Below are 103,021 nucleotides of genomic sequence, written 5' to 3'. Positions count from 1 at the left end.
TTCACCCTGCCTTTTATTTAAACGCTTACTAAGCTTTCTTCTTGTAAGATATTTGAAAGAAGAAAAATCAGTTTGATAAACCAAAGGAGATGACGCCAATTTAGCGTATACCAATGATAAGATGGTAGTGCTTTCGTGATCGATTGTTAGTAGCAACCCAATTTTTCTAAATATTTTTATTTTAGAAATGAACATATTGGTTGATAAGATTTTCATCATGTATTTATGAATGCTGCATAGATTTATCTAAGTTTGTTTCCAATGTCATTGCCGCTAACAAACCATACTTTAGAGAAATTAGAAGCCCTGCTTTTGGCGATGGGTTATAAGGTGCGTTACGAGAAAGGGAACTTTAAAACCGGTTCGTGCCTGCTTGAGCATAATAAGATCGTTGTGGTTAATAAATTCTCCAACCTGGAAGGAAAAATTGCTGCACTGGTTAACCTGGTAAAACAAACCAATGCCGGGGAAAACCTGTTAGAAGAGAAACAACGACAGTTTTATCAATCGTTACAACAAACCGAATTATTTTAATGAAGATACAAAGCAAGTATTACTTATTTAGAAAGGAAAGTTTAAGCAGATGAAAGTTACTTTTTTAGGTACAGGTACATCACAAGGCGTTCCGGTAATTGCTTGTACTTGTGAGGTTTGCAAGTCTGCCGATCCGCGGGATAACCGTTTAAGGACTTCTATATTGGTTGAAACAGACGATAAAACCATCGTGGTAGATAGCGGTCCTGATTTTCGTTACCAGCTTTTGCGCGCCAAGGTAAAAGACCTGGATGCAGTATTATTTACCCACGAACATAAAGACCATATTGCTGGTCTGGATGATATCAGGCCGTTTAATTACCTGCTGCATAAAGTTATTGATGTTTATGCTACCGAAAGGGTGCAAACTTCATTAAAAAGGGAATTTTATTACATTTTTGCTGAAACCAAATACCATGGTTTACCACAGATTAATCTTCATACGGTAACTAATGGCGAGGATTTTAAGATCGGAGATAGCACCATTACACCTTTCGAGGTGATGCACCATTTATTGCCCATTACAGGCTACCGGATTGGCGATTTTACTTACATTACCGATGCCAAAACCATATCGGAACAAAGTTTTGAAAAAATAAAGGGATCAAAAATATTGGTGTTGAATGCTTTGCAGAAAGAACCTCATATTTCGCACTTTACCTTAGGCGAAGCCATTGCCTTTGCAGAAAGGGTAGGCGCCGAAACCACTTATTTAACGCATATCAGCCATAATTTAGGCTTACATAAAGACGTAGAAAAAGATTTGCCATCTAACATCAGGCTGGCCTACGATGGACTATCTTTTGAATGTTAAATATCATACAGCGGTTAATTCGGCTACTATTAAAAAACGAAACTGCCACAATAGGCACTCATTGATATTTCCATTCTGTCATCTGAAATAAAAGCCATCCAGGTATGAAATGTCTTTCCGTTATAAAATGACGGAATTTCCAGGCTATCCCTTTCTTTAAATCGCCTGGCACCGCCTGTTTCATAGATGGCCGTTTTGTTGTCCACATCATAGGCCATTAGCATCACCTGGTCATATTTCCTGGCATTATTGCCGTTAGAATTATCCCTCCAGCTGAAATGTACACCCGCATCATCGTGTTCGAGCTGAACACCCTCCGCACCGGTGAGATTTCCAAAGCTTAAACGCACAGCGGCATAGTCAATTTCGCCGGCGGCATTTTGGGCATTCAGCATGTTATAGGATTTTGCAGCATTATGTGCAGTCATCATTCTTTTTTTCGACTCCAGGTTAAAACCAATCCTGATAAAAGCAACAATCGGGCTTAAAAAAGTCTGCATGCTCGTAAAACGCGACCTGCAAGCCTTTTGATCTGCACTGCCTGTTTTGTTTTTGATCGACTTTCTGCGCTTGCTTCTGATGATCCATTTCCCGTTCAGGTAATAACCCGTTACGGATCCTACCGTTCCGGTAAATCCGCCATTAATTCCATTTTCTATTTTTCCCATGATTGCATTAGCTTATGTTATCTAATATCGCAAATTGCTGATTAATAAACAAATAAGATGTGGTCGCGTTTAATTTACCTTGGCTTTTACTCGGATATAATTGTCATAAGTCCGACGAAACCCCGACTTAAGTGCGTCGAAAATCCATCATAATAGTTAGGCTGTTATATCGATCTCTATACCTGGAATAAGTTTACAACGTCGGATACTGGAAAGGTTTACCATGTTAAGATTTGCTTTCCGGAATTTCAGTTCAAAAAATATTTACTGAATGTTGCAGCGCACTATGGTTAATTTATATATTTGCAACAATTCAAACCCAGGTGGGCGGTCCCGATAGCTATCGGGATGGTAGACGCTTTCGGGAATGATTGAATAGTAAATACCCAGGTGGCGAAATTGGTAGACGCACCAGCTTGAGGGGCTGGCGCCCGTATGGGTGTGGGAGTTCGAATCTCCTCTTGGGTACACTTTTTAATAGCTAACAATATGATTGTTAGCTATTTATGTTTTAAAACCTTTCTTTTTAGACCTCTTCTTGCTGTACTTTTTGAAAATTTGATTTTGCAATTTTTTGATTCTCAAACACTTCAAAATCGTAGATTTTGGAGATATATTTTACCGCTTTTCACATCATTTTGACTACCAATTCATTAAGATTTGGCGTGTTTTTTATCAAAATCAATTGAACTCTGGTACCATGAGCAGATTAGCTTAGAACATTTTTTCCAGTTTTGACTCCACTTTTTACAATTTCGGCAATGATTTGAGTTAGGGATTTGATGAATTTTTCATCTTTATGGCATTTGATTTTTGTTTCTTCGTGCGTTGGTCTTCTTAATGCTCTTCTCATTTCTAGATGTTCTGTTTTGCTATTTTGGTCAGTTATTCTATTGTTCGTTAATGACAATACTAGCAGTGTTTTTACACTCGCTTTCCTAAGATTAAATTGTAGGAGCTCATTAAAGTAGCTAGAAGTAAATACTCCATTGTGCCATGTTAAATAATCTTGGAATATCTTCCTTACCAAAAGATGTCTTTGTATTATGTTCGCTCTTCTATATAGTTTGTAGAAATTGAATCTGCCCGACTTAAATATCTTCAATGCGTTTTCAATATTTGCTTTGTCAAGTAGCAAGCTATTAGTAAATCATTGTAAGTTTATATTTGATGCAAAACTTACACCAATTAGGCAATTTTTATAGTTGCTAATAACACAATGTCTTGTCCTGAATTTGCTTATTGTTTTTGAAAAATGAACTGAAAATAGATTAGATTTGCAGATGACATTTAATCTGTTCCTAGACGAGAGTTGCCATTTTGAAAAGGACAACTCCTCGGTAATGTGTATTGGGTATATTAAGGTGCCCGAAGCATCATATCAGAAGCTATATGAATGCATCCGCAGTCTGAAGCTCGAACACAAGTCTACCTTTGAGTTGAAATGGAACAAGTTCTCCAATTCTAGGTTACCTTTTTATAAGGCACTTGTCGATCTTTTCTTTGACTCTCCCCTGGAATTTCGTTGTATTTTGGTCAAATACAAGGATCGCCTCTCACATGAAGAGTTTAATGGCGGTTCGCACGAAAATTTTTATTATAAGATGACGTACTTTCTTCTAAAGCCAAACAACCTCGGTTCAGATTATAAGGTCTTTTTGGATGTCATCAATACGCGCGGTAAGGAAAGGCTGAACAAGATACAGGAAATTTTCAGGCACTTGCACAATGGCGAATCCCCCTTTGTTTCATTTCAGCATTTGCACACGGAAAATTTTTTTTTCCAGCTCACTGATCTCTTTGTCGGCGCAATAACCTACAAATCGAGGGTTGTCGCTGGTGATTTTAAAGCTTCCCATCCTGCCAAGATGGAATTTGTCAAATATCTGGAAGAAAGGTCTGGGTATCTTTTGGAAGAGGGAACAGAGCCTTGGGAATCCAAGTTCAACATTTTTGATCATCAACCTAACATGAACAAGAATGTCGGTCAGTAAACTTAAGCCATATTTTGAAGACGATATTTTAGATGCATCCTTCAATAAACCACAACTTGATGAGCTTTACGAGGTTTTCAAAGAGCACTTTGTTTTCGACCCCTTTGAAATCGATGGCAAGAGGATCAAGATCATCCATCAGAAATCTAGGGTAAAGCAATATTCGGAATATTCGGAAACTTTTGCGCACATCATATCTAGGAAAACTTATATTTTGGATGCCAGGATCTATGAATGTCAACGGGCCAATAGGATACATTGGATCAGACCTGTTTTACAGTCTCATCCGTGTAAGGACATCTTCTACTATAGGTGGAAGGACGATGAGGGTGTATGCAAACACCATTACTGGTTATTCGACAAGAATTTTATGGTAGTAACTGTAGATGTAAAACCAGATTTGAGGATTGTAACCACTTTCTGCGTTGACAATGATCAGAAATCTAAATTCTATGAACGATACAAGAATTTTCAGGAAGGAGAAGATTGTCTTTAAATAAAAACAGCACCCGTTCGGTGCTGAGCGCAAATACGGCTTTGCGTTGCCAATACATTTGTCCTTTGGGCAATGATAAAACAAAGATATAAAATATTTATAAAATATTTATAAAATATTTTTAGTTGTCTTTATAATAAATGATTACGATCGTTCTGGGATTCGGTATTGACACATAAACGAACTATCAATGTAGATGCAGTGTGGACACTGTTCAGTCCGCTCTCAGTTAGCGATTTTCTTAGTAAATTAAAGGTGTTTATGCATATTATCCACTAATACAAGGTAATAAAAAATCACAAAAGTATTTGCTGGCATATTTGCCAACTTTTTTGTTCTAATATAATCTTCTCAAGGTGATCTAAACGAAAATCACCTTGATTTTTAGTGCCTGATTAAATGAATTTTTTTCTCTCCAAATCCTCGATTATAGGCTCAATAAGCAATAAAAAGCGATTTAAATGTTCAAAGTATTCCTGCTGATCGGTACAAAGAGTTTGGTGAAAACCAAACTCTTTTTCGTTATATGGCATCAGTTTATATTCTTTTCTCCAAAAAATTGAACCGTTTTTACATTGGTAGTTGTTTTGATTTATCGAAACGACTAAATGGGCATTTACAAGGTATTTATAAAGATAGTTTTACCAGCAAAGTTACCGATTGGGAACTTTTTCTTCATATCAATGATTTGGCATACCAGCAAGCCAGACAGATTGAACTGCATATTAAAAAAATGAAAAGTAGAACTTACATAGAAAACCTAAAAAAATACGAAGATATTCAAACTAAGCTGATTATGCTGTACAGATAATGGTGGCGGCCCCATTGCTAGCCATCGGATCTCCTCTTGGGTACAGTTCTAAGTATTCCTACTAAGGGCATAAACCGGACTTTGAACATAAAAAAGTCCGGTTTATGTTCAAATCGGCCTTTAATGCTATCTAAGCCTTGTTCAAAGTATTCCTGCTAAAGGCTTTTGCAATTAAGGGGGATTAGCAGATTATGTTTGAACTCTTTTGACCGGAATATATTGTGGAGAATATTGCATTAGCTTAAACCCATATTCAATAATATGGTAATCAATTATTTATAAATATTCATATTGTTCTTAAGGTCATAACTCAGCCAACTGGATTCTCTATAATGGATCAAGTTATTACCAATTTCTTATTCTAAACTAATTCGTGGAAAGTTAATTATTTTAAAATAATGATTACATTTGTGTAACTAATTACGTAATTGATGAAGAATGAATTTTTTAACACAGCAGGGATAAAAGCTTTAGGAAGCAGATTAAGAATGCTTACGGAGAGGATTACTAATGACGCTGCTGGCATCTATAAATTATACGACATTGAAATGCAGCCAAAATGGTTTCCGGTTTTCTTTGCGCTGTCCCATGGCAAAGAAAAGACCATAACAGGAATTGCTACTGAAATTGGCCATTCTCATCCTTCGGTGAGCAAAATTGTAAGCGAAATGACTAAATCGGGGCTTGTTATAGATAAAAAAGATGCAGCTGACGGTAGACGGAATATGATAAGCCTTTGTGAAATAGGAATTAGCTATGCTGAAAAAATCAAACACCAATATACTGATCTGGAGCGTGCCATTGAAGTGGTCGACTCGCAGGCGACACATAACTTATGGAAGGCAATAGAAGAGTGGGAATTTCTGCTTGAACAAAAATCTCTACTGTGTAGGGTTACAGAAGAAAAAAAACACCGTGAAAGTAAGAATGTACAAATTGTAGCATACAAACCACAATACGCAAAGCATTCAAATCACTGAATGAAGAATGGATCTCCACATATTTTAAGATGGAAGAGGCGGACTATAAGTCGCTAAAAGATCCGGAAGGTTATATCTTAAAAAAAGGCGGGCATATTTTGGTAGCCCTATATCATGATAAGCCAGTTGGTGTTTGTGCACTAATTAAAATGGATAATGACCGATATGATTTTGAACTTGCCAGAATGGCTGTTTCACCTTTTGCCCAAGGTAAGAATATAGGCTGGCTACTTGGCCAGGCAGCACTCGATTGGGCAAGTAAGAACGGGGGCAAAAGGATATATCTGGAAAGCAACACGCTGTTGAAACCGGCTATTAATCTTTATCATAAACTTGGATTTCAAAAAACTGTTGGCCATGCAACCCCCTATGAAAGGTGCAACATACAGATGGCCTGCGATATTAGCAAAAGAGAGATGACAGAATAAAAAACAATAAAATAAATCATTAAAGATGTATGAAAATAAGATAGCTGTGGTCATATTAAATGATCTGGCTCATTGGCAAAAATTAAATGTTACAGCTTTCCTGGCTAGTTCAGTCGCAATAGCATTTCCTGAAACACATGGTGCGCCCCTTATCAGTGCATCTGGCACGCCATACTTACCCTTTCTTAAACATCCGGTATTGATATACGCGGCCGAGACAGACGAGCAAATAAAAAGGGCGTTCAACAGGGCAACGGAAAGGGAATTGCATATTGGTGTTTATGCAAAAGGACTTTTTGCGACAAAAAATGAGGAAGGGAATTTAACAGAGATCGCCAGACACTTGGACTCCGAATTGGATTTGGCAGGAATTATTATCTATGGGGAGAATAGAAAAGTTGACAAAGCGATTGACAAACTTAAGTTTCATTCTTAAACTATTAGCTACGCTATATTCTCCAGTAAGTCCGCTGATACCGCACAATGATGTAATATCTGACTAATGAAATAATGAGCAGTAATTGTAAATTTCCAACAATTGACATCTTCAAAATTTATTTTATATGAAAAAACCGATTAACAACCCGTTCATTCTTGCTCTCAAGGCCCGCAACCTTACGGTAGAAATTCATCATCATTCGGCTTATCAAATCGTACTATCGAATGACACTCCATTTAATTCAACCATCAGCGGGGTACTTCACGAGAGAATTCATGGTTTTTTAATAAAACCTCATGTCACACATTTTTGCGTGGCTGAAAATGGAACCTTGAATGTTCTTAATATAGAACCCTATTCAACTGTTGGTTTGGAGCTGGCAAGCAGATTTAAAGAAAATCAAGATTATATCGTTTTCGATACACCACCGGAAACGAATTCTTTCTTTCAAACACCCACTGACAGTTTAGACATTAACAATTTAGTCGGTGCCTTACTACATAAATTACCGTCGATTGAATATGATGAACGAGTAACAAAAATCGTTGAATACATTAAGGCTAATTACTTCCAATCAGATATAACACCACAAACATTTGCCGATATCGTTTTTCTTTCTCCGTCTCGTTTAGCATCCCTTTTTAAGGAGCAAACTGGGAGTAGCCTATCAAAATATCTATTATGGACAAGGTTGCGCCAAGCTATCTATCTTACACTTTCTGACAAGGACAGAAGCCTTACCGATATTGCCTACGACACAGGATTTTACGACCTCCCGCAATTTAATAAATATATGTACGAAATGTTTGGAATGCCTCCAAAGGCGTTAAAGTACAATAGTGATTTGATAGAGATATATTAATTTACACTATTGACATCATATGGATAGTATTGATACTATGCGCAGTTTGTAAATTACTACAACCTGTGCATAGCTTAATAATTATTTTTGCTTTGATTTAGATTTACTCTTTGTTCCCGAAAAACCGCTTCTGCATTGTATCAATAACTACTTCTATTCCGTCTTATCTTAGCCACTCATATTCAGTTGTGGAAAGTTCTCCAGCTATGTGATGTAACTGTTTTTTATTGCCTGTTGCCACTTCGTAAACAACATGGGCGATAGTTTCTGGTGTGTCACGTTTCGTACTTGCATCTGCCCGCATAGCCGCCATATATTGGCTGAAAAAATTCTGATAATCGGGGTGGGTAACTATTTGTGCGTTGCTACCAAAACTGGTCTGCATATATGCCGGAACTATAGTACTGATAGCTATTCCAAAGTTTTTTAATTCATAACTCATTGCTTCTGTCCAGGTTTCTAATGCAGATTTTGTTGCTGCATAAACGGCAACAAATGGATATGGAATGTTTGCAGTTGAAGAAGTCACTGTAATGATTGTTCCACTTTTTCTTGCTCTCATGTAAGGAAGAAATGCTTTTGAAACAAGTATTGTTCCTAAAAAATTGGTGTTGATTTGCTGTGTAAGTTGAGCGTCAGTCGTACCTTCAAAGGCACCCATAAGTCCGTAAGCTGCATTATTGAATAATACGTCAATTGGGCTTATTTTTTCGGCAGCAGCAGCAACTTCAATAATTTGCTCAGCATTGTTGATGTCCAGTTGTATAAGATGAATATTTGCCCATTGTGTAAGTTCTGATTCCTTTTCTGGCTGACGCATAGCTGCGATTACCACCCAGCCTTTTGAAGCAAATAATTTAGCAGTCGCTTTACCTAAACCCGATGAAGCTCCTGTGATAAAAATTGTCTTGTTCATTTTTTATTTTTTTAAAATTTACATGACAAAATTCCAATAAAAATAAATGAACCCGTTTAACATTTGGTAAAAAGCGACTTAGCGAATTTTCTTTCTGATCCGGCTTAAAGATTGTTGTGTAATGCCCAGGTAAGAAGCAATGTATATCAGCGGAATACGATTGACGAGTGTTGGATATTTTTCCATAAATTCCAGATAGCGGGTAGTCGCATCTTGTGAGATCAGTGGGCTTACCCTTTCCAATTTTTGGACCAGTGATTTATGGGCGATTTTTTGAATGATATTTTCCCAGTCAATTATTGTATTAGAAATTTCCCTCCAATCTTGATTAGAAAATACCAGCAGTTTACAATTTGTTGCTGCCTGGATATATTCCGTTGAAGGCACATTGCTCAAGTTGTAAAGTAAATGCTTTTCCTCTATGAAAATTTTGGTAATTTCTTCGCCTTTATTGTTGTAATAACAAATTCGGAGGATGCCATCAATTATAAAACCCACGTGTTTTAATACTTTTCCAGCCTCTGCAAAATAGTCGTCTTTGTTAAGTTGTAGCTCTTTTGCCTTGGATGTAATCAGGTCAATTTGTTGTTTATTCAAATTGCCGTACTGCAATATGTATTCTATAAACTCTTCCATTTCGCAAAATTACTCAATAATTGTTTTGACTCATTTACCATTTGGTAAGAAGTATTTACTAGACGATGATTTGTAACAACCTCTTAATCGCACAATAGTGATATGATACAACTTTGCCGGTGCGCTTGTGTGCAACTTTGTAATATCAATTTAAACAATTAAAAAATAATATCATGAAAGCAGTAGCATACAAAGAATTCGGAACCACAGCTGTTTTGCAAACCGTAGAACAACCAAAACCTACTATTAAAGCAGATCAGGTACTGGTCAAAGTGAAAGCATTTTCTATCAATCCAATGGACTGGAAAATCAGGAAAGGAGAAATGACACTAATGTCCGGTTCAAAATTTCCAAAAAACACAGGGACTGATTTCGCTGGTATTGTTGAAGAAATTGGCTCTTCTATAACTGGCATAAAAAAAGGCGATGAAGTTTTTGGCGTAGTAAAAAATATGATGAAAGAAGGCGTTTCATCTGAATATGTTGCCGTGACATCTTCATTAGTCTGGAAAAAGCCTGCTGACATCACCTTTGCCCAGGCTGCTTCTATTCCCGTAGTTGGAACTGCTGCCGTTACTGCATTAGAGAAAATGGGTGACATCAATTCGAAAAGCAGCATTTTGGTAAATGGCGCTACCGGAGGTTTTGGTATGTTTTTACTTCAATTATTAAAACAACGGGATGCTAAAGTAACAGCAGTTACCAGCACAAAGGGAATAGCATACGCAAAAGGATGGGGAGCAGATATTGTAATAGACTATACAAAAGAAGATGTGCTTTCTATGAAAGCCACCTACGACATTGTTATCGACTTATCAGGCACAATGGGCTACAAAACAGCCAAACAAATCATGAAGCCCAAAGCTAGGTTTCTAAACCCTACACCGAAGCCAATTGAAATTCCTTTATCCATTTTGGGTAACCTATTTACAGGCAAAAAGCACATCGCCATACTTTCAAGCCCATCTACCAGATGTACGGATATTCTGCTAAATGCGGTAAACAAAGGGTTGCAAATTGAAGTCAACAAAGTATTTCCATTCGCCCAATATAAGGAAGCATACGACTATGCTGAGCAGGGAGGATACATCGGAAAAGTTGCCGTTGAAATTAATTAAATTTTTTGCAAAGTGGTATTTGACATTCTTTGCTTCATCCAATCATTTTACTAAAAATTATAATCATGTTAACGAAAATAGACAACGCCATAAAATATGGAAAACAGCATGGTGGCTTTGGCGTACAGATTTTATATCCAGGGCTTATACGCCCTGAACTGAATGACAGCGGTTTTTCTACCATAGGAAGGATTGACCATGCCCGGATCAATCCGGGAACGCTCATCCCGATGCATCCCCACAGGAATGACGAAATTGTTACTTATTTAAAAAGTGGAAAGGTCAATCATCTTGATTCTGAAAAAAACACAGGTACTATCTCAAACCGGAACCTGATGGTGATGAATGCCGGGGCAAACTTTTATCACGAAGAAAGCGTAATGCCCGAAGGCGGTGTTTTGGAAGGGCTACAAATATTCTTCAGACCGGAAACCGCGGGTCTTGTTCCCCAGGTACAGTTCCATCAGTTTGAAGAAACGCACAGCGACAACAACTGGCGAAAAATAGCCGGAAAAGGTAACGATTACCCGCTACAGATAAGAAGCAATACATGGCTAATGGATTTGCGTTTGGAAGAGGGTGCGGAAATCACCCTGCCTGAAGCGCCGTCTGAAAATTGTGCTTTCCTGTTTTACGTATTTGAGGGAAAAATAAAAGTCAACAAAACCATGGTTCTCATTAACGGAGAAAGTGTACTCATTGAAACAGATAGGCCAACATTCCGCGCAGAAGAAACAACTGATATCGTACTGTTTATCACCCAGACAAACTCAGCCCATTTTGACGGTGGAATGTACAGTGGCAATCTTCACCTCTGATCGACTGATAAAATATCGCTAATTGCCATTTGGCAAATGCTACCAAAATTTATGTGCTGATGTTTTTGCTGTCGAAACACAATAACGGAATTAAACCATAAAACATAAAGTAATGAAAACACAAAGAACAACACCCGCAAACAGTAACTATCCGCAAACCACTGTAACAACTATCGTGGAGGCACCAATTGGCCAGGCCTTCAATTACATCGCGCCTATCTATCTTCCGCATATTTTCCCTGGTGCCGGCCTTATCCCTGGCATTGTGAACACCAGCATTAACGAAGGATGGAACCAAGCGGGCTTAACCAGAACCGTCTATTTCGCGGACGGCTCTACTTCACAAGAGACGATGCTAACCCATAATGGGCCAACATCATTTTCCTACAAGAATGATAAATTTACTTCACCGGTTCTTGGTGCCCTTATAGCCCGTCTCGAAGGCGAATGGCTTTTCACAGACTTAGGAAATGGAAAAACCAACATCGAATGGACCTACCGGACAATCCCCACTAATTCTTTCGCAAGGCTTTTTATCCGTATTGTGCTGATCCCCTTTTTAAAGAAAATGCTCCAACAAGCATTGGACATTTCAAGAAATGATCTCGAAACTGGAAACCTTATCGGAGCTCACTTTCCGGTCAACAAATTATAGTTACTATAGCGTAATAATTGCTTACCACGCTACCAGCATGCCCGTAACTTTCTACAGTGCATACATTATAAACACTAGACTGAATCTTAGGTGAATATTGGATTGTTAAAGTAATTAGTTCCTTTAACCGAATTCGTAATCGCTTGAGTTTGGTTAGCCAGCCGCTAAAGCTCCAGGGGCTGGATTACTTTTAATCTTTAAGAAGCCGGCAGCAAAAACTACCGCGTTTTTTTGCCACAACGGACCTTTGCTTTGCTATACATCAAGCCTTCTCGATCTTTTGCCAGTGCTGTAAGTTAAAACAGTGATATGATACAAGTTTCCGCCTTTAAATCCTGGCACCTTTACATTGTTAATCAGCGATAACCATTAAAAAATAATAAAATGAAAAAGAAAATAACAATTCTTGGAGCCACCGGAACGATAGGCAGTAAAATTGCAGCAATCCTTTTAAATAAAGGGCACGAGGTAACCTTGATCGCAAGGCACACCGAAAAACTGGAAAAATACCGAAGTCTGGGCGCCCAGATTATGGCAGGGGATGTTACCGATGTAGACACGCTGACCAGTGCCTTTAAAAATGCCGACAGTGCATTCCTTATCCTGCCAGACAATGTAAAGGCAGAAAATACCAGAGAATACCAGAGGCAGGTTACGTCTAATTACCTCCAAGCTATCGAGAAATCCGGAATCAAATACATCGTCAATATGAGCAGTCTTGGATCGCACATGCACGAAGGCAACGGCATCATGGGCGGGACAGGTGAACAGGAAGTAAGGCTAAACCAATTGAAGGATGTAAACGTGTTGCACATCCGTTCCGCCTACTTCATGGAAAATTTTTTAAGGACTATAGCCTTGGTCAAAAACAAGGGAGTCAACGGTACCCCTGCAGACGGCGACCATGCCATACCTATGGTAGCAACGCAGGACGTTGCAAACATAGCTGCCGGTCATTTGGCAGACCTTGACTTTATCGGCAAAAGCATCCATGCAGTGATGGGCCCCAGAGATTATACCTATAGGGAGTTTACAGGAATTATCGGCAGGGCAATTGGCAATCCGGACCTACCGTATGTGGAGGTTCCGGTAGAACAGGCAAAACAGGTATTCCTGGGTAACGGCTTTTCAGAAGACTTTGTCGACAATCTGATCGGTATGGGAACTGCGATAAAGACCGGTTTCATGAACTATCAGAAAAGGGACGGCTCTACGACTACTCAGACAACAGCAGAGGACTTCGTAAACCAGGTTTACTTGCCAGCCTACAATCAGTAATAATAACTATATCCAATTATCATAAAGTATATAAAAATGAAAACAGTATTAATTACAGGAGCCAATAAAGGTATTGGCCTTGAAACAGCAAGACAACTATTGCAAAAGGGCTTTCACGTTTACATCGGAAGCCGGGATTTAAAGAAAGGAAATGAAGCCGCCGAAAAATTGAAATCAGAAGGGCTTACCTATGTGGAAGCCGTGCAGCTTGATGTAACCGATGAAAATTCAGTAAAAGCGGCCCGTGAAGAAATTGGCAGGAAGACAGATGTTTTAGACGTTCTGATCAACAATGCAGGAATTAATGCAGGGTCGCCGCCATATACCGCACTTGCAGCAAGTTCAGGTGAATACCTGGCCGCATTCAATACAAATGTGATTGGCGTAGCCAGGGTTACACAGGCGTTTATTGATCTGCTCAGAAAATCACCGGAGCCCAGGATTGTAAACGTAAGTACCAGTGTAGGTTCGCTATCACTGCAAAGCAATCCCGAGTGGCCGATGTATAACTATGCCAAATATGCGGTGTATGCAGCCTCTAAAGCTGCCCTGAATATGTACACTATTCACTTAGCATACGAATTGAGGGATACTCCATTCAAGGTGAATGCGGTTTGTCCGGGTTATACAAAGACTGATTTCACCTTTAATCACGGAGGGGAGGTTGAGGACGCCGGAAGGCGAATTGCAAAGTATGTGTTAATTGACCAAAATGGGCCTAACGGCCAATATTTCAGTGAAGAAAGTAATCCCGATGGCGGTTCGATTCCCTGGTAATGATCTAATTTCATTAAAACAAAACAGTGATTTGATACAAGTTCATCCTCTACTATTGAAGCACATTTGTATCATAAATAATTGTAAAAAATAAAATTATCAATATCATGAAATTACTTGAAAAAACACAGCTTGGAAACCTGGCATTAAAAAACTCAATGGTAATGGCCGCAATGACCAGAAGCCGCGCGGACATGAACGGTGTGGTAGGTGATATGACAGTGCAGTACTATACGCAAAGAACAGGTGCAGGACTTCTTTTCACCGAGGCCATCAGGATAAGCGAAGAAGCAACCGGCAGCCCGCTTACGCCTGGTATCTTTACCGCCGAGCAGATCGAGGCATGGAAAAAAGTTACCAAGGCGGTACACGACAATGGAGGTCTAATTATTGCCCAACTCTGGCATACCGGCCGTGTAGGTCATTCAATTGACCGAAACGGCAAACTGCCCCTTGCACCATCTGCGCTTGCTATCCAGGGGATGCAACATTTTACCTCACAGGGGCTAAAGGATTATGAAACGCCGCAGGCCATCACTATTGAGGAAATAAAGCAAACGATTAAAGATTATGGACAGGCAGCGAAAAACGCAATCGAAGCCGGTTTTGACGGTGTAGAACTTCATGCCGCAAACGGTTACCTGCCGAGCCAGTTTTTAGCAGAAAGCGCAAACCAGAGAACAGATGATTATGGTGGCAGTATTCCTAAAAAAGCACGTTTCGTACTGGAAGTAATGCGGGAACTGATCAGCGCCGTTGGCGGTGACAAGGTAGGGATCAAAATTTCGCCTTTTCATCCCTATGGCAATATGCTTTTGGATGATCCTGCTGGTACCTATACGTATCTGGTTGATGAACTAAATAAACTGGACTTTGCCTTTGTGGAACTGATGAAACGCAGCTCATACTTCCCTTCGCCTGCCCATTACCCATCTGACGATGAAGTAGAATTGTTCGGTAGCATGATCAAGCAAACCGTTATTGCCAATGCAGGCTATGATAAAGCTTCAGCTGAAGCCGAGCTTAAAAAAGGAATAGCCGGGCTTGTTTCGTTTGGTACCCTGTTCCTGGCAAATCCCGACCTTCCGGCACGGTTTGAAAAAGACGCAGCGCTTAACGAGCCGGATAGGGCAACCATGTTTGGCGGTGGATCGCAGGGTTATATTGACTATCCATTTCTAGAAAAATAATCAACTGATTAAATAACAATTGCTAATCCATAATCCACATCAATAAGACATGGCAAATAACATAAAACAAATAACTAAGAGTGATGGAAGCCATCTCTCGATAGTTGGCGATACCTACCGCATTGTTATCCCCGGAAAACAAACCAATGGTGAATTCGCAATTATTGATATGCTAATACCTCCGGGTGGCGGTCCCGGTCCGCACGCACATGCATCTTTCCACGAATCCTTTTATGTGGTGGATGGAGAAGTAGAATTTAAAACGGAACAAGGCAAAAGCATTGCCCAAAAGGGAGATACCATAACAATTCCAAAAGGTGGTGCCATACATAGTTTTAAAAATGTCAGTAATGATTTGGCTCACCTCCTATGCACGGTTGTTCCGGCAGGTTTAGATGATTTCTTTGAAGAAATAGGAACGCCCGTACAGGAGGGGGAATTTTTACCACCGCCTGTAATGGACGAAAATACGGTAAAAAAACTTATCTCAGCTGCACAGAAATATGGACAGGAGGTTTATCCCCCTGATTATTTAGACAAGTAACATAGGAACCAAATAGTGCCGCCAGACATGGCGGCAATATTACTAAATCAAAACAATCTATTCACAATTTTAAAAATTGGTTAAATGGATATGTATAGACGGATGTTTGATGATCTAAAAAAACCAGAAGGCGATAATCCAACAATAGGTATTATTCTTTGTACAGAAAAAAGTGAAACGGTAGTTAAGTATTCTGTGATCAACGATAATCCCAGACTCTTTGCTACTAAATACATGCCTTATCTACCTACAGAAGAGGAACTAATTGCAGAAATAGAACGGGAAAAGGTAAAACTTAACCTCTTTAATAGTTAAAAGATTGGCTCTCGTATTTGCCAATTTTTTTGTTTTAATATAAGCTCTCAAGGTGTCCACCATGAAAATCCGAATAATTTTCATGATGATTTATATAAAACCTTTTCGCTCCAAATCCTCAATTATAGAATCTATAAAAGCAATAAAAGCGATTTAAATGTTCAAAGTATTCCTGCTGATCGGTATGCTTAAAGCTTCGGTTCTACCGAAGCTTTTTTGTTTGCTTATGGTTTCACTTTATAGGATCGATACCAAAGTTATGGAGTAGTTACTTTGATCCTTCCTTATAAAAGTTATTGCGCGCAAAGGCCTGAGCAGTGAGCATTACTTATACTTTTGCGAAAATGATTATTGCGAATAGTAAAATACTGAGTATTGAAAAGCACAAGTCAGCCACAACAGTTCCCCAACCACTAAGACTTGCGCTAGAAAAGGGGCTTTAGCAAAAATGATTATTAAAAATCATTACTTATTAAGTTTTGAAAGCACAAGTCAGCCCAACAGCTCCCAACGCTAAGACTTGCGCCAGGAAAGGGATATACAAAGTTAAGGCTATAGTAATTCTGGTCGACACCAACTATGGATTTGGTGAGTGGTACTGTTAATTATTATTAAATTTGCAATGATGATCATAACCCCGTGAGAAAAAATAGCAAGCTTTACCAATGTTTTATTAGCAAAATGGGAATAATCTTATTATTGCAACTATTTTGTTACATTTTTAAATTCTAGCATTTTAAATTAAAAATTTTGGTTTAAATCAAAATTAGACGGTTTTCCGTAAAGTAATCGCCCAGCGGTGGGTGAATGAATGAATGAATCATTGTAAAATTACGGGTTTCCCTATTGACAAGATAAAACCTTTCCTATACATTAGACGTTAATTAAGCAAAGGCGCTGAAAGAGGAGTATGTTCTAAAGACATATTTTTTTGTACAACAAGGTTTTGTTCAGAAAAAAAGCCTATTTTGCACCCCTGTTTTTAAATAAAGATAAAGTGTTCCTCAAAAAATTGCTCTCATAAGGTCATGACATCGTTTTCTATCGATAATCAAGAACATGAATTGAACAAGGTCATTGGTGACTTTGACGCTTCAATTAAAAAAACAAAGCTGTACTTTGGTCTTGTTGGATATAAAATTGCTATGCCATTTATTTTAGGAAAATTTTCTATTCAATTAAGACTTCAAAGATCTGACTTAAATAGGACTGTAAAATCTTTATTAGTCGATCTTGAAAAATTTGAAGAAAGAGATAAGATGGAGCTAGAATTAGATTTTCTACATATGTATGAAGATTATTCTGATACAGTCCTTCCATTGGCAAAAACTCTTAAAAAAAAATCAGACAAATCTTTCTTCTTGAATTTGGTCATTAACCAAATCGAAAAGCTGCATGCTGAATTAAAATATTCATCTGAAAAAATTACCTCTCTCGTATATCCTAACACAATAGATCCTGCAACTAACAAGGAATTATTCAAAGAATTAATTGACTGTTATAAGAGTGTAGATCTATCTGACTGGAAACAGGAAGATAGAGTCAACTTTAACTCTAAAGAAACAGTTAAGCATGGCATTCTATAAGCGGGGAGATGTAGTCAAAGTTTATTACCCATACGAAGAAGATCCAATGCGAACTAGCGTTAGATCCGCAGTCGTTGTTGAGGATGAAGTTGATAATGAATGTATAGTCATAAAATGTACCGGAACTGAAAGATCTCATGAAAAGGAAATATGCATCAAGCCTGGCAGTAAAGCTTTTAAAATGATGAGGTTGACAAAAGAAACCTATTTAAGAGTTGAACATGAAATTCCACTTCATAAAAAATTCATTATCCGACTTGAGGGCAGATGTCCGTCAGAAATTATGGATGAAATAGATGCAATAAGAAATGATATTGATATAATTTAAGCCACCCCACCAGATGGCTTTTTTATTGCTTTTTATATATTGCATTATGGGAAATCAACTACCAACACTGAATACCTAGAAGCTTATCACCGGGTAAAAAGATTTATTGAAATCACCAAGGATAAGAAAGATCCAATAGACATTAAAGGCGATACCAGCTTAACCCTATACCATCTGTCCGTATTCTTGAGCCTTAGTTTGAGTATAAAGAGACTACGTGCATAGGAGAAATAGAAGCTTAAAATTATACCATAATCCGTAGAGTCGCTATGCTTAACTCTACGGACAGATAGGGAAATTGCGAGTGATCCCGGGTATAGAAAAATGTGAGACCGGTAATTCAGGATTTGTTAGGTGTTGAACGAGAGGAATACCCTCGCTATAATGAAAAACTACAAGAAATGATCGATAAATTGAAACCTTAATGAAAAATCTTTATTACTACTATTATCTATTTTATACGAAGATTCTTCCAGATGATCAACCTCATTCTACAGTTATTTTCTGTTTAAGCATAATGGAGAGCTTTATTGTTAATGGATTATTAAATATAATATCCATAACTATTTTTTGTTATAATATCCCTAAGTGGCCAATGTTGGTTGTTACAGGAGCTATTATGCTGCTCAACTTCCAAATTTATTACAGATCAAAAAAAATGGAAAAAATCATTGCTGAAAAACCGAAACTGTTCAATAGTAACGCAGCTTCAGTTGTTTTTAGCGTAACTTTTTTTCTTTTTTCGTTATCGATGATTGTAACTGCTCCGTTTTATTCTAAATATCTGCTAGAAAGATTCTGCAGTTAATCTTAGAGGCTAGGCTGTTTAAAAACGGATAAATAAACGTGTATGTGTTGAAAAGTGGATAAAAGGCCATCGCCCAATGGCCAAATAAATACTAATTGAGAATAACGACAAACCCAATTAGTATGATAAATTATCCAAGCAATAGAAAATGGCAAGTTTATCAAAATATTTTGATTGCAAAGGAAATCGGCATTATGATTAAAGAGGAGCTTGCAAATGGCACTATAAGATCAGATAGCGGCTCTCATTCAGTAAACACAAGATGGTCTTAATGGTATAAGAAATTTTTTAAAGGGCAATTTTGGAACTTTATCTACAGGAGATAGAAAAGTTATTTTGAAATTATCGAAGATTTAACCAATGGAACAGGCTTAAAATGGTAACGAAATCAAGACAGAAAATGGAAGAATTGAACAAGATTGATGACTTTATTTATAAAACGCTTAAGGATTCATTATTTGATGCTGTTCCTGAGTTTAAAACAGTATTTGAGTTAGATAGCTCCAATTACAATTTTTCTGGTGGAGTATATTTATTGATGAATGAGTTTGCTTCATTTCTGGCAAAAGAAATTGAAATTGAACCCGCAGGTGCAGTTGTAAGCAAAGCCTTTGCTTTTATTAATCAACTTGGAGAAAGTAATAATTTGGAAGTTTTGAACATATTAAAAGTCGGAATTCTTGAAATTATCTACACAGAGAAAAATATTGATAGAGAAATGGTTGCTGGTTGTTTAAGCGAAAAATTGCGAAAGTATTTCTATGAATTTTCGCATTATTACAATTGACAAGAGGTAGCGAGGAAACGGATAAGAGCTAATTAAAAGCCTACCATGTGTTCGTAGTCTTTGAGCCTTAGGCTTAGCTTAAGCAGACTACGTACATAGGAGAAAACCAAATGGCGTTTAGAAACTCAACATTACCATAATCCGTAGAGTCGTAGTGCTTAATTTTACGGATAGATAGGTTTCAAGCAGCTTTTCCAGAATAAGCTTAACAGGCTTTTTTATTTTGTCCTTTGTTCTTCCGGGTTGGGAATGCTGATACTCCATTTAAAAATGGCATAAATTGCGTTTTTATTTTTTTATTGATAACCAAAAGTACATTTGAGGGGTGAGGTAGGGAAGTTGGCAAGCTTACTAACTTTTAGAAATAAAATGTATGATGTCGAAAACTTATTATCAACTACAATATTGTAGTTTTAAATTTACATATATTTGTTTTATGAGAAATTTAAAAAGATATGGGGTGTTTTTGAAGCACAACCACCGACCAGGCGAAACGTCAGAAGATCAAGCGAACTTGATTAAGAAGTTATTAAAGATTAGGAATGATATTTGGCTAGCTAAGAATGAAGATGAAATATGCAAACTCATTGATACTGCAATTGATTCGGCTCTTCTTGTACCTCCAAATTGCCTAAATCTAGACGTTTTGGGTTATGAAAGACTAGTTGAAGGCAAGATGTTGTCGATAAATACAATGCATACAGATAAGGAAATTGCGAGGGCTGGATATGAAATGGAATTTATAAAAACTAATACAGTTTTATCCTTAGCGAGCTTAATGCTAAGGTTTGCAAATGGTATTACCGAAATTCAAAATGTCGAGCATAAATTTAAGCTATCGGAAATTAAATTTAATTAATTTGTATGTTAATGTATGTGAAGAAAAAAGCCCCTGATTTTGCAAGAAGGGGCTTTATCCTGTACTCCTATAAAGTGTAGGGCGTTGGAAATCTTTTTGAATTTGTTAAATCGTTACTATCTTAGTAGATAGTGTATTAAGTGTGCCGCTAAGGAGGTAATTATTTTGGTATATTTTAAGCCCCCACAAATCTGCAAGGGCTTAAATTATTTTACCCCTTTATCACTCAAAACTCCCTTTCCCAACCACATAACTGTAAATAACCAAATATTCTATCCCATTCTTTTCAAAATGCCCAATAGGCACATCACCTTTTTCAAAGTAAGCCGATTTGCTATCGAATGGAATGCCGCAAAGGATGGTATCAGGTTCTATATGATGATAAACTACATCATGCCTACTATTTGCAATGGCCATTAATGTGGATAAACTTTTGCTCGATCCTTTTTGGTTGTATTTTGGATGATGCGGGTGCTGATCGGCCCAAATCCATTCACCGCATACCATCGGTTTATAATATTTGCCTAGCGGGATATCGAACCGGCGTGGTAAAAAGCAGGAAGCTATTTCGCCATTGGGGCTTATAGTTCCGGTTTCGATAAAGAAATGGGTAATCTGTATCCAATGCCGGGTGAGCTGATATACATATTCCCTAACGGCATTTTGACCATCCTCTAAAAATTCTGCCCAACCGCTGTAGCGTGGCAAAGTCATCATGATTTCTGATACATTTCCATCAATGTGATGTAAAGTAGCCTTTACCGCGCAAATAGCAGGCATTACATTCATGTGGTTGGTAACAGCTGCAACCTGAGCAGGGAGCTGAGTGTGTTGATTTTTACAATTGTTGTTTCGCATAACATTGTTAAAAAGATCCTGGGTGCTGCGAAACAACAATAAACTCTTTTCAGAGAAAATTTAGATACGGTGCCAAACCGCTCACCCAGGAATATTGTTAAAAAATTGATTTGCTTACTTAATTGCTTCTCTGTCTAAGTTGAAAATTCTGTTTATTATTATTTCGCATCAGCAATTTAGAAAAAAAATCTCAAAACACAAAGGAAAATTTTAATTATTAAATCGCAAAAATATATCACGATTTTGTGATATTCGTCTATTTGTAACTTTGCTTTGGTAGTTTTTTGCTGAGACAGTCGATACAGATAAAGCGATAAGCCATTATTGGCTAATTAAATAATTAATGACCAAAAAATATTTACCGGTACCTGCTATATTTTGATGGGAAAGCTGAAAGATATGATTAAAAATAAAACTATGAAAAATGAAAATGTCTTAAATTGTCCCAATCGTGGTACTGCTTATATTTGTATACTACCTGCTTTCAAAAAGCGGTATGGCAAAATGATGTCAGGAATAATGATCGTCGTTATGCAAGTTATACTGCTGTCTGCTTGCCAGAACAGGCAGAAAGATGTTCCGGATAAACTCACCAAAAATGAGCAACAAAATATTTTGAATTCGTTAAGCAGTAATATGCGTGCTACGACTACAGATCTTAACGAATCTGATCGCAAGCCAACTAATGAATGGTTGTTGTACAGCCATTATCCGCTTTCTGCGCAAGAAATTAAAGCCATGGAAGCTGCCGAAAAACTGGAAGGCAGTCATGCTCCGGATATGGTAGATCATATTGGTTGCGTTATTTTGCATAGCGAGCTTAAAAACGAAAAGGGCGAAAAGGTAATGCTGGCAGATACTACAGAAAATCCATTGTACCTACAACGTTTTGGACTGGGGGAATATGATAAAAATTTGTCCCAAAAGGTGGGTATCACCATCCGAACGAATCAGTTTTTTTCTGAATTAAAAGGTAAAGTTCAGATCAGGTTAGAAATGGAAGATGGTGTTACAAAATTGGCCGAAATTCCTGTTTCGATTACGATTAATGACCAGAATGAGTTGTAAAGTTCGCTTTTGGCATTGTAACACTTATTTTATCCAGAGTTCTTGCTGCCGCAATCGCCTCTTTTCCTTGTAAGCTCCCCTCTGTTCAGGCCATTCAAAAGTATAATTTTGTCCTCAAATTTCCTGCAATAAATCTACAGGAGATTTGAAGTTCCAGCCTTGCTGTGGTAGATGGTAATGGTAGTCTGCCAAACCTACTGCCCATCTGTCCGTAGTCTGGAGCCTTTGGATTGAGCATAAGAAGACTATGGATTATTTAATGTTGAACGTGAATAGATCTAATCTCTTCTGCTCTCCACCGTATAGATAAAGCTATCGGCCTTATAAAAGCCGAGGTTGTATTCAATTGGTTTTTCGTCAATATCATAAACAAAACGCTTCCTGAATAAGATAGGGGAGCCTATATCTGTCTCTAGTTTAGCGGCAATAAATTCATCCGCAAGTAAGGCACTGATTTCCTCTTTGGATATCATCGCAACAACCGCATGTTCCTTTTCGAGCATTTCATAAAGGGGCGCTTTGTAATCCTCCTCGCCGGTTAAGCCTACATTTGGATGAAAGTAAGATTCGAAATAGACGAAAGGCCCCTCCGGGCGGCCCCTTAAGCGAACCAGTTTCAGCACTTTCTTATCTTCCTTAATCTGAAAAAAACTTGCCAGCCGTTTTTCCGGATAAACCCAGCTTACATGTAATTCAAAATTTCGAATCGGAATTCCCCTGGCGCTCATTTCCTGAGAGAAACTCATCCAGTTTTTGGATTTGGAACTCAGGGATTTCGACTCGGCAACCCTGGTGCCCACACCTTTTTTCCGGCTCAGCAAGCCGTCGTAAACCAGTTTATTGATCGATTGGCGTAAAGTAGTGCGTGATATGCCCAATTCTTTTGATAAGTCTACTTCGTTGGGAAGCAGTTTGCCGCCGGCATATTCAGGGCTTTCAATTAATTTTCGTAACAATGCTTCTGCCTGTACATGTAATGGCACCTGACTTTTATGGTCTATTGTTAGTTTCATACTCGATACAATGATATAAAAAAATCGCTTAATTACATCATGTACATACATGCTATTGCTTGCTGCAATTTAAGCCTCGGTTTAGTCGCAACTGGCAGTCAGGTGCAAAAAATAATCGAATAAAAATTTGGAACTCATTTATTTAATAATACATTTGTATATACATACTAAAGAATGTACTGTCTAACCAAATAGTTTACTTAATTTTTAAAATTTTCGTCATGTTGAGCCAAATACCCATTCTGAATACCTGTTGTGTTAGTTTTAGTAATGATGGTTCAACTATGATCACGATTAAAGCATCGTTACCGGGATAAAAAAATCCTCATTTCGTGTGCCTGAAATTCCTGGATGCCAGAACATTGTATGAACATGGACCAAATTCAAAATATAACATACCAGCACCCTTATCCCAATATGTCAATAGAAGAACCGATGCGAAAGACCGAGCAGGAAATTATGCCGGCATTTATTAAAGAAATCAGCAAACCGCAGGGCTACGATATCTACCCGTACTTTGCGCTGGGAGAAAAACAAATTTTTAATGGTTATGCTGCCCTTGCCGATTACATCACGCGGCAAAAAACCGTCGTTGTGGATGGCTATGTTGGGGTATATTGGAATTTATTCATCCGCTCACTTAAGAAAGAACTTGAATCCAGAAAGTTACGGGTACACATTATAGATACAGCTTCTTTTTTAAAAGATGAAGACCTGATTGATGAAATGACGCTAGACTTTTTAGGCGAGAAGGACGGGGTGTGGGGAAAAAAGACCACGCTGAGCCTGGGTGATTTTTTTGATCTTGAAGCTTTAAAGGCTTCAGAAGTGAATGAAGATTGTGATGTAAACATTATAATCGGCTGCGGCGCTTCGCTAAGCGAATGGGATGCACCCCTGATTTATGTGGATTTACCCAAAAATGAGCTGCAGCACCGAATGAGTGCGGGCGCCATCTGCAATTTGGGCAAGTCTGGTCCGCAGGAACCAACTGAAATGTACAAACGTTTTTATTTTGTAGACTGGGTTGTACTTAATGCCCACAAAGAGCAGTTAGCAAAAAATGTAGCTGTTTTTGTTGATGCGCAGTGGGAGGAAGACATTAACTGGGGCTATGGTGACTCGGTTAGGGAAGGGCTTCAGAAAATGTCTGCATCGGTATTTCGTGCAAGGCCATGGTTTGCCCCGGGCGCCTGGGGTGGGCAATGGATGAAAAAGCATATGCCCCAACTTGATCAAAATGAGGTTAATTATGCATGGTCTTTTGAGCTTATTGTTCCGGAAAACGGTCTGGTGTTTGAAAGTGACGGGCTGCTTTTAGAGGTCTCTTTCGATCTGCTGATGTTCACCCAATCGGAAAACATACTGGGCAGGCATGCTGAACGATTTGGAAATGAATTTCCAATAAGGTTTGATTTTCTCGACACCTTTGACGGCGGTAACCTTTCTATCCAATGCCATCCAAGTCTTGAATATATTAAAGAACAGTTTGGAGAAAACATCACTCAGGATGAAACCTACTATATTCTGGATTGCAATGATGAGGCGAGCGTGTACCTGGGCTTTCAGGAGGACATCGATCCGGCTGCTTTTAGAACAGTACTGGAGGATAGTAACCGAAATGGAGTAGCAATAGAGATTGAGCAATACGTACAGTGTCACCAAGCAGAAAAGCACGATCTGTTTCTGATTCCAAATGGCACCATTCACAGTGCAGGTGCACATAACCTGGTGCTTGAAATTAGTGCAACACCCTATATTTTTACTTTTAAGATGTATGATTGGTTGAGGCTGGACCTCAATGGCAAGCCACGGCCAATTAATATCGACCATGCTTTTAAAAATCTCGATTTTTCACGAAAAGGAAGCAAGGTAAAACAAGAGCTCATTTCCAAACCGACTGTCCTTTTTGAAAAGGAAGGGTGTACCTGTTATCACCTGCCTACCCACGCCGAACATTTTTATGATGTACATCGCCTGGACTTTGATTTACACGTTGATGTTGAAACGGACAATGTTTGTCATGTTCTGATGCTTGTTGAAGGTGGTTCGGTTACGGTAAGCACTGCCAACGGCTCGACCATGCATTTTCAGTATGCGGAAACTTTTGTGATCCCGGCAGCAGCCGGAAGCTACAGCATTACGAATAACTCAAACGGGCAGGCGAAAGTAATCAAAGCTTTTTTAAAATAAATTAACATGACTATACAGGAAAAACATACCGATATCAAAAAAAGTCGTTCTTACTTGTACCTCGTGAGCCTGGTTGCTGCCTTGGGAGGCTTTTTGTTTGGCTTCGATACAGCCGTGATATCCGGTACCATCAGCCTGGTTACAAAAGACTTTGGCCTGGATGCGGTCAGCGAAGGATGGTTTGTGAGTTGTGCCCTTTTGGGCTGCATCATCGGGGTAATCATTTCAGGTAAGCTCAGCGATAAATTCGGACGGAAAATCGTCCTTATTCTCTCTGCCTTTCTTTTCCTAACCTCAGCCCTGGGCTGCATGTACTCGGGATCCTTCTCTGCCCTGATTATCTTCAGGCTTATTGGGGGCATCGGAATCGGCGTGGCCTCGATGGTATCACCGCTTTATATTTCGGAGTTTGCGCCTTCGAGGCTGCGTGGAACCATGGTTTCGCTTTATCAGCTTGCCCTAACCATTGGTATTGTTGTGGCCTATTTTACCAATGCTTACCTGGCAAATCACACCGGCGAGGTGCATTCGAATGCAGCGTTACAAAGAATATTCTCTACAGAAGTATGGCGTGCCATGCTTGGGCTGGGCGCTTTTCCGGCGCTTATTTTTCTTTTGGCGCTCTTTGCCGTCCCCGAATCGCCGAGATGGTTACTAACCATGGGGCGCAAAGATTTAGCAGCGCGGATATTAATCAAAATTGACGGTGAAGCAGCGGCAAGGAAAGAACTGGAAGCTTTTTCCGGTCAACGAATTTCGGGAGAAGAGGGCTCACTGAAAACACTTTTTAGCCCGGTTTACCGTAAAGCGCTTTGGATTGGCCTTTTGCTTCCCTTTCTCTCTCAGGTTTGCGGCATTAATGCCGTTATTTATTACGGTCCGAGAATACTGGAACAAGCAGGCTTTACGCTGAATAACGCCCTTGGCGGGCAGGTAACCATCGGTATCGTAAATGTGATTTTTACATTTGTAGCCATTTTTACGGTCGATAAATGGGGGCGTAAACCCCTGCTTTATGTTGGTGTAGGAGGGGCGGTGATTTCGCTTATCATTATTGGCATGCTTTTTCAGTTCGGCGTAATCTCAGGTCCGTGGATCCTCATTTTTATCCTCGCTTTCATCGCCTGTTTTGCTTTTTCTTTCGGGCCGGTATGCTGGGTAGTTATCGGAGAAATTTTTCCTAACGGCATTAGGGGTAAAGCCATGTCTCTGGCTACGCTTACCCTCTGGATCGGTAATTTCTTTGTTGGTCAGCTTACACCGGTGATGCTTCAGGGCATCGGAACTTCGTGGACCTTCTGGATTTTTGCCATCTGTTGTTCTCCGGCATTGCTCCTCACCTGGAAGCTGATCCCGGAAACCAAAGGACGTTCTCTTGAAGAAATTGAAGAACACTGGCAACGAAGCCAAAGTATCCCCAAATAAATAAACACCAAAAGAACCTAACCATATATCAAAAATGCCTGTAGGCATGCTAACCAATCAAAATGTTATGAGACTCAAAATTTACCAATCAAAAAAACTTAAGTGGTGCTGCTGCAGGCAGCTGGCCTTGCTGTTGGTCGTACTGGTGCTTTTTATGCCAGGTTACCTCGCTGCAAGCCCCTCTGCTTTAATGCTGTTGGGGCAAGGATCTAAAAATATGACCATAGGCGGAAAAGTAGTGGACGAGAAAGGCAGCGGCCTTCCGGGTGTAAATGTGCAGATTAAAGGCACATCGGTAGGCACTGTTACAGATGCTAACGGAAACTACAGCATTTCAGTTCCGGATAATCTGGCGTCAGGAAGCCTCTCTTTTTCCTATATCGGTTATACGGGCCAGGAGGTTGCCATTGCCTCGAGAAAAGTAATTAACGTAAAGCTGGTGCCTGCTGCCGGAAACGAGTTGAATGACGTGGTGGTTGTGGGTTATGGTACACAAAAACGGGTATCTATAACTGGTTCGGTGAGCACGATTGATGCAAAGAACATCGAAAATAAACCCGTACTGAATGCCTACCAGGCATTGCAGGGCGAAGCGCCCAATCTGATCATTCAGCAAACCAACCTAAACCCCGGAAGTGATGTTACCGTGAATATCAGGGGGGTAGGGACTTTAGGAGACAATACGCCCCTGGTGGTTGTGGATGGTATTGTTGGAGGGAATTTAAACACCATTAATCCAAACGATATTGCGAGCGTCTCTGTACTAAAAGATGCCGGTTCTGCTGCCATTTACGGTTCAAGAGCGGCAAATGGCGTAATATTGATTACCACGAAAGCCGGTAAGCTCAATCAAAAAACTACAGTTTCTTATAATGGAAGTTACGGTATCCAGGATGCCAATGTGCTGGTACATAAAGTTCCGGCCTGGCAAAATGCTTATTATAAAAACGAATCTTTGGTTAATTCAGGTTTAAGCCCGGCTTATACACCAGATCAGATTCAACAACTCAAAGATCAGGGAGATGGCACCTGGGATATCGATCATCTTTTACGCACGGCACCACAACAGTCACATAACGTAAATATTGCCGGTGGTGGAGAAAAAAGCGCCTTCTACGTTTCAGCAGGTTTCCAGGATCAGCAAAGTAATTTTATTGGCAATGGGGGTGAGGGATCAAAATTCGGCTATCAGAAATACAATTTGAGGTTAAATCAGACCAATGTTATCGGAAAATTGCGCACGAATTTCATCTTGCTTTATACCAAAACCAGAAACAAGACCAACAGCGTGGGTGATAACAATATCTTCGCCGATGCAAACAGGGTTCCACAAAATTTCAACTGGCAGGACGAAAATGGCAACTACCTCACCAATCCTTTTGCTTCACAGTACAATGAATACGGCGTTCTGGAAAACGGCGGATTTAACCAGGCCGATAATGATGAGATTTTCGGCTCATTCAATGGACAGTTTAACATTACCAAAAACCTGAAACTAACCGGCGAATTCGGTGGAACCTTGCAAAATAATGGCACATTTTTCCGCCGTAGACAGGTAAATTATCTTCCTTCAGGCGTTTACGGAGATGATCGCTCGGTTTTGGATGCCAACAGCAAATCGCAACTTTTCAACACCAAAGTTTATCTGGAATATGGAAAGAAAATTGCAGCGCACGATTTTAAAGTTCAATTGGGTGCTTCAAGCGAAAATTATTCACAACGTGGCTTTCAGCTTCAAAAAACCTTAACAGACCAGTTACTGGGAACGCCAACAACAGGAACTATAGTGGATCCCATTAATTCTAATAATAGCTTAGCGATTAACTCCAATAGCTTGCAGTCTTTATTTGGCAGACTCAATTATGCTTTCGAAGACCGTTATTTGCTGGAGGCCACTGCACGTTACGATGCTTCCTCAAAATTTGCCAGGGGCAACCGCGGCAGTTTCTTTCCATCGCTGAGTGCAGGCTGGATTATCTCTCAGGAGTCTTTTATGGAATCCTTAAAGCGTACGGTAAGCAATCTGAAACTTCGTGCCTCATACGGGGTTTTAGGAAATCAGAATGTGGGCAACTTCCAGTATCAAACCACCTATTTTAACTATGCAAGTGCTTATGGATTCAATAATATCCCGGTAGGTGGCGCAGGTACATTATTATCTAACCGGGATTTAACCTGGGAAAAAGCTTCTACCTTAAATATCGGTTTGGAAGCAGGTTTTTTTGACAATGCATTAACGGCTACTTTTGATTACTTCAATAAAGTAACCAGAGATATCCTTCAGCCAAGGCAGGATGTTCCGGCAATATTTGGTGCGGCTACACCCGATTTTAATGTGGCGAAAGTGAGAAGTAAAGGCTGGGAAGCTTCGGTTACCTACAATTTACGTGGAGAAAACGTAACCCAAAGTTTTAGCCTTAATGTAGCAGACAACCAAAACAAGTTGCTTCAGTTATCGGGTGGAGCTACTGAACAGATCATCAATCAGGATGTATTCCAGTTGCTTAGACGTGTGGGCGAACCCATTACACAATATTACGGCTATCAAACCAATGGATTTTTTCAAAATCAGGCAGACATCAACAGCGCTCCGAAAATTGCCGGAAATGCAGTTGTTCCGGGAGACGTTAAATTTAAAGATCTGAATAATGACGGCGTGATTGATGCAAAAGATAAAACTGTATTGGGCAATCCCTTCCCAAGATATACTTTCGGATTCACCTACCGCCTGGCTGTAAAAGGTTTCGATCTTCAGTTGTTCATCCAGGGGGTGGGTAAACGCGAAACATTCCTTCGCGGAGAACTTGTTGAGCCTTTTCATTATGGTTATGGCGCAACAGTTTATGAGCACATGACCGATTACTGGAGTCCGGGAAATCCTGATGCACGCTACCCGATTTTTGCCAACATCGGATCGCCATCAAATACCAACAACTGGAGAACGGGTTCCGATCTTTACAAATATGATGCGGCTTACGCACGTTTAAAAAATGTGAACATCGGCTATACCTTGCCACAGGCACTAACACAAAAAGCAGGTATTCAGCGCCTGAGGGTTTCCCTGATCGGGCAGAATTTGTTTACGCTTTCAAAACTTAAATTTATCGACCCGGAAACTTCAGAATTCGGGAATAACCTGAGCACTGGTTCGAGTTCGAATAGCGCCCGCCAGTATCCATTACCAATTTTTTACGGAGCAGGTCTTGACATCACCTTTTAATATTCACGGCTAGAATTACTCATATGAAATTTTTAAATAAAACCCTCATCATCGCTTTTAGCCTTCTTGCTTTTGCAGGATGTAAAAAGCTCGATATTGCGCCAACCGACCGGTTTTCAGATTTAACATTCTGGACCGTGGATGTGAATGTAAACAGTGCGCTCAATAATAATTACAGCTTGCTTTACAACAGTTCATTATATTTTGAGCCGGAAGCACTCTCTGATAACGCATATTCACCTTCAGGAGACCTTAACCTGATTGCAAGCGGAAATGCCACTTCGCTTACCGCCAAGTTTGCCGGAGATTGGGCAAGTTATTACAAAACCATAAAGTCAGTCAACATATTTTTAGAAAATGTAGACCAAAATAAAACACTTCCGGCGGCAACTATCGCCAGGATGAAAGCCGAAAACCAGTTTATGAGGGCTTTTGCATTGTTTAATCTAAGTAAATGGTATGGAGATGTGCCCCTTCCGGATCACGACCTTACACCAGAAGAGGCTCAGGTGATTCCACGTACCTCAAAAGCAGCGGTAAGCGAATACATTATCGCTCAGCTTGAAGCGGCAATTCCTAATCTTCCAAGTAAAGATCAGCTCCCGGCCAGTGAAAACGGCAGGATTACAAAAGGTGCAGCACTTGCCCTGCAGATGAGAACATTGCTTTACCAGGGAAACAAAATGGCAGAAGTAGTGGCGGTTTGCGAAAAGTTAATCAACAATCAAGCAACCTACGGCACCTATTCATTAACGTCGAATTACAGTGCCTTATTTAGTGACCCTGCAACCAACAAAACCAACAGCGAAAGTATATTGTCCCTTCAATATGTTCCAACGGTGAGAACCTGGCAAAATTTCTGGGATTTTGCCCCGAGAACAGTTGGCGGAAGGGTGAGTGCCATGGCTCCGACACAGGAGTTGGTAGATGACTATATCATGCTTAACGGAAAAGGAATTAAAGAAGCCGGTTCAGGTTATGTGGAAACCAACCCTTATATCAACCGCGATCCAAGGCTCACCGCCACGGTGGTTTATGACCGGTATACGTGGGTAAATCCTAATAATACGACCAAAACAATTTACATTAAACCAGGTTCAGATCCCGTTCAGCCAGGCCTGGATGAATATTCGCCGGGTTCGCAAAGTGCTTCTGCTACAGGTTATTACTGGAGAAAATATTTCGACCCCATTGCTTTATCGAGTTTTGTATCCGGAAATAATTTACACCTTTTCCGTTATGCGGAGGTGTTGCTCACTTACGCCGAAGCGAAAAACGCCTTGGGGCAGATGGATGCCACTATATGGGCGAAAACAATTGGTGCGCTCCGTGCCAGGGCTGGTTTCACCGATCCGGCAGCCTTAAGTTTTCCGTCAGGAGATTTAACCGCTGTTATCCGTCGCGAACGCAGGGCTGAGCTTGCAATGGAAGGTTTGAGAACAGATGACATCAGACGCTGGCGAGTAGCAGAAGTTACCATGAATGGCTTTGCCCATGGTGCAAAATTTGCAACAGACCAGAACATAGATGGTGGCTACATCAGAACACAACAACGCAAGTTTAATCCGCAAAGAGATTATTTATGGGCAATTCCGTCAAGCGAGGTAAGCCTGAACAAAAATTTAACGCAAAACCCTGGTTACTAAGCCTCGTAAGAATATGAAAAATCTCAAAACATTATTTGCTATGGTGCTGGTGATATGCACCGCTGCAAGCTCTTGCAAAAAGGATGAGCACTCACTTAACGAAAACATGAGCACAACCGGCGCATTAAGCCTGCCGGCCAATATGGCGAGCATAAAACTCACCCCGGCTAATGCATCTGCGGTCCAACAGTTTAAGTGGACAGCAGCAACTCCCGAAGATGGAGGACTTGTACTTTATGAAGTGGCCTTCGACAAAGAAGGCGGTAACTTCTCTAACCCGGTTTTTAAAGTAATTTCTGATGGCGGAGGAATACAAGCCCAGGTTACCATATCGCATAAAGACCTGACCAAAATTGCGGCATTATGTGGTATTAACTCCTCTTCTACAGGTAAGGTCAGCTGGACCGTAATCGCGTCAAAAGCCAGTAACAAGAAAACCGGTCAGGAAAGCAGGACATTACAGCTCGAACGCCCGGCAGGATTTGCCGATGTGCCAACCGACCTTTACCTAACGGGTTCGGCAACAGAAAGTGGTGATGATGTGAGCAAAGCGCTCCGGTTTAAAAAGCTTGAAGACGGCGTTTATGAACTATATACTTCACTAAAAGCCGGAACTTACCAGCTTACAGACAAGCCAACTGCCGGCGGAAGAAAATTTTATGCTGAAGGCACTTTAATTAAAGAAGGCGCTTCAACAATTACCGTTAACGGCGATACAAAAGTGTATTACCTGAAGTACGATTTCAATGTAGCAAGTGTGTTAGAAGTAACCGAAATTCAAAGTATGGGACTCTATATGTCTGCCTATTCAAGCGAAATCGGACAACTAAACTACACGGCTAACGGCACCTGGCAATCTGGCGCAATACCGGTTGTTTTCTATCCGTTTTCATGGGGTAGAGACGAGCGTTATAAATTTGCGCTTCATACCGCTGCAGGTATAAAATACATGGGCAGCAGCAATGTAAACAATGTAAGCCCTGTAGGTCAGGCAGCATCCTATTTTTATCTGAATGCTGTATCCAACGATCAATGGAACAATACCTATAAGTTCGATCCTGCTGCCGATAACAAAAGCGTGAAGGCTACCGTTAGTCTTAGTGCAACTGGTCCGTATACGCATAGCATCATTACTCAATAAATTAAGCGCTGCCACCGGTGGGTTGCCGGTGGTTTTTAAACCTGTTTTTATGAAAGCAATATTCAGATATACCGTATTTATGCTCGCCCTCTTTTTCGCATTTTCATGTAAAAAAGAACCTGCGCCGGCACCAGTTCCTCCACCGCCTGTAGTGCCTCCGGTAGTTCCGGGCGCAGCGGTCAATTACCTTCAGCAGGCAAAGGATACCCACAATTTTACAGTAAATAACCTGCTTACCGCCAGTTACGGGTACCGGGCCAACACCACATCAAAATCTTCGAATTGTTTTGAGTGGTATAACGTAAGCCAGATTTATGCCGATGTCGCCATGGTTGCTGCAGGAGAAACGGGTTATTTGGTGTATATGAACAATACATTCAAATTCATGGACAACATGTGGGATAAGAAAGACCTGCGGGGCGGGTATTTCGCATCAGTTAACCTTGATGGCAGCGGCGCGGGCGGAGATAAATATGTGGATGATAATGCATTGAGCGGAATGGTATACCTGGAGGCTTATGAGGTAACAACAGGTGCCGATAAACAGGCTTACCTGGCGAAGGCTAAAGCCTGTGCTGACTGGTTGATTAACAGTGGTCTTTGGGATAACGCTTACGGCGGAGGCTTTTACTGGAACACCCAGAAACCTGAAAAGCCTACGCAAACCAATGGATTAACCCTCCAATTGTTCGCTAAGCTGTATGGTTTAACCGGAGAATCCATCTACAGAGACTGGGCAAGGCAGGTTGATGCCTGGCTGAGTGCAAAAATGTTCGATGCAAATACCGGCCTTTACATCTGGAAGATAGATGGTGCCGGTGAAGGCTTAAAACACAACGAAAAATTTACCTATGATAATGCCATAATGATAGAAGCTTTTCTGATTTATAGTAAGGTTTTCAACGACCCTTCTTATCTAACCAAAGCCCAAAATTTGGGAAAAGCCATGAATAATACGCTCTGGAACGCACTATACAAAGGTTATGTCTTCAATACCGCAGAAACCAGGATCAACCCGGCGTGGTGTGCCTGGGGCTCTCAAGCCATGATCAGACTTTATGAAGCCGACAAAAATGAAGCCTGGCTGGTATATGCCAGAGAAAATATCAACCGGCTAAATATTGCCAATCGAAATTCAACTACATTGGGCTATTATTTCTTTGCAGGCTTTGATGGCCAGAACCGTTCTACGGAAATGGAAACTGTAGATCAGGCCTGGATGCAAAGACTACAAGCAATGCTATCAAAATTTTAATAACAGATCCTCAATTTTATGAAAACAGGCCTTAAATCGCTATCCATTCTCCTGGTTTTAATTTTTTTTCATGCTATTTCCTATGCACAGGATGTGCTGAAATTTGTGAATCCTAATATCGGTACCGCACACAGCAGGTGGTTTTTTTATACCCCCGCAGCAGTACCTTATGGAATGGCAAAACTTGCACCGTCTACCAATGGCAGTTACGGAAACCTGCAAGGCTGGGAGGCCGTTGGTTATGATACCCGGCACACGTCAATAGAGGGCTTTGTGCATTTTCATGAGTGGCAGGTTGGCGGGATCAGCTTTATGCCAACAGCTGGTAGATTGAAAACCGTTCCAGGAGCACTTGAGAAGCCCGGAAGCGGTTATCGTTCAGGCTTTTCGAGGGAAAATGAATTTGCATCACCAGGGTACTATTCAGTAATTTTGGACGATTTTAAGATTAAAGCCGAACTTACGGCTACAAAGCGTGTGGGGTTTCATCGATATACCTTTCCAAAATCAGACAGTTCAAGAATCATCCTGTCGATAGGAAATGTTCAGGGCGAAAGTGGGCCGGTAACAGACGCTTCGGTAGAAATGATTGATGATACCCATTTTCAAGGCTATGTAATTACCTATCCTAAATATGTTAAAACCTATGATGAGGGCGGGCGCGTTGCCATGTACTTTTTTGGGGAACTCAATAAAAAGCCATTTACAGTGGGCGCTTTGGCTAAAGATGCCGCAGTAGCGAATCAAAGATCATCGAAAGGAATCGGTGCAGGTTTATATTTAGGCTATAAAACGGCAGAAAAGGAAAGCATCGAAATCAAGGTTGGCCTTTCTTATACCTCCGTTGCCAATGCAAAGCTTAACCTAAAAACTGAAGCCGAGCACCTGGCTTTTGCTACGGCAAAAGCGGCTGCTCAGCGCGAATGGAGTATTGCACTGAATAAACTCAAGGTATCAACCAAAAATGTTGCGGCTAAAACAAAATTTTATACCGGCCTTTATCATGCGCTTTTGGGGCGGGGAATCGCCAGCGATGTGAATGGAAATTTTCCAAGACATGATGGTACCATCGGTCAGCTGCCTAAAGATGCAAAGGGGAAATTCAGCTATAATTTTATGAACACCGATGCCATATGGGGAGGTTTCTGGAACATTACCCAACTATGGGCACTTTCTTATCCTACCCATTACAGTGATTTTGTGCACACCCAGCTGGAAATTTATAAAGAACGTGGCTGGTTTGGTGATGGAATAGCCAACAGCAATTTTGTTTCCGGCGTGGGTACCAATTTCGTGGGCTTGGCCATCGCGGGGGCTTATCAGGCTGGCATTCGTGATTATGATTTGAATTTAGCTTATGAAGCCGTAAAGGGAAATGAACTCGGTTATCAAAATCGCCTGGTAGGTTCGGGCAAAATGGATACCAAAAGTTTTATAACGAAAGGTTACGTACCCTATTTAGATGCCGACAAAACAGATTCGACCGGGTCTCATTTTTCCGGTTCGCATACGCTTGAATATAGTTACAGCGCCTTCGCTGCAGCGCAATTTGCCAAAAGGTTGGGTAAAACAGCAGATTATCAGAAAATGATCCAACTGTCAGATGGTTGGAAAAATATATTCGATAAAACGTTAAAGCTTGTGCGTCCTAAAATGGAAGATGGCACGTTTATCAACAAGTTTGATCCTTTAGAAGCGTGGCGGGGCTTTCAGGAAGGCAATGCCACACAATATACTTTTTATGTGCCGCAAAACCCTAAATCCCTGATCAATGAGATCGGAGAAAAAACCTTTAATAACAGGCTGAATGAAATTTTCGAAACCTCCAGGAAAAATGCTTTTGGTGGCGGCAAAACCATAGACGCATTTGCAGGCATACAGTCTCTTTACAATCATGGCAATCAACCCAACCTGCACATCAGCTGGCTATTTAACTACTCTTCATCGCCCTGGCTTACTCAAAAATGGACGAGGGCCATATGTGATGAGTTTTATGGAACGGAAAGCATCCACGGTTACGGTTATGGTCAGGACGAAGATCAGGGCCAGTTGGGTTCCTGGTATGTCATGTCATCGCTCGGACTCTTTGATGTAAAGGGATTGACGGATTTCAGGCCAACCCTTCAGATTGGAAGTCCTGTTTTTGACCAGTCAATCATTACACTGGGCAACGGGAAATTGCTGACCATAAAAGCTGAAAACAACTCAAATGAAAATGTTTTCGTACAATCTGCTTCCTGGAATGGAAAGGTACTTAACCAGGCCTGGCTGTATCGTGATCAACTGATGCAGGGGGGAACGCTTACCCTTAAAATGGGAAGTAAACCCAATAAAAACTGGGGAGTAAAACTGCCGCCCCCATCAGTTCAGTAAACCGCGGTGAGTGATAAAATATATGAAAAAGATCACCTGCATCCTGGTATTGCTTTTCTGTGGTAGTGCCTATGCTCAAACACCCGTCTTAAAAAACATATACAAAGCCCGGGCCGAAGAGATGTTCACTAAAATCTGGACACACTATCGTATAGATAGTTTCCTAGGGCTCTTTAGCGAACATTATCCATCAGGTAAACAGGTAAATCTCGATTATTTTCAGGGTGCTGTTTTACACGAAAAAAAGGTTAGTTTCTTATGGCCTTTTTCAGGAATGTTCTCTGCCGCCAATGTATTGGTTAAATATCCAGATCTAAAGGATAAATATAACCAGTATCTGGATTCACTGGTGATCGGCGTTTTGGCCTATCGGGATACAGTACGCATTCCGTCAGGTTATCAGGCATATCCGGTAGCACTGGAAAAAGCAGACCGGTACTATGATGATAATGCATTGGTGTGCATTGATTACCTCGAAGCCTACTTCAATACAAAAGACCCGCTGTACGTCAAAAAGGCCAAAGAAGTATTCCGTTTCATCGAAAGCGGTTGGGATGAAAACCTGCAGGGCGGCGTTTATTGGCTCGAAGGTCACAAGGATCAGAAACCTGCCTGCAGTAATGGAATGGCAACCCTGGCGGCACTAAAACTTTATGAAGCAACTCATGAAGTGGCTTATCTAAATTGGGGCAAACGATTTTATAAGTGGATGCATGCCAGGCTTAGAAATCCTGATGCCATTTATTACAATGACATAAAGATGGATGGTACTCAGAATGCTACTTATTATACATACAATACAGGATCTATGCTGGAAGCGGCCGTACTTTTGTATCGCTTTACAGGCGATCGCACTTATCTTCATGAAGCCCGGATGATCGCAAAAAATGCCTTCACATTTTTTTCTACCCCGAACAAGGGGGAATTCCGGTTTAGGATTGATCTTCCCTGGTTTGTTACGGTTTTATTCAGGGGATATGAGGCGTTATATAAAGTAGACCATAACCCAACCTATGTTAATGCCATCGCCTCAGATTTGGACCGCGCCTGGAAACTTTCCAAAGATCAATATGGGTTTTTAACGGCAAAATGGGCCACCGATCAAGAAAGTAAAGAAAAGCCAAAATGGCTGCTTGATGAAGCCTGTATAGCAGAGCTTTATGGGCGACTCGGATTGTTGAATATCAAATAATTCAATAAAATATATAAACATCTCATTCCTGGTGCCGGTATCCGCGGTTCACATCTCTGCCGCTTTAGTTGATGTGGAGACCGGGGATTTATTGCCTGAATCTACCCATCGGACAAAAGTTGATTCGAAAGGAAGCCCATCACATATTATACAAAGTCATCGCCAAAACTTTAAACGGAACACCACATTCAGGAAGTTGCAATAGCCATGCCCGGACCATTTGATTATGACAAGGGTATTTTCCTACCTGAAAGGGCCGGGATACAAAAAAGTCATGGGCTTTATTTTAGGAACCGGCTTTGGTTCTGCAAAAGGGATGAACGGAAAAGCAACAGATGCCGATTATTGGCGGTATCTCTTTATGGGCAGCATTTGTGAGCATTTTTTTTCGCCAAGATGGTTTATTGCTAAATACGCCGAGTATTCAGGATTGAATGCACCCAATGTAAAACAGTTAATTGAAACTGCGGAAGCCGGAAGTCCTATGCTCCAGTTATTTGGCGAATTCAGTATGAATTTGGGAATTTTTCTGAGCCAGATTTACAAAAAAGAGCGTTTTGACTGCATTGTATTGGGTGGGAAAATCTCAAATGCCTGGACGCTTTTTTTGACCCAGCTGCATTACTACCTGGATGTTCGCGCTGTTCCGGCTCGGGTATACATCTCCGCACAAGGCGAATCTGCCGCCTTAATTGGTGCAGCCTGCAGTATTTGATAGTATTATTATAGCACTATCATTGCTAACCCCATCTTTAACGACTGATTTTGCCTGCTCAACGAAATCTTAGCGCTGTTTATTAGATTCTTATTGATCTTTAGATATGAATTGAGAGCAATACAGCTTAAATTAGAAATTTTAAAAGATGAAAACCAATATTGGAATTACCGAAAAAAACAGAGATGCAGTTGCTGTTGAACTGGCAAAATTATTAGCCGATGAGTTTGTACTTTACACCAAAACAAGAAATGCACATTGGAATGTAACCGGTGATAACTTCCATGCCAACCATATTTTTTTTGAGGCGCAATACAAACAGCTGGATGAAGTAATTGATAGTGTAGCTGAGCGCATGCGAAAAATAGGTCATTTTGCACCTGCAACAGTGAAAACTTATTTAGAACTTACTCACCTTACAGAATACAGTGAAAGAACTAACGACGGTTTGGGTTATATGGCAGATCTCTTAAGGGACCACGAAAGCATCATTGAGTTTTTACGTGGCAATATTGTTCCTTTTGCAGAAAAATATAAAGATTACGGCACCAGCGATTTTATTACCGGACTAATGGAAACACATGAGGAAATGGCCTGGATGATCCGCTCTTACTTCAGATAATCGAATCGGGGAAGAATAAAATAAATGGAATAATTATATTTGGTGTAAATCATAAATAAACTATTCCATGAAAGCCCTGATTGTTGATGACAATGAAATCGCGAGAACTACTTTGGCCCATTTGGCAAAACAAATACCGAATCTCTTCATCGTAAATGAATATTCCAATGCCATAGAAGCTTATCAGCATTTGCAGAACAATCAGGTCGATCTCCTATTCCTGGATATTGAGATGCCCGAAATGACCGGAATAGAACTGACCAGAAACCTCGTAAGCAAGGATATCGTTATTATTTTTACGTCATCAAAAAAGGAATATGCGCTTGAAGCTTTCGAACTTAATATTGCTGATTATCTGTTAAAGCCCTTTACGCCGGCCCGGTTTTTACAGGCCGTTAGTAAAGCACAGATAATACTAGACAGTAAGAAAGAACATGTGCAGTTTGAAAAGGAAGAGTTTATCTTCGTTAGAGATTCCAATATTACGAGACGATTGAGCATAGATGATATTTTTTATGCCGAAGCAATGGGCGATTACGTGAAGTTTTATACTTCAGAAAAAATGTTCGCCATACACGGTACGATGAAAGCTGCTGAAGAACGTTTGTTGAAAAACAATTTCATCAGGGTGCATCGTTCTTATATTATCGCGCTTGGTAAAATAGATACCATGCAGGATGGCGGGGTTGTAATAAATGGGAAATTTATTCCGGTGGCCGATGCCTATCGGAAGACACTTAATACAAGAATGAATGTTTTTTAACTGGCATGTTCCTTTGGAGCCGGCCAGCTAATGATTTGAGGTGAGGTGTTCCTGCCATCAATTTATATTTAATTTATGATCAATATTTCTACAGTGATGGGCAATAAACGTTTTGCTTACCTGATTGTGTTTACATTCATTGTAGATTCTATCCTCCTGATCGTGTTGCAAATCAATTCGGCCCAAAATACAAAGGCATTGATCAACAATAACAACATACTCTTAAAGGAATTGCGATCCAGCAACCACCTAAGGGAGATTGACAGAGATATCTTAGGGGTAGAAAGTAGAATAAGGGCCTCCATAGCTACAAATGACACGAGCCACCTCGAAGGGGTAGAACAAAAGATAGACCAGATAGAAAACTTTCTTGATTCACTTTCAAAAGATAATGTTGATACAATAGAGGAAGCACTGATCCGGAGGCTAAGCGTTCTGACATTGGACAAAAAAATAGTAAAGGAACAACTTTTACGTCGCTTCCATTCGATTGGAAACATGGACGATCAGCGTTCCATTGCCAATCCACGGGCGAGAAAAATTTCCAATGAGATCACATCAATTACGGCGAAAATTTATGAAAGCCGGCAACTGAATATGGTAAAGCTGAGCAGGCAAAGCGAAGAAATGGGTAGAAAGGCCCGGCTTTACGATGTTTCCATACTGGCGTTGCTTGTTGTAAGTGGCGCTATCATTGGATATCATATCGTCCGCCAGTTTCGCAGGCAACATTTACTGATCCACGAACTGGCCGTTGCCGAACAGAAAGCATCAGTAGCTGCACAGACAAAAGAAAATTTTCTGGCCAATATGAGCCACGAAATCAGAACGCCTTTAAGTGGTATTTTAGGTTTTACCAATTTGCTGCAAAAGAGACCGCTGGATGCGACTTCAGCTGAATTTGTATCTTCGATCCAGCGTTCTGGCGAAAATCTGATGGCCATCATCAACGACATTTTAGACCTTTCTAAAATTGAAGCTGGAATGATGCGCATTACACCAGGAATTTTCAGTATCAATGGATTAATAAACTCTGTGGAAACACTTTTTTTAGAACGCGCAAACGAAAAGGGTTTAAGCATATCTAGCAGAATAGACCCGGCTATACCCGATACATTAATCGGCGATGCCACCAGATTGACGCAGATATTGGTAAACCTGATTGGCAATGCCATCAAGTTTACACAACACGGAAGAATCAATATTGAAGTTTATAAAAAAGAACAGACAGCAGGTAAAACAACGGTTGGTTTCAAGGTGTCTGATACAGGCATAGGCATTGATAAGGAAAAATTAAACGAAGTTTTTGAACGATTTAACCAGGGTGAAGATTCGATAACAAGAAATTACGGTGGAACCGGTCTGGGCTTATCTATCGTAAAAAACCTGATTTTATTACAAAACGGAAATATTGAAGTAAGCAGCGAACAAGGGAAGGGGACGACTTTTAGTTTTTATATTCCCTACGGTATTGCCGAGAACCAACTTCCGGTAGTACCAGCTGTAAATACCGGGTATTTTAAGGATAAATCAAATGCGCCGTTACGGATGCTGGTTGTCGATGATAATGCCATTAATCAAAGTTTGATGCAGCATTTATTATCGCAGTGGAATATCGATTTTGATATTGTCTCCAATGGGCTGGAGGCAATTGAGCAACTCAAGGGGCAAACTTATCATCTGGTGCTGATGGATATCCAGATGCCCAAAATGGATGGATATGCAGCCACGCAGCACATCCGGGAGGTGCTGAAATCAGACATTCCCATCATCGCAATGACGGCACATGCGATGGCAGGAGAAAGAGAAAAATGCCTGAGCCGCGGAATGAATGAATATTTATCTAAGCCGATTAATGAGGAGGAATTATTTAAGCTCATATCCACATTCGGACTTAAAGAAACACAACAAAAAGAAAAAAAAGCTGTAGAAATTACCACCCACTTTCAGTATCTCGATCTTGCTTATATGCATTCCATAAGCGGTGGGGATGCAGATTTCGAAAAAACCGTTACTCGGCAATTTATTGATAACGTACCCCTTCATTTACAGGAGATTATGGATGCCTATCAAAGCCATAATTTTGTAACTGTAAACCATAGGGCACATGATTTTAAAACCAGCATTGCCATGATGGGATTATTGACAATCTTAGAAGAAAAACTGGATGTGCTTGAAGCTGCTACCGAACAAAAAGCATCATTGCAGCAGGTTTTAGAAGAATTAAAAAGTATTTTAACCATTGCAGTTGCTGAAGCTAAAATTTTTTTAAAACATTTATAAACGACAATAAAAATGAATTTATTCTCACCTATAATTTTTCGTAACCTAACGTTAAAAAATAGAATTGCCTTATCTCCCATGCAACAATATAGCGCAAAAGATGGCGTTCCAGGTAACTGGCATTTGGTGCACTTAGGCAGCCGCGCCGTTGGTGGTGCAGGTTTAATTATCACTGAATGTACCGCGGTGTCTCCGGAGGGATTAGCTACTTTAAGCGATGTTGGGATCTGGAACGACGAACAGCAAACCGCCTGGAAAACGATAGTGGATTTTGTACACGAACAAGGCGCCAAAATTGGTATACAATTGTGGCATGCCGGAACAAAAGGAAGTTTAAAACATCCCAATGAAGGCATGAAACCGCTAACAACCGAAGAAGGAGGCTGGGCCTTAAAGTCGTCTTCTGCAACAGAAATAAATGGTGTAATATCGCAGGAACTTACCGTTGAAGAAATTCAGGAACTGAAAACTGAATTTGTTGATGCTGCATTAAGGGCTGTTGATGCCGGCTTTGATACGATAGAATTACATGCCGGTCACGGTTATCTGTTTCATCAGTTTTACTCTGCGGTAATTAATAAAAGGCAGGATGAGTATGGTGGAAGTTTGGAGAACAGAATCAGGTTCCTGGTCGAAACTGTTCAGGAAATCAGAAATGTTATTCCGGATGGGATGCCTTTGATGGTCAGGATTTCGACCGTAGATTATATGGAAACGCCGGAAGCCTGGACCCTGGAAAACAGCATTGAGCTCTCAAAAATACTGAAACAAAATGGCGTTGATCTGATTACCGCATCAGGCGGCGGATTTACGAACGTTAGTAAGGACAGGGTTTTTCCAGGCTATCAGGTTCCTTTTGCCAGGGCCATCAAGGAACAGGTAGGGATTGCCACAGGTGCTGTCGGCATGATTACCGATGCCAATCAAGCAAATGAAATTATTGTTGATGATCAGGCAGATCTGGTTATTATCGCCAGGGAACATTTGCGTGACCCCTATTTTGCCCTCCATGCTGCAAAAGAATTAGAAATGGACATCGAAATACCATGGCAATATAAAAGAGCATTCTAATTTTTTTTAAATCTCCTATGGAAAATCCAGGTGCATCTGTTGTGATTACCCACCATATACTGGAGGGAAAACAAAAAGAATATGAAAAATGGTTGGATGAAATTGTACCCATTACTAAACATTCCCAGGGTTTTATCGATCTGCAGATCGTAAGGCCTATACCTAAACTAACATTTGTTTACACGGTTATTATCCGCTTCGATACGATTGATAACCTGAAAAGCTGGATGGAATCAGGCGACAGAAAACAGATCATTGAAAAAGCAAGTCCTTTCTTCAGAAAAAATGACAGATACCAAATAAAATCTGGTCTGGATTTTCTTTTCAATGCAGAAAATGAAGGTCATAAAGTACCTGTTCGCTGGAAGCAATATCTCGTTACCTGGTCAGCAATTTATCCCTTATCGCTAATTATTCCGGTTTTGTTGCAGCCATTTCTAAGGTGGCTGGGCATTCCGGTTAACCACTATTTTGATGCTTTTATAAACTCTGGTTGTATTGTTTTGCTGATGGTTTATCTAGTGATGCCCAACTACACCAGGCTGATTAAAAAATGGCTATTTAAATGAGTTAATAATAGCTAAAGTCCGGTTTATTTATCATTCGATCTAAAGAATCACTGCTGTATGGCAGTGATTTTTGTTTTAGAGGAGTTTAGCCAGCAAAATCTTACATTTCTAACGATTCTTTTTGCCTGTTCACCGAATTAGAAAGTAAAAGGCTCTGATTCTGCAATAGATTTACAGCAGGAAAACAAAAAAGCTATTTAATCAACCAAAGTCTAAAAGTAAATTTATTCATCCATTAAATCTCTTGTTATGATTACCAGAACCATTAAAAAAGTAGCTTACATTGGTATATATATATCAATGCTCATTACAGCACCACAATTATCTTTTGCACAAACAAATACACAAACAGCAGCTGTAAACACGTCGAAAATCTGGGGAACTGTTGACGGCATTAGCATCGAAGGGATGGTGCAGGGACCTTCAACCGAAACCACCCAATTGCAAATCGCATGTGTTTTTGAATATACCGAAGGTGATATCTTCAATTCGCCACCTGCATTGCCAGAAGCCTTAAACGGAATGGTTCATCTGGATAAAAGTTTAAATGGCCTCATTACAGACCTTAGGAAATCAGGCAAATTTGCAGGACATTCATTGGAAAATTTATTAATTACACCGCCTTCGGGAACCATTGGCGCAAAGAAATTACTGCTTATTGGGTTGGGCGACCGGAACAAATTCACTCCCGAACTCATGCAGCAGGTTGCAGCGGTAGGAATGGAAGAAGCATTGCGCCTGGGCGTTACAGAATATGCCTTTGCATCTGATCTGAAAGATGCTGGAATAGATTCGCCTACCGCAGAAGTTGCGGGATATGGTGTCACCGGAGCGATCAATGCCTACCGGACCCAGGTTTATCTGAAGAGTAAAAAGATGTCGAACCTGAAACCGATAACGAAAATAACTTTACTGGCAGGACCAGCTTTCTTCGTTACCGCCGGTGAAGGGATTACAAAAGCAATTGCAGCTTTTAATAATTAAATTTTTCTCATCAATAGGGGAGGGATTATGGAATGGAGCCAACTATCACCATTGACCATAAATCCTGGTGTAGATGGAATTCTATCTGCTTTAGAAACATCTAAAAAAAATAACTATGTCACTAAAACCAGCGGTCAGCAATACTGACCATGCACAAGGCAATTTAAATGCCGATCTTGTTATCGTAGAATATGGAGATTACCAATGCCCTTATTGTGGCGCCGCTTATCCTGTTCTTAAAGAATTGATGAACCAATTCGGAAGTCAGATTAAATTCGTGTTTAGGAATTTTCCGCTATCTGAGATGCATCAATATGCAAGAGCTGCGGCACTAGCTGCGGAAGCAGCGGCTTTACAGCATAAATTTTGGGAGATGCATGATGCCATTTACGAAAATCAGCGGAGTTTAAATGAGCATTTACTGTTGGAGTTGGCAAAAGAATTGAAACTGGATATCCCTCAATTCAAAAGTGATCTGGAAGGTTCAGAATTGAAAGCCAAAATTGATGAAGATTTTGAAAGCGGAGTGGTAAGCGGAGTAAATGGAACGCCTTCATTCTATGTTAATGGTAAAAAGTTTGAAGGCGGTGCTGAGGACTTATTTCATCTGGTTGGTGCAGATATAAAATAACCGAATCAAATCTAAAGAAATTTAAATTAGCTCAATAAAATCAGACAATTATATCATAGGTCAAGATTTATAGACTTTTACCAGACTACTTTTGACAAAGAATAAAATAAAAACCTTCAAAATAAATTAATTTACAAAAACTAAAAACTTAAGATTATGAGTACCCTAAAATTAAAAGACGGAACAGAGATTTTTTACAAAGACCAGGGTAAAGGACCAACTTTAATGTTTCACCACGGATGGCCTTTATCATCAGATGATTGGGATGCGCAGGTTATTTTCTTTTTACAGAAAGGTTACCGCGTAGTAACGCATGACAGGAGAGGCCATGGTCGCTCCAGCCAGGATATTTACGGGCACAATATTGAAACTTATGCTGCTGATGCTGCAGAATTGGTTGAATTTTTGGATTTGAAAGATGTGGTTCATATCGGACATTCTACAGGCGGTGGCGAAGTGATTCGTTATGTGAGCAAATATGCCAATGGCAGGGCAAAAAAAGCAGTGTTAATTAGTGCTGTTCCGCCGATAATGGTTCAAAGTGAAAGCAATCCGGATGGCGTGCCAATGTCTGTTTTTGATGATATCAGAGATCAAACGCTTAATAACAGACAGCAGTTTTATATTGATTTAACTATTCCATTCTATGGATACAATAGAGAAGGTGCAGTGGTGAAAGAAGGCGTACAAAGAAACTGGTGGAGACAGGGCATGATGGGCGGAATTGTTGCGCATTATGAAGGCATCAAAGCATTTTCTGAAACTGATTTTAATGAAGATTTAAAAGCTGTAGATATCCCCGTTTTGGTGCTTCATGGCGAAGATGACCAGATTGTTCCTTACCAAAATGCAGGCGTAAAATCTGCCAAATTGTTGAAAAACGGAAAATTGATTACTTATCCTGGTTTCCCTCATGGTATGCCTACAACCGAAGCAGCAACCATTAATAAAGATATTTTAGCATTTATTGAGTCTTAGTGATTAAAGTTTTGGCGTGTGATTAATGGTTTCCCTTGCCAAATCACGCAAGTTAAATATTTAAAATACGCCTGCCGATCGGTACATAGAGTTTGGAATTTCCAAACTCTTTTGTTTTTTACAGCACTTTTAACTGTTGAGTGATTCAGATGAAAGGAATGACGGGAATATTTTTTAAAATTTTCAAAAACCAAATGCTCATGATTTCGTTTCTTCGACATGGAAACTTTTAAAAAGCTACTTTCAATCATTTTACATGTATTTTTCATTTGTTTATTCATCAGCGCCATCCTCGGGATGACCTTAGCTAAACTGTCTTAATTTTCCATCTGATTTTATAAACTGTTAATTAATACTTCATTTATTTTTATGGAAAGTTTAGATTCATTTGAAAAGTTAACGGCGATATTATTTGCCACCATCTTTTTGCTTAGTTTAATTATTGGTACAGCCGTTTATTTATTGGTATAGATTTCGGTTTTTGAAGCGACCCGGTTAACTGTTTGTCAGGAGTCTACAGCACTTAATACCCATCAGAAAATGCTTTACTCATCAATTTAAGTAAGTCGTTACGGTTTGATTTTTTAAAGATTACATCGTTACACTTATTGAACAGAATAAATTCCTTTAAGTGATAGACCAGCTTATCTATAGTTGTTGCATTAACTTCAATAGGTTCAAAATGGAGGTTGTGAACGATCAATGTTTTGTTTTTACGGTCGGCTTTAGCGTCCATTCTGGCAATAAATCTTTCTCCAGCTAAAATCGGTAAAGAGAAATAACCAAATTTTCGTTTTGGAGCAGGTACAAAACATTCAATCTGATAATCGAAGTCGAAAAAATCTTTCAAACGGGCGCGAAATACATTCAGGATATCAAAAGGCGACAGAATAAAAACTTCATCTTCTATTTTAATGTGAACATCTGTATCCGAAAGCATATATAATGGTCCTTTAACGCTATCTACAATCACCGTTTTAACTTCTCTGGTTTGAAGCATCTTTTCCAGTTCTTTTTTTACCAGATTCCCTTTTACACGGCGGGCACGCCAGGCCATTTCTTTTACACCAGAAATTCCCAGTGCCCCAAGGGTGCGTTTAATCACATAACGCGCATAATCTTCATCTGTAGGCATGGTTTGGTCGGTATCAGGTGGCACAACGTCTAATGGCAGGTGGTAAACCTTTTGGAAAGTACTGTTTCGGCTTATCATCAATTTACCTGCTAAGTAAAGTCTTTCCAATGCAACCTTTGCCGGTCGCCAGTCCCACCAGCCCGAACTGGCTTCTACTCGGTCGTTTCCAAAATCGCCAACCATCACCGCTCCATCCCGTTCAACCTGATCTAAAATCTGGTTCATTAAATCCGATTCTCTTTTTGTTAAGCTATTGCCTTGGGTTGCAAATGCCTTTTTTACCGGTAACGAAAAGCGGAAATCGTGCATGGGTAAAAAACCTGCGTCAGAAGTAAAGTATTCGAAAACATCCCCTTGATCACAAAGTATTGTAAGCCAGCCTTTTTTATAATCGGGAACGCGTGCAAACAGGGCATGATGGTGGGCACGTTCTACCACATAATTGGTATCTAACTGTACATAGCCCAAATGATCGATTACCCGGTAAACGGCCTCCATTCCAGTTCCAAACTGTGCTTTTTTTGAAAGCCCTGCCGCCTGTAAAATGATTTTTCGTGCCTGCGATTTACTGAGTTCAATAGCTTCCATGGTACTAAGATATCGATCATTTATCAGGCATCAAATATCGGCTTAACCCTTTTTCTGTTTGGATAAGCTTACTATATCCATCTGGTTGGGCATCCTCCATTTCAGTTCCGAAATCAGTGTGGCTGTAAAAATAAGTCCTCCGCCTATTAATAAGCGGGAGGTAATGGCTTCACCCAGTATAAAATGTGCTGCAAAGGCTCCAAAAACAGGTTCAAAAAGATAAATGATCGATACCCTTTCGGCGCTAATGTACTTTTGAGCAATGTTAGATATGGTATACATATATGCGGTAGAAAATAGCGCACAGAAGATGATGCCTAACCAAAACGTTTGTGCCAAAGGGAGCCAAACGGTATCGTTTTGAAATAAAGCCAGTAAAAAAGTAAATAGGGTACAACTAGCGAACATGGGTACAATGGTAGGTACAATATCGCCCGCTTTTGATGCCTTTTCAACCTGGATTAAATAGATGGCAAAGCAAAAGGCACCGGTTACGGTGTATAAATCACCAATGCCGATACTCAATTTATCTGTAACCGATATAACGAAAAGACCAGTAAGCGCTGTGCCTGCAGCAATCCATATTTTCAGGGCTGCAGCTTTTCGGTAAATCATTAGTTTAATTACGGGAATCATCACCACGGTTATTCCAGCTACAAATGAGCATTGCGATGCTGAAGTATGTGTAATGCCCAGTGTTTGCAGATAAATGCCCAGTACAAGTGACACCGCCAGGCTGGCACCGGTTTTTATAGTAGTTGCGTTAAGTTTCTTTACCTGTTTCCAGAAAATTATTGATAAAACCATGGCGGCTAAAAGGAAGCGATAGCATAAAAATAAAAGTGGCTGACCGTGGCCAATAGCCAATTTGGTAACGGAAAAAGAAATGCCCCAGAAAGCAGTACCAACAATCAGTAAGATTAGAAAAAGGGTTCTTTTTTCCATTAAGATACTTTTAATTCGTTGGTATTAGCCAATTCTTTTTTCATCAATAGATCTGTTTGCTCATCGTTGCCAAGCCAGAATGCGTGTTTACCAAAGGCTGTAAAGCCGTTTTTCTGATAAAACCTTAAAGCCCGGTGGTTTTCTTCCCAAACGCCAAGCCATACGCATTTTGCCTGTATTTCGTAAGCAATACCAATGGCTTTTTGATAGAGTGTTTGTGCTACATTTTTACCATGAAATACCTTTAAAACGTAAATGCGTTCAATTTCTAGTGCGTCATCTATTTTCTCGTTTTGTGCTTCACCAAAATTGATTTTCAGGTAGGCCACTATGTTTCCATCTAACCGTGCAAAATAAAATTGAGAACATTGATTATTCAACTCTGACTTCAATTTCTCATCAGAAAAGCTGTTTTCCAAATAATCGCTCATGTTTTCGGCTGTATTTACATGGGCAAAAGTTTCAAAAAATGTGCTTCTCCCGATTTCCTGTAATTTTTGGATGTCGTTAGTGGTTACCCTTTCAATGATGATCTGCTTCATGGCACGAATGTAGCAAGTTATTAAATGATTAAAAATGTTATTATTTCATTTATTAATGCATATTTTGCATTAATGGATCTTCAACGAATCAAATCTTTTCTGGCCCTTTCAGAACAGCTTCATTATTGGAAAACGGCAGAAAAGGTTAACATTACACAGTCGGCGCTTAGTCGCCAGATCCAGTCGCTGGAAAACGAACTGGGTGTACAGCTTTTTGAACGAAATAAACGTAATGTGAAGCTCACACGGGCAGGCAAATTTTTAAAAGAAAAATGGGAAGTCGAATTAAATGAACTCGAATACATCCATCAGTTTGCTAAACAGATTCATTTGGGTGAGCGTGGAACCATCACCATCGCGCACCCCGATTCTATCTCGGCTTCCATCATGCCCGATATGCTGGCTAAAATTACACAGGCATTTCCTCAGCTTCAGATGAAGTTGGTGCAGGTTTTATATGAAAATCAACTGGAATTTTTAAAAAACTATAAGATTGATCTCGTGATAACAAGAGATCTCAACAGCGAGCCGGGGATCAGGGCAAAAAAGATATATTCCGATCACCTTGCCCTGGTTGTTCCTTTAACACATCCTTTTAAAGTATTTGAAGATCTATCTACAGAAAACTTAAAACAGCAAAAATTTATCCTGCCCACAAAAGATGAGGGGAGTAGTTATAGCGAAATTATCCAGGCATTATTCAAATCTTATGATTTTATTCCGGATGTGTTTCTGCATTCCGAATTTGGTTCTACCATTATAGCATTGGTGAGGAAAGGTTTGGGGATAGCCATTTTGCCCGACTCTTATATGCACCATCAAAGCCCTGGTTTACGCTTTATTCCATTGCCTTTTAAAACTGATTTATTGATCAACTGGCGGGCCGATGATCACAATCCTGTACTGGCCAATATTTTGAAGCTTGTATTTGAGGACTAGAAGATAATTCCATATCAATAAGGTCTCTGATAGCTTAATGTTTGAGGTGAAAAACTATTTAAATATCCCTGATTAGATTGGTCCGTCATGCTGATCTGATAGTTATCGGATTATTTTATTAGCTGTTTATGTTGTTTTTAAAGGTCTAATAGCTCCTTTGTGGTCAGCATCTTTTTAGGTAGGAAAGACCCTGAAATAAATTCAGGGTGACGACGCTTTAAAGAGCATGTCAATATTCTGTTTGATGCTATTTTCCCTTCGCTGACTGGATAGATATCATTTGGATTTAGCCTTTATCATTCATTTTTAATCAAAAAAATATTTTATTGCAGTATATAATTTACATTGTTTAAGCAAAAAAAGCATTAAGTTTAAATAACTTTGTTTTTCAGTCAACTAAATCAAAAAAATCGATTTAGTTGCTTCTTAAACCAAATAATTTAAAATGCTTTTACTTATTCTCAACATTATTTTCTGTATCTCGTTTTTAGGCTTTGCTTATGTAAATTTAAATGATAACGACGCTTTTCTGTGGGTATCTATTTATTTAAGTGCCGCAATATGCTGCGGATTAGCTGCATCCGGTAGGTTTTATCCTTTTGCTTACCTGTTTTTAACTGCTTTTTATTTAATTTATGCTGTGATCCTGTTCTTTGCAAAGGATGGTGTGCGCGATTGGATCACCAAATACAGACGCGAGAGCCTGGTGCAGAGTATGCAGGCCACTAAGCCTTACATCGAACAAACGCGGGAATTCTTTGGCCTTTTAATTATTGCAGGCGCACTATTGATCAATTATTTCGTTTCTGCAGGTATTACTGCATAGATACCATTTGATATTTTTTATTTATGAGAGATGATCATTTAAAGGTGGTAAAAGAAATTATTGCGGCTGTTGTTAAAAACAATATCAGTTTGGAGGCCGAAAAGTGGCTGGAAAACTTTACCCGATCTACAGACCAATTAGCGCAGTTAGCTAAAGTATTTGTGATGCTGCCTCGTAAAACTGGCAAATTGCCGGTTGCAATTAACGAAGATCAGCAAGAAGCACTTCATGCAGCGGGCTTTGGCTATATCCGTAACTGGACAATAGATAGGTTAAGTCGCGTATGGTTATTGGCAGGTTTGGATCTGCATGATAAAGAACTTTTATTTGCAGCCATTAACAGGTTATTTCTGTCGGCAGAGGTGAACGAAGCTGTAGCTTTATATTCAGCGCTCCCACTTTTGCCTCATCCCGAAATTTGGGTAAAGCGCTGTGCTGAAGGGATCAGGAGCAATATTGGTTCTGTGCTCGAAGCCATTATGGAAAATAATCCTTATCCGGCAGCAAACCTGGACGAAGCTGCATGGAACCAACTGGTGCTAAAAGCTTTTTTTACAGAGAAAAATATCAACCTGATCGTGGGTTTGGATCAACGCGCCAATTTGCCGCTTGCTTTAACGCTGGTAGATTATGCCCAGGAACGCTGGGCTGCCGGTAGGGAAGTGCATCCACAGCTATGGCGTATGGTAGGTAGATTTATTAATGCCGAAATTTTCGAAACCCTTAAAACCGGTTTGCAGCATTATAACCAGATGGAACAGCGTGCCATTGCATTAGCGATTTCGCAATCTGGTTATCAGCCGGCAAAAGATTATATCAATACTTTTCCAGAACTGAAATTGGCCCTGGCCGATGGAAGCTTAAACTGGGATTCATTTAACCAATAAAAATTCTAAGATAAAGAGATGTGTTGTAGCAGTTCAATAGAAAGAGATAAAGCAATGATGGGAGCGCCTGAGGCTTTCGATATCGATGTGGTAAAGGGAATGAAGTTCTTCGATCCGCATGTGCATATGACTTCGAGAACAACAGACGATTACCAGGCAATGGCCGATGCAGGCGTAGTTGCTTTGATAGAGCCCGCATTTTGGCTGGGGCAGCCACGTACCGGATTAGATAGTTTTAATGATTACTACAGTAGCCTGATTGGTTGGGAACGCTTCCGGTCATCTCAATTTGGCATTAAACATTATTGCACCATTGGTCTAAACTCCAGAGAAGCCAATAACGAAAGTCTGGCCGAACAGGTAATGGAAATTCTGCCTTCCTTTATTTACAAAGAAGGCGTGGTTGGTGTTGGCGAGATTGGTTTTGACGACCAGACTGCTGCAGAAGAAAAATATTACCGCTTACAGCTTGAACTGGCTAAAGAAGCCGGTTTGCCTGTACAGGTGCATACGCCACATCGTGATAAGAAAAAAGGTACCCAGCGCAGCATGGATATTGCTTTGGAACATGGCCTCGATCCTTATAGTATCATTATTGATCACAATAATGAGGAAACGGTAAACGAAGTATTGGATAGAGGTTTTTGGGCTGCTTTCACCATTTACCCGTTTACCAAAATGGGTAACGAGCGTATGGTAGAAATTGTAAAACAATATGGTGCGGAGCGTATTATGGTCAATTCTGCTGCCGATTGGGGCATCAGCGATCCTTTAGCTGTACCAAAAACGGCTGCTTTAATGAAAATGCGCGGGTTAAGTGATCAGGATATTGAACTGGTTGCTTACAGCAATGCAATTACAGCCTTTGCACAGAGCGGACAGCTGGATGAAGCTGATTTTAACACTCAGATAGACCTTACCAAGAAATTTGAAGGAAATACCATCTTACGTGGCGGACAACAGCCGAGAACTGATAAATCATCGATCATCATTAGTTAAAGTATTGAAAAGAATAATTATCTATTTGCGCATGATGCGCCCTGCCAACATCGTTACTTCAGTAGCCGATATTTTGGCAGGTATTGCCATTTCCGGGGTTTTAAGCAGTGGCGCTTCCATCCCATGGTTGTCTATTGTATTATTGGTCACATCAACAGCCTGCCTATATGGTGGAGGAATCGTTTTTAACGATGTTTTTGATGCAGATCTGGATAAAGTCGAACGTCCGGAAAGGGTTATCCCCAGCGGAATAATTTCCCTACAACATGCAACTATACTCGGTAGTATCTTGCTTTTTTGCGGAATTGCTTTGGCTGCTTTAAATAGTTTAACCTCCGGATTATTGGCACTCCTGGTGGCTGTCTTTGCTTTGCTTTATAATAAAATTGGCAAACATCACTCTTTTTTCGGACCGTTAAATATGGGGTTATGCCGTGGATTTAACCTGTTATTGGGTTTGAGTATTGTGCCTGAAATGCTAACCAACCATTATCTGGCTATTATTCCGGTCATTTATATTTTCTCCATCACTATGACCAGCCGTGGCGAAGTACACGGAGGCAGCACTAAAAATTTATATTTGGCCGCCTTTCTGTATGCGACAGTGATCTGTGCTATTGCTTATTTTGCATTTGTAAATGAAAGGTTGCTACTGTCACTACTGTTCCTGGTACCTTTTGTCGTTATGATTTTCAGGCCACTTTTAAAAGCGATAAAAGAACCTGTTGGTAAAAATATCGGTGGGGCAGTGAAAGCCGGCGTAATATCGCTTATTTTAATGGATGCGGCCTGGGCCGTCACTTTCGATGCCTTGGGTCTGGCTTTTATCATAGCAGCTTTATTGCCATTATCCCTTTGGCTCTCTAAATTATTTGCAGTTACTTAACCCTCACACACCTTAGCAATTGTTATGGAACATTTACATCAATCCTTTACGGTACAATATCACTATAATGTTTTTTTTACTTCATCGCTTTTTTTGCCTGAAAACGAGTTATTAGACAGTTTTTTGGTTAATCTAAATCCGGCTGCTGCCGTAAAGAAAATCTTATTTGTAATTGATGAGGGCGTAGTCAACGCACACAAAGGACTCATTGCAGAAATTAAAGCCTATTTTTCAAAGCACAATAAAACGCAGCTGGTTCAGGACATTCTCGTGATCCCAGGAGGTGAACAGGTAAAAAACGATACGAAATATTTTGATCAGGTATTGGAAGCCATTAATAATTATGGTATAGACAGACATTCATTTGTGGCTGCAATTGGCGGCGGGGCAGTACTTGATATGGTAGGGTATGCGGCTACGGTTGCACACCGCGGTATTAAACACATCAGGATTCCAAGCACTGTACTTTCGCAGAACGATTCTGGCGTTGGTGTTAAAAACGGGATTAATTATTTTAATAAAAAGAACTTTTTGGGCACTTTTTCGCCTCCTGTTGCTGTGTTTAACGATGAGGTATTTTTAAGTACTTTATCCGATCGCGATTGGCGTTCAGGTATTGCTGAAGCAATTAAAGTAGCGCTGATTAAAGATGCTGAATTTTTTGAGTGGCTGGAAGCGAATGCTACTGCGCTTGCAAATCGCGATACCACAGCCATGAATTATCAGATATGGAAATGTGCAAAACTTCATATGGAGCATATTCGCAGTGCCGATCCTTTTGAGAACGGTTCTGCACGGCCATTGGATTTTGGCCATTGGAGCGCGCATAAATTAGAGTATTTGACGAATTTTGAAGTGAGGCATGGCGAGGCTGTTGCCATGGGCATTGCCTTAGATACTGTATATTCCAATTTATCTGGCAGAATAAGTGCCGAAGATGCACAAAGGGTAATCACGCTCATCCAGCAGCTTGGCTTTGAACTCACGCACCCTTTGTTGCAGGTTACGGAAGGCAATAGTCACATTTTGGATGGACTGGAAGAATTCCGCGAGCATCTTGGCGGCCAGCTTACCATTACCTTGCTTACCGGTTTAGGAAGTGGTGAGGAAGTTCATGAAATTGATGCCGACATCTTAAAACAAGCCGCAGAAATTTTAAATAAACAGACGACTGTTATTCAACATTAAGCTATGAAATTAATTTCCGGACATTTAACCTTCTGTACCAATATTTATGCGGGCGAAAACTGGATGGCACATTTTGCCGTCTTAAAGTCTAGTTTTCCGATATTGAAAGCACAATTATCACCAGATGCGCCAATGGGAATTGGCTTGCGGCTTTCCAATCTGGCCAGCATCGAACTGTTGCAGGAAAATCATATGGAAACTTTTAAACAGTGGCTTACACAGGAAGGTGGCTATGTTTTTACCATGAATGGGTTTCCTTATGGCGGTTTTCACCATACCAGAGTGAAAGATCAGGTACATGCACCCGATTGGACAACGGTAGAACGCGTTGAATATACATTGCGTTTGGCCGAAATCCTTTCACAATTATTGCCTGATGACCTGGATGGTGGCATTTCAACCTCTCCATTAAGTTATAAGCCCTGGTTTACAGCTACTGAAGCCAGAATAGATGCTACAACCAGTGCAACGGCCAATATTATAAAGGTAGCGGAAGCTTTACAGCAGATACAGGTTCGAAGTGGTAAGCTGATCCATTTGGATATCGAACCTGAACCGGATGGTTTTCTTGAATCTGGTCCAGAATTTATTGACTGGTATGAAAATGTACTTTTAGCTGCCGGAAAGGATGAAAACCTGATCAAAAACCATATCCGTTTATGTTATGATGTTTGTCATTTCGCCATTGGTTATGAACCACATACAGCCATCATTAACGAATTGCAGGAAAAAGGCATCAAAATTGGAAAAATCCAGATTAGTGCCGCATTAAAAGCAAAATTGCCAGTATCCGTTTCTGAAAGAAATGTAGTACTGGATCAATTGAGTCGCTTTGATGAACCAACTTATCTTCATCAGGTAATTGCCAGAAAAAATGATGGTAGTTTAATCCGTTATCCTGATCTGAAAGAAGCACTGGCAGAAGGCGATAATATGGCGGTAGAGGAATGGAGAGCTCATTTTCATGTGCCTATTTTTGTAGAAGATATGGGTTTGATCCAGTCTACACAATCGGATATAATGGAAGTACTAAACGTGCAAAAAAATAATCCTTTCACTGCGCATTTAGAAGTAGAAACCTACACCTGGGAGGTGTTGCCCACTGCTTTAAAAGCACCTTTAAACGATTCTATCATCAGGGAACTGGCCTGGGTTAAAAATTTATTATAAAAGAATATGCACAAAACCGTTGTTATCGATATCGTAGCGCTATCTGCTTCCGTAATTGGAGTGCATACGCCTTTTCTCCAGAAATATATAACTGAGAACCATCTCACAACCATAGAACCTTTGTTGCCAGCAGTTACAACGGCTGTGCAATCCAGTTATCTAACGGGTAAATATCCTTCAGAAAACGGCATTGTGGGTAATGGCTGGTATGACCATGAGGATGCGGAAATTAAATTCTGGAAGCAATCTAACCACCTGGTAAATGCTGAAAAAATATGGGATCAGGCTAAAAAGGAAGATCCCAATTTTACCTGTGCCAATATGTTTTGGTGGTATAATATGTATTCTACAGCCGATTTTTCAGTAACGCCACGTCCAAATTACCTGGCTGATGGCCGTAAATTACCAGACTGCTATTCGCAGCCAGCCGAACTGCGCGACCATTTACAGGCTAAACTGGGTCAGTTTCCCTTATTTCAGTTCTGGGGACCGGGTGCAAATATTAAATCGACAAGATGGATTGCAGATGCCTCAATGGAAACCGAGAAGCTCCATAATCCAACGCTTAGCTTAATTTATTTGCCCCATTTAGATTATTGTTTGCAGAAGTTTGGTCCTGAACTGGATAAAATCAGTACAGAATTGAAAGAAATTGATCAGGTAGTAGAAGAATTGGTACGCTTTTACGAAAGTAGGGGTGCGCGCATCATCTTGCTTTCTGAATATGGTATTGCACCGGTTAATAACCCTATCCACCTTAACCGTTTGTTTAGGGAGAACGGCTTGCTTCAGATCCGCGAAGAAAGAGGATTAGAGTTGCTTGATCCGGGTGCCTCTAAAGCATTTGTGGTGGCCGATCATCAGGTTGCACATGTATATATTAACGATAAAAGTGTAACTGAACAGGTAAAAGCATTATTAAATACTGTTCAGGGAATTGATTTGATACTCGATAAAGCAGAACAGGAGCAACACCACATTAACCATAAACGTTCAGGCGATTTCGTATTAGTTGCAAAAGAAAACAGTTGGTTTACTTATTATTTTTGGTTGGATGATGCTAAGGCGCCAGATTATGCGAGGGTAGTTGATATCCATAAAAAACCTGGTTATGATCCAGTAGAAATGTTTATGACCTCTAAACTGAGGGCTGGGTATAAACTTTTAAGAAAAAAGGCTGGCTTTCGTTATGTGATGGATGTGATTCCGCTTGATGCTACGCTGGTTAAAGGATCGCATGGTGGCGTTAATACAGCTGATGAATATAAACCTGTTCTGGTTACTTCAAAAGTAATAGATAAAGCTTTGCGGGCGCCTGATGTTTATCAGGTGATTTGGGATAGTTTAACTGTTTAAAAAGATAACCATTCTGCTGATCTGATCGCTATCGGATCAGAGAAGGTTCGTGATTTTGAGCAATGATTTTGGCAAAAAAAACGTCATTGTGAGAAGGCTTTTACCGCAAAGATCGCCTGCAAGAAAGATAGCTTCGTCGTTCCTTCTTATAATGAAGACCTTTCTAAGATATCAAGCAATGGTAGCACGTAGAATGGCAACTGTTGTTTTTTGTTTCGATTAGGAAAGGTCTTCGACAGGCTCAGACTGACAATGTGTATTTTTATACTTTCTTAAACCTTGACCTCAATTTATTATTTCCTTACAAACCTATACCCACAACCCTCAATACAAGGTGGATTAAGTTCCAGCGATTTTGCTGAAACCTGGTATCTGAAAATGGCTGGCATTTGGTAGTTGCTACTGTAAACCTCCATTCTTACACTGTCCAAAATTTTAAATGAAAGTAAATTTGGCATAGCATTCCCTGTAAATCTGCCAACTTGATCTCCTGATCTTTCTACCTTAAGATATTTGGCTTCGCCAGTAACTTTTTTGTATTTACCCTGTCCATTACCAATATCAGCTAAGGTTTCGGTCAATTTCCATTCGCCGTAAACTTCGCCAGGTCTGTCATCTGATTTTTTGCAGGATCCATTGATAATGCCTACAAGTGCCAAAAGGAGTAATATTTTTCTCATAAAGCTTTAATTTATAGCTTATACGCAGATGGATTCCAAAACGCTACTGAAAACTGAATTAATTATTTCAAAGTATGATCTGACCTGGAATTTAAGTTCTTCCTTAGCCTGATGATAAGATGGTCGGCGCATGTTATTTGCAGCATTCAATTTGAATAACCTATGAATTGGTAAATGAAGCTATATTAAAAAGGAAGACTAATACTATTCCAGTCCAGCGCTAAAGTCTATTCCATAGTCGAAATCTAGAAGTTCGGTTGGATGGATTTTTAAACCGATGGACAATCTCAATATGGTAATAAAATTTGGACTGGTTTCTCCATTTTCATATTTAATGATATCGCCTGTATTAACACCGCTTCTTTTATAAAATTCACGATAAGAAAGTTCCTGTTTCTCTTTTAAGAATTTTAAATGCTCACCAAAGCTTTTCAGAATTATTTTTTCTTTCTCACTGATCATTTCATTGCTAATAAAAATACAATTGGCAATGTCTTTTATATTTTATTTAAAATCGTCATGCAATTACTTGACATTTGTCTTTTTTTTGTTTACATTTACGTAATAAAAAAATAAAACCAGTAAAGGTAAAATTAAGAGTCTTGCAACCTCAAATCTCACGCCGTTGGAGCAAGACAGCAGATTTTATCCCATTTCTTATAGCGGAATTGCTATCTTTAGCTTTCCAAAATAAGAGTGGGCTTCTGCTGTAATTCCATTTCAACGTAAGGCGTGAGAAACATTATGAGGTTATGGTTTGGGAAGCCCACTTTTCTTCTCTCCGGCAAGACTCATAACATATGGTTATGGGCAAGCAAATCGTAAATTGGATGAATGAGGTATTACTTACAGAAGTAAGTATGCACCAATATGCTATTTTAATTGTTTGCCATTTTCAAATATTTCTACACCAGTCTCTGTTAAGTTGTCCGTTCGACCGGCTTTATGCCCTAAAACCCAAAAATCCCGAATAATTTTTTGATAAGGCAGGCTGGCCTTAAAGGTTAATGATATTGAGGTTCTTAATGATAATGGCCTGCCTTATTCTTCTTTGCAGCGATTATTGATATTCTAATGGAATATCAGCTAAAAAATAAGTGGCTTATGCTGCAATGGGATTGCTATGTCTAAATTTTTCGCCAATGCATGCTTTATCCTTTAAATCGACTTTTCAATAAGCCTAATTTTTACGGTTCAATTCACCAATCATATTAATCAAACAATGAAATTCAACAATGCTTATTTGCCGCTTTTTTTCTTTTGCTGGGCTTTGTTGTACAGCCCATTGGTTATGTGGTATGCTTTAGAACAAAATGAAAATTTAGACACTGCTGGTACGAAGTTTAAGCATCATAAGCGTGATGACGTAAGGGATTTTGATTATTTCTCTTTTCCCTATACAACCTATAGGTTTACAATGGGGCATGATAATAAAGGTTGCATTTTTAGAGACAGGAACATCCCATTTGTTTTTTATAAAGCTGATCAATGCAGGGTGCATGTGACGAATTAGGCGTAGCTACTTGATCGCTGTATGCCGTAGAGGCTAAACCAAACAAAATTGTTGTCATGCTTTCTTGTGTTTTACAAAAAATGGTTCTTGTATATAGAACCTGGCTGCATGACTTTCTTATTTATATTTCAACTAACCAATACAAAACCATTAGCAATATTTCGGTGTGGCATTTTTTTACTAAAATTTAAGCTGGTATCACATTAATTAATGCCGCTAATACCTGGTCCGCAAAGCAGGTAACGGCAAACTTTAGCGCAGTTTAAAACTGCCTAAAGTTTTTAACATTCCGATTTAAGCTATTAACTCAACTTTATGAAACCAACTCTTCTAACAGGCCTTATGCTTGTTTTCTCTCTTTTTTTATATGCCCAAAAGCCAATTAAGGCTTTGCAGGTGGGCGATAGGGTACCAGATGCTTTCTGGACTGCACCCAGAAATTTTATGATTAATGGTAAAGTGGTACAGGGCAGCATGGAGCAGTTTAGAGGCCAGCTGCTGATTATCGATTTTTGGGCTACTTTCTGTATTCCGTGTATTAAAGAGATGCCAGAACAAAAAAGGCTCTCCAGTTTATTCAAAGGTGAAATTAATATCGTGAACGTAACACCGGAAAGTGCTAAGCTTGTTTCTACCTTTTATTCTTCTGAAAGAAACCCTCTTGGTAGCGCTTTTACTTCAATTGTTGATGATAAGGAATTAAATGGTCTATTTCTGCACAACAAAATTCCGCATCTGGTTTGGATCGATAAACAGGGAATAGTGAGAAATACCACTGATGGTGATGCCCTATCTGAAGAAAACATCAGGGCAACCTTATCCGGAACTTTAAGTTTAACACCCTTGAATTACATTTATCCAAATACGGTTTTGATGATGAATCAGAATCCTAAGGGAATGCAATCGTTTAACCTGTTAATCAAAGGTAGAATACCAGGTATTTCGAGCTCCATGATCCGTTCTAATGGACCAAATACAGGAATCATCATTTTCAACCATCCGCTACGATGGCTATACAGTGTGCTGGCGAGGGCAGAATTCCCATCGTTCTCTGATCAGCGGTTTAAGCTTGATTTCGCGGATACAGATGGATTTAATAATCCTTCTTTAAAACCAGAGGACCTCTGGACTGTAGATTTTTGGGCGTCAAGTGGAAAATCGGCTTTATTAAAAAAGCTAACGATGAATTACCTGAATGAAAATTCAGGATACTCTGCAGCGGTAAAAGTAATTAATACTCCTGTATATAAGTTACAATATTCGCCCTCAAAAGCCACTCGTCAACTGAAAACACAGGGGGGACAACCGACTAATCTTGGATTTCATAAGGGGTCGAGATTTATCAATCAATCTATAACCATCCTGGTAAATGATATTCAAGACTGTTCTTTTGTTAAAAATCCGGTTTTGAATGATACTAAAATTACTTTTTTAGTTGATCTGGAACTTTCAGAGGTAAAGGATGTGGCAGGATTGAATGCCCTGCTAAATCCCTATGGTTTATCGCTGAAAGCGGATTATCAGGAACTTGAAATGCTAGTAGTTAGTAAAACCGATAAAACAAACTAATATGAAGTACATCTTATTTTTAACTGCTTTCCTCATCTCATTAAACACAATTGCCCAAGATAAGTCAGCTGGGGTACGGATTTTTAATGCAGAAACAAAAGCACCACTTGACGGCGTGATGCTGAAATTTATATCAATTAATAAAATCCTTTTTAGTGATACCACGGGTAAAGTCTTGATACCCGGATATACCGGAGAATATACTGTTGAAGTAGGCCAAATGGGATATGAAATAACGTTAGTTAAGCTAAGTTTGCCTTTAAAAGCTGATCTTAAAATTTATTTACAGCCTATGGTAAGGCTGCTGGATGATGTACAGGTGTATACTGGTTACCAAACTTTACCAAAAGAACGTTCAACAGGCTCATTTACTACTTTAGATAATAAACTACTGGCACAACAGGTAGGCCCTAACATTATCTCCAGATTAGAGGCAATTTCATCTGGTCTGATTGTAGACAGATCTACTAACGGCGGAGGAAGACTTATGATTAGGGGATTAAGTTCCATACAGGGGCCAAAAGCCCCATTAATTATCCTGGATAATTTTCCCTATGAGGGCGACATCAATAATATAAACCCTAACGATGTGGAAAATATCACGATTTTGAAAGATGCTTCTGCTTCAAGTATATGGGGAGCACGGGCAGGTAATGGAGTTGTGGTCATCACATCAAAAAATGGACGGTTTAATGCTAAGGTAAAAATCGATGCAAATATCAATACCAGTTTTGTTCAAAGCCCAAATCTTTCCAGGTTAAAGCAGATCAGCCCGACAGATTATATTGATAATGAAATCTTTCTTTTTTCAAAAGGTTTTTATCAATCTCAAGTTAACAATGCTCAACAGCCCGCCTTGAGTCCTATTGTAGAGCTGTTGCTGAAAAAAGAAAAGGGAACAGTGTCGAGTGCTGCAGCACAGGCAGAGATTGAGCGACTGAAATCACTGGATGTAAGGGATCAATATCAACAGTATTTTTATACAGCAGGATTAAACAACCAGGCTTCTGTAAATATTTCAGGTGGGCAGGAATCATTCAAATGGTATTCTTCAGTAAGCGTTGATGACAACAGATCAGTAACTGATGCTGTTTTCAGGAAGTTGAATTCAAAAATGAACATGACTTACAAGCCTTATAAAGGCCTGGAGGTTAGCACAGGATTTTATTATACCAATAGCAATGCCCTAACTGGAAAACCAGATTATGGCAGTATCAGTTCTGTATCAGGAAATCTTTATCCTTATGCAGAATTCGCGGATGCTGATGGCAATGCACTTGCTATTCCAAAGGATAGGCGCGCATCATATTTAAGTGGATTGGCGGGTGGTCTTTTGGGCGATTGGAAGTATTATCCGCTAACAGATTACCAGCATGTTAAAAACCAGACTAAGACAGGAGATCTGATTCTGGATGCTGCTTTAATGCAAAAATTGCCCTTTGGGTTTTCTGTAACCCTAAAATACCAATATGGAAACCAGGAAAGGAAAAATACATTACTTAATGATGAGCAAAGTTATTTTGCGCGGAACCTGGTTAATGATTTTGCCCAATATGCGAACAACGCTGTAACCTATAAAATACCAAAGGGGGGAATTCTGGATAATTCGCTCAATTCTTTGCAGGTACATAATATAAGAGGTCAGCTTAATTATGGCTTAAATACACCGTCACATGTTATCGCAGGATTTATTGGTGCAGAAACAAGAGAGTCGTCATTAAACGGACTAACTTCCAGATTGTATGGTTTTAGAGATGATATTATTTCTGCCGGGGTGGTGGATTATACAACCGCCTATCCCTCGCTTACCTCCGGAAACAATTCTTTTATAACAGACAGAAACGGAATAACAGCTACAAGTACAAGATTCGCTTCAGTGTTTTCAAATCTTTCTTACGCCTATAAATCGAGGTATACCTTTACCCTAAGTGGTAGAAGGGATGCTTCAAACCTTTTTGGCGTTAATACCAATGATAAATGGAATTTACTTTGGTCTGCAGGGCTATTATGGGATGTATCAAATGAGCTTTTTTTTAATAAAGACCTGTTTAGTTCGCTAAAGATCAGGGCAACTTATGGGCTTACTGGCAATATTGATCCTACGATGACTGCAGTTTCAACTATTGTTTATGTGGGGAATTCTACCAATACCGGACTGCCATATGCCAGATTCAATACTTATTCAAATCCTTCCTTAAAGTGGGAAACTTCTGCAATGACAAATCTTGGCGTCGATTTCTCCATGTTGAAAGACCGATTGTCGGGTTCTCTGGAATATTTCCATAAAAAAGGAAAAGATTTATTTGGTATTGCAAGTTTAGATTATTCTGGCGGTGTAGGGCAATCAATTATTAAAAACGTGGCGGAGATGAGCGGGAATGGCTGGGAGATTCAGCTTAATTCTATCAATACAGAGGGTAGGTTAATCTGGAAAAGCAGTTTTAATATAAGCGGTTACAGGGATAAGATCGATAAATATTTATTGTCAAATTATCAGGGGAGCAATTTTTTGGGTCTTGCAGGGGGACCTTCCGTTTCGGGCATCATTGGAAGTCCGGTTTACTCGATTTATGGTTACAGGTGGGGCGGCTTAGACCCTGCTAACGGCGATCCAATAGGTTACCTTAATGGCAATGCCAGTAAAGATTATAATCTGATTACAGGGCAGGGTACACAACTTTCTGACCTGGTTTACTATGGTTCTGCTGTGCCAAGGATATTTGGTGGCCTGGGGAATGCTTTTAAGTATGGTAACCTCGAACTTAATGTTCAGTTTAGTTTTAAACTAGATTATTTTTTTAGAAGAAATTCCATCCAGTATGGTAATCTGAATACTACGGGACAGGGCCATGCCGATTATGCATCGCGCTGGAAACAACCTGGGGATGAGCTTAACACAGATATACCTTCCCAAATATATCCCACAGCTAGTGCCAGAGATAATTTTTACAGGGGTTCAGAGGTACTGATCTCAAAAGGTGACCATATCCGCCTGCAGTACATTAACCTGGGTTATAACCCAAAAATTCAGTCAAAGGTATTCAGAAGTTTAACGGTTTATGCTACCGTGTCCAATTTAGGCCTGGTTTGGGTAGCCAATAAACAGGGCTTGGATCCTGATTATGAAATTGGTTTAAGTGGTTTAATTCCTTCTAAAACAATTTCAATTGGCCTTAGGGCTAGCTTTTAATCTTAAATAAATTACATGAAAATATTATATCTAGTAGCTATTGTGCTGACGATGTCACTACTTAGCTGTAAAAAGTTTTTGGATGAAAAATCTGATATGAAGTTGGCGGTACCAGAGCGGCTGGACGATCTGCAGGCCTTACTCAACAACGAAAATTTAAATAATGCTGTAGATCCGGGTGCGGCTGAAGTTGGTGCGGATGATTTTTATGTTACTGATGCAGACTTGAATAGTTTATCAAATGAGCAGAATAAAAGATTGTATACCTGGGAAAAGGACAATTTATTTAGCAGTGAAAATTTTCCCAACGATTGGGAATACTTGTATAAATTAATTTATACCGCTAATACCGTTTTGGAGAATCTGGAGAAAATCGAGCGGACTTCTTCAAACACTGCCCAATATGATAATATAAAAGGGCAGGCATATTTTAATCGCGCACGTGCCTATTACAATGTTTTGCAACTTTGGTCTGTAGGTTATAATAGCATTACAGCAGAAAGCGATTTAGGACCTGTGATAAGGGAATCTACTGATTTTAACAAAACTTCAGTCAGATCATCGGTAGCCAAGGGCTACCATTATGTTCTTTCTGATCTGCTTGAAGCCAATCGCTTGCTGCCAAAGTTATCTGTACATCCGCTCCGCCCTGGCAGGCAGGCATCTTTTGGCTTGCTTGCCCGTGTTTACCTGAGTATGAGAGAATATAGAAACGCAGCTTTATATGCAGATTCATGTATTCAGATTAAAGCTGTTTTATTGGATTATAACCAGATCAGTAATACTCCAACATTTCCTTTTCCCAGGTTCAATGCCGAGGTTATTTATGAGTCTGCAGCTTCTATTCCGCAAATTCTGAATAATTCAAGAGCAAAGATTGTTGCAGATTTGATTAACCAATATGTTGATAACGATTTAAGGAAAATGCTTTATTTTAAAAATAACAATAATGGAACTTTTGGCTGGAGAGGGAGTTACCGGGCAGGACAGGGTGTATTTCCAGGTATTACAGTTGATGAGCAATACCTCATCCGTGCTGAATGTAATGCCCGTTTAGGAAATCTCCAAATTGCTGTAGATGATCTAAATACGCTGTTGATTAAACGTTTCAAAAGTGGTACTTACGTTCCTTATACGGTAAATTCATTGGATATTTTAGGCGTGATTTTAAAAGAGCGTAGAAAGGAACTTGTAATGAGAGGAGTGCGGTGGACTGATTTAAAGCGGTTTAATCTTGAGGGCGCAAATATTACTTTGAGAAGAACTGCCAATGGAATTAACTATGAACTTAAACCCAATGATAAAAGATATGCCCTGGAAATTCCACAAGATGTGATCGCAATAAGTGGTATTCAGCAAAATCCGAGATAAAATAGTGGGGGAATTCTTCCCCACTAATTTTATTACTTATTGTTCTGGGGTGCGCTGTGCTGATAATTCAAGTATCTGGCTATCTGTTTTGCCCGCAAAAAATACTTGAAGATCTGATTGGGTAACAACTGTTTCCGGAACTTCGATAACACAAGGTAATGGCTCATTTTCTGCTGTGCATTGTGCTGAAGGAGTCGAAATATGCATATACTTTGTGTAATCTCTCAAATTATTTTCCGGATTTGGCTGGTAAGCCCAGAAAGTGGTTGCTCTGGTAGTAGTGAAAGCACTTTGTGTTGCGATAAGGCCGAACCCCAATACGAGGGCTACAAGGCCTAAATTGATTTTTTTTAACATGTTTTTTTAGTTTGATATTCTGCTTATCAAATAGGGCTTAAGCAGCTAGCCCGGCTGTTTGTTTTTTCTTGGCCATCAATACAGCTTATGGTTTTTTTGTTTTTTGGCTTGGCCAGGTCTATTATTTAATTTTAATCTTTGTCACGTACCTCCGGCTTTAGTGTCATAAATAGTGAGAGAATTGAGGCGCTAAGAAAAAAAATATTGAAAACAAGGTGAGCTTTCCAGCCCATGGCTTTTATTACGCCACCACAACTGCATGGTGTTTTGGGGAAATATCCTGAGATGATGAGTAGAATATATCCTGTAAAAACCAGCATGAGTAAGAGCGATAGGACTAAGCCCAGCTTATTGGTCTTTTTTATTAATAGCAGTGTCGCGCATAATATTTCTAGAAATGGTATTGCATACAAGAGTACAGCTGCAAAATCTGGACTGAATACCTGTAGACTCATTTCCTGTTTGTAAGACTGGAAGTCGGCCAACTTACTCCCTGCAGTATATACCCAAAGCAAAATAAATGCTGCCGAAATAACTTGTACAATAGATGTCTTCATATCCAATTTTTCTTTGCTATTTCGAAATTGGAGCTTTACCTGTTAAATCACGTCACATCTAAATGTGAAAAACATGGGGCTTTAAGGGCAGATATAACAGCTACATGGGGTATAATGGTATAATTTATGTGCTGGCAAATAAAATCATGGGGGCTTGCTATTTATTTCTATTTCTCATTGCACTCAAAGTACTGCTATGAATACCAAGATATGATGCCACATCTTTTACTGCGGTTTGGCTAAAAACAGTTGGGAAAGATTCCAGAAGTTTATCTAGTCTGTGATCAGCATCAAGTGTTTTTAGTCCGGTTAGTATAATGATCACTTTCGCTATTATTTCAGCATTTATTTCATCACACAAAGTGACAGATTCTTGGAAGAGCTTATGCATGTTATCGCTGTGTTTAACCGGTATGCTAAGGATCGTTGTGTTTTCTGAAAATTGCATAAAAAGCTGCCCTTGTATATATTTAGAGATCAATTTAAGTTCAGGTAAGATATCTTGTGACTGGACGAACATGATGGTAATTTCATGTTCGTTTTCAGTGTCATAAATAAAGATTCTTCCACTGCCTTTGGCCAGGTAACAAAAGCGACCAAGTTCTACACTATTGAGTGAAATTTTTCCCAATCTACCAAAATCGGTTTGTTGCATAGCATAATTAAGATAGGCCTTGAAGCCAACCGAAAGTTTTTGATAGGATGATAATTTGAAGAGGTATTGTTCTTTTTCCATAACCAGTTTTTGACGTAAAGAAATGTATATTTTCAACGCTGTCAAGTTGCTGGTGCAGCAACCTCTGGCAACCCCTTTATTTTTTTGTTTTAAAGAAATAAAAGACTTAGATCTGTTATATTTGAGCCATGAAATAAAAAATAATTACATATTGATATTTTAGCAATAGCTATTTTACTGTTTTAGAAAACCGCAAAACTTCAAAAGACACAGGAAAAAATAGATGGTTGCCTATGCTATGCGTGGGTGCCTGTTTATCTTGTGTCTGGGCATTTTGCGGTGCCTTTAAAGCGGATATCGGGTCAACCCACGCTTTTTATGGAAAGTTACTCCCAGTCAAATTATTTTCTCCTCAACCTGCCAATTGCAGAACTTCCTTTATCCGAAAATTTTAAGCTTAGAAGTAAATTAATGGGGTTTTTTACCCTTCAGGATATTGTTGGAGCCCGGCAAAAAGAATTACATATGCTGGATGATTATTCAGAACATTGGTATTTTGAATTTGTAGATTTTCTGCGTAGAAAAGATTTGTTAAATCTTCTTCGTTAGCATTTCTCGTGGGCAATAGCTAACATGGTGACGATTTTGTCAATCACTTTTTGAACATCCTTCTCCACATTTCCATAGTATGCATTTTTAAAGCTTTTTTCAGATATAATATCTTTCTCCGCAGTACTATAATGCTTCGTAACGTATTGGTGTAATGCCTTGGGGCTGTTTGTGGTGATAATGCCTGATTCGACTTGTAAGTTAATAAATATAGCCAGCTGTCTAACCGTAAAGGATACTTTAAAATTACTTTCTAAAATACCACCGCGACTGAGGTCTTCGGCTATAGTATCTATTGATTTCAGGTAGCTGATTTCACTTTCAATATATCTTAATATAGATTCATCAATGTTGGGCAAATTTCTATTGTATGGTACGTTTATGGTTTTAAAAACCTGCCCAATGAGCTTTTTAAAGAAATGTATTAATCTGTATTGCTCGCTAATGTTTTCGCACGTCTGGAGTTCATGATTAAGGTGGCTGCAGCAGAAATGATAGAAAGAGGGATGATTAAAATTTAAAGAAACGAGCAACAGAATAATTTCTGACAGATTTAAAGAAGGCACAAATTTATTTAATGCCATTTTAAGTGACGCTAAAAAATCATGCAGATAACCAGCCTGTTCGAAAGTGAAACGACCCGAACTGCTATTTATATGTTCGAAGATGTGCTTAAATAAGGTTATGGTTTCATTATCGGCATGTAGCTCGTTGATGCTTTTTAGGATTTGGCTGGAATTCTCTGCAATCTTTAATAAGAGTTGGGTCTGGTTAACTGTTGGGATAGGGCAATCATAGTCGAAATAATAGGGGAATAGCTGCTCAAGGTCCATTACCATCTGGTTGAGCAGGTTTTCTATCTTATTGATCTCTTTACTTTCATTTTTCCGGCTGATGTTAAGCGCATCCTTATTTCTAGTAGCTCCTAGCTCATCCATTAATTGCAATAATCCCCTTTGGTGTTGCCTGATGTAGGCCTTAGCACGATCAGGCTCAACTTGTGTAACATGATGCAGGATGGAACTGATTATTCGTTTGCTTTCTTGTAAAATTTCATCTTTTACTTCTTTGCAAGAGCAATGATGTGTCGATCCTGACCTGAGGACATCTAAAATTAATTCCCTGAAGTTGATAAGTTCGTATACCATTTGCTTAATAGCCAATTGCTTAATTATAGGTTTTTTATTTTAATTTTTCGAATTAGCGTGGTAAAATGCAGCGTTAACGTGGTGAAATTAAATTTTAACAATTGTCGGCCGTTACCAGCAGTGTTGCGTTGATATTGAAAGCTTGGTATACATTTTAATAACGATTGGAAAGAGATCGAATGATGATATATCACACTATGTAGCGGGTATTTAACTTGATGTGATACAGCTGTTATTGTAGATGGTTTTCTATTGCTCCAGAGATCTGGTTGATCTCGACCGCGCCTAAAGAAAGGTGATGACCGTTTCCGGTCATTGTATAATCAGCCGCCAGTTCCTCAGGATCGACCTCTTCTGCTTTCATTAAATCCAGTCAGATTCCTGTTTTCTTATTGCGCCTAAAGTCAAATAAGCAATCTGAAAATAATCATCTTTAGGAATAATAGTCAGTATTATTGCCTGATTATTATGGTTAATTTCAATATCAAATGCAGTCATGATTTCAGCATCACTGCATCTGGCCTTATTGTTTTGTTAACCATTGTAAATCAACATTTACTAAAAATGTTTAAACCGATTAATTGTTTAGATTGAACTTCCGTTCAACAACTAATCGGTTTAAACCATTACATTTATTCCACTTTTCCCGGATATTGCTTTAATGCGATTTCCAAACAGTCCATAGCTGCATTTAAATCGTCGGTATTTAGTACGTATGCCATACGGACCTCATTTTTACCAGAACCAGGGGTAGAGTAAAAGCCGGTAGCGGGCGCCATCATTACCGTTTGGTTATTATGGTTAAAGTCTTCTAAAATCCACTGACAGAATTTGTCGGCATCATCAATCGGGAATTTGGCCACTACATAAAACGCACCACCCGGATTAGGACAGAAAACACCTTCAATATTATTTAACCGGTTGACCAAAGTATCTCTGCGTAAAGTATATTCGGTATTTACTTTTTCAAAATAACTATCCGGCGTATCTACAGCCGCTGCACCAGCAATCTGTTCTACCATGCCAGGGCTTAATCTGGCCTGTGCAAATTTTAATCCTGATGTAATAACTTCTTTGTTTTTGGTAATTAAACAGCCTAAGCGTGCACCGCAAGCACTATAACGTTTAGAAACCGTATCCATAACCACCACATTTTCATCTAAACCATCTAAATGCATAGGCGAAATAAATTCTCTTCCATCATAACAGAATTCGCGATAAGCTTCATCAGAGAATAAAAACAGATCGTATTTAACACAAAGTGTTTTTAAGGCCTCTAATTCTTCTTTAGAATACAAATAACCTGTAGGGTTATTGGGATTACAGATAATAATCGCTTTGGTTTTTTCCGTAATCAACTTTTCGAATTCGGCGATCGGAGGTAAGGCAAAGCCATTTTCAATATAAGAAAGAATGGGTTTTACCACTACATTGCTCATACAGGCAAAGCCATTGTAGTTAGCATAAAAAGGTTCTGGAATAATAATTTCATCACCTTCGTTCACACAAGTTTGCATGGCAATGGTAATGGCCTCAGAGCCACCAACGGTTACCAGGATATTTTCTGGAGTAATATTATAGCCCAGTTTATTATAGTATTCGGTCAGTTTTAAACGATAGGCAAGCGTCCCTTCAGATGGAGTATAGGCCCAAACATTAAAATCAATGTTTTTGATGGCGTTCAACATTCCTTCCGGTGTTTCTATATCTGGTTGACCAATATTTAAATGGAAAACTTGCTTACCGTCTTTTTTAGCTTGATCTGCAAATGGAGTTAACTTTCTGATGGGTGATGCAGGCATCTGCACACCTTTTTGTGAAATTTTTGGCATGGCACAAAAATAAAAAAGTCCAGATGAAAATCTGGACTTTTTAAATATTATCGTTTAAAAAATTATTTTGAAGATGCGGCAACTGTTTCACCTTTAATGTAAAGCACTTTGATTGGTGTTTTAGCATTTGAAGTAATGGTTACGGCTTTAGAAAAAGTTGATGGGCCTGCAGCGGCATTAAACGTTACAGAAATTACACCGGTTTCACCTTTTTTTAGTGGAGTAGAGGTATATTTAGGTACTGTACATCCACAGCTAGCCTCAGCTTTGGTGATAATCAAAGGCGCCTCGCCAACATTAGTGTATTTAAAGTCGTAAGTTACAGGTTTGTTTAAAACAATTTTACCAAAATCGTGCGTTTCCGATTCAAATTTAAACTCTGCAGGTTTAGTTTGTGCGTTTACTGCAAGCCCTAAACCTAAAACAAAAGCGAATAATACTAAGATCTTTTTCATGTTATGGAGGTATATTTTATTTTTAAAATTTCTAAAACAAATTTAATGTTTTCTAAGTAAAACAAAAACTATTCCAATTATATTTTGCAAATCGATATATAATTTTACAATGGAGGATAAAGGCAAGCTTTTAATTTTGCATATATTTGCCGCAACCAATCTTTGATTACTATGCCGAATGAAAAATTGATGACCAAAACTATTGATGCTTCCGAACTCAGTTTTAACGATTTTAAATCTATCGTTATAAACGACTATAAAATGGCCTTCGAAAGTAGGCAGGCCAGTATTTTAGGGCGTAGGGAAGTATTAACAGGGAAGGCTAAATTTGGTATTTTCGGCGATGGTAAAGAGGTTCCGCAGTTGGCCATGGCGAAAGCATTTAAAAATGGTGATTGGCGCTCGGGTTATTACCGCGATCAAACGTTTGCCTTTGCTACAGGGATTGCTACTATTAAAGAATTTTTTGCACAGCTATATGCCAATCCGACCGAAGGGGCTGATCCATTTTCGGGGGGAAGACAGATGAACTGCCATTTTGCAACAAAGTCTGTAAATGAAGATGGTAGCTGGAACGATTTAACGCAGATTAAAAACTGCTCATCAGATATTTCGCCAACAGGTGGCCAGATGGCCCGTTTGGTAGGTCTGGCTTATGCCTCTAAATTATTCAGACAAAATAAAGAACTCGATTACTTAAAACACTTTTCTGTAAATGGAAATGAGGTTGCTTTTGGCACCATTGGTAATGCGTCAACCTCGGAAGGGGTATTTTTCGAAGCTATTAATGCCGCTGGTGTTTTACAGATACCCATGGCCATTTCTATTTGGGATGATAACTATGGTATTTCAGTTCCCGCAAAGTATCAAACAACTAAAGAAGATATTTCTGAAGTTTTAAAAGGCTTTCAACGTAATGCCGATCAATTGGGTTACGAAATTTATAAGGTAAAAGGCTGGGATTATCCGGCTTTATGTGAGGTATATGAAAAAGCCATAAATGTTTGCAGAGACGAACATGTACCTGTTTTAATTCATGTCACCGAACTTACTCAACCTCAGGGTCATTCTACCTCTGGTTCGCACGAACGGTACAAATCAAAAGACCGCTTATCGTGGGAAACTGAGCATGATTGTATCCTGAAAATGCGCTCCTGGATGCTGGATTCTGCAATAGCAACTGAAGAGGAAATTGCAGACGTGGAGAAAAATGCAAAGGTTTTTGTACGCAATGCACAAAAAGAGGCCTGGAATGAGTTTTTGGATAGCATTAAACCAGAACAAAAACAAGTGGTTGATTTAATCGGCGGTATAGCTAAACATCAACCTGAACTGGCTAAAATTGCTGCAAACCTGGCTTCAACTGCCGATGCACAACGTAGAGAGGTTTTTGCTGCTGCACGCAAATCCATACGTTTATCTGCTGGTTTTAATTCTCCGGAACGCGATGAATTGTTAGCATGGTATAAGCAGCAAGCTAAGTTTAATTACGACCGTTACAATTCTAAACTGCATACCAACGGTAAAGAAAGTCCGGATATGATTGCAGTAGTTGATGCTGTATATGATGAGCAATCGAAAATGGTTGACGGTAGGGAAGTGCTTAATGCCTGCTTTAACGAAAACTTCGCCCGCGATCCACGTTTGGTTGCTTTTGGAGAAGATTTAGGAAATATCGGAGACGTAAACCAAGGTTTTGCAGGTTTACAGGCCAAATATGGTGAATTAAGGATTACCGATACTGGAATTAGAGAAATGACTATCATCGGCCAGGGTATTGGATTGGCCATGAGGGGTTTAAAACCGATTGCCGAGATACAATATCTTGATTATTTAATTTTTGCATTAAATGTACTTAGCGACGATTTAGCATCGCTTTCTTATCGCACCAAAGGCATTCAAAAAGCGCCGGTTATTGTGCGTACGCGAGGTCATCGGTTGGAAGGAGTATGGCATTCAGGCTCGCCAATTAGTATGATTTTAGGCAGTTTAAGAGGAATACATTTATGCGTGCCAAGAAATATGACCCAAGCTGCGGGAATGTACAACACCCTTTTCAGGGCTGATGAACCTGCAATCGTAATTGAGTGTTTAAATGGTTACAGGCTTAAAGAAAAATTACCAAATAATGCGGGCGATTTTACTGTACCATTGGGCAGGGCAGAGGTTTTAGAAGAAGGAACTGACGTTACCGTTATATCTTACGGTTCTTCTTTAAGAATTGTTCAGGAGGCAGCAGAAGAGTTGAGTTTAATGGGTATTTCTGTAGAAATTATAGATCCACAAACGCTCTTGCCTTTTGATACCACACAGGTTTGTGTAAATTCGCTTGCTAAAACCAGTAAACTATTGGTGGTAGACGAGGATGTTCCTGGGGGAGCATCTGCATATATTCTTCAAAAGGTATTGGAAGAGCAAAAAGGTTATTTCCATTTAGATGGTCAGCCCCAAACTTTGACGGCTAAAGCGCATCGTCCGCCATTTGGATCAGACGGTGATTATTTTAGTAAACCATCTGTTGATGATGTGATCGAAACCATTTACCAAATGATGCATGATGCAAATCCAATGAAATACCCATCAATTTTTTAATCAGTCGGTAGCATAGGCATAAAATTAGCGGCCGGAATGATATAAAGGTATTATCATTAGTATCTTACCTGGGTTTTTAATGAGATGTAAAAAAATGGTTACTATTAATCAGTTTTTTATTTACTTTTATAAACCAAACTCTATTTTGTTATTTCAGCATGTTTTGTCTCATTCCGATTAGAAAATACTGTATCTTTTCAAGATTTTTCGCGGCTTTTTCAGATAGAAGCAAATAATTAGTTTGATCTGGAATGATGGGCTATCTTGTAAATGTTCAGTTAGTTAGTAAAGTGTGTTTTTTTAGAAAAAGCATACTATTTCTCTTTTTTTTATTTTTCTGCACAGCCAGCTTTAGCCAGGTAAGTGCGCCACAGAAAAAACTCGATAGCCTTTTAAATTTAAATCAAAAGAATCTAAAATCAGATTCCACTAAAATCAAGATATTGACGGAGGTTTACCGCCAGTACATGAGGATGAAAAATGTAGAAAAGGCGGAAGAATATGTGGACAAAACCATTCAGCTTGCTCATGAAAAAAATCTGAAAAAATTTTCTGCCCTGGCCTATTACCGGAGAGGCTTAATGTACCATGGAAGATCAGAATATCAAAAAGCGGAAGAAAACTATCAACATGCAGTAACTGAGTATGCTTCGGTAGGAAATTTGGATATGGTAGCTGGAACTTACCTTAATCTCGGTGCCTTATATGGCAGCATTCCTGACTATGTTAAATCGTTAGAAGTAAACCAGAAAGCGATTGCTATTTACGAAAAAATGGGCAATGATGTTGACCTGGCAAGTTGTTATACGAATATTTCTACTATTTATCAGCGTTTAGGGAATCAAAGTCAGGCATTGGTTTACATGAACATGGCGCTAAAAATATTTACTAAAGACGGTGAAAATTCCAGAGGGGCAGCAGTTGTTTATAGCTTAATCGGAGATAATTATTTCGAGGCTTCGGATCGTGAATTGATGGAGATGGATGTAATGCCCAGCCACAAACTAAAACTGGCATTAACCTATTACAACAAATCATTAAAGGTATCAGAAGCGATTGGAGATTTAGGTTTAATTGCTACGGTTAAAAGAGAGCTTGGAGACTTATACAGCTCAACCGGACAAAAGGATATTGCGTTAAAGTCATATCAAAAATCGGTTGAGTTAAATAAATCAGGAGAGGATAGAGAAGCCTATGCTGCAAGTTTATATGCTTTGGGTAATTTTTACCAAAAAGAAAATGATTTTGAAAATGCCATTACATTACTCAATAGTAGTTTGAAAATTGCAGAAGACAATAAACTGCTGGATATCGAAAAACAATCTACCTTAGGCTTGAGTGCTGTATATGAAAAACTAAAAGATTATAACAAATCGTTAGCCTATTATAGGCAGTATATTGCCGTTAGAGATAAAATTTTTGATGAGGAAAAGGAAAAGGAAATTACCAGAAGGCAATTACAGCTCGATTTTGGCCTTAAAGAACGCGATTATTTATTGAAACAAAAGCTTACAGAAGGCGAGTTAAAAAGACAGCAGCAGGAACTTGAGCTTAAAAGGCAACAGTTGGTCTTGAGTGATAAGGAAAAAGCATTGGATCTGTTAACTTTTCAAAAAGCAAAAGCTGACCTCGATATCCAGCGTTTGGCTCAGGATAATAAATTTGCAAAAGCTAAGTTTGAGGCTCAGCTAGCCAGCGGCGTAAAGGATAAGCAGATCAGTAAGCAGGTACAACAGATAAAATTTGATAGTCGTGTTAAATTATTCCTTACCATAGCTACCGCACTGATTCTGATTATTGCCCTAGTTATATTTTACAATCAGCGGAAAACAAAGCGCCTGAATATTATCATCAATAACCAAAAACGGGAGTTAGAGCAGTTAAGTAAGGTTAAAGACCGTATATTTAGCGTAGTCAGTCACGATATGCGTACCCCGGTAAATTCGTTGATTTCCTTTATGCAATTGCTGGAAGGTGGTAACATTGAGCAAGAGAAGTTAAAGCGGTATGCGGTTTCGCTAAAAAACAACCTTACCTATACCTCCACCATGATGGAAAACCTCCTGAATTGGGCAGCCAGCCAGATGCAAGGGTTTAATCCATATCTACAATCGTTGGATATCTGTGAACTGATTAATGAAGTTATTCTTTCTCTGCAGCATCATGCCGATGAAAAAAGTCTGACTATTCAAAATTTAGTGCCAGCCAAAACATTTTGCAAAGCAGATTCTAATATGTTTATGCTGGTTATTCGAAATATCGTTAGCAATGCCATTAAATTTACACCGGATGGCGGTACAATTACCATTGGAGCAATTGCTATTGAAAATACGCTTGAAATTAAAGTTTCCGATACGGGCATCGGTTTAACATCTGCACAAATTGAGCACTTTAATAAGCAGGGTTATTCAGGTGTGGGGGTGAGCACTTTGGGTACCAATAAAGAGAAAGGAACTGGCTTGGGTTTATTGCTCTCCAGAACCTTTACTGGCTTAATGGATGGAGAGATCAGTGCAGGCATTAACCTCACAGCTGGCAGTTTTTTTAAAATAATCCTGAAGAAATAACTTATTTTAAAAATCTCGACAGAATTTTCTTATCGATTGACTTTTCCAATAATTCCTGTCGGTTAGAAGCACTTATGGGAACCAAAAAGTTATTTTCCAAATGAACCTCGTGGTTAGTTAAAGTTACAATGTGGTTTACGTTAATAATGTATTGTTTATGCACTCTGGAGAAAATTTTAGAAGGCAATTGTTTTTCTAAATTTTTTAAGCTCACTAAAATAACATGTTTATCCATACGGGTAAAGAGTTTTGAAAAATCGCCCATACTTTCTATGTAAATCACATCATTGTATTTCAGCTTTGTTATGCCTTTAGTCTCTCTGAAAAAGAAATAATCGTCATCTGTTTTATCATCAATGTTTAAATTTTCTACAGGGAGTTTATTTACCTGTTTCCTTAACTCAATATATTCTATTGCTTTGTTGGTGGCCTTTAATATACGTTCAAAAGTTGCAGGCTTAACAATAAAATCCAGCGCATCCAGGTTAAAGCTTTCGGCTGCGTATTCGCTAAATGAAGTAATAAAGATAAATAACGGTTGTTTTTTTAAACTCTTTAATAAATCCATACCAGAAAGTTCTGGCATATCAATATCAGAATAAACAATATCTATGGAGGTGGTTGATAAAATTTGCGAGGCCTCTATGCCATTACTACAAACAGCAACAATATTTAATGATGGAATTTTTTTCAGATGCATTTCTACGGCATCTCTTTCAATTTCATTATCATCAACAATTAAACAGCTGTACGTCATTTAGATATTAGGATATGTAAATTTATTTATAGAACAGTATTTCCAGTTAAAGTTACATTAAAAATGGATTATAATATAATTTGGCTAGTGCGCTGTTAAAAACGTAAAGTTAACTTTATTTTTGGTGTTTTTTTTCTCCTGTATATAATTTCTCTCCAGCTTTTATAGGCAATTGTAAGTCGTTTTCTTCTGGTGGTACGGGGCAGCGGTAGCCTTCACTGTAGGCACAGTAGGGGTTATAGGCTTTATTAAAATCGATTTCGATATGATTATCCACAATTTCTTTTGTATCCAGATCAATGTACCTGCCGCCGCCATAAGTCTCCTTATTGTTGGTTTCATCTGTAAATGGCAAAAACAGGTGGTTTTTATAAATTGGGTTATTAGCTAAAGAAACACTTTTATACAAGGTCATTTGTATTTTCTCGTGATGGAGAACGAAGTTTACATGAGCATATTTATAGTAATCGCTGCTGGAGCCATTAAACGTAGGCATTTTGAAAACTTTTTCGTTCTTTAATAGTTCTATCTCGGCTGAAAGCCTATAAGTGCTATCTGCATCATAAAAACGAAGGTTTTGCAGGTCATTTTTCTTAAGCGGCGATCTTTCGTCTTTAATGAAATCCTGTTTATAAGCTTCCCGGTGTTTTGCAATCTGTTCAGCGTAACTTTGAGCAAAGCTATTTATACTGAACAATAGCAATACGAAGGTGATGGTTTTCATTTGCGGAATATTAAATAACACTGGCTTTGTTCCTTAAAAACTGATCAGCTAAAACCAGTGCAGCCATGGCTTCAACAATGACTACTGCTCGAGGTACCACACAAGGGTCATGCCGGCCTTTGCCTTTGATCTCTGAAGCTTCGCCAGCTGCATTGATGGTTTGTTGGTTATGCATAATGGTTGCTACAGGTTTAAACGCTACCTTAAAGGTAATATCCATTCCGTTAGAAATACCGCCTAAAATGCCGCCTGCATAATTGGTAGTGGTTTTAAATACTTTCGAATCTGCGGCTTTTGGTTGCGGGATATCATTGTGCTGCGATCCGCGTAATTCGCTTCCGGCAAAACCAGAGCCATATTCGAAACCATGAACGGCATTAATGCTGAGCATGGCTTTGCCTAAATCTGCATGCAGTTTGTCGAAAACAGGTTCGCCAAGTCCTGCAGGACAGCCTTTTATTATACAGCCTATTTTTCCGCCAACGGTATCGCCATCTTTTCTAACCGAATCGATAAATTCGATCATTTCATGAGCGGTTGCCGGATCCGCACAGCGCACCATATTTTCTTCTCTGATTTGCAATAAGGCAGATAAATCATTGCTTTCTAAATTCGGCGCTTCAATCGTTCCTACTGAGGTTACATGAGCGAAAATTTCGATACCCTGTTGCTTTAAAAACAATTTTGCAATGGCTCCGGCTGCTACACGGGCTGCAGTTTCACGTGCAGAAGAACGCCCTCCGCCCCGGTGATCGCGGATTCCATACTTTGCATCGTAAACATAATCGGCATGGCTAGGACGGTAAACATCAACATTATGTCCATAATCTTTTGAACGCTGATCTTCATTCGGGATTAACAGGGCAATCGGTGTCCCGGTACTTTTTCCTTCAAATACACCCGATAAAATCTGAACGGTATCGCTCTCTTTTCTTTGCGTGGTGATTTTGGATTGGCCTGGTTTACGTTTGTCCAGTTCTGACTGGATAAAATCCAGATCAATATTCAATTGTGCCGGACAGCCGTCGATAATTACACCAATAGCCACGCCGTGAGATTCGCCAAAGGTTGTGATGCGAAAAAGTTGTCCGAATGAGTTGCCTGCCATATTTATTAGATAAGAAAAGGTAGATAGGAGATTTGAGAAGGACCAATTCGTATCTAAACTTCAGTTTTTAAATTATTAGGGGTTAGATTTGAGAAGTTTTCGCCCTCAAAATTTTCTCAAATCTGGTTAGCTTGTTATTTATTTGTCTTAATTAATCTGATGTCTCCACAACGATTTATTCTCTTCAAATCTGATGTCTCACATCTGGTATCTCAAATCTCTTTCACCTCAAACCCCGCTTTTTTCAAATCTTCCCAGTAATATGGATAAGATTTTTCTACTACCTGCATTTCTTCAATTTCAACTTCTTTGATCAACAATGCAAGTGGCGCAAACGCCATGGCCATACGGTGGTCTTCGTAGGTTGCAATGGTAATTTTATCCGGGAAATGAAGATTGTCGGTATTCAGCGTATAAATCAGGTTATTTTCAGTTAGCGTAACGCCTATCTTGGCCAATTCGTTCTGAAGGGCTGCAATACGGTCTGTTTCTTTAATTTTTAAGGTTTCTAAACCTGTAAAAGCCATGTTTTTACCTAAAGCTGCAGCAATAACGATAATTGTTTGTGCTAAATCCGGACAGGTTTTTAAGTCTAAAACTTGCTTTGTATCTAGAGAAAGGCCTAAGTTGCTAATCGCAATTCCATTATCAGTTTTGCTGGTGGCAATACCAAAAATCTTCATGATATTTTTAATCTGACTATCGCCCTGTAAACTTTTTTCCTTTAAGGCAGGTAGACTAATTTCTGCTTCATCAGCTAAAGCTGCAATGCTATACCAGTAAGACGCTGCACTCCAATCGGGTTCAACAACTAAGGTACCTGGTTTAAAAGCCTGTGGTTCGATGGAAATGGAATTCCCATTCCAATGATGCTCGATGCCAACTTCTGCAAGCATATCTAAGGTCATATCCACATATGGTTTTGAGGTAAGCTCGCCCTCAATTTCCAAAGTTAAACCTTGAGGCAGGATAGGGGCAATCATCAGCAAGGCCGAAATATATTGACTGCTGATATCGCCTTTTATTTTAACTTCGGCAGTTTTTTGATTTAACGGACCATTAATATTCAATGGCGGGAAACCTTCTGCTTCTGCATAAGAAATATCAGCGCCTATGGTTTTTAATGCTTCAGCCAGAATACCGATCGGGCGTTGTTTCATACGCTCGGTTCCGGTAAGTAAGAAATTCCCGTTCTTGGCGGAAAGATAAGCCGATAAGAATCGCATAGCGGTTCCTGCAGGGCCAACGTCAACCAGTTCGGAGTTTGCAGTTTTCAGTTTGGAGTCTGCTCCCAACTCACTATTATCAATTCCCAACTTGTTTAGGATGCCATTTAAGGTTACCGTATCAGCTGCATTCGATAAATTATCTACTTTAACCAACTTCTTGCTCAAAGCGCTAATAATCAGTGCCCTGTTGCATTCGCTTTTCGAGCCTGTTAATTGGATTTCCGTATTAATATTCTTGGTTCCATTAAAAGAAACTAAGGCATTTTTAGACATTTTTATTCTGTTTTATGCTTAGATGTATTGTCAGATGGTAACATCTGACAATACATCTATTTGTTTTTTAATATCATATTGAGTTGTCAAAACTATCATAAGTCCTTCAACAGGCTCAGGATGACAATATTGGTAGACTTGGCTTTGAGCCTTAGTCTTTCAGCTTTAACCTCAACTACGCTTTAACCTCGTTATGTTGTTCTGCAGCAATACCTTTTTCAGCTTTGCCCGCATTCATAATTTCAGTTTGCTTACGGATGGATTCACCGTGCATCAATTCTAAGAATTTCTCTGTAAAGTTTAAATCTAATTTTAAAGCTTTTGCAAAAGCATGCCCTTTTTTAATGATGGCATCCCAACGGTTAACCTGTAAGATCGTTACCTGGTTATCACGCTTAAATTCACCAATTTTCTCTACAATAGCCATACGCTCACCTAATTTCTGTAATAAGATATCATCAATTTTATCGATTGACTTACGTAGTTCAGCTAATTTGTCGGCAGATGCTTCGTTTGGTGCCTCTGGTTCACGTACAGTTAAACGCTCTACCAATTCTGCTAAAGCAGCTGGTGTAACTTGTTGTTTGGCATCTGTCCAGGCCACTGAAGGGTCTACGTGAGATTCGATCATTAAACCTTGCATATCTAAATCTAACGCTTTTTGAGCAACGTAAGGGATTAATTCACGGTTACCGCAAATATGGCTTGGATCGTTGATGATTGGAAGTTCAGGGCATAAAGTTTTTAACTGGATCGCCATTTCCCACATCGGCTCGTTACGGAAAGAACTTTTTTCGAATGATGAGAAACCGCGGTGGATAGCACCTATTTTAGTAATGCCCGCACCGTTGATCCGCTCAATTGCACCAATCCATAACTGTAAATCCGGATTAACCGGGTTTTTGATCAATACCGGAACATCATGGCCTTTTAAAGCATCAGCAATTTCCTGAACAGTGAATGGATTAACCGTAGAACGTGCACCGATCCATAGGATATCGACACCAGCTGCTAAAGCCTCTTCAACATGTTTTGCATTTGCAACCTCTACAGCTGTTGGTAAACCGGTTTCTGCTTTTGCGCGTTTTAACCATTCTAAACCAATACTTCCGATTCCTTCAAATTCTCCCGGACGGGTACGTGGTTTCCAGATACCTGCGCGCAATACCGATACTTTACCGGTAGCGGCTAATAAATGCGCTGTAGTTAATAATTGTTCTTCAGTTTCTGCACTGCAGGGACCAGAAATGATTAATGGTTCGTTGTTTACGTTTAACCAGGTGTTTAAAGGCTGAATGTTTAAATTAAGTTTCATGATGATGGGTTGTTAAAGTCCTTAGTCCGCAGTCGGAAGTCCAGAGTTATATTTTAATTATTTTATTATTATTAGTTTAAATGTTCTACTATTTGTCTTCGAGCTCCCGACTTATTTATACTTTATCGTTCTTTTGATATTCTCCTAATATGTTAAAGTTCGATGTATATTTTAATGCCTTTCTAATGGCCTTATCGTATTTTTCGGTACTTGGCCACTCTAAGTCTACGTAAAAGTAATATTCGTTTCTTTTACCTAAAACAGGCATAGATTGTATTTTTGTTAAGCTTACCTCTTGTTCTGCGAAAATATTTAACACGGTTGCCAATGAACCGGCCTTGTGGCCAACCTGAAAGCAAATGGAGGCTTTGTTTATTTTTTTGCCTTCGTCTGTTTTGTCTTTTTTAAGGATCAGGAAACGGGTATAGTTTTTCTTGTTCGATTCTACACGGCGTTCTAAAATGTTTAAGCCGTAAAGTTCTGCAGCTAAACTGTTTGCAATAGCCATGGTATCGGTTAATTGTTCTTCCTGGATCCGTTTTGCACAGGCTGCCGTATCGTTGCTTTCTACAATTTTAATGTGTGGATAATCATAAAAGAAATCGATACACTGACGGATGGCGATAGGATGTGAGGTGACTACTTTTATATCTTCAAACTTTACGCCGGGTAACGCCATTAAGTGCAATTGGATAGGTAAGTAAACCTCGCCCACAACTGAAAAACCAAAATCCCTGATCAGTGTATAGTTTGGCAATAAACTGCCGGCGATAGAGTTTTCGATAGCCATGACTACGAAATCAGCCTCGTTTTTTTCCAGCTTGTCGCAAGTCTCTTTAAAAGAATTACACTCAACAGTTTCAATGTCTTTACCAAAAAATTTGTACGCAGCTTCTTCGTGAAAAGATGCTTTAATACCCTGAATTGCTACTCGTTTTGTCGTTTCCATTTTTGCGTTAAAACAAAAAAGTCCCGGCTGTTTGCCGGGACTTTTTTATACATTTTAATATTGTTATATATCTTTTTGCATATTAGCCCCGGCTCTCACTAAAATAGTAAAAGTAACCAAAGTAATATGTGTTTGTGTTTTGCATTTCTTTTTTTGTTGAGCCAAATGTAATAACAAAATTTAATTTGTCAATATGAAATTGAAAATATTTTTAATAAAATTTAATTTTGTTAGAAATGGGCTGGTTTATGGATTGGTCTTTTGTAGCTTAAAATAGGGTAAAAGCAGATTTCTATTTGATAGAAGCTTTAGTAGTTTTATAAACTATCAATTATTTTCTGAATATCTTTTTTTGTAATGGTAGCTTCCTCTGATTTGTCATAGATATAAATCATATTGATCTCATCTTCATTTTGTAAATAGGTGATTACTCTATATCCACCACTTTTTCCTTTTCCCTTGCTTTTAACAGCCATTCTTATTTTGAAAATGTTGTTTCCTAAAGGTGTGCCTGTATAGGGGTTTTCTAGTAATATCGATTCTAATTGAGATAGATCGCTAATTAATGATAAGTGTTTCTTTTTTAATTGCTTAGCTTTTTTTATAAAAATGGGAGAATATAGTATTTTAATTTCAGCCATTATATATCATTTAGAGAGAGCGGGGCAATTTTACCCTCTTTAATATCTTTAGCTTCTTTTATTCCTTGTTTTATACCATTAAGCAAATTCTCTTTCTTCGAAGATTGGATTACTTTGCCGTTAATTCTTTTAATTACTTCTAAAAGAAATTCAGTGTCGTTATCTTTAACTTGTATGGTTAACGTTGTCATCGTATAAAAGTTTATATCAAAAATACAAATTATATCTTAAATAGGTAATGAGCGGTGTGTAAAAGGGGCTGTAAAATCTAAAATATATACGTTTAGAGGATTAATATTCCCGACCGCTCAGGAACCAAAATATTTTTAGCACACAAAAACTTCATCACTGTTAATCTGTGTACATCTTTGATTGAAAATTAAATAAGATATTAACAAAAAATGGTCTGTAGGACACAGACCATTAGCTTAAACAAATTAATATTTTTTATCCTGTAGAACTTAGTTCTCCCCGATCGTTAAGTCCTTTTACTTTTTGGTGTTGCAGTTCTTCGTATTTCATCTTTTCCTCCTCAAGTAATTCCTGCTGCATAATTTTAGCAATTTTAGTACTTCCGTCATGGCTCCATCCTGGTGGATTGAAAATGTATTTCACTTTATCCATAAAGGTCGGGGCCTTTTTTACGTCTGCTGTTAAAGCAATAAATTCATGGAAAATAATGTTTACCGGTCCGGTATCGGTAGGTTGGGTGGTTAATCCATATTTAACTTTATCCTCTGGTAATTCGGCCTGGAAGGTTCCAAACCATCTGTCCCAAAGAATTAATACCATGCCCATATTTTTATCAAGGTAGCGCACATTGCTGGCATGGTGTACCCGGTGATGAGATGGCGTTACAAAAATATACTCATACCATTTTGGGAATTTAATATTGTATTGGGTATGAACCAGGTTACCATAGATTTGGGTAACCAAATAGGCAAAAAGAATATCAACCGCTGTAAAGCCCATAAATGCCAGTGGAAGATAAAAGAAAACCCTGTACAAAGGCTCAAAAACAGTTGAACGGAAACCGGTGGTTAAGTTAAAGTGTTCAGAGGAGTGATGTGTGACATGCATGGCCCAGAAAAAGCGTACGTAATGCCCAACGGTGTGTAAAAACCAGTATAAAAAATCCTGCGCCAAAATAAGCACAATCCAATAGACCCAAACATTAGAAATCTGGAACAATCGAAACTGGTAGCAGTAAGCCAATAAGAAAAAAGTAAACGTTTTGGTACCTAAATTAATCACAACGGCTGCTGTCATCAGGTAGATGTTCGTCCAGGTATCGCGTTTGGTATATAATTTTCTGTCATGCTGGTAGCTAAAATACATTTCAACCAGGGTTAAAACGATGACGAAGCTAAATAGCCCGATAACAGAAATATCACTTCCGGTATATTTCATTTTATAAACTGTTATAATAATCTAAACTGCTTAAAATATCTGTTGTACTTACACGGCAGTTAAACGTGCATTTACCTATGCGTTCTAAAAGTGAGAAAAGGATGTTTCCATCTTCGTTCTTTTTGTCACTTTTCATCAATTCCAAGAGGGTGTTGTAGATTTCTTTTTTGATGTGATATTTAGGATATAACGATAAGATATATCTGCTGATATCTTCCAATTCTTCTGTACTGAGCGTACTGTTATTGATTGAAAGTGCTGCCTCACATACAAAACCAATGGCAATAGCTTCACCGTGTGTTAAGGGATTTTCGTCATTTGCCAAAGAATAACCTTCAATGGCATGACCAATGGTATGCCCGAAGTTTAAAATCTTACGCAGGTTTTTCTCGTGTGGATCGATGGTGACCACCTCATTTTTAATTTCAACTGAGCGGTAAATATCTGCCGCCGCTGGTGTTAAATAATCGCTTGCTTTTAATTTCTCGTAATAAGGTTTGTCGTAAATTAAACCATGTTTAATCATTTCGGCAAAACCCGATAAAAGTTCGCGTTCTGGCAGCGTTTTTAAAAACGCAGTTTCGATAAAAACCATTTGTGGCAGGGTAAATGTTCCAACCATGTTTTTTACATTGTCGATATCAATTCCCGTTTTACCGCCAACCGAAGCATCAACCTGCGAAAGGAGGGTAGTAGGGATATTAATAAAATCTATTCCGCGTTTATAAGTAGAAGCAATAAAACCACCCATATCGGTAATTACACCTCCGCCCAGGTTAATCATCAGGCTTTTACGGTCGGCTTCAAAATCCAATAAGGTTTTCCAGATTCCGATACAGAAATCGATGTTTTTGTTTTCTTCGCCTGCTGAAGTTTCGATCAGGTCGAATTCAGAAAAATCTAAAATTGATTGAAAAAGCGGTAAGCATATTTCACTCGTATGTTCATCAGCCAATACAAAAATTTTGCTGTATTTGTTGCTGGCTAAAAGTACTTTTAAAGCGGCTAAATTGCTTTCGAAATAAAGGGTATGGCCTGCGCTGCTAAGTGGTTCCATTAAATAATTTCTATTTTATTTTCGCCAAAAGTAATAATATCACCAACCCGAACCTTATAGCGCTTGCGGAATTCAACCTCGCCGTTGGTTTTTACTAAACCATCTTCAACAACGGTTTGGGCATCACCGCCACTGCCAACCAATCCGCTTGCTTTTAACAGTTGGATCAATGGAATAAATTCGCCCTCTAATTTGAATTGTATCATTTTATGCAAAAATACGATTATTTAGAGGTTTTTAGTTTTAACAACCAATGCTTTTTATAATTTTGCATCAATCTGACTTATTATATCGTAAAAAATGGATTTATCCACCAAGAAACAGCCTAATTTCGATAACACGGAAATTGCTTTCCGTCAAAAATCTAATCATGAGCTGAAAAAGGCATACTGGCTTTTTAAAATGATCGGAAATAATTTTCTGACCAAAGTTGGTCCGGCTATTACCAACTTCTTTTTAAATATCGGTTTGCCGATTCAGGGCGCTATCAAAGTAACCATCTTTCAGCAGTTTTGTGGCGGCGAAACCATTGCAGAATGTAATAAAGCCATTGAGCAATTAGCTAAAGGCGGGGTAGGTACCATTTTAGATTATTCTGTAGAGGGAGAAGAAGAAGAGCAGGTGTTTGACGAAACCTGTGCCGAAATTATCCGCACCATTGTACGTGCCGATGGCGATGCCAAAATTCCGATTACGGTTTTCAAAATAACGGGTATAGGCCGTTTTGCATTATTACAGAAGCTGGATGCCAAAGAAACTTTAACTGCAGCAGAACTGACAGAGTATGAAAAAGTGAAACTGCGTTGCGAAATGATCTGTAAAACAGCTTATGATAAAGCGGTGCCCATTATGATTGATGCTGAAGAAACCTGGATTCAGGATACCATTGATGAGTTGGCTTTGGATATGATGCGTAAATTTAACCGTGAGCGGATTATCGTCTATAATACTTACCAGATGTACCGCCATGATAAGCTGGCAGATATGAAAGCTGACCATTTAATTGCCAAAGCTGATGGCTTTATTCTAGGCGTAAAAATGGTACGTGGTGCTTACATGGAAAAAGAACGTAAACGTGCCGCGGAAATGGGCTATACTTCGCCTATTCAACCGGATAAAGCAGCTTCAGACCGTGATTACAACGAATCTTTACGCTATTGTGTTGATCATATTGAAGATATTGCCATTGTTGCCGGAACGCATAATGAAGATAGCAGCCGTTTATTGACTTACCTTTTGGATGAAAAAAATATCACGCACAATCATCCTCATGTATACTTTGCCCAGTTATTGGGTATGAGCGATAACTTAAGTTTTAATCTTGCCGATTCGAATTATAACGTGGCAAAATATGTTCCTTACGGACCGATTAAAGCCGTAATGCCTTATCTGTTCAGAAGAGCACAGGAAAATACTTCGGTGGCAGGGCAAACAGGCCGTGAGTTAGGTTTGATTGAAAGGGAATTGAAAAGAAGGAAGCTGTAGTTCAGTTTTCAGTTAGCAGTATTCAGTTTTCAGTTCACAGTTGGTGGTTTTCAGTTAACAGCGTCGTCATTTCGAGCGGAGTACAACGTAGTCGAGAAATCTATATCTAGCAGATCTCTCCATTTCGCTGCGCTTCAGTCGAGAAGACGATTTTTCGTTTTGTATCGTCATGCTGAATCTATTTCAGCATCTTTCATGTATTATGTTTTTCGTTGTTTTTTTGGAAATGAGTGTGCAGTAACCCTTCGGAACATGCAGCCTCGCTTTGCGCTGTATCCCCAATGAAGGATTGGGGGATGCCGCTTCATCCAATAATTATCGGATCGAGTTTAAATGGAAAGGTAGTTTTAAACTACTAAAAACTATTTTTTCACTGCAAAAGATTGTTTGCCGGATAAAAGATCGTAGAACAGGATAAAATCGCTAACTAAGCTATAACCCGGATACTGAAAAGTAGCCGGTTTGTTTTTCTCAAAAAAGAAGTGGCCAACCCATGCAAAGCCATAGCCCAGTACCGGTATAGTCAGAAAAAAATGCCAGTTGTGAAAAAGGAATCCGGTAAAGAAAGCCAGGCAAACCAAGCCCGTACCGATAAAATGTAAAACACGCGATGTGGTATTATGATGTTCTGATAAATAAAATGGGTAGAACTCTTTTAGCGACTTATACTTTTTTTCTGACATCTGCTAATTTACAAAATTCCGTTCGCTTTTAGGAAGGCACCCAACTGTGCCGGTTTTTCGGTCATTAACAATGCGTTTAATCCCACTTTTTTAGCGCCTTCAATATGTTGTGGACTATCATCGATAAATAGGGTTTCAGCAGGATTTAGGTTGTTTTCTTTTAACACCTGCTCAAAAATATTGGTGTTGGGTTTACGCAGTTTCATGTGTTGCGAGAAATAAGCTTTCTCAAAATAGGCATCGTAATCATTAATCTGGAAGGTCGCTTTCAGGTAATTGATAATCCAATCGTAGTGGATTTCGTTGTTGTTGCTCAACAAAAAAGTACGGTATTTTTCTTTTACTTCCAGTAGTAAATCATGGTTTTCCTGTATGGTTCCAATTAACAGGCTGTTCCATGCGTCATCAATCTGTTCGTCAGTTAATTCAGGTTTGCCTGCGGCATTTCTAATTCCTTCCCTAAATTCGGATGGTGAAATGGCACCGGTTTCAAAATCATCAAATAATTGGTTATGCGCTTTGTGCGCAAAGAAATTTTCGATATCAGTAATGCCCAGTTTTTGAAAAGAAGCCTGAGCAATTTTGAAATCGATATCAAATATTACGTTTCCGTAATCGAAAATTATATTTTTAATGTTTTGCATGGAATTCATCCGTATTTGCTGCAAAGATATCAATGATGGATATTAAATCATGTTTTTTTTAAATAAAATGAGGTTTTGCAAGCCGAGATGCGCTTCTTGATGTTATGTTGGCCTGTCCAAAACCTAGGTAAGATGCTTTAGAAGTCCTTCGATAAGCTATCATTGACAGAATCCACCAGTTCGGTCGTCATCCGATAGCTATCGGATCTCGCGCATGCGGGAATCTTAATGCACGTTTTAAGGTTCCCATCCGTATAGTCATCGGATCAAGTGGGAATGACGATTCTTGATGGATATTACCTAATAAATTTTATCTGTCAATCATATTGATTTTTATATTATAAATTATTGCTCAGGATTGATGACGTATTATTTATGATTAACTTAATTGACATTGAATTCCCGTGTAAGCCGGAATCCAATGTCAAAATCCTTTACTTAGGCTCTACAGTAATCGATTGGATTATGGTCCGCTTTTTCTTATCACCCGTTTTTAGCGTTTTAAATACGAAATAGATATCATGTTGTTTTCCATCCGAAATTATTTGGATGGGTACAGCTTTTCTAAAGGTAGACTTTCCAATCATGATCCCTTTACTATCGTCCAATCTGATTTCGATTTCTCCATCCGATTCAGGGTCAAGGTTCCGGAATGAATAGCTAAAACCTGAAATATCTGTTAAATCCACATTTTTGATGGCTATCCAACCGTTGTCTTTGGTGAGAATGAGTTTTTCGCCACCATAAATGTCTTTACGTTCAAAACCTTCAAAGTCTTTAATGTCATCAGCATCAATGATATTGCTTTTCAGGTTGATTACGTTTGTAGTGGTTAAAGGTTTTAATCCTGCAGCTCCTGCGTCGGTATAGGTTGCTTTTAACGTAAATACCGTTTTCTTTTTATCTGCAGCTGTTGCAGGAACAATTTTTCCTAAAGTCGGCAGTGAGGCTTTAACGGCCTCTTTGTTGCCCAAAGTCATAATCCATTCGGTAATTTTTTTCACTTCAGCTTCTTTCATTGCAGGGTGTGCAGGCATTGGTACTTCACCCCAAACGCCATGGCTACCACCAATTACTTTCGAGGCCAGGTAATCAACTGCTTTACTATCGTTCTTGTATTTTGCTGCAATTTTATCGAAAGCAGGGCCGATGGAAACTGCTGATTCTTTGTGGCAGGTGCTACAATCAGATTTCAGCATAAGCGCTTTGCCAACCAGCGTTTGTGCCGCCTGCTGATGCCCCAATTGTGCCCCAGCTAAATCGGTCCCTTCTGTATAAGTATTTGAGATGTAGATGCGGTTCGTATTTACTTTCGCACCTTTATCACTCACTAACACTTTATAATCAATTGTTTTATTAGGGAAATAAAAGCTCTTGTTACCGCTTAAGTTAATGGCTACAGTTGGGTGTTCGTTTCCTGCATAAACAGGTATCACCTGGCTTTTTGCCGAAGCTTTGCTATTATCTATCACGGTAACACTTACCGGATATTCTCCCTTTTTAGTAAAAGTATAAGTTAATGTTGGCGTATTGGTAGTTTTGGTAATTCCTTTCCCTAAATTCCATACATATTTTAACGGGCCACCATCTGGATCTTTAGCGATAACAGTTGCCATCATTTTATAAGGTAGTAAACCACTGGGTTTCGCAATACTAAGGCGTTCAATAGCCGGAGGACGATTGCCTTTCAGATAATCAATTCTGGTAATTGCAGCATCAGGGTTTTTGCTAAACCAGCCTTTGCCATATTCCAGGACATATATTTTTCCATCTGGTCCCAATTCCATATCAATAGGTGCGGCTAAAGAAACGTTAGCCATAAATGGCTCCATACTGACGTAATCTCCCTGGGCATTCATTGTTACCGCTTTAACCCATCCACGTACCCATTCATAAATAATCAGCTTTCCGTTATAATAAGTAGGGTAAGGTGAGTTCGCTGTGGCATAATATACCGGGCCAGCCATGGCGGTACGGCCGCCTGCACCCACTTGTGGAAACTCTTTTGATTCGCCATAAGGATACCAGATATAGGCTGGTTGTGCAGGTGGAAGTTTTTCTAAACCCGTATTGTTTGGTGAGTTATTTATCGGCGATTGAGGATCGAATGCATTCCCGTTTTCGCCATTGGTATAATCGTAGGCTTTGTAAGGGTAATTATTACCGATAAATAGGGGCCAGCCAAAATTACCTGCCTTACGGGCCTGGTTCATCTCATCGTAACCTCTCGGGCCCCTTAGCGGATCATCGTTAGTGGCATCGGGACCAACTTCGCCCCAGTATAAAAAGTTGGTTTTCTGATCGACCGAAATACGGTAAGGGTTTCTGTTACCCATTACATAAATTTCAGGTCTCGTTTTCGGATTGTCTTTAGGGAAAAGGTTGCCTTCCGGTATACTATAGGTACCATCTTCATTCACCTTAATCCTGAGTATTTTTCCCCTTAAATCGTTGGTGTTACCAGCTGATCTCCTGGAGTCGTATTGTTCAAATCCCTTCCTGTTATCTAACGGGGCATAACCTTTATTTACATATTGTTGTTTTGGTGCATCAAATGGGGTAGAATTATCACCTGTTGATACATAGAGCAGGTTATCTGATCCAAAAGCAATGGAACCGCCGGTATGGCAGCATATTTCGCGCTGAGAATAGAATTCGAGCACAATTTTTTCTGATTCTTTAACAATCTGATCGTTAACCAACTTAAATCTCGAAAGTCGGTTGACAGATTTGTCAAACGGACTATAAAAAAGATAAATGTATTTATTTACAGCAAATTTTGGGTCTGCGGCCATGCCCAATAAACCTTCTTCTGCATTTACATTCGGGGTATTGGTTTTGAAATAAACATCAAGTTTACCAGCTTCTTTAATTTTTTTTGTCTGGTTTTTATAAATCAACACTTCGCCCCTGCGCTGGGCAACCAAAATATCCAGATTTGGGAGTATGGTCATTTCGGTAGGCTCTGTAAATTCTCCCTGTGCAAGGGTAACTTTAACAAAGCGGTCCTGGTCTGGCGTATCTATTTTATGTTTTGGAAAGAAATCGAAAGCTTTGCTTTCATAAACTTTCTTGTTTAGTGTAGTTGCCGATATCAATATAAGTGCAATGGCAGATAGCAAGAGGGTAAAGGTCGTTTTCATTTATTTGGTTGAAGATTTTTAATAAATATAGGATATACTTTTATTGCCTGTAGTATTGTATCAAAATTTATGCGAAGCCAATTAGATTAAATATTAGTGAAATTTTGAAAATATACCTATTAGTGTTTCTATTTTAATTTTTAATTGTTTAGTATTCAGTTATTTGTTGTTTAAGTGTTCTTTTTAGTATCTGCAGAAGCAGGTTAATTAAATTTCAGGAATCGTACAACCAAAGGTTGTTTTTGAAATTATTTTATGTCAGTCTATTGTCATTGTGATTTTAATCTGTACATTACGTGATGAACGATAAAGTAAATTTGATTCTTGGAATAGTTTTCCTGTTAGGTGGTCTTAGTGTTTTTTTTGTGATTTTTAGTGGGAAAAAGAGTTAATCTATTCTAAAGAATATCTTTCTCCTTTTATAAGTCGTTAAATTCTGTGCCCAGGTAATTGGATTCATTTTCTGCAATGCAGTATCCTATAAAATACAGGATTACTGAATTTGCTATAGTGAACACTCACGGCCTTTGTTATGACATTGTCGGCGCTCGCTTGACATGTTTATTGCTAAATCCTCATCATTTATTGCCTGATCTATTAATCGGGTAAAGAAATCTATTTATTGGCTAAACCTTTTTTGCTTTTTGTATGTTTATGGATTAAATTCTAAATAAAAATGCAGGGAACAGTAAAATTTTATAATGAATCTAAGGGATTTGGTTTCATCATAACAGAAGATGGAGAAGAAATTTTTGTTCACGTTACTGGCTTAGCTGATAAAATAAGTCAGCATGATCGGGTAGAATTTGAGGTGTCGCAAGGGAAAAAAGGTGCTAATGCAGTTAATGTTAAAAAGATTCAGTAATTCGATGAGATTAGGTACAGTAAAGTTTTATAATCCGGAAGAAGGGATGGGTACTATTATACCATCAAATGGCGGTAGAGAATTGAGCGTTTTTGCCCATGGTGTGGTTGACCCCATAAAAACCAGTAACATTGTTCAGTTTGATATTGAATTTACACCGCATGGCATCGAAGCCACAAAGGTAATTGTGTTATCTGCCTAGGTAGCATTAAAGAATATCTTTATTCTATTTTTAAGGTATTGTGATCTAATGACAAGCAGTTTCAGAGGCTTATTAGTGATGATGTCGAAGGAAATGGTTTAGGAATAGCGCATCCCAAAGAAAAAGTGCTCCCACTAAACCACGTAATAATCACACATAGTTTAACTTTCATAGCTAAAAATTAATTGCTCGTTATAATAATTTATTTTAGCAACTTGTAACCAAACCAGGTAAATTTGGTCTTACGGTTGTTTATCCTTAAATTTTTATGATCCAGCTAGAGCCAATTAAAGGTTTTTTTCGGAGAGAGCGTGCGTTACAGGCCATATATCCCATGCGCATGCTGATTATACGTGAGGGAAAAGGCTTTTTATGTATGAATTCTGGCGATTATGCCCTGTTAAATGGTCGGATTTTTTTTATTCCGGAAGAAGGTTTGGTTAGGTTAGATGGCGAAATAACTTCAGGCTTTTGGCTGAGCTTCAGTAGTTTGTTGTATGCAGAATTTTTATTGCAGCATTTAGATCCCCAGGCTAAAAATCTCTTTTTAAATTTATCTTTCCGGGATCTCGATCCACAAAAATCAATTAAAACTTATAGTTTACTCGATCAGTTGAAAAAAGAAATTGATCATAAAAGAGATATGTCTTTTTTAGCACAATATTTATCGCTTTTTTTGGGTTTTACGGCTGGTTTAGATGGCTATCTTGCGGCATTAACTTTAGATGATTTACAGCAGGTATTAAGATTTCGGGCAATTTTAGAACAGTTTTATAAGCAGGAAAGATCCATTCAGTTTTATGCCGAAGGAATGGGCATGAGTCCTGGAAAATTGAATAAATTTTTAGATCGGGTGCTTGGAAAAAGTTTCACTGTGCTCATTAAAGATCGTATTATGCGGGAGGCGGAAGAATTATTGCTTCATAGCGATTACACGATTGATGAAATAGCTAAATTATTGGGTTTTGAACAGACCACAAATTTTAGCACCAGTTTTAAAAGACATAAAGGCGTGTCGGTATTGCAATTTAGCCGTTTAAGCTGAAATGGAAAGAAAAAATTGGTGCGTCTGCCAAAGAAATGTCATCAAGTTGATTTCATCCCTTCTAGAAAACAGCTATTCCAGACCTCACCACATTAATTGTTTCCCGCCTAACGCGTAAAGCTTTGCTCAACTGTATCTATTGTATCAGCCGCACCAATTTTATGTCTGCTAAATTATGAAATCTTCATCTAAAGAAGAAGAAATATTCCTAAATATATTACCTATTTGTATTTTAGTATTTACAATTGTGAATGCGGCTATTTTACAAGGGAGAAACCCTGGATTTAGTTAATTGAAATCTGTTTAAAAAAAAAACTTAGCATTACCAAATATTTTAAAGTTAAGCATTGTGCGTCTGAGCGTAGTTGAAGACTTATTGTGCACATAATAAATTGCAAATAAATACCTGCGAAAAAAGGGAAGAAAGTTAATGTTTTGTATAGGCTGTGCGCTCCCCTTTTAATAAATGTTTTTTAGGAAATGGGCGTGCAGTGTTTCTTGGCAATTTCAGTCCTGCTTTCGCTTATAATCCTCGCTGTGGGCTATTCCGCTCAATCAGGTTTAGGAATAGCGGTTTGTGCATCATTTAACCTGAAAAGTGGAATACTGTATCGGCCAATTTGGCCCTGCTGACATGTCACCCTGCAGCAAGGAGGTAAGAGGCGGCGAAAACGGGAAGAAAGTTAATGTTTTGTACAGACCTTGCGCTCCAAATCTAAATCAGTGTTTTTGCTCTCCTGTCTTCCCGGGAATAAAAGATGCTGCATGTCTTAGATTCCATGCTGTAGCTTTAACCTGTAATTAATTTTCAAACAGATAACCGCTGTAAGCCAATCCTTTGGCCACACTTTTAAAATTATCGCCAGAGTTTAATGGAATGTGCGGAAATTTCGATTTAAATAAATTTTGTACAGCCGATACCATTGATGTTCCTCCGGTTAAAAACAAACAGTCAATATCTGCAGGGTTTATTTTGTATGTTTCCATAAACTGATCCAGATAGGTATCTATTTTATTAATATCTTTTTCGATGATGGAATTATATTGCTCGAGCGAAATGTTTTCATCGATCTCAATTTCCATATTGCTGTAGGCGAAGGTAGAATTAGGTTGGTCAGAAAGTTCAATCTTGGTTTTCTCTATCGATCTGAATAGCGAATAACCCAGGTTATTTTCGATTAAGGTAATCAGGTTCTTGAATTTAGGATCGTTTCCGGAATAATAATAATATTCTTCAATCTCTTTCTGGATTTTTAAACCGTTAAAGAAATTCATTTTATCCCAGGTGCAGATATTTGCAAAAAGCGATTTAGGCACATTTAAAACTTTACCTGGTGTGGCCTCGTACAACGTGTTTTTTCCAAAATAGGGTGTTCCTCTATCCCACATAAATGCCGAGTCCAGACTATCGCCACCAATATAGATGCCGCCAGAAGCAATCATATCATTTTTACGGTCTTTGCTGCCTACCTTATCCGGATCAAGAATAAGGAAGGTGAAATCTGTTGTTCCACCACCCAGATCGGCTACTAAAACACGTTCTTTTTTGGTAATGGTTTTTTCGTAGGCAAAAGCAGCGCCAATCGGTTCAAACTGAAAACGGACATCGGTAAAACCGGCACTTTCTGCTGCCTTTTTTAGCCTGGTTTGCGCCAGGGTGTCTTTCATGGTATTATCATCATCAAAGAAAACCGGTCGACCTATAATAGCCTTGTGGCAGTCTTCGCCAATAATCTCATCCGCTTTCGCTTTTAAATCTTTAAGAATCAAAGTAACCAGATCAGAAGCCGTATACCGTTTATTATGGATCCGTGTTTCGGTAAAAGTAGTTCTGGAGAGGATCTGTTTAATGGATTTGATAAAACGGCCTTTCATGCCGTCGCTTAAATAAGCATCAATTGCTTTTTCGCCAACGATATGGCTTTCGCCATCAACAAAGCTTTTTACTTCTGTAAAATAAATTAATGATGGGATAGAAATTGTATCTACAATTTCCTTCTTTTCTTCATCGTAAATAGATAGTGCCGAATTGGTTGTACCAAAATCGATTCCGTATAAAAACTTGCTCATGGCTTGCTATGCTGTGGTTGGCGGGCTAAAATGGGGTTGCGAAAGTATTAAAAAATTGTTTAAGAACTAAATTTTTTTAAAATAACTCGCTGGTGCCCAAATGGGCATTAACAATGCGGGTAATCTGCTGGCCGAGTTCTTTTGCATTTCCAATGCCTACGCTTTTTAGTGCTGCCAGTTGATCGGTAGTTCTGGGCATTTTTTCGGCAATGGAAAGTAATGCTAAATCAGAAAGTACCGCATAATCCTGCGTGCCGCGTTGCTGCGCAATTGTTTTACGCCATTCGACCAGGTTTTTGTAAACCTGAGGATTGGAAATTTCTTTGGGTTTAATACTCGATTTAACCGGCTTTTTTTCTGGTTGTTTATTGCCTGCAGCGTGTAAGGTACTGATATAATCTTTAATGGAAAATGGACTCCAGGAAATTTTAAATAAAGCCAGCTTGATCTGGAGTGCGTCTTTACAATCTGTTAATACTGTAAGGAGTTTATCAGAATGTGTATCATTATAAAAGTTAATGGCCGTAATTTTTGCCGTTAAGGCAATGAGCTGTTCTAGTTTTGGAACAAAATAAGCTGATGCTTTTTGCAAACGTTCTATAAAAGCAATTTCATCTGCCAGATTTTTATCCGTATCAATTTTCGAAAATTCCTTGGTAATAAAATTTCTGGCTACTTTAAAGATTTCGTGCTGAAAAATCTGGTTTCCCTGTTCGTAAATAGATAAAAAGGCATTCTGCTCATCTTTATCGATTAGTCTGGAACGCCCGAGTTTTTCCCAGTCTTTGGCCATCAGCGAGAAATCCAACAGTTCATGAATCAAGCCCCAGGTGTATTGCTGTGTATAACGGGCTAATAGCTCAGGGCTAGGTTTATCCTGGTGAGCAGCTTTTGTGAAACTGATTACTTTAGCATCGGTAATGATATTTTCAGCAACTACTGGGGATTTCAGGATAAGTCCATCCAAACTTCTGCAACGGCTCAGTGCCACGTAGGCCTGACCGTGGGTAAATGCAGTGCTTACATCTACTATTGCCTGATCAAAAGTTAAACCCTGGCTTTTGTGCACGGTAATGGCCCAGGCCAGTTTAAACGGGTATTGGGAGAACGATCCGGTGCTGGTTTCGTCAATTTTATTTTCCTCATTGCTCAGGCTATATTTAACATTCTGCCAGATTTCTTTTTCTACTTCGATTTCTCCGCCACCATTGGTAAAGGTTACTTTTATCGAGTCCTGGCTAATTGCGGTAATTTTAGCCGCTTTTCCATTATAGAACTGCTTTTTACCTGAAGAATCGTTTTTGATGAAGATAACCTGTGCCCCCAGCTTTAACTGAAGTTTTTCGTCGGTAGGGTAGGCGTCTTTAGGGAAATCGCCATTAACTTCAGCATTGAATTCGAAAACTTCTCCGGGCAATTTCGCTAAACAGCCTTCGTTAATTTCGTTAACCAATTGGTTGTGCGTGGTCAGCGTGATGTAATCATCTTTCCATTCCTGATCTAAAGATAGATCGTAACGTTCATTCAGTTTGGCAAGAAGATCAGCATCGAGGCTATTATCCCGCATCCCGTTCAAAATATCAAGAAATAACGGGTCTGATTGACGGTAAACCTTATCTAAAGTAAACGTAAGCATGGGTGTCGACCTGAAAATCAGGCTATCAAAAAAATAAGGGCTGGAATAATAACTGCCCAGAATATGCCAGGCATCGTGAAAAATAGGCGAGAGCTGGTAAAGATCGCCGATCATCAACACCTGAACGCCACCAAAGGGACGGTTTGAACCTTTAACACGTTTTAAAGTACGGTCAATAAAGTCAATCAGATCAACCCTAACCATACTGATTTCATCAATGATCAATAAATCAAGACAGCGTAAGAGTCTGGTTTTTTCGTCTGAATATTTAAAATTAGTTTCAGCATTTTCATCAACAACCGGAACCAAAGGGCCAAAAGGAATCTGAAAAAAGGAGTGGAGTGTTACGCCACCAGCATTTATGGCTGCAACTGCAGTAGGTGCAACAATGGCGAAATTCTTTTTTGTGGTATCCCTGATTTTTCGCAAGAGGGTAGTTTTGCCCGTTCCGGCTTTACCGGTTAAAAAAACAGGTTGATTGGTGGTGGCTAAAAAATCTAAAAGAAGTTGGTTGTCCGGGTCGGGCGTATTCATATCAATTACAAAATTAATCTATTCGAAATGGATTTGAGGGTAGATGAGCAGGTGTTTTATCCACATTTTTTAATGATAAAGAAGTCCTTGCAAAATGGAAATTAAATTTAAGCGATTGAAAATGAGTTTATATCTGTTCTTTTTATGAAAAAATGCCGAAAACATTTTCCTAATTTCAATTGAAATTTGTAACATTGCACTCGCAAAAAAGGAATACCTTTTTTCGGGCCTATAGCTCAGCTGGTTAGAGTAGAAGACTCATAATCTACAGAGCTATTGAATTGAAAACAAGCATTTTGAGCTTAACTTCAGACCAAACCTTTGAGGGTTTTTCAAAGGTAAAGAAGATGAAGCCAACTCGGAAAAATTGTCTAAATTTGTCTCACGCAGACAGCACATTGAAGCGTAAGGGCCTATAGCTCAGTTGGTTAGAGTAGGAGACTCATAATCTCTTGGTCGCTGGTTCGAGCCCAGCTGGGCCCACTAAAAAACCGTCTTACAAAGAAATTTGAGGACGGTTTTTTTATTTTTTCTGATGCTGATTACCGTCAGCAACTATGCTTTAGGATGCCCCCTAAATGCAGGTTTTACATAATTTTTTGTTTAACTCCACGCAAAACCGTTACAAATACGTTACAGTTTTTTGCGTGCTAATTTCAAGGATTATGGCAACCGTTAGCGCCAAGGTGTTCGAACATCACAAAAAAGCAGATGGCACCTACAATGTAAAAATCTGTGTCCACCACAACAACCAAAGAAGGTACATCGACACAGTTCACTATGTGGTTAAAAAACAATTGACCACAAAAATGAAGATAAAAGACAATTTTGTTGAAGAGCTAATTGACAAGCAAGTTAAAAGCTATCGTAAAGTCATTAGTGAGCTTGGTGAAAAGCTTAACTTCTTTACAGCCGAAACTTTAAAGGACTACCTTTTGGACATCGATTCAGAAGTCGACTTTATTAAATTTTGTAGGGTTCATATTGCACAAAGTGAAAACGATGGTAAATCAGGTACAGCACACAACCATCGTGTTATCCTAAATAGCTTGATTGACTATTTCAAAAGAGAAAGTGTGTCAATAACAGAGATCAACTCTAATATGCTGATTTCTTATGAAAGGTATCTCAAAAGCGACCGAATACTTATAAGACCGAGTGGTCAGAAAGGCTTCGTCAAAGAAATAAAAACTAAGGGTCTTAGTGAAAGTGGATTGTATAATCATATGCGTGACCTACGGACTTTGTTCAATGCTGCCCGAAATAGATACAATAACGAGGACTTGGGAATATATAAAATCAAACATTATCCATTTAAGAAGTACAAAGTTGGTAGCCCACCGCTTACAAAAAAAAGAAACCACTCTTTGGAGCAAATTAAAAAACTAAGGGATTGTACAACTAGACCAGATGGACGTGCAGAAATAGCAAGAGACTTATATATGCTGTCATTTTATTTATGTGGGATAAATGCAGTCGACATTTATGGGTTAACGAACAAAAATATAGTTAACGGTCGAATTGAATACAACAGATCAAAAACACAAGACCAAAGAAAAGATAAAGCCTTTATAAGCATAAAAATTGTGGACGAAGCTAAACCTTTGTTGGAAAAATATATGGAGAAATTGAGCGCTCGCTATGTGAATGTTAATGGTCTTAACAAGTCTTTACAAATGGGGATGAAACAGTTACGCAAGATTGCAGGGCTTTCAGACTTAACACTCTATTGGGCAAGACATAGCTTTGCTACTATCGCGAGAAATACATGTAGAATGAGTCGGGATGATGTCTCTCAAGCGCTCAATCATGTTGACAATGATCACAGGACAACAGATATTTATATTGAAAAAGATTGGGGCATTGTTGATGATGTACAAAGTAATGTTATAAACTCTCTTCGCCGAATGGACAAAAAATACTTAGATAAACCAAGAACAAAAACTAATATAAAAAAGGCTGCCTAATATTAATACCAGCACAGCTTCATTGAAAGTTGTGCTGGTTTCTATTTGATTAAAACTGTAAATTAGAAAAACATGAAAAACTTAATATTATTTTTCCTGACCTGCATTATAGGAACTGGCGCATTATTGGCCGGTACAAATATGAAAAATCCTCTTCCAGCATTTATTGTCGGATTTGCGGTTTGGATACTTTTCATCTATAGGATGGCAAGAAAATAGTATCCCAGAATATTAACTTTATATATTAGAAATCTAAACTAATAAGCAATTTATGATTGTCAAAAATCGGAGCTAATAAGATTTATTTAGGCAAGTCTCTATTTGCAGCTTCACTTTTTAGCAGTCGCTCATAAAGTTCAACCACCTTATCTAACGGATTAAAAGTGCATTGATAAACATAGCCAAGTGGCCCATTATTTACACTTGTATCGTGAAAAGTATTGCTAAAAAAATTATTTACAGTCTTTTCATCGTATTTTTCGATCATTTCGGGAGTAACGTTTAATATTTCTGCAACCTGCTTTAGTAAGTCCTCTTCAATACTTTCCCTACCTTCCAACAACGAGACTTTGCTTTGATTCCACTCGCCACCTAACTCAATAGCCAAGGTTTCTTGCTTAATTCCTTTAATCTCCCTAATACGTTTGATATTTTGTCCAATGTGAACATTGTTTGTATTGTCAGTAGTTTCCATTTTGCAAATTTAACTTTTCTTCAGTGACTAATGTAAGGCTAATCCCAATAAAATATCAGATTAACTGAATATTTTATCGAACATTCTAAATGTTTTATCTGAGCCAATAATTAAATATTTGCCGTTCTGATCCTTTGTTTTGTCTGCAAACCAAAAAAATATGGCAAAATCTCAAATCAAAATTCCAAGGGCCGAACATGAGTTGACAATTTCGATCAATTTGCCTGAGGACTTTATTATCATGTGTGAATTTTTAAATATCACTCCCAAACAAGCTCTTATTACCTATCTGAGGCATGTAAAATTTTATAACTACATAATTAACGAAAAAGAAGGTGTCAATTCAGAAGCGACTGCGATTTTTAAAAAGTTTAAAGAAACCCAGTTAAAAACTGAGGGCTTAAAAGTAGCAAAACATCACAAACTTCATTTGGCCCCCATTAAGAAGATCATATCACTCGGAATGGCAGGAGAAGGTTCAAATTCTCAAAAATACGCCGAGATAATCGAGAAATGGCATACTAATATTTTTAAAACTTTATAGAATGGAAGCTCAAATCACCTTAGCAATACCACACGATTTTGAATTATTGTGCTTAGTACTAACCTGCCAGCCAGAAGCGGTACTTCAGGACTATGTTAATAGAATCTCTTTACCTAAATTATTAAGTGGCCACCCAGCCGACCCTTTAGGACGAGACATGCAACTTGTGCTCACAAGAACTGAAAGCCAAGACCCTAAAGGAGTAGATAAAAAACTATTAAAATTTCTTAAAAAGGACTATAGCAAAGAATTAAGTTCCATTCTGAAACTTGAGTTAGAGCAGCCCGAACTTGAAGAAAAGATATGCGAATTTGTAAATGTTTGGCGTCCGAAAATTATAGAACAGAGAATAGAATTGAGAAACAAATTGGGATTAAACTTTAGTATAGTAGGCTATGACAATTGATCTCACTTTAAACCCAGAATTTAAAGTAGCATGCGATCTACTTTATTTGAAGCCAGAGGAGGTGATAGATGCATTTATGTCTAATATTTCACTACCGTACTTTTGCAGTACAAAAGTGTACATGTCGAGCATGGAGGGGTTGCCCAATGTGCCGTTGAGGAAACTCGACTTTGCCGATGGTAAACATAATAGCAGGTTGGTAAACCCTGTAAAAATGTTAGCTACAAATTTCCTTTTAACTTTTTGCAGTATTTACAATGAACGTTTTCTTCCTGCAAAAAATGTTCAGGAAAAATACATTAAGAAATATAAAAAGCTAATGCTCGAGTTGAAAGCGGAAAAGAACGCTGACTTGAGATGCTTCCGCTTGATGTGCTTTTACAGTGACTGGCATCAGGAGTTGATCAACAACCTAAGTGATA

Annotated in this window: 100 protein-coding genes and 2 tRNA genes (1 of these 102 cut by a window edge); 66 read left to right on the top strand and 36 right to left on the bottom strand. The window is 39.0% G+C overall.

Features of this window, described 5'->3' with window-relative positions; all coding sequences use genetic code 11:
- Positions 1 to 219 (bottom strand): hypothetical protein (locus BLR60_RS25070; protein ID WP_208600573.1); only part of this gene is annotated, 219 nt, incomplete at its 3' end.
- Between the two features lie 42 nt (positions 220 to 261).
- Between BLR60_RS25070 and BLR60_RS04865 the strand changes: the two genes are divergently transcribed.
- Both BLR60_RS04865 and BLR60_RS04860 read left to right on the top strand, forming a co-directional pair.
- Complete coding sequence (locus tag BLR60_RS04865; protein ID WP_090497368.1) at positions 262 to 534, top strand: hypothetical protein; 273 nt, start codon at positions 262 to 264, stop codon at positions 532 to 534.
- 49 nt (positions 535 to 583) lie between these two features.
- Entirely contained in the window at positions 584 to 1,348 is a 765-nt protein-coding gene (locus BLR60_RS04860) for an MBL fold metallo-hydrolase (protein WP_090497366.1), read from the top strand.
- 29 nt (positions 1,349 to 1,377) lie between these two features.
- Here BLR60_RS04860 and BLR60_RS04855 read toward each other — a convergent pair whose 3' ends face one another.
- Positions 1,378 to 2,016 carry a DUF6266 family protein gene (locus BLR60_RS04855; protein WP_090497364.1) on the bottom strand — a complete coding sequence of 213 codons (639 nt, stop codon included), beginning with the start codon at positions 2,014 to 2,016 and terminating at the stop codon, positions 1,378 to 1,380.
- A 384-nt stretch (positions 2,017 to 2,400) separates the two neighbouring features.
- On the opposite strand from BLR60_RS04855, the gene BLR60_RS04850 reads away from it, so the two are divergent.
- Positions 2,401 to 2,484, top strand: a tRNA-Leu gene (locus tag BLR60_RS04850).
- A gap of 241 nt (positions 2,485 to 2,725) precedes the next feature.
- Here the strand turns inward: BLR60_RS04850 and BLR60_RS24795 are convergent.
- Positions 2,726 to 2,869, bottom strand: coding sequence for a hypothetical protein (locus BLR60_RS24795; RefSeq protein ID WP_167354687.1), 144 nt, complete (start codon positions 2,867 to 2,869; stop codon positions 2,726 to 2,728).
- Positions 2,870 to 3,299: 430 nt separating this feature from the next.
- Here BLR60_RS24795 and BLR60_RS04840 point away from each other — a divergent pair, with 430 nt between their 5' ends.
- From BLR60_RS04840 to BLR60_RS04815, 7 genes are all read left to right on the top strand, one after another.
- Positions 3,300 to 4,010, top strand: coding sequence for a DUF3800 domain-containing protein (locus BLR60_RS04840; protein ID WP_090497360.1), 711 nt, complete (start codon positions 3,300 to 3,302; stop codon positions 4,008 to 4,010).
- Entirely contained in the window at positions 3,997 to 4,506 is a 510-nt protein-coding gene (locus tag BLR60_RS04835; protein ID WP_090497358.1) for a hypothetical protein, read from the top strand. The genes BLR60_RS04840 and BLR60_RS04835 overlap by 14 nt, the downstream gene beginning before the upstream one ends.
- Positions 4,507 to 5,032: 526 nt before the next feature.
- Positions 5,033 to 5,317, top strand: a complete 285-nt coding sequence (locus BLR60_RS04830) for a GIY-YIG nuclease family protein (RefSeq protein WP_090497356.1) — start codon at positions 5,033 to 5,035, stop codon at positions 5,315 to 5,317.
- A gap of 431 nt (positions 5,318 to 5,748) precedes the next feature.
- Complete coding sequence (locus tag BLR60_RS25190; protein ID WP_244155594.1) at positions 5,749 to 6,297, top strand: MarR family transcriptional regulator; 549 nt, start codon at positions 5,749 to 5,751, stop codon at positions 6,295 to 6,297.
- A gap of 29 nt (positions 6,298 to 6,326) precedes the next feature.
- Positions 6,327 to 6,725 (top strand): GNAT family N-acetyltransferase, encoded by a 399-nt coding sequence (locus BLR60_RS25185; RefSeq protein WP_244155593.1) that lies wholly within the window; start codon positions 6,327 to 6,329, stop codon positions 6,723 to 6,725.
- A 25-nt stretch (positions 6,726 to 6,750) separates the two neighbouring features.
- Positions 6,751 to 7,161 (top strand): DUF2000 domain-containing protein, encoded by a 411-nt coding sequence (locus tag BLR60_RS04820; protein ID WP_090497353.1) that lies wholly within the window; start codon positions 6,751 to 6,753, stop codon positions 7,159 to 7,161.
- A gap of 127 nt (positions 7,162 to 7,288) precedes the next feature.
- The gene (locus BLR60_RS04815; protein WP_090497351.1) at positions 7,289 to 8,026 is read left to right on the top strand and encodes a helix-turn-helix domain-containing protein; all 738 of its coding nucleotides are present in this window, start codon (positions 7,289 to 7,291) and stop codon (positions 8,024 to 8,026) included.
- Between the two features lie 163 nt (positions 8,027 to 8,189).
- Here the strand turns inward: BLR60_RS04815 and BLR60_RS04810 are convergent, their stop codons facing one another.
- Positions 8,190 to 8,942 (bottom strand): SDR family oxidoreductase, encoded by a 753-nt coding sequence (locus BLR60_RS04810; RefSeq protein WP_090497348.1) that lies wholly within the window; start codon positions 8,940 to 8,942, stop codon positions 8,190 to 8,192.
- 78 nt (positions 8,943 to 9,020) lie between these two features.
- Positions 9,021 to 9,578 carry a Crp/Fnr family transcriptional regulator gene (locus BLR60_RS04805; protein WP_090497346.1) on the bottom strand — a complete coding sequence of 186 codons (558 nt, stop codon included), beginning with the start codon at positions 9,576 to 9,578 and terminating at the stop codon, positions 9,021 to 9,023.
- 173 nt (positions 9,579 to 9,751) lie between these two features.
- Here BLR60_RS04805 and BLR60_RS04800 point away from each other — a divergent pair, with 173 nt between their 5' ends.
- From BLR60_RS04800 to BLR60_RS04740, 12 genes are all read left to right on the top strand, one after another.
- Positions 9,752 to 10,696: an NADP-dependent oxidoreductase gene (locus BLR60_RS04800; protein ID WP_090497344.1), complete on the top strand. Its 945-nt coding sequence runs from the start codon at positions 9,752 to 9,754 to the stop codon at positions 10,694 to 10,696.
- Between the two features lie 65 nt (positions 10,697 to 10,761).
- Complete coding sequence (locus BLR60_RS04795; protein WP_090497342.1) at positions 10,762 to 11,514, top strand: pirin family protein; 753 nt, start codon at positions 10,762 to 10,764, stop codon at positions 11,512 to 11,514.
- A gap of 112 nt (positions 11,515 to 11,626) precedes the next feature.
- Positions 11,627 to 12,169 carry an SRPBCC family protein gene (locus tag BLR60_RS04790; RefSeq protein ID WP_090497340.1) on the top strand — a complete coding sequence of 181 codons (543 nt, stop codon included), beginning with the start codon at positions 11,627 to 11,629 and terminating at the stop codon, positions 12,167 to 12,169.
- A 384-nt stretch (positions 12,170 to 12,553) separates the two neighbouring features.
- Complete coding sequence (locus BLR60_RS04785) at positions 12,554 to 13,447, top strand: NmrA family NAD(P)-binding protein (RefSeq protein ID WP_090497338.1); 894 nt, start codon at positions 12,554 to 12,556, stop codon at positions 13,445 to 13,447.
- Between the two features lie 36 nt (positions 13,448 to 13,483).
- The gene (locus BLR60_RS04780; RefSeq protein WP_090497336.1) at positions 13,484 to 14,224 is read left to right on the top strand and encodes an SDR family oxidoreductase; all 741 of its coding nucleotides are present in this window, start codon (positions 13,484 to 13,486) and stop codon (positions 14,222 to 14,224) included.
- Between the two features lie 107 nt (positions 14,225 to 14,331).
- On the top strand, positions 14,332 to 15,414 hold the full coding sequence (locus BLR60_RS04775) for an alkene reductase (protein WP_090497334.1): 1,083 nt from the start codon (positions 14,332 to 14,334) through the stop codon (positions 15,412 to 15,414).
- Between the two features lie 49 nt (positions 15,415 to 15,463).
- Positions 15,464 to 15,958 (top strand): cupin domain-containing protein, encoded by a 495-nt coding sequence (locus BLR60_RS04770; RefSeq protein WP_090497332.1) that lies wholly within the window; start codon positions 15,464 to 15,466, stop codon positions 15,956 to 15,958.
- Between the two features lie 84 nt (positions 15,959 to 16,042).
- Positions 16,043 to 16,273, top strand: coding sequence for a PDDEXK nuclease domain-containing protein (locus BLR60_RS04765; RefSeq protein WP_244155592.1), 231 nt, complete (start codon positions 16,043 to 16,045; stop codon positions 16,271 to 16,273).
- A gap of 1,028 nt (positions 16,274 to 17,301) precedes the next feature.
- Positions 17,302 to 17,859, top strand: coding sequence for a hypothetical protein (locus BLR60_RS04760; RefSeq protein ID WP_090497330.1), 558 nt, complete (start codon positions 17,302 to 17,304; stop codon positions 17,857 to 17,859).
- Complete coding sequence (locus BLR60_RS04755) at positions 17,846 to 18,187, top strand: type II toxin-antitoxin system PemK/MazF family toxin (protein WP_090497328.1); 342 nt, start codon at positions 17,846 to 17,848, stop codon at positions 18,185 to 18,187. Before BLR60_RS04760 ends, BLR60_RS04755 begins: the two co-directional genes overlap by 14 nt.
- 1,208 nt (positions 18,188 to 19,395) lie before the next feature.
- Positions 19,396 to 19,782: a DUF7674 family protein gene (locus BLR60_RS04745; RefSeq protein ID WP_143009030.1), complete on the top strand. Its 387-nt coding sequence runs from the start codon at positions 19,396 to 19,398 to the stop codon at positions 19,780 to 19,782.
- A gap of 436 nt (positions 19,783 to 20,218) precedes the next feature.
- Positions 20,219 to 20,641: a hypothetical protein gene (locus BLR60_RS04740; protein WP_090497322.1), complete on the top strand. Its 423-nt coding sequence runs from the start codon at positions 20,219 to 20,221 to the stop codon at positions 20,639 to 20,641.
- A gap of 222 nt (positions 20,642 to 20,863) precedes the next feature.
- On the opposite strand, the gene BLR60_RS04735 is transcribed toward BLR60_RS04740, so the two are convergent.
- Positions 20,864 to 21,499 (bottom strand): hypothetical protein, encoded by a 636-nt coding sequence (locus BLR60_RS04735; protein ID WP_143009029.1) that lies wholly within the window; start codon positions 21,497 to 21,499, stop codon positions 20,864 to 20,866.
- 531 nt (positions 21,500 to 22,030) lie between these two features.
- Here BLR60_RS04735 and BLR60_RS04730 point away from each other — a divergent pair.
- A complete protein-coding gene (locus BLR60_RS04730) occupies positions 22,031 to 22,567 on the top strand; it encodes a hypothetical protein (protein WP_143009028.1) in 537 nt (178 codons plus the stop codon).
- 278 nt (positions 22,568 to 22,845) lie between these two features.
- Here BLR60_RS04730 and BLR60_RS04725 read toward each other — a convergent pair whose 3' ends face one another.
- Positions 22,846 to 23,580 (bottom strand): GntR family transcriptional regulator, encoded by a 735-nt coding sequence (locus BLR60_RS04725; protein WP_090497403.1) that lies wholly within the window; start codon positions 23,578 to 23,580, stop codon positions 22,846 to 22,848.
- Positions 23,581 to 24,015: 435 nt separating this feature from the next.
- Between BLR60_RS04725 and BLR60_RS04720 the strand changes: the two genes are divergently transcribed.
- The 17 genes from BLR60_RS04720 to BLR60_RS04640 all read left to right on the top strand — a co-directional run bounded on the left by BLR60_RS04720 (position 24,016) and on the right by BLR60_RS04640 (position 46,641).
- Positions 24,016 to 25,773, top strand: a complete 1,758-nt coding sequence (locus BLR60_RS04720; RefSeq protein WP_244155591.1) for a class I mannose-6-phosphate isomerase — start codon at positions 24,016 to 24,018, stop codon at positions 25,771 to 25,773.
- Between the two features lie 6 nt (positions 25,774 to 25,779).
- Positions 25,780 to 27,198 carry a sugar porter family MFS transporter gene (locus BLR60_RS04715; RefSeq protein WP_090497316.1) on the top strand — a complete coding sequence of 473 codons (1,419 nt, stop codon included), beginning with the start codon at positions 25,780 to 25,782 and terminating at the stop codon, positions 27,196 to 27,198.
- A 67-nt stretch (positions 27,199 to 27,265) separates the two neighbouring features.
- The gene (locus BLR60_RS04710) at positions 27,266 to 30,418 is read left to right on the top strand and encodes a SusC/RagA family TonB-linked outer membrane protein (RefSeq protein ID WP_167354686.1); all 3,153 of its coding nucleotides are present in this window, start codon (positions 27,266 to 27,268) and stop codon (positions 30,416 to 30,418) included.
- Positions 30,419 to 30,441: 23 nt separating this feature from the next.
- On the top strand, positions 30,442 to 32,064 hold the full coding sequence (locus BLR60_RS04705) for a RagB/SusD family nutrient uptake outer membrane protein (protein ID WP_090497314.1): 1,623 nt from the start codon (positions 30,442 to 30,444) through the stop codon (positions 32,062 to 32,064).
- Positions 32,065 to 32,077: 13 nt separating this feature from the next.
- Positions 32,078 to 33,205, top strand: coding sequence for a SusE domain-containing protein (locus tag BLR60_RS04700; RefSeq protein ID WP_090497312.1), 1,128 nt, complete (start codon positions 32,078 to 32,080; stop codon positions 33,203 to 33,205).
- 49 nt (positions 33,206 to 33,254) lie between these two features.
- Positions 33,255 to 34,460, top strand: a complete 1,206-nt coding sequence (locus BLR60_RS04695) for a glycoside hydrolase family 76 protein (protein WP_244155590.1) — start codon at positions 33,255 to 33,257, stop codon at positions 34,458 to 34,460.
- A gap of 18 nt (positions 34,461 to 34,478) precedes the next feature.
- The gene (locus BLR60_RS04690) at positions 34,479 to 36,833 is read left to right on the top strand and encodes a GH92 family glycosyl hydrolase (RefSeq protein WP_090497310.1); all 2,355 of its coding nucleotides are present in this window, start codon (positions 34,479 to 34,481) and stop codon (positions 36,831 to 36,833) included.
- A gap of 22 nt (positions 36,834 to 36,855) precedes the next feature.
- Entirely contained in the window at positions 36,856 to 38,025 is a 1,170-nt protein-coding gene (locus BLR60_RS04685; protein ID WP_090497308.1) for a glycoside hydrolase family 76 protein, read from the top strand.
- A gap of 226 nt (positions 38,026 to 38,251) precedes the next feature.
- Entirely contained in the window at positions 38,252 to 38,740 is a 489-nt protein-coding gene (locus BLR60_RS04680; protein WP_090497306.1) for an acetate and sugar kinases/Hsc70/actin family protein, read from the top strand.
- 148 nt (positions 38,741 to 38,888) lie between these two features.
- Entirely contained in the window at positions 38,889 to 39,362 is a 474-nt protein-coding gene (locus tag BLR60_RS04675; RefSeq protein WP_090497304.1) for a Dps family protein, read from the top strand.
- Between the two features lie 67 nt (positions 39,363 to 39,429).
- Positions 39,430 to 40,125, top strand: a complete 696-nt coding sequence (locus BLR60_RS04670) for a LytR/AlgR family response regulator transcription factor (RefSeq protein WP_090497302.1) — start codon at positions 39,430 to 39,432, stop codon at positions 40,123 to 40,125.
- A gap of 75 nt (positions 40,126 to 40,200) precedes the next feature.
- Complete coding sequence (locus BLR60_RS04665; protein WP_090497300.1) at positions 40,201 to 42,408, top strand: ATP-binding protein; 2,208 nt, start codon at positions 40,201 to 40,203, stop codon at positions 42,406 to 42,408.
- Between the two features lie 12 nt (positions 42,409 to 42,420).
- Positions 42,421 to 43,479 (top strand): NADH:flavin oxidoreductase/NADH oxidase, encoded by a 1,059-nt coding sequence (locus BLR60_RS04660; protein ID WP_090497297.1) that lies wholly within the window; start codon positions 42,421 to 42,423, stop codon positions 43,477 to 43,479.
- Between the two features lie 17 nt (positions 43,480 to 43,496).
- Positions 43,497 to 44,048 (top strand): putative antibiotic biosynthesis monooxygenase, encoded by a 552-nt coding sequence (locus BLR60_RS04655; RefSeq protein WP_090497295.1) that lies wholly within the window; start codon positions 43,497 to 43,499, stop codon positions 44,046 to 44,048.
- Positions 44,049 to 44,297: 249 nt separating this feature from the next.
- The gene (locus BLR60_RS04650) at positions 44,298 to 45,032 is read left to right on the top strand and encodes a M17 family peptidase N-terminal domain-containing protein (protein ID WP_090497293.1); all 735 of its coding nucleotides are present in this window, start codon (positions 44,298 to 44,300) and stop codon (positions 45,030 to 45,032) included.
- Positions 45,033 to 45,147: 115 nt separating this feature from the next.
- A complete protein-coding gene (locus tag BLR60_RS04645) occupies positions 45,148 to 45,663 on the top strand; it encodes a DsbA family protein (RefSeq protein ID WP_090497291.1) in 516 nt (171 codons plus the stop codon).
- Between the two features lie 156 nt (positions 45,664 to 45,819).
- Positions 45,820 to 46,641 (top strand): alpha/beta fold hydrolase, encoded by an 822-nt coding sequence (locus tag BLR60_RS04640; RefSeq protein WP_090497288.1) that lies wholly within the window; start codon positions 45,820 to 45,822, stop codon positions 46,639 to 46,641.
- A 523-nt stretch (positions 46,642 to 47,164) separates the two neighbouring features.
- On the opposite strand, the gene BLR60_RS04630 is transcribed toward BLR60_RS04640, so the two are convergent.
- From BLR60_RS04630 to BLR60_RS04620, 3 genes are read right to left on the bottom strand one after another with little or no spacing between them, the layout of a single operon-like run.
- Entirely contained in the window at positions 47,165 to 48,364 is a 1,200-nt protein-coding gene (locus BLR60_RS04630) for a winged helix-turn-helix domain-containing protein (protein WP_090497284.1), read from the bottom strand.
- Between the two features lie 42 nt (positions 48,365 to 48,406).
- Entirely contained in the window at positions 48,407 to 49,309 is a 903-nt protein-coding gene (locus BLR60_RS04625; RefSeq protein ID WP_090497282.1) for a DMT family transporter, read from the bottom strand.
- Entirely contained in the window at positions 49,309 to 49,851 is a 543-nt protein-coding gene (locus tag BLR60_RS04620) for a GNAT family N-acetyltransferase (protein ID WP_090497280.1), read from the bottom strand. The genes BLR60_RS04625 and BLR60_RS04620 overlap by 1 nt, the downstream gene beginning before the upstream one ends.
- 72 nt (positions 49,852 to 49,923) lie before the next feature.
- Between BLR60_RS04620 and BLR60_RS04615 the strand changes: the two genes are divergently transcribed.
- From BLR60_RS04615 to BLR60_RS04580, 8 genes are all read left to right on the top strand, one after another.
- Positions 49,924 to 50,790, top strand: coding sequence for a LysR family transcriptional regulator (locus BLR60_RS04615; RefSeq protein WP_090497397.1), 867 nt, complete (start codon positions 49,924 to 49,926; stop codon positions 50,788 to 50,790).
- A 445-nt stretch (positions 50,791 to 51,235) separates the two neighbouring features.
- Positions 51,236 to 51,616: a transmembrane 220 family protein gene (locus tag BLR60_RS04610; RefSeq protein WP_090497278.1), complete on the top strand. Its 381-nt coding sequence runs from the start codon at positions 51,236 to 51,238 to the stop codon at positions 51,614 to 51,616.
- A gap of 23 nt (positions 51,617 to 51,639) precedes the next feature.
- Positions 51,640 to 52,503 (top strand): EboA domain-containing protein, encoded by an 864-nt coding sequence (locus BLR60_RS04605; RefSeq protein ID WP_208600571.1) that lies wholly within the window; start codon positions 51,640 to 51,642, stop codon positions 52,501 to 52,503.
- A 54-nt stretch (positions 52,504 to 52,557) separates the two neighbouring features.
- The gene (locus tag BLR60_RS04600; RefSeq protein ID WP_244155589.1) at positions 52,558 to 53,502 is read left to right on the top strand and encodes a TatD family hydrolase; all 945 of its coding nucleotides are present in this window, start codon (positions 52,558 to 52,560) and stop codon (positions 53,500 to 53,502) included.
- A gap of 4 nt (positions 53,503 to 53,506) precedes the next feature.
- Positions 53,507 to 54,388: a UbiA-like protein EboC gene (gene eboC, locus BLR60_RS04595; protein WP_244155588.1), complete on the top strand. Its 882-nt coding sequence runs from the start codon at positions 53,507 to 53,509 to the stop codon at positions 54,386 to 54,388.
- A gap of 24 nt (positions 54,389 to 54,412) precedes the next feature.
- Positions 54,413 to 55,576, top strand: coding sequence for a 3-dehydroquinate synthase (locus tag BLR60_RS04590; protein ID WP_090497274.1), 1,164 nt, complete (start codon positions 54,413 to 54,415; stop codon positions 55,574 to 55,576).
- A 3-nt stretch (positions 55,577 to 55,579) separates the two neighbouring features.
- Positions 55,580 to 56,746 (top strand): metabolite traffic protein EboE, encoded by a 1,167-nt coding sequence (eboE, locus tag BLR60_RS04585; protein WP_090497272.1) that lies wholly within the window; start codon positions 55,580 to 55,582, stop codon positions 56,744 to 56,746.
- A 6-nt stretch (positions 56,747 to 56,752) separates the two neighbouring features.
- Positions 56,753 to 58,102, top strand: coding sequence for an alkaline phosphatase family protein (locus BLR60_RS04580; RefSeq protein WP_090497271.1), 1,350 nt, complete (start codon positions 56,753 to 56,755; stop codon positions 58,100 to 58,102).
- Positions 58,103 to 58,395: 293 nt separating this feature from the next.
- Here the strand turns inward: BLR60_RS04580 and BLR60_RS04575 are convergent, their stop codons facing one another.
- Both BLR60_RS04575 and BLR60_RS04570 read right to left on the bottom strand, forming a co-directional pair.
- Positions 58,396 to 58,782, bottom strand: a complete 387-nt coding sequence (locus tag BLR60_RS04575) for a hypothetical protein (protein WP_090497269.1) — start codon at positions 58,780 to 58,782, stop codon at positions 58,396 to 58,398.
- Positions 58,783 to 58,986: 204 nt separating this feature from the next.
- Entirely contained in the window at positions 58,987 to 59,244 is a 258-nt protein-coding gene (locus BLR60_RS04570) for a helix-turn-helix domain-containing protein (protein ID WP_090497268.1), read from the bottom strand.
- Between the two features lie 344 nt (positions 59,245 to 59,588).
- Between BLR60_RS04570 and BLR60_RS25065 the strand changes: the two genes are divergently transcribed.
- The 5 genes from BLR60_RS25065 (at position 59,589) to BLR60_RS04550 (ending at position 66,425) form a co-directional block, all read left to right on the top strand.
- Positions 59,589 to 59,756 carry a hypothetical protein gene (locus tag BLR60_RS25065; protein ID WP_208600570.1) on the top strand — a complete coding sequence of 56 codons (168 nt, stop codon included), beginning with the start codon at positions 59,589 to 59,591 and terminating at the stop codon, positions 59,754 to 59,756.
- A 248-nt stretch (positions 59,757 to 60,004) separates the two neighbouring features.
- On the top strand, positions 60,005 to 60,295 hold the full coding sequence (locus BLR60_RS04565; protein ID WP_090497266.1) for a hypothetical protein: 291 nt from the start codon (positions 60,005 to 60,007) through the stop codon (positions 60,293 to 60,295).
- A 315-nt stretch (positions 60,296 to 60,610) separates the two neighbouring features.
- Positions 60,611 to 61,864, top strand: coding sequence for a TlpA family protein disulfide reductase (locus BLR60_RS04560; RefSeq protein WP_090497265.1), 1,254 nt, complete (start codon positions 60,611 to 60,613; stop codon positions 61,862 to 61,864).
- Position 61,865: 1 nt separating this feature from the next.
- The gene (locus BLR60_RS04555; protein ID WP_090497263.1) at positions 61,866 to 65,054 is read left to right on the top strand and encodes a SusC/RagA family TonB-linked outer membrane protein; all 3,189 of its coding nucleotides are present in this window, start codon (positions 61,866 to 61,868) and stop codon (positions 65,052 to 65,054) included.
- Between the two features lie 15 nt (positions 65,055 to 65,069).
- Positions 65,070 to 66,425: a RagB/SusD family nutrient uptake outer membrane protein gene (locus BLR60_RS04550; RefSeq protein ID WP_090497261.1), complete on the top strand. Its 1,356-nt coding sequence runs from the start codon at positions 65,070 to 65,072 to the stop codon at positions 66,423 to 66,425.
- Between the two features lie 36 nt (positions 66,426 to 66,461).
- Here BLR60_RS04550 and BLR60_RS04545 read toward each other — a convergent pair whose 3' ends face one another.
- From BLR60_RS04545 to BLR60_RS04535, 3 genes are all read right to left on the bottom strand, one after another.
- Positions 66,462 to 66,782 carry a hypothetical protein gene (locus tag BLR60_RS04545; protein WP_090497259.1) on the bottom strand — a complete coding sequence of 107 codons (321 nt, stop codon included), beginning with the start codon at positions 66,780 to 66,782 and terminating at the stop codon, positions 66,462 to 66,464.
- Positions 66,783 to 66,913: 131 nt separating this feature from the next.
- Positions 66,914 to 67,339: a MauE/DoxX family redox-associated membrane protein gene (locus tag BLR60_RS04540; RefSeq protein WP_090497257.1), complete on the bottom strand. Its 426-nt coding sequence runs from the start codon at positions 67,337 to 67,339 to the stop codon at positions 66,914 to 66,916.
- Between the two features lie 157 nt (positions 67,340 to 67,496).
- On the bottom strand, positions 67,497 to 68,075 hold the full coding sequence (locus BLR60_RS04535) for a cyclic nucleotide-binding domain-containing protein (RefSeq protein WP_090497255.1): 579 nt from the start codon (positions 68,073 to 68,075) through the stop codon (positions 67,497 to 67,499).
- 318 nt (positions 68,076 to 68,393) lie between these two features.
- Between BLR60_RS04535 and BLR60_RS04530 the strand changes: the two genes are divergently transcribed.
- Entirely contained in the window at positions 68,394 to 68,624 is a 231-nt protein-coding gene (locus BLR60_RS04530; RefSeq protein WP_090497253.1) for a hypothetical protein, read from the top strand.
- Here BLR60_RS04530 and BLR60_RS04525 read toward each other — a convergent pair.
- The 4 genes from BLR60_RS04525 to BLR60_RS04515 all read right to left on the bottom strand — a co-directional run bounded on the left by BLR60_RS04525 (position 68,621) and on the right by BLR60_RS04515 (position 72,059).
- Entirely contained in the window at positions 68,621 to 69,772 is a 1,152-nt protein-coding gene (locus BLR60_RS04525; protein ID WP_090497252.1) for a hypothetical protein, read from the bottom strand. The two genes, BLR60_RS04530 and BLR60_RS04525, sit on opposite strands and share 4 nt — an antisense overlap.
- Positions 69,773 to 70,004: 232 nt before the next feature.
- A complete protein-coding gene (locus BLR60_RS25290) occupies positions 70,005 to 70,136 on the bottom strand; it encodes a hypothetical protein (protein ID WP_262502245.1) in 132 nt (43 codons plus the stop codon).
- A 268-nt stretch (positions 70,137 to 70,404) separates the two neighbouring features.
- The gene (locus tag BLR60_RS04520; protein ID WP_090497250.1) at positions 70,405 to 71,604 is read right to left on the bottom strand and encodes a pyridoxal phosphate-dependent aminotransferase; all 1,200 of its coding nucleotides are present in this window, start codon (positions 71,602 to 71,604) and stop codon (positions 70,405 to 70,407) included.
- 62 nt (positions 71,605 to 71,666) lie between these two features.
- Positions 71,667 to 72,059 (bottom strand): DUF1573 domain-containing protein, encoded by a 393-nt coding sequence (locus tag BLR60_RS04515; RefSeq protein WP_090497248.1) that lies wholly within the window; start codon positions 72,057 to 72,059, stop codon positions 71,667 to 71,669.
- A 171-nt stretch (positions 72,060 to 72,230) separates the two neighbouring features.
- Here BLR60_RS04515 and BLR60_RS04510 point away from each other — a divergent pair, with 171 nt between their 5' ends.
- Positions 72,231 to 74,651: an alpha-ketoacid dehydrogenase subunit alpha/beta gene (locus BLR60_RS04510; protein ID WP_090497245.1), complete on the top strand. Its 2,421-nt coding sequence runs from the start codon at positions 72,231 to 72,233 to the stop codon at positions 74,649 to 74,651.
- A 473-nt stretch (positions 74,652 to 75,124) separates the two neighbouring features.
- Complete coding sequence (locus tag BLR60_RS04505; protein WP_167354685.1) at positions 75,125 to 77,218, top strand: tetratricopeptide repeat-containing sensor histidine kinase; 2,094 nt, start codon at positions 75,125 to 75,127, stop codon at positions 77,216 to 77,218.
- A gap of 1 nt (position 77,219) precedes the next feature.
- Here BLR60_RS04505 and BLR60_RS04500 read toward each other — a convergent pair whose 3' ends face one another.
- The 11 genes from BLR60_RS04500 to BLR60_RS04450 all read right to left on the bottom strand — a co-directional run bounded on the left by BLR60_RS04500 (position 77,220) and on the right by BLR60_RS04450 (position 86,887).
- Positions 77,220 to 77,975, bottom strand: a complete 756-nt coding sequence (locus BLR60_RS04500; protein ID WP_090497240.1) for a LytR/AlgR family response regulator transcription factor — start codon at positions 77,973 to 77,975, stop codon at positions 77,220 to 77,222.
- Positions 77,976 to 78,090: 115 nt separating this feature from the next.
- A complete protein-coding gene (locus BLR60_RS04495) occupies positions 78,091 to 78,699 on the bottom strand; it encodes a DUF1684 domain-containing protein (RefSeq protein WP_090497238.1) in 609 nt (202 codons plus the stop codon).
- A gap of 10 nt (positions 78,700 to 78,709) precedes the next feature.
- Positions 78,710 to 79,807 carry a chorismate synthase gene (gene aroC, locus BLR60_RS04490; protein ID WP_090497235.1) on the bottom strand — a complete coding sequence of 366 codons (1,098 nt, stop codon included), beginning with the start codon at positions 79,805 to 79,807 and terminating at the stop codon, positions 78,710 to 78,712.
- Positions 79,808 to 80,019: 212 nt separating this feature from the next.
- The gene (aroA, locus tag BLR60_RS04485; protein WP_090497233.1) at positions 80,020 to 81,309 is read right to left on the bottom strand and encodes a 3-phosphoshikimate 1-carboxyvinyltransferase; all 1,290 of its coding nucleotides are present in this window, start codon (positions 81,307 to 81,309) and stop codon (positions 80,020 to 80,022) included.
- A gap of 175 nt (positions 81,310 to 81,484) precedes the next feature.
- A complete protein-coding gene (locus BLR60_RS04480) occupies positions 81,485 to 82,624 on the bottom strand; it encodes a chorismate mutase (RefSeq protein WP_090497231.1) in 1,140 nt (379 codons plus the stop codon).
- Positions 82,625 to 82,739: 115 nt separating this feature from the next.
- Positions 82,740 to 83,573 (bottom strand): prephenate dehydratase, encoded by an 834-nt coding sequence (locus BLR60_RS04475; protein ID WP_090497229.1) that lies wholly within the window; start codon positions 83,571 to 83,573, stop codon positions 82,740 to 82,742.
- A 317-nt stretch (positions 83,574 to 83,890) separates the two neighbouring features.
- Complete coding sequence (locus BLR60_RS04470) at positions 83,891 to 84,214, bottom strand: type II toxin-antitoxin system RelE/ParE family toxin (protein ID WP_090497227.1); 324 nt, start codon at positions 84,212 to 84,214, stop codon at positions 83,891 to 83,893.
- On the bottom strand, positions 84,214 to 84,405 hold the full coding sequence (locus BLR60_RS04465) for a hypothetical protein (protein ID WP_090497225.1): 192 nt from the start codon (positions 84,403 to 84,405) through the stop codon (positions 84,214 to 84,216). Before BLR60_RS04465 ends, BLR60_RS04470 begins: the two co-directional genes overlap by 1 nt.
- 256 nt (positions 84,406 to 84,661) lie before the next feature.
- Complete coding sequence (locus tag BLR60_RS04460; RefSeq protein ID WP_090497223.1) at positions 84,662 to 85,624, bottom strand: sterol desaturase family protein; 963 nt, start codon at positions 85,622 to 85,624, stop codon at positions 84,662 to 84,664.
- Between the two features lies 1 nt (position 85,625).
- Positions 85,626 to 86,681 (bottom strand): 3-dehydroquinate synthase, encoded by a 1,056-nt coding sequence (gene aroB / locus BLR60_RS04455; RefSeq protein ID WP_090497221.1) that lies wholly within the window; start codon positions 86,679 to 86,681, stop codon positions 85,626 to 85,628.
- Entirely contained in the window at positions 86,681 to 86,887 is a 207-nt protein-coding gene (locus BLR60_RS04450) for an RNA-binding S4 domain-containing protein (RefSeq protein WP_090497219.1), read from the bottom strand. The genes aroB and BLR60_RS04450 overlap by 1 nt, the downstream gene beginning before the upstream one ends.
- Positions 86,888 to 86,981: 94 nt before the next feature.
- Between BLR60_RS04450 and BLR60_RS04445 the strand changes: the two genes are divergently transcribed.
- On the top strand, positions 86,982 to 88,166 hold the full coding sequence (locus BLR60_RS04445; RefSeq protein WP_090497217.1) for a proline dehydrogenase family protein: 1,185 nt from the start codon (positions 86,982 to 86,984) through the stop codon (positions 88,164 to 88,166).
- Positions 88,167 to 88,528: 362 nt separating this feature from the next.
- Here the strand turns inward: BLR60_RS04445 and BLR60_RS04440 are convergent, their stop codons facing one another.
- From BLR60_RS04440 to BLR60_RS04430, 3 genes are all read right to left on the bottom strand, one after another.
- Complete coding sequence (locus BLR60_RS04440; protein ID WP_090497215.1) at positions 88,529 to 88,849, bottom strand: Mpo1-like protein; 321 nt, start codon at positions 88,847 to 88,849, stop codon at positions 88,529 to 88,531.
- A gap of 8 nt (positions 88,850 to 88,857) precedes the next feature.
- The gene (locus tag BLR60_RS04435) at positions 88,858 to 89,493 is read right to left on the bottom strand and encodes an HAD family hydrolase (protein WP_090497214.1); all 636 of its coding nucleotides are present in this window, start codon (positions 89,491 to 89,493) and stop codon (positions 88,858 to 88,860) included.
- Between the two features lie 434 nt (positions 89,494 to 89,927).
- Positions 89,928 to 92,636, bottom strand: a complete 2,709-nt coding sequence (locus BLR60_RS04430; RefSeq protein WP_090497212.1) for a PQQ-dependent sugar dehydrogenase — start codon at positions 92,634 to 92,636, stop codon at positions 89,928 to 89,930.
- A gap of 676 nt (positions 92,637 to 93,312) precedes the next feature.
- Between BLR60_RS04430 and BLR60_RS04425 the strand changes: the two genes are divergently transcribed.
- The 3 genes from BLR60_RS04425 to BLR60_RS04415 all read left to right on the top strand — a co-directional run bounded on the left by BLR60_RS04425 (position 93,313) and on the right by BLR60_RS04415 (position 94,748).
- Positions 93,313 to 93,501 carry a cold-shock protein gene (locus BLR60_RS04425; protein ID WP_090497210.1) on the top strand — a complete coding sequence of 63 codons (189 nt, stop codon included), beginning with the start codon at positions 93,313 to 93,315 and terminating at the stop codon, positions 93,499 to 93,501.
- 4 nt (positions 93,502 to 93,505) lie between these two features.
- Positions 93,506 to 93,703, top strand: coding sequence for a S1 domain-containing protein (locus tag BLR60_RS04420; RefSeq protein ID WP_143009027.1), 198 nt, complete (start codon positions 93,506 to 93,508; stop codon positions 93,701 to 93,703).
- 268 nt (positions 93,704 to 93,971) lie between these two features.
- Entirely contained in the window at positions 93,972 to 94,748 is a 777-nt protein-coding gene (locus BLR60_RS04415) for a helix-turn-helix domain-containing protein (RefSeq protein ID WP_090497205.1), read from the top strand.
- An 801-nt stretch (positions 94,749 to 95,549) separates the two neighbouring features.
- Here the strand turns inward: BLR60_RS04415 and BLR60_RS04410 are convergent.
- A complete protein-coding gene (locus BLR60_RS04410) occupies positions 95,550 to 96,818 on the bottom strand; it encodes an Hsp70 family protein (protein ID WP_090497202.1) in 1,269 nt (422 codons plus the stop codon).
- Positions 96,819 to 96,894: 76 nt separating this feature from the next.
- The gene (locus tag BLR60_RS04405) at positions 96,895 to 98,988 is read right to left on the bottom strand and encodes an HRDC domain-containing protein (RefSeq protein ID WP_090497200.1); all 2,094 of its coding nucleotides are present in this window, start codon (positions 98,986 to 98,988) and stop codon (positions 96,895 to 96,897) included.
- Between the two features lie 409 nt (positions 98,989 to 99,397).
- Between BLR60_RS04405 and BLR60_RS04400 the strand changes: the two genes are divergently transcribed.
- From BLR60_RS04400 to BLR60_RS24790, 3 genes are all read left to right on the top strand, one after another.
- Positions 99,398 to 99,471 (top strand) — tRNA-Ile (locus tag BLR60_RS04400).
- Positions 99,472 to 99,653: 182 nt separating this feature from the next.
- A complete protein-coding gene (locus tag BLR60_RS04395; RefSeq protein WP_090497198.1) occupies positions 99,654 to 100,955 on the top strand; it encodes a site-specific integrase in 1,302 nt (433 codons plus the stop codon).
- A 72-nt stretch (positions 100,956 to 101,027) separates the two neighbouring features.
- Complete coding sequence (locus BLR60_RS24790; protein WP_167354684.1) at positions 101,028 to 101,174, top strand: hypothetical protein; 147 nt, start codon at positions 101,028 to 101,030, stop codon at positions 101,172 to 101,174.
- 82 nt (positions 101,175 to 101,256) lie between these two features.
- On the opposite strand, the gene BLR60_RS04390 is transcribed toward BLR60_RS24790, so the two are convergent.
- A complete protein-coding gene (locus tag BLR60_RS04390; RefSeq protein WP_090497195.1) occupies positions 101,257 to 101,649 on the bottom strand; it encodes a helix-turn-helix domain-containing protein in 393 nt (130 codons plus the stop codon).
- Between the two features lie 160 nt (positions 101,650 to 101,809).
- On the opposite strand from BLR60_RS04390, the gene BLR60_RS04385 reads away from it, so the two are divergent.
- The 3 genes in view from BLR60_RS04385 to BLR60_RS04375 are tightly spaced (at most 1 nt apart) and all read left to right on the top strand, a layout consistent with a single transcriptional unit that may run on beyond the window.
- Positions 101,810 to 102,193: a hypothetical protein gene (locus BLR60_RS04385; protein ID WP_090497193.1), complete on the top strand. Its 384-nt coding sequence runs from the start codon at positions 101,810 to 101,812 to the stop codon at positions 102,191 to 102,193.
- Between the two features lies 1 nt (position 102,194).
- A complete protein-coding gene (locus BLR60_RS04380) occupies positions 102,195 to 102,599 on the top strand; it encodes a hypothetical protein (protein ID WP_090497191.1) in 405 nt (134 codons plus the stop codon).
- A protein-coding gene (locus tag BLR60_RS04375; protein WP_090497189.1) for a hypothetical protein crosses the window boundary here: on the top strand, positions 102,589 to 103,021 show its 5' portion. 53 nt of this gene lie beyond the right edge of the window; the window shows 433 of its 486 coding nt (coding positions 1-433); its start codon is at positions 102,589 to 102,591; the stop codon falls past the right edge of the window. Before BLR60_RS04380 ends, BLR60_RS04375 begins: the two co-directional genes overlap by 11 nt.

The sequence above is a fragment of the Pedobacter terrae genome, assembly GCF_900100705.1.
GTDB lineage: Bacteria > Bacteroidota > Bacteroidia > Sphingobacteriales > Sphingobacteriaceae > Pedobacter > Pedobacter terrae.
This window is presented reverse-complemented; position numbering and strand designations above follow the sequence as displayed.

Bases quoted from the DNA above. Each gene is read 5' to 3' on its own strand.
- BLR60_RS04425 (WP_090497210.1), top strand. From the start codon at position 93,313: ATGCAGGGAACAGTAAAATTTTATAATGAATCTAAGGGATTTGGTTTC.
- BLR60_RS04550 (WP_090497261.1), top strand. From the start codon at position 65,070: ATGAAAATATTATATCTAGTAGCTATTGTGCTGACGATGTCACTACTT.
- BLR60_RS04785 (WP_090497338.1), top strand. From the start codon at position 12,554: ATGAAAAAGAAAATAACAATTCTTGGAGCCACCGGAACGATAGGCAGT.
- BLR60_RS04520 (WP_090497250.1), bottom strand. From the start codon at position 71,604: ATGCCAAAAATTTCACAAAAAGGTGTGCAGATGCCTGCATCACCCATC.
- BLR60_RS24795 (WP_167354687.1), bottom strand. From the start codon at position 2,869: ATGAGAAGAGCATTAAGAAGACCAACGCACGAAGAAACAAAAATCAAA.
- BLR60_RS04570 (WP_090497268.1), bottom strand. From the start codon at position 59,244: ATGATCAGTGAGAAAGAAAAAATAATTCTGAAAAGCTTTGGTGAGCAT.
- BLR60_RS04430 (WP_090497212.1), bottom strand. From the start codon at position 92,636: ATGAAAACGACCTTTACCCTCTTGCTATCTGCCATTGCACTTATATTG.
- BLR60_RS25065 (WP_208600570.1), top strand. From the start codon at position 59,589: ATGGGCAAGCAAATCGTAAATTGGATGAATGAGGTATTACTTACAGAA.
- BLR60_RS04860 (WP_090497366.1), top strand. From the start codon at position 584: ATGAAAGTTACTTTTTTAGGTACAGGTACATCACAAGGCGTTCCGGTA.
- BLR60_RS04760 (WP_090497330.1), top strand. From the start codon at position 17,302: ATGACATCGTTTTCTATCGATAATCAAGAACATGAATTGAACAAGGTC.
- BLR60_RS04725 (WP_090497403.1), bottom strand. From the start codon at position 23,580: ATGAAACTAACAATAGACCATAAAAGTCAGGTGCCATTACATGTACAG.
- BLR60_RS04510 (WP_090497245.1), top strand. From the start codon at position 72,231: ATGCCGAATGAAAAATTGATGACCAAAACTATTGATGCTTCCGAACTC.
- BLR60_RS04580 (WP_090497271.1), top strand. From the start codon at position 56,753: ATGCACAAAACCGTTGTTATCGATATCGTAGCGCTATCTGCTTCCGTA.
- BLR60_RS04780 (WP_090497336.1), top strand. From the start codon at position 13,484: ATGAAAACAGTATTAATTACAGGAGCCAATAAAGGTATTGGCCTTGAA.
- BLR60_RS04530 (WP_090497253.1), top strand. From the start codon at position 68,394: ATGGAAAGTTACTCCCAGTCAAATTATTTTCTCCTCAACCTGCCAATT.
- BLR60_RS04590 (WP_090497274.1), top strand. From the start codon at position 54,413: ATGGAACATTTACATCAATCCTTTACGGTACAATATCACTATAATGTT.
- BLR60_RS04645 (WP_090497291.1), top strand. From the start codon at position 45,148: ATGTCACTAAAACCAGCGGTCAGCAATACTGACCATGCACAAGGCAAT.
- BLR60_RS04640 (WP_090497288.1), top strand. From the start codon at position 45,820: ATGAGTACCCTAAAATTAAAAGACGGAACAGAGATTTTTTACAAAGAC.
- eboE (WP_090497272.1), top strand. From the start codon at position 55,580: ATGAAATTAATTTCCGGACATTTAACCTTCTGTACCAATATTTATGCG.
- BLR60_RS25190 (WP_244155594.1), top strand. From the start codon at position 5,749: ATGAAGAATGAATTTTTTAACACAGCAGGGATAAAAGCTTTAGGAAGC.
- BLR60_RS04480 (WP_090497231.1), bottom strand. From the start codon at position 82,624: ATGAAACTTAATTTAAACATTCAGCCTTTAAACACCTGGTTAAACGTA.
- aroC (WP_090497235.1), bottom strand. From the start codon at position 79,807: ATGGCAGGCAACTCATTCGGACAACTTTTTCGCATCACAACCTTTGGC.
- aroA (WP_090497233.1), bottom strand. From the start codon at position 81,309: ATGTCTAAAAATGCCTTAGTTTCTTTTAATGGAACCAAGAATATTAAT.
- BLR60_RS04415 (WP_090497205.1), top strand. From the start codon at position 93,972: ATGATCCAGCTAGAGCCAATTAAAGGTTTTTTTCGGAGAGAGCGTGCG.
- BLR60_RS04820 (WP_090497353.1), top strand. From the start codon at position 6,751: ATGTATGAAAATAAGATAGCTGTGGTCATATTAAATGATCTGGCTCAT.
- BLR60_RS25185 (WP_244155593.1), top strand. From the start codon at position 6,327: ATGGAAGAGGCGGACTATAAGTCGCTAAAAGATCCGGAAGGTTATATC.
- BLR60_RS04540 (WP_090497257.1), bottom strand. From the start codon at position 67,339: ATGAAGACATCTATTGTACAAGTTATTTCGGCAGCATTTATTTTGCTT.
- BLR60_RS04600 (WP_244155589.1), top strand. From the start codon at position 52,558: ATGATGGGAGCGCCTGAGGCTTTCGATATCGATGTGGTAAAGGGAATG.
- BLR60_RS04805 (WP_090497346.1), bottom strand. From the start codon at position 9,578: ATGGAAGAGTTTATAGAATACATATTGCAGTACGGCAATTTGAATAAA.
- BLR60_RS04650 (WP_090497293.1), top strand. From the start codon at position 44,298: ATGATTACCAGAACCATTAAAAAAGTAGCTTACATTGGTATATATATA.
- BLR60_RS04835 (WP_090497358.1), top strand. From the start codon at position 3,997: ATGTCGGTCAGTAAACTTAAGCCATATTTTGAAGACGATATTTTAGAT.
- BLR60_RS04815 (WP_090497351.1), top strand. From the start codon at position 7,289: ATGAAAAAACCGATTAACAACCCGTTCATTCTTGCTCTCAAGGCCCGC.
- BLR60_RS04740 (WP_090497322.1), top strand. From the start codon at position 20,219: ATGAGAAATTTAAAAAGATATGGGGTGTTTTTGAAGCACAACCACCGA.
- BLR60_RS04810 (WP_090497348.1), bottom strand. From the start codon at position 8,942: ATGAACAAGACAATTTTTATCACAGGAGCTTCATCGGGTTTAGGTAAA.
- BLR60_RS04525 (WP_090497252.1), bottom strand. From the start codon at position 69,772: ATGGTATACGAACTTATCAACTTCAGGGAATTAATTTTAGATGTCCTC.
- BLR60_RS04610 (WP_090497278.1), top strand. From the start codon at position 51,236: ATGCTTTTACTTATTCTCAACATTATTTTCTGTATCTCGTTTTTAGGC.
- BLR60_RS04560 (WP_090497265.1), top strand. From the start codon at position 60,611: ATGAAACCAACTCTTCTAACAGGCCTTATGCTTGTTTTCTCTCTTTTT.
- BLR60_RS04465 (WP_090497225.1), bottom strand. From the start codon at position 84,405: ATGACAACGTTAACCATACAAGTTAAAGATAACGACACTGAATTTCTT.
- BLR60_RS04680 (WP_090497306.1), top strand. From the start codon at position 38,252: ATGACAAGGGTATTTTCCTACCTGAAAGGGCCGGGATACAAAAAAGTC.
- BLR60_RS04605 (WP_208600571.1), top strand. From the start codon at position 51,640: ATGAGAGATGATCATTTAAAGGTGGTAAAAGAAATTATTGCGGCTGTT.
- BLR60_RS04505 (WP_167354685.1), top strand. From the start codon at position 75,125: ATGAAAAATGTAGAAAAGGCGGAAGAATATGTGGACAAAACCATTCAG.
- BLR60_RS04470 (WP_090497227.1), bottom strand. From the start codon at position 84,214: ATGGCTGAAATTAAAATACTATATTCTCCCATTTTTATAAAAAAAGCT.
- BLR60_RS04385 (WP_090497193.1), top strand. From the start codon at position 101,810: ATGGCAAAATCTCAAATCAAAATTCCAAGGGCCGAACATGAGTTGACA.
- BLR60_RS04735 (WP_143009029.1), bottom strand. From the start codon at position 21,499: ATGCGAAACAACAATTGTAAAAATCAACACACTCAGCTCCCTGCTCAG.
- BLR60_RS04665 (WP_090497300.1), top strand. From the start codon at position 40,201: ATGATCAATATTTCTACAGTGATGGGCAATAAACGTTTTGCTTACCTG.
- BLR60_RS04440 (WP_090497215.1), bottom strand. From the start codon at position 88,849: ATGTCAGAAAAAAAGTATAAGTCGCTAAAAGAGTTCTACCCATTTTAT.
- BLR60_RS24790 (WP_167354684.1), top strand. From the start codon at position 101,028: ATGAAAAACTTAATATTATTTTTCCTGACCTGCATTATAGGAACTGGC.
- BLR60_RS04770 (WP_090497332.1), top strand. From the start codon at position 15,464: ATGGCAAATAACATAAAACAAATAACTAAGAGTGATGGAAGCCATCTC.
- BLR60_RS04660 (WP_090497297.1), top strand. From the start codon at position 42,421: ATGAATTTATTCTCACCTATAATTTTTCGTAACCTAACGTTAAAAAAT.
- BLR60_RS04695 (WP_244155590.1), top strand. From the start codon at position 33,255: ATGAAAGCAATATTCAGATATACCGTATTTATGCTCGCCCTCTTTTTC.
- BLR60_RS04685 (WP_090497308.1), top strand. From the start codon at position 36,856: ATGAAAAAGATCACCTGCATCCTGGTATTGCTTTTCTGTGGTAGTGCC.
- BLR60_RS04625 (WP_090497282.1), bottom strand. From the start codon at position 49,309: ATGGAAAAAAGAACCCTTTTTCTAATCTTACTGATTGTTGGTACTGCT.
- BLR60_RS04500 (WP_090497240.1), bottom strand. From the start codon at position 77,975: ATGACGTACAGCTGTTTAATTGTTGATGATAATGAAATTGAAAGAGAT.
- BLR60_RS04555 (WP_090497263.1), top strand. From the start codon at position 61,866: ATGAAGTACATCTTATTTTTAACTGCTTTCCTCATCTCATTAAACACA.
- BLR60_RS04655 (WP_090497295.1), top strand. From the start codon at position 43,497: ATGGAAAATCCAGGTGCATCTGTTGTGATTACCCACCATATACTGGAG.
- BLR60_RS04775 (WP_090497334.1), top strand. From the start codon at position 14,332: ATGAAATTACTTGAAAAAACACAGCTTGGAAACCTGGCATTAAAAAAC.
- BLR60_RS04700 (WP_090497312.1), top strand. From the start codon at position 32,078: ATGAAAAATCTCAAAACATTATTTGCTATGGTGCTGGTGATATGCACC.
- BLR60_RS04830 (WP_090497356.1), top strand. From the start codon at position 5,033: ATGGCATCAGTTTATATTCTTTTCTCCAAAAAATTGAACCGTTTTTAC.
- BLR60_RS04575 (WP_090497269.1), bottom strand. From the start codon at position 58,782: ATGAGAAAAATATTACTCCTTTTGGCACTTGTAGGCATTATCAATGGA.
- BLR60_RS04790 (WP_090497340.1), top strand. From the start codon at position 11,627: ATGAAAACACAAAGAACAACACCCGCAAACAGTAACTATCCGCAAACC.
- BLR60_RS04715 (WP_090497316.1), top strand. From the start codon at position 25,780: ATGACTATACAGGAAAAACATACCGATATCAAAAAAAGTCGTTCTTAC.
- BLR60_RS04380 (WP_090497191.1), top strand. From the start codon at position 102,195: ATGGAAGCTCAAATCACCTTAGCAATACCACACGATTTTGAATTATTG.
- BLR60_RS04800 (WP_090497344.1), top strand. From the start codon at position 9,752: ATGAAAGCAGTAGCATACAAAGAATTCGGAACCACAGCTGTTTTGCAA.
- BLR60_RS04730 (WP_143009028.1), top strand. From the start codon at position 22,031: ATGCAAGTTATACTGCTGTCTGCTTGCCAGAACAGGCAGAAAGATGTT.
- BLR60_RS04410 (WP_090497202.1), bottom strand. From the start codon at position 96,818: ATGAGCAAGTTTTTATACGGAATCGATTTTGGTACAACCAATTCGGCA.
- BLR60_RS04855 (WP_090497364.1), bottom strand. From the start codon at position 2,016: ATGGGAAAAATAGAAAATGGAATTAATGGCGGATTTACCGGAACGGTA.
- BLR60_RS04435 (WP_090497214.1), bottom strand. From the start codon at position 89,493: ATGCAAAACATTAAAAATATAATTTTCGATTACGGAAACGTAATATTT.
- BLR60_RS04395 (WP_090497198.1), top strand. From the start codon at position 99,654: ATGGCAACCGTTAGCGCCAAGGTGTTCGAACATCACAAAAAAGCAGAT.
- BLR60_RS04495 (WP_090497238.1), bottom strand. From the start codon at position 78,699: ATGAAAACCATCACCTTCGTATTGCTATTGTTCAGTATAAATAGCTTT.
- BLR60_RS04420 (WP_143009027.1), top strand. From the start codon at position 93,506: ATGAGATTAGGTACAGTAAAGTTTTATAATCCGGAAGAAGGGATGGGT.
- BLR60_RS04720 (WP_244155591.1), top strand. From the start codon at position 24,016: ATGCGAAAGACCGAGCAGGAAATTATGCCGGCATTTATTAAAGAAATC.
- BLR60_RS04460 (WP_090497223.1), bottom strand. From the start codon at position 85,624: ATGAAATATACCGGAAGTGATATTTCTGTTATCGGGCTATTTAGCTTC.
- BLR60_RS04620 (WP_090497280.1), bottom strand. From the start codon at position 49,851: ATGAAGCAGATCATCATTGAAAGGGTAACCACTAACGACATCCAAAAA.
- BLR60_RS04705 (WP_090497314.1), top strand. From the start codon at position 30,442: ATGAAATTTTTAAATAAAACCCTCATCATCGCTTTTAGCCTTCTTGCT.
- BLR60_RS04535 (WP_090497255.1), bottom strand. From the start codon at position 68,075: ATGGAAAAAGAACAATACCTCTTCAAATTATCATCCTATCAAAAACTT.
- BLR60_RS04475 (WP_090497229.1), bottom strand. From the start codon at position 83,573: ATGGAAACGACAAAACGAGTAGCAATTCAGGGTATTAAAGCATCTTTT.
- BLR60_RS04545 (WP_090497259.1), bottom strand. From the start codon at position 66,782: ATGTTAAAAAAAATCAATTTAGGCCTTGTAGCCCTCGTATTGGGGTTC.
- BLR60_RS04515 (WP_090497248.1), bottom strand. From the start codon at position 72,059: ATGAAAAAGATCTTAGTATTATTCGCTTTTGTTTTAGGTTTAGGGCTT.
- BLR60_RS04710 (WP_167354686.1), top strand. From the start codon at position 27,266: ATGAGACTCAAAATTTACCAATCAAAAAAACTTAAGTGGTGCTGCTGC.
- BLR60_RS04690 (WP_090497310.1), top strand. From the start codon at position 34,479: ATGAAAACAGGCCTTAAATCGCTATCCATTCTCCTGGTTTTAATTTTT.
- BLR60_RS04755 (WP_090497328.1), top strand. From the start codon at position 17,846: ATGGCATTCTATAAGCGGGGAGATGTAGTCAAAGTTTATTACCCATAC.
- BLR60_RS04630 (WP_090497284.1), bottom strand. From the start codon at position 48,364: ATGGAAGCTATTGAACTCAGTAAATCGCAGGCACGAAAAATCATTTTA.
- BLR60_RS04615 (WP_090497397.1), top strand. From the start codon at position 49,924: ATGGATCTTCAACGAATCAAATCTTTTCTGGCCCTTTCAGAACAGCTT.
- BLR60_RS04675 (WP_090497304.1), top strand. From the start codon at position 38,889: ATGAAAACCAATATTGGAATTACCGAAAAAAACAGAGATGCAGTTGCT.
- BLR60_RS04865 (WP_090497368.1), top strand. From the start codon at position 262: ATGTCATTGCCGCTAACAAACCATACTTTAGAGAAATTAGAAGCCCTG.
- BLR60_RS04445 (WP_090497217.1), top strand. From the start codon at position 86,982: ATGGATTTATCCACCAAGAAACAGCCTAATTTCGATAACACGGAAATT.
- BLR60_RS04450 (WP_090497219.1), bottom strand. From the start codon at position 86,887: ATGATACAATTCAAATTAGAGGGCGAATTTATTCCATTGATCCAACTG.
- BLR60_RS04745 (WP_143009030.1), top strand. From the start codon at position 19,396: ATGGAAGAATTGAACAAGATTGATGACTTTATTTATAAAACGCTTAAG.
- BLR60_RS04840 (WP_090497360.1), top strand. From the start codon at position 3,300: ATGACATTTAATCTGTTCCTAGACGAGAGTTGCCATTTTGAAAAGGAC.
- BLR60_RS25290 (WP_262502245.1), bottom strand. From the start codon at position 70,136: ATGAAAGCAGAAGAGGTCGATCCTGAGGAACTGGCGGCTGATTATACA.
- BLR60_RS04670 (WP_090497302.1), top strand. From the start codon at position 39,430: ATGAAAGCCCTGATTGTTGATGACAATGAAATCGCGAGAACTACTTTG.
- BLR60_RS04565 (WP_090497266.1), top strand. From the start codon at position 60,005: ATGAAATTCAACAATGCTTATTTGCCGCTTTTTTTCTTTTGCTGGGCT.
- BLR60_RS04405 (WP_090497200.1), bottom strand. From the start codon at position 98,988: ATGAATACGCCCGACCCGGACAACCAACTTCTTTTAGATTTTTTAGCC.
- BLR60_RS04765 (WP_244155592.1), top strand. From the start codon at position 16,043: ATGGATATGTATAGACGGATGTTTGATGATCTAAAAAAACCAGAAGGC.
- BLR60_RS04390 (WP_090497195.1), bottom strand. From the start codon at position 101,649: ATGGAAACTACTGACAATACAAACAATGTTCACATTGGACAAAATATC.
- aroB (WP_090497221.1), bottom strand. From the start codon at position 86,681: ATGGAACCACTTAGCAGCGCAGGCCATACCCTTTATTTCGAAAGCAAT.
- BLR60_RS04795 (WP_090497342.1), top strand. From the start codon at position 10,762: ATGTTAACGAAAATAGACAACGCCATAAAATATGGAAAACAGCATGGT.